104 protein-coding genes (2 of these 104 only partly in view) are annotated in these 114,454 nt (G+C 58.0%); 50 read left to right on the top strand and 54 right to left on the bottom strand.

The annotated features are described in order from the left end of the window. Window positions 1–475, top strand: partial view of a DUF8082 domain-containing protein gene (locus MWR57_RS08320; protein ID WP_423124341.1) — the 3' portion only. It extends 176 nt beyond the left edge of the window; only the last 475 of its 651 coding nucleotides appear in the window; its start codon lies beyond the left edge, outside the window; its stop codon occupies window positions 473–475. Between the two features lie 71 nt (window positions 476–546). On the opposite strand, the gene MWR57_RS08315 is transcribed toward MWR57_RS08320, so the two are convergent. The 3 genes from MWR57_RS08315 to MWR57_RS08305 form a co-directional block, all read right to left on the bottom strand. Continuing rightward, window positions 547–1,446 carry an OmpA family protein gene (locus tag MWR57_RS08315; protein WP_423124340.1) on the bottom strand — a complete coding sequence of 300 codons (900 nt, stop codon included), beginning with the start codon at window positions 1,444–1,446 and terminating at the stop codon, window positions 547–549. 13 nt (window positions 1,447–1,459) lie between these two features. Then, window positions 1,460–2,329 (bottom strand): Tll0287-like domain-containing protein, encoded by an 870-nt coding sequence (locus MWR57_RS08310; RefSeq protein WP_423124339.1) that lies wholly within the window; start codon window positions 2,327–2,329, stop codon window positions 1,460–1,462. Between the two features lie 103 nt (window positions 2,330–2,432). Beyond that, complete coding sequence (locus MWR57_RS08305; protein WP_423124338.1) at window positions 2,433–3,596, bottom strand: sensor histidine kinase; 1,164 nt, start codon at window positions 3,594–3,596, stop codon at window positions 2,433–2,435. 188 nt (window positions 3,597–3,784) lie between these two features. Between MWR57_RS08305 and MWR57_RS08300 the strand changes: the two genes are divergently transcribed. The 3 genes from MWR57_RS08300 to MWR57_RS08290 all read left to right on the top strand — a co-directional run bounded on the left by MWR57_RS08300 (window position 3,785) and on the right by MWR57_RS08290 (window position 9,180). Beyond that, window positions 3,785–5,452, top strand: a complete 1,668-nt coding sequence (locus MWR57_RS08300) for an HIT family protein (RefSeq protein WP_423124337.1) — start codon at window positions 3,785–3,787, stop codon at window positions 5,450–5,452. 262 nt (window positions 5,453–5,714) lie between these two features. Further along, entirely contained in the window at window positions 5,715–7,157 is a 1,443-nt protein-coding gene (locus tag MWR57_RS08295; protein ID WP_423124336.1) for an acetyl-CoA carboxylase biotin carboxylase subunit, read from the top strand. Window positions 7,158–7,269: 112 nt separating this feature from the next. Further along, the gene (locus MWR57_RS08290; protein WP_423124335.1) at window positions 7,270–9,180 is read left to right on the top strand and encodes a biotin/lipoyl-containing protein; all 1,911 of its coding nucleotides are present in this window, start codon (window positions 7,270–7,272) and stop codon (window positions 9,178–9,180) included. 107 nt (window positions 9,181–9,287) lie between these two features. Here MWR57_RS08290 and MWR57_RS08285 read toward each other — a convergent pair whose 3' ends face one another. Both MWR57_RS08285 and yjgA read right to left on the bottom strand, forming a co-directional pair. Further along, on the bottom strand, window positions 9,288–9,728 hold the full coding sequence (locus MWR57_RS08285) for a PPC domain-containing DNA-binding protein (protein ID WP_423124334.1): 441 nt from the start codon (window positions 9,726–9,728) through the stop codon (window positions 9,288–9,290). Window positions 9,729–9,737: 9 nt separating this feature from the next. Beyond that, window positions 9,738–10,340, bottom strand: a complete 603-nt coding sequence (gene yjgA / locus MWR57_RS08280; RefSeq protein ID WP_423124333.1) for a ribosome biogenesis factor YjgA — start codon at window positions 10,338–10,340, stop codon at window positions 9,738–9,740. Window positions 10,341–10,590: 250 nt separating this feature from the next. On the opposite strand from yjgA, the gene MWR57_RS08275 reads away from it, so the two are divergent. Next, on the top strand, window positions 10,591–11,763 hold the full coding sequence (locus MWR57_RS08275; RefSeq protein ID WP_423124332.1) for an iron-containing alcohol dehydrogenase: 1,173 nt from the start codon (window positions 10,591–10,593) through the stop codon (window positions 11,761–11,763). 95 nt (window positions 11,764–11,858) lie between these two features. Beyond that, window positions 11,859–13,070, top strand: a complete 1,212-nt coding sequence (locus tag MWR57_RS08270) for a DegT/DnrJ/EryC1/StrS family aminotransferase (RefSeq protein WP_423124331.1) — start codon at window positions 11,859–11,861, stop codon at window positions 13,068–13,070. Window positions 13,071–13,146: 76 nt separating this feature from the next. On the opposite strand, the gene MWR57_RS08265 is transcribed toward MWR57_RS08270, so the two are convergent. Next, window positions 13,147–13,590 (bottom strand): Lcl C-terminal domain-containing protein, encoded by a 444-nt coding sequence (locus tag MWR57_RS08265; protein WP_423124330.1) that lies wholly within the window; start codon window positions 13,588–13,590, stop codon window positions 13,147–13,149. A 37-nt stretch (window positions 13,591–13,627) separates the two neighbouring features. Then, entirely contained in the window at window positions 13,628–14,215 is a 588-nt protein-coding gene (locus tag MWR57_RS08260) for a TetR/AcrR family transcriptional regulator (protein WP_423124329.1), read from the bottom strand. Window positions 14,216–14,365: 150 nt separating this feature from the next. Between MWR57_RS08260 and MWR57_RS08255 the strand changes: the two genes are divergently transcribed. Continuing rightward, on the top strand, window positions 14,366–15,268 hold the full coding sequence (locus MWR57_RS08255) for a hypothetical protein (RefSeq protein ID WP_423124328.1): 903 nt from the start codon (window positions 14,366–14,368) through the stop codon (window positions 15,266–15,268). Here the strand turns inward: MWR57_RS08255 and MWR57_RS08250 are convergent. Further along, on the bottom strand, window positions 15,260–16,039 hold the full coding sequence (locus tag MWR57_RS08250; RefSeq protein ID WP_423124327.1) for a class I SAM-dependent methyltransferase: 780 nt from the start codon (window positions 16,037–16,039) through the stop codon (window positions 15,260–15,262). The two genes, MWR57_RS08255 and MWR57_RS08250, sit on opposite strands and share 9 nt — an antisense overlap. Before the next feature lie 77 nt (window positions 16,040–16,116). On the opposite strand from MWR57_RS08250, the gene kdsB reads away from it, so the two are divergent. The 3 genes from kdsB (at window position 16,117) to MWR57_RS08235 (ending at window position 20,462) form a co-directional block, all read left to right on the top strand. Then, window positions 16,117–16,890, top strand: a complete 774-nt coding sequence (gene kdsB, locus MWR57_RS08245; RefSeq protein ID WP_423124326.1) for a 3-deoxy-manno-octulosonate cytidylyltransferase — start codon at window positions 16,117–16,119, stop codon at window positions 16,888–16,890. Window positions 16,891–17,121: 231 nt separating this feature from the next. Further along, window positions 17,122–18,051 (top strand): malate dehydrogenase, encoded by a 930-nt coding sequence (mdh, locus tag MWR57_RS08240; RefSeq protein ID WP_423124325.1) that lies wholly within the window; start codon window positions 17,122–17,124, stop codon window positions 18,049–18,051. Between the two features lie 140 nt (window positions 18,052–18,191). Then, a complete protein-coding gene (locus tag MWR57_RS08235; protein ID WP_423124324.1) occupies window positions 18,192–20,462 on the top strand; it encodes a gluconeogenesis factor YvcK family protein in 2,271 nt (756 codons plus the stop codon). Here the strand turns inward: MWR57_RS08235 and MWR57_RS08230 are convergent. Continuing rightward, a complete protein-coding gene (locus MWR57_RS08230) occupies window positions 20,447–21,010 on the bottom strand; it encodes a hypothetical protein (protein ID WP_423124323.1) in 564 nt (187 codons plus the stop codon). The two genes, MWR57_RS08235 and MWR57_RS08230, sit on opposite strands and share 16 nt — an antisense overlap. 407 nt (window positions 21,011–21,417) lie before the next feature. Here MWR57_RS08230 and MWR57_RS08225 point away from each other — a divergent pair, with 407 nt between their 5' ends. The 3 genes from MWR57_RS08225 to MWR57_RS08215 all read left to right on the top strand — a co-directional run bounded on the left by MWR57_RS08225 (window position 21,418) and on the right by MWR57_RS08215 (window position 24,684). Next, a complete protein-coding gene (locus tag MWR57_RS08225; protein WP_423124322.1) occupies window positions 21,418–22,215 on the top strand; it encodes a toll/interleukin-1 receptor domain-containing protein in 798 nt (265 codons plus the stop codon). A 229-nt stretch (window positions 22,216–22,444) separates the two neighbouring features. After that, on the top strand, window positions 22,445–23,560 hold the full coding sequence (locus tag MWR57_RS08220) for an adenine-specific methyltransferase EcoRI family protein (RefSeq protein ID WP_423124321.1): 1,116 nt from the start codon (window positions 22,445–22,447) through the stop codon (window positions 23,558–23,560). Beyond that, window positions 23,557–24,684 carry an HNH endonuclease family protein gene (locus MWR57_RS08215; RefSeq protein ID WP_423124320.1) on the top strand — a complete coding sequence of 376 codons (1,128 nt, stop codon included), beginning with the start codon at window positions 23,557–23,559 and terminating at the stop codon, window positions 24,682–24,684. Before MWR57_RS08220 ends, MWR57_RS08215 begins: the two co-directional genes overlap by 4 nt. A 164-nt stretch (window positions 24,685–24,848) precedes the next feature. Here MWR57_RS08215 and mscL read toward each other — a convergent pair whose 3' ends face one another. Together mscL and MWR57_RS08205 are read right to left on the bottom strand one after the other, a co-directional pair. Beyond that, a complete protein-coding gene (gene mscL / locus MWR57_RS08210; protein ID WP_479723959.1) occupies window positions 24,849–25,271 on the bottom strand; it encodes a large-conductance mechanosensitive channel protein MscL in 423 nt (140 codons plus the stop codon). Between the two features lie 200 nt (window positions 25,272–25,471). Next, window positions 25,472–26,638 carry a PAS domain-containing sensor histidine kinase gene (locus MWR57_RS08205; protein WP_423124318.1) on the bottom strand — a complete coding sequence of 389 codons (1,167 nt, stop codon included), beginning with the start codon at window positions 26,636–26,638 and terminating at the stop codon, window positions 25,472–25,474. 320 nt (window positions 26,639–26,958) lie between these two features. On the opposite strand from MWR57_RS08205, the gene MWR57_RS08200 reads away from it, so the two are divergent. The 3 genes from MWR57_RS08200 (at window position 26,959) to MWR57_RS08190 (ending at window position 30,352) form a co-directional block, all read left to right on the top strand. Beyond that, a complete protein-coding gene (locus MWR57_RS08200) occupies window positions 26,959–28,626 on the top strand; it encodes a cation:proton antiporter (RefSeq protein ID WP_423124317.1) in 1,668 nt (555 codons plus the stop codon). Beyond that, window positions 28,623–29,588, top strand: coding sequence for a universal stress protein (locus MWR57_RS08195; RefSeq protein WP_423124316.1), 966 nt, complete (start codon window positions 28,623–28,625; stop codon window positions 29,586–29,588). The genes MWR57_RS08200 and MWR57_RS08195 overlap by 4 nt, the downstream gene beginning before the upstream one ends. A 227-nt stretch (window positions 29,589–29,815) precedes the next feature. Beyond that, on the top strand, window positions 29,816–30,352 hold the full coding sequence (locus MWR57_RS08190; protein WP_423124315.1) for a hemerythrin domain-containing protein: 537 nt from the start codon (window positions 29,816–29,818) through the stop codon (window positions 30,350–30,352). Window positions 30,353–30,366: 14 nt separating this feature from the next. Here the strand turns inward: MWR57_RS08190 and MWR57_RS08185 are convergent, their stop codons facing one another. The 4 genes from MWR57_RS08185 to queD are packed head-to-tail and all read right to left on the bottom strand — an operon-like array spanning window position 30,367 to window position 33,342. Continuing rightward, a complete protein-coding gene (locus tag MWR57_RS08185; protein WP_423124314.1) occupies window positions 30,367–31,824 on the bottom strand; it encodes an SDR family oxidoreductase in 1,458 nt (485 codons plus the stop codon). A 53-nt stretch (window positions 31,825–31,877) separates the two neighbouring features. Next, on the bottom strand, window positions 31,878–32,279 hold the full coding sequence (locus tag MWR57_RS08180; RefSeq protein ID WP_423124313.1) for a pyridoxamine 5'-phosphate oxidase family protein: 402 nt from the start codon (window positions 32,277–32,279) through the stop codon (window positions 31,878–31,880). A gap of 45 nt (window positions 32,280–32,324) precedes the next feature. Then, window positions 32,325–32,981 carry a radical SAM protein gene (locus MWR57_RS08175; protein WP_423124312.1) on the bottom strand — a complete coding sequence of 219 codons (657 nt, stop codon included), beginning with the start codon at window positions 32,979–32,981 and terminating at the stop codon, window positions 32,325–32,327. Then, on the bottom strand, window positions 32,971–33,342 hold the full coding sequence (queD, locus tag MWR57_RS08170; RefSeq protein WP_423124311.1) for a 6-carboxytetrahydropterin synthase QueD: 372 nt from the start codon (window positions 33,340–33,342) through the stop codon (window positions 32,971–32,973). Before queD ends, MWR57_RS08175 begins: the two co-directional genes overlap by 11 nt. A gap of 350 nt (window positions 33,343–33,692) precedes the next feature. Between queD and MWR57_RS08165 the strand changes: the two genes are divergently transcribed. Both MWR57_RS08165 and MWR57_RS08160 read left to right on the top strand, forming a co-directional pair. Beyond that, window positions 33,693–35,054: a DUF1015 domain-containing protein gene (locus tag MWR57_RS08165; RefSeq protein WP_423124310.1), complete on the top strand. Its 1,362-nt coding sequence runs from the start codon at window positions 33,693–33,695 to the stop codon at window positions 35,052–35,054. 230 nt (window positions 35,055–35,284) lie between these two features. Further along, entirely contained in the window at window positions 35,285–36,019 is a 735-nt protein-coding gene (locus tag MWR57_RS08160; RefSeq protein ID WP_423124309.1) for a tRNA1(Val) (adenine(37)-N6)-methyltransferase, read from the top strand. Between the two features lie 465 nt (window positions 36,020–36,484). Here the strand turns inward: MWR57_RS08160 and MWR57_RS08155 are convergent, their stop codons facing one another. Further along, window positions 36,485–38,233 (bottom strand): YcaO-like family protein, encoded by a 1,749-nt coding sequence (locus MWR57_RS08155; RefSeq protein ID WP_423124308.1) that lies wholly within the window; start codon window positions 38,231–38,233, stop codon window positions 36,485–36,487. Window positions 38,234–38,358: 125 nt separating this feature from the next. Next, window positions 38,359–38,721: a diacylglycerol kinase gene (locus tag MWR57_RS08150; protein WP_423124307.1), complete on the bottom strand. Its 363-nt coding sequence runs from the start codon at window positions 38,719–38,721 to the stop codon at window positions 38,359–38,361. 271 nt (window positions 38,722–38,992) lie between these two features. Between MWR57_RS08150 and MWR57_RS08145 the strand changes: the two genes are divergently transcribed. Both MWR57_RS08145 and MWR57_RS08140 read left to right on the top strand, forming a co-directional pair. Beyond that, on the top strand, window positions 38,993–39,526 hold the full coding sequence (locus MWR57_RS08145; RefSeq protein ID WP_423124306.1) for a hypothetical protein: 534 nt from the start codon (window positions 38,993–38,995) through the stop codon (window positions 39,524–39,526). A gap of 30 nt (window positions 39,527–39,556) precedes the next feature. Next, window positions 39,557–39,739, top strand: a complete 183-nt coding sequence (locus MWR57_RS08140) for a ferredoxin (RefSeq protein WP_423124305.1) — start codon at window positions 39,557–39,559, stop codon at window positions 39,737–39,739. A gap of 73 nt (window positions 39,740–39,812) precedes the next feature. On the opposite strand, the gene MWR57_RS08135 is transcribed toward MWR57_RS08140, so the two are convergent. The 4 genes from MWR57_RS08135 to MWR57_RS08120 all read right to left on the bottom strand — a co-directional run bounded on the left by MWR57_RS08135 (window position 39,813) and on the right by MWR57_RS08120 (window position 44,342). Beyond that, the gene (locus tag MWR57_RS08135) at window positions 39,813–40,847 is read right to left on the bottom strand and encodes a rod shape-determining protein (protein WP_423124304.1); all 1,035 of its coding nucleotides are present in this window, start codon (window positions 40,845–40,847) and stop codon (window positions 39,813–39,815) included. Between the two features lie 94 nt (window positions 40,848–40,941). Further along, a complete protein-coding gene (locus MWR57_RS08130; protein WP_423124303.1) occupies window positions 40,942–41,274 on the bottom strand; it encodes a 2Fe-2S iron-sulfur cluster-binding protein in 333 nt (110 codons plus the stop codon). Window positions 41,275–41,461: 187 nt separating this feature from the next. Further along, entirely contained in the window at window positions 41,462–42,880 is a 1,419-nt protein-coding gene (locus MWR57_RS08125; protein WP_423124302.1) for a CDP-archaeol synthase, read from the bottom strand. A gap of 169 nt (window positions 42,881–43,049) precedes the next feature. Beyond that, window positions 43,050–44,342, bottom strand: a complete 1,293-nt coding sequence (locus MWR57_RS08120; RefSeq protein ID WP_423124301.1) for a radical SAM family protein — start codon at window positions 44,340–44,342, stop codon at window positions 43,050–43,052. Between the two features lie 242 nt (window positions 44,343–44,584). On the opposite strand from MWR57_RS08120, the gene MWR57_RS08115 reads away from it, so the two are divergent. Then, on the top strand, window positions 44,585–44,863 hold the full coding sequence (locus tag MWR57_RS08115) for a type II toxin-antitoxin system Phd/YefM family antitoxin (RefSeq protein WP_423124300.1): 279 nt from the start codon (window positions 44,585–44,587) through the stop codon (window positions 44,861–44,863). Then, window positions 44,850–45,254, top strand: coding sequence for a type II toxin-antitoxin system VapC family toxin (locus MWR57_RS08110; RefSeq protein ID WP_423124299.1), 405 nt, complete (start codon window positions 44,850–44,852; stop codon window positions 45,252–45,254). The genes MWR57_RS08115 and MWR57_RS08110 overlap by 14 nt, the downstream gene beginning before the upstream one ends. Window positions 45,255–45,491: 237 nt before the next feature. Here MWR57_RS08110 and MWR57_RS08105 read toward each other — a convergent pair whose 3' ends face one another. The 6 genes from MWR57_RS08105 to MWR57_RS08080 form a co-directional block, all read right to left on the bottom strand. Beyond that, window positions 45,492–46,097 carry a hypothetical protein gene (locus MWR57_RS08105; RefSeq protein WP_423124298.1) on the bottom strand — a complete coding sequence of 202 codons (606 nt, stop codon included), beginning with the start codon at window positions 46,095–46,097 and terminating at the stop codon, window positions 45,492–45,494. Window positions 46,098–46,186: 89 nt separating this feature from the next. Then, window positions 46,187–47,542, bottom strand: a complete 1,356-nt coding sequence (locus MWR57_RS08100; protein ID WP_423124297.1) for a hypothetical protein — start codon at window positions 47,540–47,542, stop codon at window positions 46,187–46,189. 111 nt (window positions 47,543–47,653) lie between these two features. Next, a complete protein-coding gene (locus tag MWR57_RS08095; protein WP_423124296.1) occupies window positions 47,654–48,388 on the bottom strand; it encodes an SLATT domain-containing protein in 735 nt (244 codons plus the stop codon). 212 nt (window positions 48,389–48,600) lie between these two features. Beyond that, complete coding sequence (locus MWR57_RS08090; RefSeq protein ID WP_423124295.1) at window positions 48,601–49,134, bottom strand: hypothetical protein; 534 nt, start codon at window positions 49,132–49,134, stop codon at window positions 48,601–48,603. A gap of 88 nt (window positions 49,135–49,222) precedes the next feature. Further along, complete coding sequence (locus tag MWR57_RS08085) at window positions 49,223–50,140, bottom strand: hypothetical protein (protein WP_423124294.1); 918 nt, start codon at window positions 50,138–50,140, stop codon at window positions 49,223–49,225. A gap of 305 nt (window positions 50,141–50,445) precedes the next feature. Continuing rightward, window positions 50,446–50,616 (bottom strand): hypothetical protein, encoded by a 171-nt coding sequence (locus MWR57_RS08080; RefSeq protein WP_423124367.1) that lies wholly within the window; start codon window positions 50,614–50,616, stop codon window positions 50,446–50,448. On the opposite strand from MWR57_RS08080, the gene MWR57_RS08075 reads away from it, so the two are divergent. Together MWR57_RS08075 and speA are read left to right on the top strand one after the other, a co-directional pair. Then, on the top strand, window positions 50,586–51,722 hold the full coding sequence (locus tag MWR57_RS08075) for an integron integrase (RefSeq protein ID WP_423124366.1): 1,137 nt from the start codon (window positions 50,586–50,588) through the stop codon (window positions 51,720–51,722). The genes MWR57_RS08080 and MWR57_RS08075 overlap by 31 nt on opposite strands. A gap of 261 nt (window positions 51,723–51,983) precedes the next feature. After that, window positions 51,984–53,927, top strand: a complete 1,944-nt coding sequence (speA, locus tag MWR57_RS08070) for a biosynthetic arginine decarboxylase (protein WP_423124293.1) — start codon at window positions 51,984–51,986, stop codon at window positions 53,925–53,927. Window positions 53,928–54,058: 131 nt separating this feature from the next. Here speA and MWR57_RS08065 read toward each other — a convergent pair whose 3' ends face one another. Continuing rightward, window positions 54,059–54,478: a hypothetical protein gene (locus MWR57_RS08065; RefSeq protein ID WP_423124292.1), complete on the bottom strand. Its 420-nt coding sequence runs from the start codon at window positions 54,476–54,478 to the stop codon at window positions 54,059–54,061. A 195-nt stretch (window positions 54,479–54,673) separates the two neighbouring features. Here MWR57_RS08065 and MWR57_RS08060 point away from each other — a divergent pair, with 195 nt between their 5' ends. The 8 genes from MWR57_RS08060 (at window position 54,674) to epmA (ending at window position 65,367) form a co-directional block, all read left to right on the top strand. Further along, complete coding sequence (locus tag MWR57_RS08060) at window positions 54,674–55,294, top strand: NAD(P)/FAD-dependent oxidoreductase (RefSeq protein WP_423124291.1); 621 nt, start codon at window positions 54,674–54,676, stop codon at window positions 55,292–55,294. A 379-nt stretch (window positions 55,295–55,673) separates the two neighbouring features. Next, on the top strand, window positions 55,674–56,420 hold the full coding sequence (locus tag MWR57_RS08055; protein ID WP_423124290.1) for a sulfite exporter TauE/SafE family protein: 747 nt from the start codon (window positions 55,674–55,676) through the stop codon (window positions 56,418–56,420). A 37-nt stretch (window positions 56,421–56,457) separates the two neighbouring features. After that, the gene (locus tag MWR57_RS08050; RefSeq protein ID WP_423124289.1) at window positions 56,458–57,939 is read left to right on the top strand and encodes a carboxypeptidase M32; all 1,482 of its coding nucleotides are present in this window, start codon (window positions 56,458–56,460) and stop codon (window positions 57,937–57,939) included. A 593-nt stretch (window positions 57,940–58,532) separates the two neighbouring features. After that, window positions 58,533–60,548, top strand: a complete 2,016-nt coding sequence (locus MWR57_RS08045; protein WP_423124288.1) for a LysM peptidoglycan-binding domain-containing protein — start codon at window positions 58,533–58,535, stop codon at window positions 60,546–60,548. Between the two features lie 20 nt (window positions 60,549–60,568). Next, complete coding sequence (pepN, locus tag MWR57_RS08040; RefSeq protein WP_423124287.1) at window positions 60,569–63,214, top strand: aminopeptidase N; 2,646 nt, start codon at window positions 60,569–60,571, stop codon at window positions 63,212–63,214. A 32-nt stretch (window positions 63,215–63,246) separates the two neighbouring features. Beyond that, window positions 63,247–63,612, top strand: a complete 366-nt coding sequence (locus tag MWR57_RS08035; RefSeq protein WP_423124286.1) for a molybdenum cofactor biosynthesis protein MoaE — start codon at window positions 63,247–63,249, stop codon at window positions 63,610–63,612. Window positions 63,613–63,702: 90 nt separating this feature from the next. Beyond that, on the top strand, window positions 63,703–64,266 hold the full coding sequence (gene efp, locus MWR57_RS08030) for an elongation factor P (protein ID WP_423124285.1): 564 nt from the start codon (window positions 63,703–63,705) through the stop codon (window positions 64,264–64,266). A 192-nt stretch (window positions 64,267–64,458) separates the two neighbouring features. Then, window positions 64,459–65,367, top strand: coding sequence for an EF-P lysine aminoacylase EpmA (gene epmA, locus MWR57_RS08025; protein WP_423124284.1), 909 nt, complete (start codon window positions 64,459–64,461; stop codon window positions 65,365–65,367). Window positions 65,368–65,862: 495 nt separating this feature from the next. Here the strand turns inward: epmA and MWR57_RS08020 are convergent, their stop codons facing one another. The 4 genes from MWR57_RS08020 to MWR57_RS08005 form a co-directional block, all read right to left on the bottom strand. Then, a complete protein-coding gene (locus tag MWR57_RS08020) occupies window positions 65,863–66,675 on the bottom strand; it encodes a uracil-DNA glycosylase (protein WP_423124283.1) in 813 nt (270 codons plus the stop codon). A gap of 309 nt (window positions 66,676–66,984) precedes the next feature. Next, window positions 66,985–70,005: a ChaN family lipoprotein gene (locus MWR57_RS08015; protein ID WP_423124282.1), complete on the bottom strand. Its 3,021-nt coding sequence runs from the start codon at window positions 70,003–70,005 to the stop codon at window positions 66,985–66,987. A 4-nt stretch (window positions 70,006–70,009) separates the two neighbouring features. Beyond that, entirely contained in the window at window positions 70,010–71,344 is a 1,335-nt protein-coding gene (gene trmFO, locus MWR57_RS08010; RefSeq protein WP_423124281.1) for a methylenetetrahydrofolate--tRNA-(uracil(54)-C(5))-methyltransferase (FADH(2)-oxidizing) TrmFO, read from the bottom strand. Next, window positions 71,334–71,981: an adenylate kinase gene (locus tag MWR57_RS08005; RefSeq protein ID WP_423124280.1), complete on the bottom strand. Its 648-nt coding sequence runs from the start codon at window positions 71,979–71,981 to the stop codon at window positions 71,334–71,336. Before MWR57_RS08005 ends, trmFO begins: the two co-directional genes overlap by 11 nt. A 348-nt stretch (window positions 71,982–72,329) precedes the next feature. Here MWR57_RS08005 and MWR57_RS08000 point away from each other — a divergent pair, with 348 nt between their 5' ends. Together MWR57_RS08000 and MWR57_RS07995 are read left to right on the top strand one after the other, a co-directional pair. Next, window positions 72,330–72,782, top strand: a complete 453-nt coding sequence (locus MWR57_RS08000; protein ID WP_423124279.1) for an Hsp20/alpha crystallin family protein — start codon at window positions 72,330–72,332, stop codon at window positions 72,780–72,782. A gap of 47 nt (window positions 72,783–72,829) precedes the next feature. After that, window positions 72,830–73,231, top strand: coding sequence for an Hsp20/alpha crystallin family protein (locus tag MWR57_RS07995; protein ID WP_423124278.1), 402 nt, complete (start codon window positions 72,830–72,832; stop codon window positions 73,229–73,231). 113 nt (window positions 73,232–73,344) lie between these two features. Here MWR57_RS07995 and MWR57_RS07990 read toward each other — a convergent pair whose 3' ends face one another. The 11 genes from MWR57_RS07990 to MWR57_RS07940 all read right to left on the bottom strand — a co-directional run bounded on the left by MWR57_RS07990 (window position 73,345) and on the right by MWR57_RS07940 (window position 84,945). After that, window positions 73,345–73,542 carry a ferredoxin gene (locus tag MWR57_RS07990; RefSeq protein WP_423124277.1) on the bottom strand — a complete coding sequence of 66 codons (198 nt, stop codon included), beginning with the start codon at window positions 73,540–73,542 and terminating at the stop codon, window positions 73,345–73,347. 90 nt (window positions 73,543–73,632) lie between these two features. Continuing rightward, window positions 73,633–74,040 carry a bacteriohemerythrin gene (locus tag MWR57_RS07985; protein ID WP_423124276.1) on the bottom strand — a complete coding sequence of 136 codons (408 nt, stop codon included), beginning with the start codon at window positions 74,038–74,040 and terminating at the stop codon, window positions 73,633–73,635. Window positions 74,041–74,063: 23 nt separating this feature from the next. Continuing rightward, window positions 74,064–75,794 carry a methyl-accepting chemotaxis protein gene (locus tag MWR57_RS07980; RefSeq protein WP_423124275.1) on the bottom strand — a complete coding sequence of 577 codons (1,731 nt, stop codon included), beginning with the start codon at window positions 75,792–75,794 and terminating at the stop codon, window positions 74,064–74,066. A gap of 320 nt (window positions 75,795–76,114) precedes the next feature. Further along, complete coding sequence (locus MWR57_RS07975) at window positions 76,115–77,716, bottom strand: methyl-accepting chemotaxis protein (protein ID WP_423124274.1); 1,602 nt, start codon at window positions 77,714–77,716, stop codon at window positions 76,115–76,117. Between the two features lie 133 nt (window positions 77,717–77,849). After that, window positions 77,850–79,532 (bottom strand): prephenate dehydratase domain-containing protein, encoded by a 1,683-nt coding sequence (locus MWR57_RS07970; protein WP_423124273.1) that lies wholly within the window; start codon window positions 79,530–79,532, stop codon window positions 77,850–77,852. A 193-nt stretch (window positions 79,533–79,725) separates the two neighbouring features. Then, a complete protein-coding gene (locus MWR57_RS07965; protein ID WP_423124272.1) occupies window positions 79,726–80,118 on the bottom strand; it encodes a response regulator in 393 nt (130 codons plus the stop codon). Window positions 80,119–80,143: 25 nt separating this feature from the next. After that, a complete protein-coding gene (locus MWR57_RS07960; protein WP_423124271.1) occupies window positions 80,144–80,695 on the bottom strand; it encodes a chemotaxis protein CheD in 552 nt (183 codons plus the stop codon). Between the two features lie 377 nt (window positions 80,696–81,072). Further along, window positions 81,073–81,408 carry a chemotaxis protein CheW gene (locus MWR57_RS07955; protein WP_423124270.1) on the bottom strand — a complete coding sequence of 112 codons (336 nt, stop codon included), beginning with the start codon at window positions 81,406–81,408 and terminating at the stop codon, window positions 81,073–81,075. Window positions 81,409–81,682: 274 nt separating this feature from the next. Continuing rightward, window positions 81,683–83,002, bottom strand: a complete 1,320-nt coding sequence (locus tag MWR57_RS07950; RefSeq protein WP_423124269.1) for a hybrid sensor histidine kinase/response regulator — start codon at window positions 83,000–83,002, stop codon at window positions 81,683–81,685. Window positions 83,003–83,031: 29 nt separating this feature from the next. Next, entirely contained in the window at window positions 83,032–84,459 is a 1,428-nt protein-coding gene (locus MWR57_RS07945) for a sigma-54-dependent transcriptional regulator (protein WP_423124268.1), read from the bottom strand. 18 nt (window positions 84,460–84,477) lie between these two features. Continuing rightward, window positions 84,478–84,945: an SH3 domain-containing protein gene (locus MWR57_RS07940; protein ID WP_423124267.1), complete on the bottom strand. Its 468-nt coding sequence runs from the start codon at window positions 84,943–84,945 to the stop codon at window positions 84,478–84,480. Between the two features lie 321 nt (window positions 84,946–85,266). Here MWR57_RS07940 and MWR57_RS07935 point away from each other — a divergent pair, with 321 nt between their 5' ends. Beyond that, entirely contained in the window at window positions 85,267–87,039 is a 1,773-nt protein-coding gene (locus MWR57_RS07935; protein ID WP_423124266.1) for an HD domain-containing phosphohydrolase, read from the top strand. Here the strand turns inward: MWR57_RS07935 and MWR57_RS07930 are convergent. The 4 genes from MWR57_RS07930 to cdaA all read right to left on the bottom strand — a co-directional run bounded on the left by MWR57_RS07930 (window position 87,015) and on the right by cdaA (window position 90,924). Further along, window positions 87,015–87,755 (bottom strand): TlyA family RNA methyltransferase, encoded by a 741-nt coding sequence (locus tag MWR57_RS07930; protein WP_423124265.1) that lies wholly within the window; start codon window positions 87,753–87,755, stop codon window positions 87,015–87,017. The genes MWR57_RS07935 and MWR57_RS07930 overlap by 25 nt on opposite strands. 10 nt (window positions 87,756–87,765) lie before the next feature. Beyond that, window positions 87,766–89,124: a phosphoglucosamine mutase gene (glmM, locus tag MWR57_RS07925; protein ID WP_423124264.1), complete on the bottom strand. Its 1,359-nt coding sequence runs from the start codon at window positions 89,122–89,124 to the stop codon at window positions 87,766–87,768. A 64-nt stretch (window positions 89,125–89,188) separates the two neighbouring features. Further along, window positions 89,189–90,157, bottom strand: a complete 969-nt coding sequence (locus MWR57_RS07920; protein ID WP_423124263.1) for a CdaR family protein — start codon at window positions 90,155–90,157, stop codon at window positions 89,189–89,191. Further along, complete coding sequence (gene cdaA, locus MWR57_RS07915; protein WP_423124262.1) at window positions 90,133–90,924, bottom strand: diadenylate cyclase CdaA; 792 nt, start codon at window positions 90,922–90,924, stop codon at window positions 90,133–90,135. The genes MWR57_RS07920 and cdaA overlap by 25 nt, the downstream gene beginning before the upstream one ends. 386 nt (window positions 90,925–91,310) lie before the next feature. Here cdaA and rpsT point away from each other — a divergent pair, with 386 nt between their 5' ends. From rpsT to MWR57_RS07885, 6 genes are all read left to right on the top strand, one after another. Then, window positions 91,311–91,586 carry a 30S ribosomal protein S20 gene (gene rpsT, locus MWR57_RS07910; protein WP_423124261.1) on the top strand — a complete coding sequence of 92 codons (276 nt, stop codon included), beginning with the start codon at window positions 91,311–91,313 and terminating at the stop codon, window positions 91,584–91,586. A gap of 213 nt (window positions 91,587–91,799) precedes the next feature. Next, entirely contained in the window at window positions 91,800–93,314 is a 1,515-nt protein-coding gene (gene trpE, locus MWR57_RS07905) for an anthranilate synthase component I (RefSeq protein WP_423124260.1), read from the top strand. Window positions 93,315–93,436: 122 nt separating this feature from the next. Beyond that, window positions 93,437–94,045, top strand: coding sequence for an anthranilate synthase component II (locus MWR57_RS07900; protein ID WP_423124259.1), 609 nt, complete (start codon window positions 93,437–93,439; stop codon window positions 94,043–94,045). Continuing rightward, the gene (trpD, locus tag MWR57_RS07895; protein ID WP_423124258.1) at window positions 94,042–95,070 is read left to right on the top strand and encodes an anthranilate phosphoribosyltransferase; all 1,029 of its coding nucleotides are present in this window, start codon (window positions 94,042–94,044) and stop codon (window positions 95,068–95,070) included. The genes MWR57_RS07900 and trpD overlap by 4 nt, the downstream gene beginning before the upstream one ends. Beyond that, entirely contained in the window at window positions 95,067–95,840 is a 774-nt protein-coding gene (gene trpC / locus MWR57_RS07890) for an indole-3-glycerol phosphate synthase TrpC (RefSeq protein WP_423124257.1), read from the top strand. Before trpD ends, trpC begins: the two co-directional genes overlap by 4 nt. Before the next feature lie 5 nt (window positions 95,841–95,845). Continuing rightward, complete coding sequence (locus tag MWR57_RS07885; RefSeq protein ID WP_423124256.1) at window positions 95,846–96,496, top strand: phosphoribosylanthranilate isomerase; 651 nt, start codon at window positions 95,846–95,848, stop codon at window positions 96,494–96,496. On the opposite strand, the gene MWR57_RS07880 is transcribed toward MWR57_RS07885, so the two are convergent. The 4 genes from MWR57_RS07880 to MWR57_RS07865 form a co-directional block, all read right to left on the bottom strand. Continuing rightward, the gene (locus MWR57_RS07880) at window positions 96,489–97,247 is read right to left on the bottom strand and encodes a hypothetical protein (RefSeq protein WP_423124255.1); all 759 of its coding nucleotides are present in this window, start codon (window positions 97,245–97,247) and stop codon (window positions 96,489–96,491) included. The two genes, MWR57_RS07885 and MWR57_RS07880, sit on opposite strands and share 8 nt — an antisense overlap. A 27-nt stretch (window positions 97,248–97,274) precedes the next feature. Beyond that, complete coding sequence (locus MWR57_RS07875; protein WP_423124254.1) at window positions 97,275–98,726, bottom strand: DegQ family serine endoprotease; 1,452 nt, start codon at window positions 98,724–98,726, stop codon at window positions 97,275–97,277. A gap of 290 nt (window positions 98,727–99,016) precedes the next feature. Beyond that, window positions 99,017–99,826: an anti-sigma factor family protein gene (locus MWR57_RS07870; protein ID WP_423124253.1), complete on the bottom strand. Its 810-nt coding sequence runs from the start codon at window positions 99,824–99,826 to the stop codon at window positions 99,017–99,019. A gap of 16 nt (window positions 99,827–99,842) precedes the next feature. Next, entirely contained in the window at window positions 99,843–100,403 is a 561-nt protein-coding gene (locus MWR57_RS07865; protein WP_423124252.1) for a sigma-70 family RNA polymerase sigma factor, read from the bottom strand. 303 nt (window positions 100,404–100,706) lie between these two features. On the opposite strand from MWR57_RS07865, the gene MWR57_RS07860 reads away from it, so the two are divergent. The 3 genes from MWR57_RS07860 (at window position 100,707) to MWR57_RS07850 (ending at window position 103,211) form a co-directional block, all read left to right on the top strand. Next, window positions 100,707–101,075, top strand: coding sequence for a hypothetical protein (locus tag MWR57_RS07860; RefSeq protein WP_423124251.1), 369 nt, complete (start codon window positions 100,707–100,709; stop codon window positions 101,073–101,075). Between the two features lie 278 nt (window positions 101,076–101,353). Beyond that, the gene (gene thiL, locus MWR57_RS07855; protein ID WP_423124250.1) at window positions 101,354–102,346 is read left to right on the top strand and encodes a thiamine-phosphate kinase; all 993 of its coding nucleotides are present in this window, start codon (window positions 101,354–101,356) and stop codon (window positions 102,344–102,346) included. Then, window positions 102,330–103,211: an RluA family pseudouridine synthase gene (locus MWR57_RS07850; protein WP_423124365.1), complete on the top strand. Its 882-nt coding sequence runs from the start codon at window positions 102,330–102,332 to the stop codon at window positions 103,209–103,211. Before thiL ends, MWR57_RS07850 begins: the two co-directional genes overlap by 17 nt. Here MWR57_RS07850 and mtgA read toward each other — a convergent pair. Next, window positions 103,201–103,992 carry a monofunctional biosynthetic peptidoglycan transglycosylase gene (mtgA, locus tag MWR57_RS07845; protein WP_423124249.1) on the bottom strand — a complete coding sequence of 264 codons (792 nt, stop codon included), beginning with the start codon at window positions 103,990–103,992 and terminating at the stop codon, window positions 103,201–103,203. The genes MWR57_RS07850 and mtgA overlap by 11 nt on opposite strands. 266 nt (window positions 103,993–104,258) lie before the next feature. After that, window positions 104,259–106,880: a glycosyltransferase gene (locus MWR57_RS07840; protein ID WP_423124248.1), complete on the bottom strand. Its 2,622-nt coding sequence runs from the start codon at window positions 106,878–106,880 to the stop codon at window positions 104,259–104,261. A gap of 385 nt (window positions 106,881–107,265) precedes the next feature. Between MWR57_RS07840 and uvrB the strand changes: the two genes are divergently transcribed. From uvrB to MWR57_RS07825, 3 genes are read left to right on the top strand one after another with little or no spacing between them, the layout of a single operon-like run. Next, entirely contained in the window at window positions 107,266–109,260 is a 1,995-nt protein-coding gene (gene uvrB, locus MWR57_RS07835) for an excinuclease ABC subunit UvrB (protein ID WP_423124247.1), read from the top strand. Continuing rightward, window positions 109,251–109,943: a lysophospholipid acyltransferase family protein gene (locus MWR57_RS07830; protein ID WP_423124246.1), complete on the top strand. Its 693-nt coding sequence runs from the start codon at window positions 109,251–109,253 to the stop codon at window positions 109,941–109,943. The genes uvrB and MWR57_RS07830 overlap by 10 nt, the downstream gene beginning before the upstream one ends. A 24-nt stretch (window positions 109,944–109,967) precedes the next feature. After that, complete coding sequence (locus MWR57_RS07825) at window positions 109,968–111,008, top strand: potassium channel family protein (RefSeq protein WP_423124245.1); 1,041 nt, start codon at window positions 109,968–109,970, stop codon at window positions 111,006–111,008. A gap of 439 nt (window positions 111,009–111,447) precedes the next feature. Here MWR57_RS07825 and MWR57_RS07820 read toward each other — a convergent pair whose 3' ends face one another. After that, entirely contained in the window at window positions 111,448–112,128 is a 681-nt protein-coding gene (locus MWR57_RS07820; protein WP_423124244.1) for an adenylate kinase, read from the bottom strand. Between the two features lie 60 nt (window positions 112,129–112,188). Between MWR57_RS07820 and MWR57_RS07815 the strand changes: the two genes are divergently transcribed. From MWR57_RS07815 to MWR57_RS07805, 3 genes are all read left to right on the top strand, one after another. Continuing rightward, a complete protein-coding gene (locus MWR57_RS07815; RefSeq protein WP_423124243.1) occupies window positions 112,189–112,416 on the top strand; it encodes a hypothetical protein in 228 nt (75 codons plus the stop codon). Window positions 112,417–112,807: 391 nt separating this feature from the next. Next, the gene (locus MWR57_RS07810; RefSeq protein ID WP_423124242.1) at window positions 112,808–113,794 is read left to right on the top strand and encodes a potassium channel family protein; all 987 of its coding nucleotides are present in this window, start codon (window positions 112,808–112,810) and stop codon (window positions 113,792–113,794) included. Between the two features lie 135 nt (window positions 113,795–113,929). Then, on the top strand, window positions 113,930–114,454 hold the beginning of the coding sequence (locus tag MWR57_RS07805) for a FapA family protein (protein WP_423124241.1). 918 nt of this gene lie beyond the right edge of the window; only the first 525 of its 1,443 coding nucleotides appear in the window; it begins with the start codon at window positions 113,930–113,932; its stop codon lies off the right edge, out of view.

The following is a 114,454-nucleotide window of genomic DNA, read 5'->3' as shown; positions in this document are numbered from 1 at the left end:
CAGCGTCAATTCCGTGGAGATGCGGTTCCCAGACGCAATGGTCCTGGTGAAAGATATCTGCGAGGGCGCCTTGCTGGTCATGCTTTGCGAGACTGAGGCGAATTTTTCCCTGATCAACATGACCAGCAATATGCTTCTGGGCGAACTTGCCCTGGGGGTGGAAAAGGTGCGGGCCGACCCGGATGCCGCTCTGCGGGCAATTTCGGCCAAAAAAGCCGGCAGCATGGATTTTGCCCAGGCGCAGAACGAAGAGCCGCTGAAAAGCGCCATCCCTGTTTTTCAGGATGCGCTGGCCAGGGCCATCGGTCCCATCGCGGCGATGCTTGTCAAGGAGATTGTCGGGAAATGGCTGCAGGGAGGAGCGTGCGACCAGGAGCGTTTCCCGGAGCTGGTTGATCTCTTCTGTCAGGAAATCGGAGACGCGCCGCTTGAAAAGGAATTTCGGGCAGGCACGGCCAGGTTGCTTCTCCGCTGAATTGCAAAAAAAAGGCCTTGCTTCCCCGCTCTGCAGGAGGAGGCAAGGCCTTGGTTTTTTATCCCCTCTTTCTATTTCAACCGCCTGAACTCAACCCGATTGTTTATCTTTTTGTTTTGTTCCGTGGAGTTGGGAACAATGGGCTGGGTATGGCCTTTTGCCGCCACCTTCAGCTTTTTCGCCTCGATGTTGCAGTTCTTGATCAGATACGTACGCACAGCCTCGGCCCTTTTCCGGGAAACGGTCAGATTGGTTTTGGCGTTGCCGGAGTCGTCCGTGTTGCCGACTACTTCGAAAACGGCGCCTTGCAGCTCGCGGCTCGTAAAGGCGCGCGCCCCGACGATGCTGAGCTGGTCAGCGCCCTCTTCGGGAAGCTCCGTTGACTTGTCCGGAAAAAGGATCAACAGTCTGAGGATCGTGGCTTCGATGGGGCTGATCTCCCGGTCCTTGGATTTTTCCTCGAAAAGAACGGTGACAGCCTCCTCGGAGCTCACCGATTCTCCGCGCTGGGCCTTCAGTTTGATCCGCGCCGATTCCAGGGATTTTGCCGCCCGCTTATTGCCGGGATCAAGGGCCAGCCCTTTTTCGTAAGCAGCCACGGCATCCTGCGCCTTGTTTGTCACCAGGCAGATGTCGCCCAGGCCGAAAAATGCCTTGGCGTGTTTCGGATCAAGGGTCGAAGCGGTGATATAATACCGCTGAGCTTCCTTGTAGTCGCGCAACCGCTCAAAGCTGTAGCCTTGCATGAAATTGATTTCCGGGTCTTTCGGGCATTGCTTGATGGCTTTTGCCAGCAGGTCGCGCCGGGCAATGAGATCGCGCTCCCGGCGGGCCTCCTCGGCAATCTTTTTGCAATCGGCCGCCGAAGCGGAAAGAGGCAGCAGGGCGGGGAGCGCCAGGGCGCAGAACAGCGCCAGGCCGAGTGTCGCCGTCTGCCAGGCTGCGGGGGGTGACTGTGTGTTTGCGCTCACTATTGACATATGCTCACCGTTTGAGGATGCGGACCATGCTCATGCGCAGCCGTTCGATGGCGCTGGCCAGGGCGCCGATCTCGTCATTTTGTTTGATCTTGACGCTCTCTTCCATATTCTTGCCAAGGCTGATTTCCTCTGCTTTGATGCTCAGCCGGACAATGGGATTTACCACGAACCGGTCCATGAACAGCCATATGCCGATCAGCGCTACCAGCAGGCAGCCAGCCCCGATGAGGTAGAGGGTGATGGCCCCCTTTCGGGCGTTGGCCAGGGCCGTTTCCACCGAGACATACACCACATAGGCGGCAACCGTGTCGCCGTCCTTCCAGTTGTACCCGTTGGTTGAGCCGTAGATCTCAACCTGATCCTTGGGCGCGTCGTTCACGTCGCCGTGGCAACGCAGGCAATCCTTGCCGGTGATCTTGATGGGTTTTGCCAGATAAAAAAAGGTTTCGCCATCGCGCTCCATGGTGCCTTCGTGCGTCTTGAGTTCGGGTTGGCCGGCGAACATGGCGATCAGTTTGGTCTCCCATTCGTCCGCCTTGTTCGGTGGATAGAGGGGGTCAATGGTTGCCTGCTTGAAATTATATCCGGTCAGGTTTTTCTTGAAGATGTCAAAGGTGCCGCGGGTGAGAACAAAACCGGACATCAGCTCGGGGTAAAAACGGTCTTTTTCGAAAACCTCCATGATGAGGGGGCGCTGTTTTTCCGAGTAAAAATCCCGGGTGGCCAGAATATAATTGAAAATCAGCTCCCCTTTGCTTTTCGCCTCCAGCAAGGCGTTGCGCTTGCTGAACATGTAGCTGGCCGTCCCGATGCCAACGGTTGCGACGCCGAAAATGATTGCCATGATGATCATGAAGCGCGAGCGAATCCCCATCTATGTCTCCTTGAAAGTGTAATCGTTCAGCAAGGGCAGGCTGAGAAAAGGGAAACACTGCCCCGGTAACCCATTGATTTATAGCGTAATCGCCGCCGAGCCTTCAACAGGCGAAAGCGGAAGGCCGTTGGTTTTCTCGTGATTTTCCGGAAGGGGCATCTGCCCGCTGCGCCTTGCTTGCGCTCTTGGGCAAGGTCAGGTGGAAGGTGGTGCCGACCCCCTTTTCGCTGACCAGATCAATCCCGCAGTGCATCTGGCTCAGCATCTTTTTGGAAATAACCAGCCCCAGACCGGTGCCATGGGGTTTGGTGGTGAAAAACGGCTTGAAGACATCGCGCGCCAGTTCGTTCGACATGCCGCAGCCGTTGTCGGTGATGGAGAGGAGGATGACATTGCCGCGGCTCTGGCTGCGCACCTGCAACAGCGGGTTTGGGGTCTCCGCCATGGCGTCGACGGCATTGGCTAGGAGGTTCATGGTGACATGCTGCAGGGCTCTGGGATCCACCATGATCTGCCTTGCATCCGGGGCGATGTCGATCCGGAACTCTATTTTTTTGGACTGGATATCCGCTCCCAGCAATTGCATGAGGTTGTCGAAAAACATGGCCAGATCGATATTGCTGGTTCGGGGCGTCTCGAACATGCTGAAATTCTTGAGCGATTTGAGGAGGGTCTCCATCTTGCCGATTTCCCCGGAGATTCTGTTGAAATAGACATCTATTTCCTCGGGGGAGTATTTATTGATGTTGTTTTGCAGAACTGTCAGGGCCATCTTGATGGAGTTCAGCGGGTTGCCGATTTCATGGCGGATGCCGGAAAAAAGGCAGCCGATGTTGTTCATCATCTCCGTGGCCTCGTCAATGGCGGCCAGGCGGTGCCGGTCGGTGATGTCCTGAATGAAAATCGAGATGTGGCGCTGATCTCCGGGAATCTTATACACGGTATAGCCAAGCACCCGGTGTTCGTAATGGATGATGGTTTGCCGGCTTCTGGTCCGGCCGGGTTGCTGCAGGGAATCCAGGTCGTTGCAGAGCAGGGCGGAGAGGCCCTCGTAATCGTGGGCCGCCTTGAGCGGTTCAAGGATTTTCACTGCGTGGCCATTCTTGAAGAAAACTTTTTTTTCCGTGGTGTCGAGAATGATGAGGCCGGTATCGATATCCCGCAAAACATCGGTGAAAATGCAGGGGGAGTTGCAGGAGGACCCATCCGGCAGGGAGGGGGCGTTGTTTTTGTTCGGCAGTAACCGGTGATACAGGGCTTTTATCAAGGGGCATGCACCATAAAGGCAGAAGGAAAAAGAGCGTTGATTTTCACCATGGTAGCAGATTTCGAGGCAAAGGCAAGCGGGGTTAGGATTTTTTCGTTTTTTCTTATGGAGCGGGGGGATGGTTCCCGGTTATATTGCCCCATGCAACCGTGGTGTTCCTCTCCAAGCGATCCATCGGAGGTTTTTCTATGACCGTGCGTTCCTGCGTCCATCCCGCCGGAAAATTCGTATATGGCGTGCATGCGCCGACCTATCGGGTTGCCAATCAGCGGGAAAACGATTTTGTCGAGCCGCTCGGTGCATTTTCCGACGACAATCCCCATCTGAACCAAGGGAATTTTCCCGGCGGCGATATCGAGGTCAAGCAGGCGGAAGAGATCTATGAGATAGCCAACCCCTTTCCCTTTCGGGGAGTGACATACATCAGTAGCGGCTGGGCCGCGCCCCGTGCTCTCAGCCCGGCCGCCATCAAATTGCCGGAGCCGCGGGCCGTCTCCATGGCAGAGGCGCTGAAGAATCTCCTTCCTGCCGGAGCCGCACGGGATCTGCGAAAAATTTTTGCCGCCCTGCCCGAACCCGTGTTGCTGGCCCTGGCCGCCACGTCCACCGACCCGGAAGATCTGGTGGCGTTGGCCGGGATGAGCTGTGAGTTGTGTTATGACGGATCAGGCGCGCCGACCGGTCTTCGCTATGAAGAGGAAGAGACTGGTCAGGCGCGGGCGCGGATTCTCCGGCATGATCTGTTCGAGGTGGTGGTCAACAACCCGCATCTCCCCGAACCCTACAGAAGGGGCATGGTTCTGCGGCCCGGAGTGCAGGGAGGCAGCGAAATCGTGGGCGAATATGGCGGGGCGTCGTCAGGGGGGCACGTTTTTGAGTATCTGCGCAGCAACAGCTACATCCCCTGGGGACATTACGCCGCAAACATGGCGGACGATGCGGTTCGTTACAGCACAAAGGATCTCTCCGGGGCCGACATGCAGGGATTGCGGCATCTCTACTATCAGCGCACCTATCTCCGTCTTGGCGCCGAACTGGAGCTGCCCCTGCCTCCGGGCCGGAAAACCATGACCCCGGGCGCGCTCGAAGAACTGCGGCTCGCAATCCACCAGGCCCTGCGGCGCAAAAAGGCTCCGGCCTTGTCCTTTACCGCCACTCTGTGGGGCTGGAATTACGGGTTTGATTTCTCGCCCAGCGGCTATCGGCTCCATGCCTCGCATCAGCAGATCCACCAGCAGTATGCCATGCTGCCGGAGACGGTTTCCGCCTGGCATCATGGCGGTCAGCCTGCGGACGAGCCGGTTGCAAGCTATGCCTGCGGGGATCTCGTGGCCGAGTTCTGTGACCGGTATAAGGAAGAAACAGGCTGCGATTTTTTCAGCGCCTACCTCGCGGCGATCCGTCACAACCGGCGGATGGACGGATTGGAAAACGAAAACACCAGCCTGATTGTCCATGAGGACGACCGGGTCATGCTCTTCGTGCCCAAGGCACAGACCTCCCAGTGGGAGCTGCAGATCATGGCCTTGGGCGAGGTGGGCAATATCCTGGAGGCGGACGCGGCCACCCGCGCCTCGTTGGACCGCGCCCTGCTCATCGCCCAGAAGATTCTTGCCCGGATGGGCGCCCGGCTGGTGAGCAGCATCGAATACTCCAGCCGGATAACGGCCGCGCCCGCCGGGCAGCGGCTGCTGTACGCGCTTTTGCCCAAGCTCCCATACTCCATGGGCGCTTTCAGCGAAGCTCAGTTGCGTTGGGTCACTGGTCATTTTCCCGAGGATTTTGCCGCGGCCTGCCGGGCTCATCTGCCGGAGGTGTTGGCAGACCTTGAAAAAAATGGGGCTGGTGCCGCCTGATTTTCGGCCCTCGATTGTAAAGGGATTCCCTGTCTGTCGAGAACCGTAACCCCCTTCTTTTTTTGTGGACATAAAATGTTGCCCTTGAAAATCCGGTATGGTAATTTGCAAAGTTGAGTGTCTTGGCCGGGATGGTGTTCTGGGGGTGTTTTTCGCGTTTTCTTGCGGTGTTGCGTTGCTCGTGCCGAAAAAAATATTACATACTATGCGGGCCGATGTGTCGGGTGCGGCCTGAAAATTGTCTGAATAATGAGGTGATCCGTTGAAAAAGAAGATCTTGATAGCCAACCGAGGTGAAATTGCCCTGCGGATCATCCGGGCGGTGCAAGAGCTTGGGCACATTGCCGTGGCTATTTATGAAACGCCGGACAAGGACGCCCTGCACATCCGCACGGCGGACGAGGCGGTTTGGATTGGGGACGGCCCCCGTTGCGATTACCTGGACATCGACAAGGTGATCGGAGTCGCCAAAAAAGCAGGGGTTGACGCCATCCATCCCGGATACGGATTTCTGGCGGAAAACCCTGATTTTGCCAAGGCGTGCGAGCACAATGGCATCATTTTTATCGGCCCGCCTTCCGAGGTTATCCAGTCGCTGGGCGACAAGGTAACGGCCCGGCGGATCATGAAGGAGGCCGGCATCCCCATGGTGCCCGGCACCGACAACCTGTCCGCCGGTGACCACGGCCTCAGGGAAGCCATTGATTTTGCCGATAAATACGGCTATCCGGTCATGCTGAAAGCCACCGCCGGCGGCGGCGGGCGCGGTATCCGGCGGGTGGAAAACGAAAAGCAGTTGCGGGCGGAGCTGCCCATGGCCAGGGCGGAGGCAAAGTCCGCCTTTAACAACGACTCGGTCTACCTTGAAAAGGTGGTGATCAACCCCAAGCATGTCGAGGTCCAGATCATTGCCGACAAGGAAGGCAATACCGTGCATCTCGGCTCCAGGGATTGTTCGATTCAGCGGCGCAACCAGAAGCTGGTGGAGATCGCCCCCTCGCTGATCCAGGACAAAGCCCTGGTTGACAAGATCTGCGAAACCGCGGTGACCGCGGCCAAGGCCTCCCATTATGTGAACGCGGGCACCGTGGAGTTCCTGGTTGACCGGGACTGGAACTATTATTTCATGGAGATCAATACCCGGGTGCAGGTGGAGCACACGGTCACCGAAATGGTCACCGGCATCGATATCGTCCGGACCCAGATCAAGCTGGCCCTGGGCAAGAAGCTTTCTTTTACCCAGGATGATGTGCATATCCGCGGCTACGCCGTGGAGATGCGGATCAACGCCGAGGACCCGCAGAACAACTTCATGCCCGAGGGCGGCAAGACCGTGTCGGTCTACCGTTCGCCGGGCGGCTATGGCGTGCGGCTGGACGGCTTCGTCTATCAGGGGTTCACCATTCCCAAGGTATACGACTCGCTGCTGGTCAAGATGACGGTGTTCGGCTTTTCCTGGAACGAAACCGTGGACCGGCTGCTCCGCTGCCTGAACAATTTTGTGATCACCGGCCCCAAAACCACGATTCCCTACTATGTGAATCTGGTGCAGGACCCGGATTTCAAGAGGGGAGATTTTGACACCTCCTTCATTGAAACCCATTCGCACCTGATCAACTACGAGGAGCAGGCCAGCGAAGGCAACAAGCTCGCCCACCTCATCGCCGAGATTCATTACAAAGGGGAAAACCCCTACGCCGTTTAGAAAAAAAATAGGCACAAGGATACAGGCGCAAGGTGAAAGGGTAAAACCCTCTGTTGTTTTCACCTTTCACCTTGTGCCTTGGGCCTTTATCCTTCTTTAAAAAGGAGTTGAAATGGAACGCATTGTTCAAGGCATGGGTATCACCGAGGTACTCAAGATTATGCGGCAAGCGGATGGGTATTATATCACCAATACCGCCCGTGATATGTCGCAGTCGGATTACAAGAACCGGATCCTGCTGCACACGGACCTGCTGGCCGCCCCCTCCCGCGAGGAGGCAGGGTATTTCTCCCTGGAGATCACCGGCGGCGCTTCGGTGCATGTCGATATCCTCAGGAAGCAGGTGGATCCTTTCCTCAAGCTGGAACTGCTCCGGGAAAAGATGCCCAAGACCATGTTCCAGACCCTGTGCCGCGGCATCAACCTCTTCGGTTACCGGCCGTACCCGCAGAACGTCATCCGTTTTGTGGTCAAGGAGTTTGCCAAGTATGTGGATGTCTGGCGGGTGTTCGACTTCATGAACCATGTGCCCAACATGCAGGCGGTTTTTGAAGAAGTGCAGGCCGCGGGCAAGATCCTGGAGCCCTGCATCTGTTTTTCCACCGGGCCTGAGCACACCAATGAATTTTATGTGAAGAAGGTCCAGGAGATCCTCGATGTCACCGGCAACGAGATCGTCCTCTGCATCAAGAACCATGGCGGCCTGGGTTCGCCCAAGCGTGCCGGGGATCTGGTGGACGCAATCCTCCAGAAATATCCCGAGATGATCATCCATTATCATGGGCATAACACCGACGGCAACGACATCGGCCGCATTGTCGCCGCGGCCATGGCCGGGGCCAAGATCGTCGATGCCTCCGACCACGCCTTCACCGGCTTTTACGGGCCGCCGCCGATCCTGAGCGTGATCCACACCCTGAAGGAGTATGGCCGCAACGCCGTGGGCATCAACGAGGCGGCCATCATGGAAACCTCCGAGGTGCTGCAGCCCGAGCGCAAATACTACGAGTATTTCGAGTCCCAGATCAAGGGTTTTGACCCCACGGTGCAGATCCACAAGCTCCCCGGCGGCGCCATGGGCAGCAGCCTGGAGCAGGCGGCCAAGGGCGGCTTTCTCGACAAGATGCCGGAGATTCTCCACAAGGAGCTGCCCAAGGTGCAGATCGAGCTGGGCAATTACTGGAGCGTCACCCCTGGTTCCCAGATCCTCTGGACCACGGCGGTGAGCAATGTGCAGGGCGGGGATCGCTACGGCAACTGCTCCGGCGACCTCAAAAACCTGCTGCTCGGCAAGTACGGGCCGTTTCCCTTCTATCAGCCGCCGGACTGGATCTACGAGAAGGCCTTTGGCCCGGAGTGGAAAAAGGTGCTTGAGGAGCAGGGGGGCATGGAGGCCATCGAGGATATCGATATCGACAAGGAGCGCAAGGTTTTGGCCGACAAGCTCGGCTACGCGCCCACCGAGCAGCAGTTGGTCACCTATCTCCAGCATCCCAATGACGCGGTGAATTTCTTCCGCTTCGAGGAGAAGTTCGGCCGCGTCTATGTGCTGCCGCCGTCCATTCTTTTCCGGCGGGGCGGTTTCAAGCTGGGAGAGTCCATTACCTTTAAGGATCATAGCGGCAAGGAGCACATCATCGAGATGGGCCCCATGCAGGAGAGCGAGGACGGGTCCGAAACCAACGTCTACCTCAACATCGATCACCACCAGCGGAATTTTGTCTTTGAAAACGCGGTGGCCCAGGCCGGCGAGGCAAAAGCGGCCAAGCTGAGCAAGAAGGAGATCGAGGATCTGGCCAAGGCCGGCGATGTCCGGACGCCTTTTACCGCCAATGTCTGTGAGATCTCCGTCAAGGAAGGCCAGGAAGTAAAGGCCGGGGAGAAGCTGGTGGTGCTTGAGGCCATGAAGATGCAGACCCCGGTGAACAGCGAGGTGGACGGAGTGGTTGCCAAGATTGTCGCCAAGGTCGGTGATGCCGTCCAGCCCGGTGATGAGTTGGTAAAGGTGACGCCCTCGGCCTGAATCGAACCGATTGTATCAGAACGGCAAAAAAGGCCGGTGAGCACATAGTGTTCACCGGCCTTTTTTTGATCGGTTACGATTTGGCTGCGATGGCAACCGGGCAAGGCTCAGGCGTCAAAGGTGAGGCGATTGAAGCCTCCCTGGGCGAACCAGGGGCGGGTGGCGTCAATGCCGTCGAGTTCGAGGATCAGAACCTCAAGGACGAGATACACCTTGGTTCCCTTGCGCACGCAGGCGGTCAGGGTTTCGCCGTGGTGGCCCAGGGCGGCATGGAGGTGGATGCGCGGTTCGGTTTCATCCCAGAAGATGGAGCCGCTGCCCAGGGTTTCCCGGGCGCCGTCGATCTGCGCCCAGACCGGCTCAGGGGGCATGACCGGCTCCTTGGGACCGGTGACCACCCCGGCCTCCCGCAGGCCGCCCAGGACGTGGAACCAGGCGCAGCGGATATTTTCGGCGATGATGAGTTGCCGCAACCCGTCGAGGAAATCGTCTCCCTCGTCAAAGCGTGCGGTGAAGATCCGTTTGATCGAGCCGGTGCGGTATTCCATGGGCGGTTCCTACTCTTCCGTGGTTGGCGGGGTGGTTTCGGTAAACTGCTGCCGCTCCATGGCGGCGTGGAGTTGCCGGAATATTTCCCGGCGATGCACCGGCTTGCGGGTGGCGGCATAGCGCAGGGCCGATTTTTTCAGGGCATTGAGGCTCAAGGCCGGAAACCTGCGGCAGGCCGCGGCAATGGTGTCGGACTGCCAGCTCTCCGTGAGATGTTCGTGGTTGTGCCACGCCTCCTCCCGCGCCGCCAGCACCTCGGTGATGATGTCTTCCCGCAGCCGTTCCAGTTCGTGAAACTCCCCGGTCTGCTTCAGGTGGGAGCCCTTGCGCTCGGCGAGGAAGGCGAGAATTTCGTCGGTCCCGCTCTCCCGCAGCAGACCGGCGATGAACTTGGTTTGCCGCTTGAGGGCGCCGCCTTTGAGGTCGCGGGAGTTGTGCAATTCCGCTTTCAACAGCTCGTCGGCGGGCAGTTTCTTGATGTGGGCCGGAGACAGCTCCACCAGCTCCTTGGCGATCTCTTCGATATTCTTGGCCAACCGTTTCTTTTCCGAACGGCTTACATAGATTTCTTGCGGGTCGGTATCTCTGCTGCTTGATTTTTTAGTTGCCATGCAAGTTCCCGCTACAGTAGTATTTCGCGTAACTGTCCAGCAGCACCGCATCTGCGTTGTCATCGGTCTGCTCGGGTGCGCTAGCACACTTCGCAGGCCTCTTCCTAGCATCTGCGGCGCTGCTGAACAGTTACAGGTCGGCGGTTAGCCTTAGTTTCGGTTAATACGCCGGACAGTTTTACGGATGTATTTATCTTCCTGGGACAGTAGCATTGCCCGCAAGTTTTATAAACAAAAAAGGGGACCCATCATGCATTCCCAATCTTTCACCGTCACCCAACCCACCCGGATCCGTTTCGGGGTGGATGCGATCAACGACCTTCCCGCCCTGGTAAAAGAGCTTGGCGGCAGCAAGGTTTTCCTGGTGGTTGACCCGGGCCTTGTCAAAGCTGGCCTGGTGGAGCGGATCACCGCGCCGCTGACCAAGGCAAAGATCGGCTTTGAACTCTACGACCAGATTGACCCGGAGCCGGGTCTGAAGCTGGCTGACAACGGCCTCAAGCTGGCGAAAAAAGCCAAGTGCGACTGCGTGGTCGGCGCGGGCGGCGGCTCGGCCATGGATGTGGCCAAGGCGGTCAGCATCCTGCTCACCAACGGCGGCAAGGCCGAGGATTACCTGGGGTTGGGCAAGATCAAGAAGCCCGGGGTCCCGAAGATCATGATCCCCACCAGCGCCGGGACCGGAGCCGAGGTCACCTTCACCGCCGTGTTCATCAATGAAAAAACCAAGTCCAAGGGCGGCATGAACGGCGACCCGCTCTACCCGGAGGCCGCCATCCTCGATCCGGCCCTGACCGTTTCCCTACCGCCGCATATTACGGCGACCACCGGGGTGGATGCCCTGACCCACGCTCTGGAGGCCTTTGTTTCCACCCAGGCGCATGCCATCTCCGACATGTATGCCCTGGAGGCCATCGAGCTGATCAGCTCCAACCTGACCAAGGCGTATGCCCATGGCGGCAACATGGAGGCCCGCTCCAACATGCTCCTCGGCAGTCTGCTCGCCGGTAAGGCCCTGGCCACCGCCGGCGTCGGCCTGGTGCATGCCATGGCCTACCCGCTGGGCGGCATGTTCGGCATCCCGCACGGCTTGGCCAACGCGGTGCTGCTACCCTATGTGATGGCCTACAACCTCATCGGCAATCCCGGCAGGTTCGCCATGCTGGCCGAGGTCATGGGCGCCAAGGTCGATGGCCTGCCCGAGCGCGAGGCAGCCGAAGCCGGGGTGGAATTCGTCTACCGGATGAATCAGGATCTCGGTATCCCCGCAAGCCTGGCCGAGTTGAAGATCCCGGCCAAGAAGATCCCGGAGATGGCCAAGATCGCCCTCACCGTGACCCGACCGGTGGAGAACAATCCGCGCAAGCCCAGTCTGGAAGATGTGATCCGGGTCTATGAGACCGCCATGGAAGGGTGGGGTTGAGTGAAGAGTGCAGAGTGAAAAATGTAAAGTTACGAGTAGGAGCGGCTTGAGCCGCGAAAGAATTGCGAAAAAAGCCGTAGACAGAGGAGCGCATTATGCCCGGTTTTGAGATATTTGGCGAGGAAGAGAAAAAAGAGATCCTGGAGGTGCTGGACACCGGGGTGCTGTTCCGCTACGAGTTTCCCGACCAGCGCAAAGGGGTGTACAAGGTCCGCACCTTTGAGGAGAAGTTTGCCGCCTATTGCGGGGTGAAACACGGCCAGGCCGTCACCTCCGGCACCGCGGCGCTCAAAGTTGCCATGGCCGGTCTGGGCATCGGCCCCGGAGACGAGGTCATCACCCAGGGCTTCACCTTTGTCGCCACCTGGGAGGCGATTTTTGAGGTCGGGGCCATCCCGGTTTTCGCCGAGGTGGATGAAACCCTGAACATGGACCCGCTTGATCTGGAAAAGAAGATCACCGGCAAGACCAGGCTGATCATCCCGGTGCACATGATGGGCGCCGCAGCCCGGATCGAGGAGATCAAGGTCATTGCCGACAAGCACGGGATACCGGTGTTGGAAGACACGGCCCAGGCTGCCGGGGCCAGCCTCAATGGCAAGCGCCTCGGCTCCTTCGGGGCCTGCGGCACCTTTTCCTTTGACCCGGTCAAGACCATGACCACCGGGGAGGGCGGGATGATCGTCACCAACGACGAGACGCTCTGGCGGAACATGAGCGAGTACCACGACCACGGCCATGACCATGCGGTCAATCCCGGCGGCCGGGGCGGCGAAGGCCGCAGCTTCATCGGTTCCAACTACCGGATGATGGAGCTGCAGGGCGCCATCGGCCTGGCCCAACTGGCCAAGCTCGACGGAATCGTCGCCTCCCAGCAGCAGAACAAAAAGGCGATGAAGGCGCTGGTTGCCAAGCTGCCAGGGGTGACCTTTCGGACCATTCTGGACGAGAAGGGCGACAACGCTTCCTTCCTCGCCTTTTTCCTGCCGGACAAGGACAAGGCCCAGACGGTGAAAAAGGTGCTGGCTGAAAACGGGGCCGGGGCGATCTGCTTTGCCGAGAACACCTGGCATTACTACCCCAAGTGGGAGCATCTGCTGGGTGGGGCAACCCTTGCCAAGTCGGGCTGGCCTTTTGCCGAGCCGGGCGGGAAAAAACGGGTGGTGTACGATGCCACGATACTGCCGCAGTCCGCGGCGATCATGGACCGTCTGCTCGTCTATCCGGTGCCGGTCAAAGAGCTTTCCGCGGAGCGGCTTGGGCAGATTGGCGCTGCCATCGAAAAGGCGGGTGCCGCTCTTTCCTGAACCCCTGCCGTGTCACGAAATACCAAGCCCCTGCCTCCGGCATTCCGGAGACAGGGGCTTTTTTGCGGGCGAGTGATCAGGGGCGCACGGCCCTGATATATCCCTGGGTTCCCGGCGCGTACTGCCGTTCCGGGTCGCACTGGTCGGAGATCTCCCAGGCCCCGGCCTTGCCCTCGCCGTTTTTCTCGCCGGACCAGTAGTTCCCCTTGCGGTCCAGGGCGCAATCGCCATTCTGGAACAGGTCAAAGAGGTAGTTGAGGTCGTAGAGCTCATCCACGGTGGGCAGACGCCAGTCGCTGTATCCTCCCAGGCGCAGGGCTCGCGCATACTGCTCCGCATCCTGCAGGCTGGTGGTCATTGCGCTTTTTTCAACCTGCCACATCCGGCCGGAGACCGTGTCCTGGCAGATGCCGTTGCCCAGGTTTTGCATGCGCGCCTGGCGCGAGGACTTGCCGGCGCAGCCCTGGAGGGAGAGGAGAAGTACTGCCAGGAGAAGCAAAACGCGCTGTGTGTGTTTCATGTCAGACCTCCTTGGGTCGTGTTTTTGGAAGAAAAAATTATCGCCCCAGCAGGCCTGCGATGGCGGCGAGGAAATCGTTCAGCTCCTCTGTGTCTTTATTGACCCTGGACATCATGATTCCGCCTTCCAATGTGGCCACCACGGTTTTGGCCAGGAGACGGGGCTGGGTGGCTGGCGGCAGCAGCCCTTTTTCCAGGGCCTCGTCAAGATGCATGGCCAGCAAATCGGTCCAGCGGCCGAATACCTCCTGGATGACTTGGGAGAATGTATGGTTGCTGTCGGCCATTTCCAGGGCGGTGTTGCCGAACAGGCAGCCTCCGACAAAGTTGTTTTTTTCCTGTTGCGTGAAAATAGCCTTGCAGGAGTTGATGATTTTTTCCACCGGGTCGCGACCGGCAAGAGTCTTTGCCAGAAAAGAAAAAAATTCCCCCTTGGCATCCTCCAGCACCGCGAGACCGAGATCCTCCTTGCTGGCGAAGTGATAATACAGATTGCCTTTCTTGACCCCGGTGGCCTCGATGACCGCGCTGATGCTGGTGTTGTGAAAGCCTTGGACCACAAGGATTTTCCTGGTCGTCTTTAGGATATGGTCGCGGGTTTTCTCGCCTTTGCTGGTTGTGGACATCGGGCTCTCTTGAGAATAAATTAAACTGACCGTTTGGTACAATTTATCCCAGGTCACCTCCGCCGTCAAGGGCTATTTTTCCGTTTTCTTCCCCAGCGGGGATTTTCAATGTTGTATACTTGGGAAAGACGTACATTGGGGGGATTTGCCATGGGCGGACCGCTGCGTTTTTTATTGTTTTTCGGGTGGTGCTGTTGCCTGCTGGGCACCTCACCTTTGGGGTTGGCGCAGGCCGGACAACTGCCCCTTGCCCCAAAGCCGGTTTCGGTCGGCGAGGTCGCGCAGCCGAACGGGCCTGAGGTGTGGCGGCCGGAGACGGCATCGCTGCCGGTTTTCGGGGCAATCCGGCTTGCCGATTTCTCTCTGCCCGCGCTGGCCGTGCTCCTCGGCCTGGCGGACGGCTTCAACCCCTGCGCCATGTGGGCCCTGGTCTATCTTCTTTCCCTGCTGGTCTCCCTCCGGGACCGGCGCAAGATCTGGCTGCTGGTGGGCTCTTTTGTCCTGGCCTCCGGGGTGCTCTATTTCCTGTTCATGACCGCCTGGCTCAATGCCTTTCTTCTGCTGGGCTATCTGCGGCCTCTCACAATCGCCATCGGTTTGGGCGCCCTGCTCATCGGCGTGCTGGATCTGCGCGCCTTTATCCAAACCCGTGGGGCTCCGGTCTGCACGGTGGGCAACCCCGGGTTCAAGAAGCGGACCATGGGCAGGATGGAACGGCTGGTGGCGGCGCCGCTTACCCTCGCCACCTTTTTGGGCGTTGTCGCCCTGTCCTTTACGGTGAATGCCATAGAATTCGCCTGCTCCGCCGGGTTGCCCGCCGTGTTTACCCATATCCTTTCCCTGCGGCAGCTCTCCGGGCCGCAGTATTACGGCTATATCCTGCTCTATGATGTGTTCTTCATGCTGGATGATCTGCTGATCTTCAGCCTTGCCGCCTTCACCCTGCAAACAACCATGGCCGACGGTTATGCCCGGTACGGCAAATTGGTGGGAGGGGTGGTGCTGGTGGCGCTGGGGCTGGTGATGCTTGTGTCCCCGGAGCTGTTACGCTAAGGGGGCGATCAGGTACACATCAAAGCGGCTGTTCTTGCCGCCTATGGTAAAGTTTGGGGCTGGGCCGGCCAGGGCTGGGGCCAGGCGCGGCCGCTTCACCACCACCCGGCGGGTGGCAACGGTAAGGGCCGCGGCCAGCAGACCATCGCTGTCCTCATCATCGCCGACCAGCAGACGGATAAGCCGCATTTCTTTCTTGACCATGGCGCTTTTGCCGCGGTGCGGGTACATGGGGTCGAGGCAGATCACCTCGGGGTGTTCGCCCTGCCAGGTGCGGAGGATCTCCATGCTCTCCCCCGGAATTAGACTGAGCCGGGCCATGATTCCGGCCAGCGCCGGTTCCTGCCTTGCCCGCTCGATGCCGTCCGCCAGCAGGGCCGCCACCATCGGCGAGCGTTCCACCATCCGGACCGTGCAGCCCAGGCTGGCCAGGATGAAGCTGTCCCTCCCCAGGCCGGCGGTGAGATCGAGCACCACAAGGCTTGTCCCGCCCTTGAGTCCCACCGCCCGGGCAATGGATTCCTTGCGGCTGGTGGTTTGCCTGCGGCGGTACTCGATGGGGCCGCCGAGGAAATCAACGAACAATGGACCCTCCGCGCCCTTGGTGGTTTGGCGCAGCTCCAACCGCTCCGGGGTCAGGGTCAGCAGCAGGGCAGGGGGGGGATCTTCCGGGTTGTAGAGCGGCAACCCCAATTGGGCGGCCAGGACGCGGGCTTTGTCGGCCAGCTCTGGTGCAGTATGGCTGACGGCTACTTTTTCCCGGTGCATCATTTCCCGTCCATGGTATATTCAGGAGGTTTTTTCGCAGGCCCCTTGGCCAAACAGCCCCACTTACAGCAGAGAAGATAATGGATACCCAGCATAAAGCACAAGCCAAAGTTGTGGCCATCATCCCGGCCCGCTACCATTCCAACCGCTTCGAGGGCAAGCCCCTGGCCAAGATCGCGGGCAAGCCCATGATCCAGCACGTCTATGAACGGGCCAAGGCAGTGGCCCTGCTTTCCCGGGTGGCGGTGGCCACCGACGACGAGCGGATCGCCGAGTGCGTGCGCTCCTTTGGCGGCGAGGTGGTAATGACCCGCTCCGACCATGTCTCCGGAACTGACCGGCTGGCCGAGGCGGCCAGTATCATGGGGATCGGTGAGCAGGACGTGGTGGTGAACATCCAGGGCGACCAGCCGCTCTTCGAGGCAGAGGTGGTTTCCCAGGTGGCTACCCCGCTTTTGGAAGACCCGGCCCTGCCCATGTCCACCCTGATCTACAAGATCGTGCGCGAGGAGGAGATCACCGACCCCAACCACGTCAAGACCGTGTTCGACCGGCACAACAACGCCCTCTATTTTTCCCGTGCTTCCATCCCCTTCCAGCGCAACCCCGAGGAGCCGGAAGCGCCCACCTACTACAAGCATCTTGGCTTTTACGCCTACCGCAAGGGGTTCCTGCTCACCTTTGTCGGGCTGCCCGAGGGCGAATGGGAGCGGTTTGAGAAGCTGGAGCAGTTGCGCGCCCTGGAGTTCGGCTACCGCATCCGCGTAGTGCTCACGGCGCACGACTCCATCGAGGTGGATACGCCCAAGGACCTGGAGCGGGTGGAGGAGCTGATCCGCAAAGACGGCAACTAACGGGATTGACCAAGCCTTGTCCGGCGAGAAAATTCGCAGACTGCCGGAAAATCCCCTCTCCCCCTGCGGGAGAGGGCTAGGGAGAGGGGGAACGTGCAGATTGTGAGGTGGTTGGCAACCTCACCCACCCCCCACCCCCCTCCCGTCGAGGGAGGGGGAGTTTAATGCGAAAAGCTAACCGGACATCATTGAGATTACCTACTGCTAACCATATAATTTGAGGAACAAATCATGAGAAGAAACAAAATCACCATCATCGGCGCGGGCAATGTCGGCGCCACTGCTGCCCACTGGGCCGCCAGCCGAAACTTAGGCGATATCCTCCTGTTGGACGTGGTGGAAGGGGTGCCCCAGGGCAAGGCCCTTGACCTGTTGCAATCAGGCCCGGTGGACGGCTTCAACAATCGGATCACCGGCTCCAACGACTTCGCCGATCTGGCCGGTTCCGACGTGGTGATCATCACCGCAGGCCTTGCCCGCAAGCCCGGCATGAGCCGCGACGATCTTTTGGCCAAGAACGTGGCCATCGTCAAGTCCTGCGCCGAGCAGGTGGCCAAGTATGCCCCGGACTGCGTCCTCATCGTGGTCACCAACCCCATCGACGCCATGGTCTACACGGCCTTCAAGGTCACCGGCTTCCCCAGGGAGCGGGTGATCGGCATGGCAGGGGTGCTTGATTCCGCCCGTTACCGCACCTTCCTGGCCGAGGCCTTGGGCGTGGCGCCGCGTGACGTCAATGCCCTGGTCATGGGCATCCACGGCGACAACATGCTGCCGCTGGTCCGGCTGGCCAATGTGGCAGGCGTCCCGGTCACCGACCTGCTGTCCGCAGAGGAACTGGCTGCTATCGTTCACCGCACCCAGCACGGCGGGGCCGAGATCGTCAACCATCTCAAAACCGGCAGCGCCTTTTACACCCCCGGCCTGGCCGCGGTGGAGATGGCCGAAGCGGTGCTCACCGACAGCAAGCGGGTTCTGCCCTGCGCCGCCTATGTTGAGGGCGAGTTCGGCTTTTCCGGCTGCTTCCTCGGGGTGCCGGTGGTACTGGGCGATAAGGGCGTGGAGCGGATTATTCAGTTCAAGCTCACCGACGAGGAACAGAAGGCCATGGCCGAATCCGAGGTGGCGGTGCGCAAGCAGATGGCGGCTACCGGGTTATAAAAATAGGCGAAAGGTTAAAGGTGAAAGGTGAAAGGTCAAAACAAAATATTCGTCAGGATTTGTCCTTATCCTTTAGCCTTTAGCCTTTAGCCTTTAGCCTTGCCTTTAACCTTTAGCCTTTCAACCTTGAGCCTTTTACCTTGAACCTTGAGCCTTTCCCCTTATCCGCCAACGAGCTGATTTCCCGCCTGGGCGATGCGCGCTTCACCCTGCTCGATCTGCTGCCCGAGGGCGATCTGGCCGAGAAGCTCATCGGCTTGGCGCTTTCCGGGGTGCCGCCAGCGCCTGCGTCCATGGCCACGGAGTTGGCGTGTCTGACCATGGCCTTAAATGGTACGGAAACCAAGGATGCGCGGGTGGTTGTGTTCGGGGGCGGCACCGGGCTTTCCAATCTCATCGGCGGCGATAGCCGCAATCCCCTGTGGCCCAACGATCCCTTTCAGGGCCTCAAGGAGGTTTTTCCGCAAACCCAGGCCGTGGTTTGCGTCACCGACGACGGCGGCTCCAGCGGCGAGTTGCTCAAGGAGCTGCCCCTCATCGCTCTGGGCGATATCCGCCATGTCCTGCTCTCCTCCATCCGGCAGGAGAAGCTGCACGAGCAGTATGGCCTCATGGGCCGGGAGGCGCTGCGGGTAAGCGCGGCGCTGCACCAACTCTTTAACCACCGCTTCGAAACCCCGCCTTCCTCGCCCCATGCCCTGCTGGGCGATGCCGAGGTCAATCTGGCTGCGCTGCCCGAGGGTATGGGGCACGGTTTGGCCAGCCTGATCGAGGCGATCTTCCGCGAGCCGCAACTGCGAAGGCAGCTCTCCCACCCCCATTGCCTCGGCAATCTCCTGCTCGCCGCCGCTATTTTAAGCGAACAGGAGGAGATGGCCGGAATCTCGCGGCTGGCCGGACTCATCGGCGCCAATCCCGAGGCGGTCTTGCCCTGCACCACCACCCCGGCCCGGCTCAAAGTGCTGTACGGCAACGGGGTCTTGGTGAGCGGGGAACACAAGTCAGGCACGGCCCGGCGCGGCTATCCCGTGGACCGGGTTTTCGTGGAGTTTGCCGCGCCGCCCCAGGCCCCGCCCCAGGTGCTGGGTGCCATTGCTGAGGCCGATATCATCCTCTTTGCTCCGGGCAGCCTGTTCACCAGCATCGTGCCGATCTTGCAAGTGCCGGGCATCGCCCAGGCGATCCGCGACAACCAAGGGGCGCTCAAGATGCTCGTGGCCAACCTCTGGGCCCAGGCCGGGGAAACCGATATGGCCCACGGCAACGGCAATGGCGACCACCCGCAGCGGTTCCATGTCTCCGACCTGCTTGCCGCCTATCACCGCAACATCCCCGGCGGGGTGCGGGATCTTTTTGCCCAGATTCTGGTCCTTGGCTTGCGCGATATCCCCGGCTCCATCCTCCAGAGTTATGCCCTGGAAAACAAGGTGCCCATCTATCTCGACCGCGACAAGGTCCGGGCCATGGGCTTTGCCCCCATCGAGGCCCGGCTCTATGCCCAGGCCGATATCGAACAGCGCGGGGTGATCCAGCACGATCCCGCCTCCCTGGCCGCGGCGGTACGGGTGATGTGGGCGATTCGTGATTCCCTCGGCGAGGCGCAAGGATGCCGGCTTTCCGGCAAGGGCGGTGGAACGGAGGTTCTGCTCGATCCCCTGGCCCAGACGGCCAGCCAGCGTTTTGCTGCGATCCGCGAACGGTTGCGCACCCTGGCTATTGGAGAAGAGCTGCATCCTGCGCTGGCTGAAATCTTCTGGCGCCACGGGGATATCCCCCTTACCCATCTGGACGGGGTCGCCGGGGTTGTGCTGCTGGATCGGGAGGAGTGGGCGCGAACCCTGGAATGGGATACCATCCTTTCCTTCTATGACCCTGTGGACCGGCTGATCAAGATTCGCAAGGATGTCTTTCCTGAGCCGGACAAGTTCGAGGTGGGATTGCTGATCGCCCTGGGCCAGTCCCTGCTGGGCAATTACGCCGAGGAAAAACGCAGGCTGCCCGTGGAGCGTGACGGCTTGCCCCTGGGCTATGAGTTCCGGTTGGTTCTGCGGCCGGAGGAGGAGCTGCGTTCTTTCTTCAGCCCAACGGAGCTGGCCCGGTTTCTGGAGCTGGTGCGGATGCGGCAGGCTGCCAATGCCCCATGCCTCTATACCCGGTTGGTAAACGGCGATGAAGGCTTTACTCCGCCGGGGTTGCTCTTCGGCCTCACCTATGCCTGGTATCTGGACAACCGCCATGTTTGCCATGTGGAATACAAGATGTCCATCAACCGCATGATGTCCTGCGGTCTGATCCCGGAACAGCAACGGGTGGCTGGGCGCAGGCAGGCGATGATCGATTTTTTCCGGACCGTGGTTTTTCGCTACACTGCCGCGCAGTTGCAGCCTTCAGCCGATCAGGGCTTGGGCTGAATCCAAGGCAGCGGATCGATAAGCCGGATGCCGGGGTTGCTCCACAGACCGGGCCAGTTTATCTCCGCCGCCCGCCAGCCCGGCGCGAGCCAGCCAAGGGAAAGGTGGAGATGATCCGGCGGGGCCGATGCACCCCGCGTCGTGCCGCAAGCCACCTCGGCCAGGGGTTCTTTCGCAGAGACCTGCGCTCCGCACTCCACCAGGGGGTGAACATGGCCATAGAGGGAGATAAGTCTCCACCCCTGCCCATCCATCACCGGATGTCGCACCGCCACGGTGCTGCCCAAAAAATCCTCGAACACCGCAATCACCTCCCCATTCCAGAGCGGCGGGAGCAACCCCTGCTTCGGCAGCTCTTGCCGCTGGCCGGAACTGTCCGCAAGATAGACCAGGTCAACCCCTTCGTGCGGGCTTTGGCGAGGGCCGTTCTTCCACCATGCCTGAGTCTCCTTAAAGCGCATGCCGGGGAGAAAGAGCCAGCCGGTGCGTGTTTCGGCAAGGTTGTTCAGGTTGAGGAAGGTGCTGAAAAATTGGGAGTCCGGGATCATGGTTATCGGGTCATGCGAGGGAGAAGGTGAGGTGGTTCGGCCAGGGTTTTATCCGGGTCAGGTCAAAGGGCATCATAGCACAATAAAATAGTATGCGTTACGTTCTGTTCAGGCCCATTCAGAGATAATATCCTTGAATTGCTCCATGGTGTCAGGTAGACATATAACACCCCCGGCTAATTTTAGCCGGAATTATGTAGCTAGCTAGATAACACCCCTTTAGGAGGTGGATATGTGGCTATTTAAGAGAAATAATGCTCGGAAATTGCCCAAAGAAATCAATTCAAGGGCTAAAAATCGAGCCGAAAAAAACAACTCGAGCTAGCTCGATAATATTATTGTTAGGGCTCGCAACCATGGCTACGCTTCGGGACTACTTTCTCACGAACAAAAATCATGGGATAAAAGTGACCCAGACAACCGAGATCACCACCCGAGGCGGTTTGAAAATCCCGGTGCAGATGTATCTCGACTTTGTATCTGGATCCATCTATTTGGCTTGCTACCTCGAGCCCGTTCCAGACCCGTTGCAGCGCTGCCTAGATTTGGTAACAGATAACACAGTTTCGTTAGTTCTCGGAGTAGCTGGGGGCTTCCATATTGCTAGCGGGTTTCCAGAAATAACCCCCATTAAAGCTGCAGACCTAAGATTCTGTGGACGTATCTACATCTACTCGGACAACGTGCTGTCAAGCAGCGAACTTGAACAACTGCTTCAAGTAGCCAAGCAGAAAGGCCACCTACTCGAATACTGCGGTCGCAATTGGGCTGCCCAGCATGTACAGATTGAAAAGCCACTGGCTTTTATCTCGTACGATAGCCGCGACAAAGACACTGTGGCGAAACCACTTGTCGAGGAACTGGGTAGATTTCCGGGTTGTACGGTTTGGTATGACGAATATTCACTGAAGATCGGAGACAATCTTCGCGAGAGCATCGAAAAGGGGTTACAGGAATGCAAGAAGTGCGTCCTCGTGCTATCCAGGAACTTCCTGGCAAATAGTGGCTGGACAAAGACCGAGTTTAACTCGATCTTTACCCGAGAAATCGTGGAGCAATCCAATGTAGTGCTACCGATTTGGTGTGATGTGTCGCGAGATGAGATTTACTCCTACAGTCCAAGCCTAGCTAATCGAGTCGCAGCACATTGGAGTAAAGGAGCGGCAGAAGTTGCACGGCAAATTTATTTGGCGGCAAACGCCTAACCTTGCAGTCAAGAGGGCCTGCGCAAAAGCGCGCAGCCCCTTACTTTTACGTTAGGCCTTTGTGACTTCCGTGCGCATATGGTCCGATGAATCCCGATACACGCACGGACGAAACGAGAAGGGGGACTGCGTTGCAGTAAAGTTTTGCTAATAATTCAATTCTGGCCACGAATTGTCGGCCCCATCGATAGCCTTGATTTAACTGCGGACGAGGAAGGACGCATCACGAATGGCACTTAACGAGGCGCTTAGCGCGCGAAATCGGAACTCGGCAGATGAGTTCTACACTCAGCTTACTGATATCGAAGATGAACTGCGGCACTACCGGGCTCAATTCAAAAACAAGGTCGTGCTATGCAATTGCGACGACCCGTTCGAGAGCAACTTCTTCAAGTACTTCGCCATGAACTTCGGTCACCTCGGCCTGAAGAAGCTCATTTCCACCAGCTATGCAGGTTCGCCGATCACAGGCAAGCAACTGCCTCTCTTCGATGTCGAGGGGCTGCGAGCCGTTCGACCCGTGCGTGATGTTTACAAGGTCGAGATCACAGAAGTCCCAGACCTCAATGCTGATGGCGCAATTGACCTGCTCGACGTCGAGCACCTCCTGCGCCACGACTCAAACGCGGTCACTCCACTGGGAGGTGATGGCGACTTCCGCAGCCCGGAGTGTGTCGCTCTACTGGACGAGGCTGACATAGTCGTAACAAACCCACCATGGAGTCTAATTCGGTCCTTCATCCCAATGCTCCTTGAGCACGATAAACAGTTCCTCGTGCTTGGCGATCAAAATTTCGTAACTTATCGGGAGATCTTTCGAGAAATCCAGGCCAACAAACTTTGGTTTGGCTATAACAACGGCGGCACTAAGTGGTTCCGAGTGCCCGATGACTACGAGATAAAGACAGAATCGCGCAAGAAGATTGTCAACGGCGTGAAATACTTCAGCATGGGGCGAGCCTACTGGTTCACAAATATCGATCACAGCAGGCGCCACGAGCCCTTGACCTTGTATAAGCGTTACTCCCCCGAAGAGTACCCGACTTATACGAATTACCCAGCAATTGAGGTTTCTAAGGTTTCGGAGATCCCGATGGACTACGATGGTGAAATGGGTGTCCCCATCACATTTCTGGATAAGTACAGTCCTGAGCAATTTGAAATCATCGGTCAAAGCATCGAGCTGGCTGAGCCCATGTCGCGGTATGCGGCAAAAGAGAACTACGCCAGCGCCGCTGGCCGGGTTGTTGGCGGGACCGGAAAGTTTTTTGTCCCTCTCGGCAGTGGGAAGCATCGAGGCGTTTACCAGCGTGTTGTTATTAAGCATATCGGAGACAAATCGTGAAGATCGCGCTAAAGAAGGTAACCGTCCGCGACGTTGCCGAAGACTTCGTTGACAACGACGAGCAGGGTGTATTGGGTTACAAAGGCAAGCTCAACATCAGGCCCAAGTACCAGCGAGAGTTTGTCTATGATGAGAACAAACGGGGAGCAGTTCTGGATACGATCCGTAGGGGATTCCCGCTCAACGTCATTTACTGGGCACTTAACGAGGACGGCACCTACGAGGTCTTAGATGGCCAGCAACGGACGATCTCTTTCTGTCAGTATGTTGTTGGCGATTTCTCGATCATGATCGATGGTCACCCGATGGCCTTCCACAATCTCACACAGCAGCAGAAGGAGGTTATCCTCGACTACGACCTGATGGTTTACGTCTGTGAGGGCAACGACACTGAGAAGCTCGACTGGTTCCGAACAATCAACATAGCTGGAGAGAAGCTTTACGATCAGGAGCTGCGCAATGCCGTCTATACCGGCCCCTGGCTGACTCACGCCAAGTCGATTTTCAGCAAGTCCAACGGCGCGGCCTACGGTCTGGCCAGCAAGTACGTCCCCGGCTCCCCAATCCGTCAGGAGCTTCTGGAGACGGCTCTCAAGTGGAAGTCCGGCGGCAAGATCGAGCACTACATGTCTGACCATCAACACGACCCCACTGCCAACGAGCTTTGGACCTACTTCCGGAACGTCATTGAGTGGGCACAGCTAACATTCACGACCTACCGCAAAGAGATGAAAGGTGTCGCGTGGGGGCCGCTCTACGACGAGTTCAAGGATGAGCCGTACGACCCGGCCGCGCTAGAGAAACGAATCGCCGCATTAATGCGCGATCCAGATGTGAGCAAGAAAAAGGGCATCTACACTTATGTACTCACCGGCGAGGAACGGCACCTGAGCATCCGGCAGTTCGACGACAACATGAAACGTGCCGCCTACGAGGCCCAAAACGGCATGTGTGCCAACGGGACCAAATGCAAAACACCGGGAAACGACGACGGTCATAGTGTCTTTGAGCTCGGGGAAATGAATGGTGACCACATCACCCCGTGGTCCAAGGGGGGCAAAACCGTAGCGGAAAACTGCCAGATGCTTTGCATCCCTTGTAATCGCGACAAGAGCGATTTGTGACGCGTGTCCTTGGTTCATACCCCAAGGAGGGGCCTAACAAGTGGGGGAATTCAGGGGGCAGGATACGTAATTCCGACCAAAACATTCTACTGACAAGCCGCGGATGTTTGCGCTAAGTCGGCAGGAAAACTCTCCTCTCCATTTCCCAAATTTTCATTCCCCCTTTATGCCGCCTGAAGCTCCGAGGTGCAGTGCGGGCAACGCAGTGCCTTGATCGGAATGATGGAGCAGCATTGGGGGCATTCCTTGGTTGCGGGTTCAGGGGCAGGTGCTTCCTCTTTTTTCTTCAGGCGATTGATCTGCTTGATGAGCATGAAGATGGCGAAGGCCACGATGGCGAAATCCAGGATGGTGTTGATGAACACGCCGTATTTGAGGGTGATCGCCTCGGCGGTCTCGGTTTTCTCCTTGAGGGTGACGACCAGATTGGAAAAATCGACATTGCCCATGATCAACCCGATGGGCGGCATGATAACGTCCTGAACCAGAGAGCTGACGATCTTGCCAAAGGCGCTGCCGATGATGATGCCGACCGCCATGTCCACCACGTTGCCGCGCATGGCAAACTCTTTGAATTCCTTCAGTATTTGCATTTTTTTCTCCTCGGTTATTGGTGCGCTGTAGGCTGCGGGTAAGCACGCAATGGCTTTCCCCTTTGCCCTTCCAGTATTGGTGCAAACAGCTTCAAGAAGCATCGCATTTTTGTGGGCAGGGTGTCAATCCCTCTCCCTGCCGAATTGTCCGGCACGGCTTGGTGGAGGCAGGGAGTAACCAGGGACGGCCAGTCTCAGGGAGAGGCTGCCTCGATGTTGCGGGGGCAGCGGAAGCGGAAGGTGGTGCCGTTTTCCGGCGAGGAGGTGAAGCTGACCTTTCCTTTCAGGTAGCGCTCGCCCAGCAGTTTGATGCTGTAGGTGCCCAAACCCCGGCCTGCCCCCTTGGTGGAGAAGGAGCGCTGGAAGATCTGCAATTGTATTTCCTCGGGCATGCAGCCGTGGTTGTGGACCCAGAAGTCCAGGTTGTTGTCGGCCTGCTCGCAGCCGATGCGGACCACACCCTCCGGGGGGGAGGCCTCGATGGCATTCTTGGTCATGTTGATCAGGATGCGGTGCAGCAGCCGCGGGTCGGTGAAAAACTCCGTTGCCACGGCATCGGCGCTGATTTCCACCCTGCTGGTCCGGCCGTTGTCGATATTGTTGTAAAAGGCAACCACCTCCTCAAGCAGGGCAAGGCTTGCGCAGGGTTTGCCCTGCAGGTGCAGATCGTTGTTCTCCGCCGCGGCCAGGGCGGACTGCGCCTCGACCTCATCGGCCAGCCGATGCGCATAGCGGTGCAGAACATCCTGAAACTGCCTCTTCTTTTCTTCATCCAGTTCTTTCTGGCAGAGGGTCCGGCTCATGCCCACCATGCCGGTGGCAATATTGGCCACATCGTGGAAGAAGATGCGCTCCAGGGCCCGCCTTCTTTTTTCATGGGAGATATCGGAGAGAAAGAAGAGGTAGAGATTGTCGTTTCCGCCGGGAAAAGGCGCGGTCTGCACCCGGAAGTCGAAGGACTTGCCGCTGCCCTCCTGCCTGATCCGGCATTCCTGGGCATCACCGTTTTCCGGCTGGTGCAGGAGAAGCGGGGGAGTGGCTTTGGCTGCGCCGCAGGTGGAACAGAAGACGGTGGTGCCGCAGCCCAGAATACTCTGCATTGCATGCTCGCAGGCCAAGGCGTCCCCCGGTTTTTTCCCCAGCACCTCGGCAAGGGATGCGGCGCCAAGAAAATGCAGAAAAGCCTGGTTGGCAAAAATGATTTGCCGGGTATGATTGAGAACCAGGACAAAGCCGGGGAAGGCATTGAGAACGTCCAACAGTTGACGGTTGTTGCCTATGGTTTTGCTCAGGGTTTCGATTTCAACCCGAGAGCAGCGCGGCTGCTGGGATGTTTCGGAAGCACAGAGGTTTTCGTTCATGTTTGGCGGCAAGGTCTTGTGTCGGTCTGGTTTTGGCTGCGGAGGTACTGTGCCGGTCTCATGCGCTGTCGGCTGCCGGTAATCTTATCCCTGCAATCTCTTTTTGCAAAGAAAAAACATCCTGTTACTCCACGGAACAGAGGAAAAACAGCAGGAGAATACGCATCCCATGCAGTTGCTGGTTGTTAGGGGCGCGTGGCTGTTTTTTTTGACTTTCCATCTCCCATTGCATAGAATCCTACCAGGTGGGAAGCACCACCCATGGATAAGGCGATACGCGCATGGGAAATGGGGGAGTTTCAGAAACCGTGAGATAACGAATGGTTGAAAATGTTTTTGTACAGATGGGCCTGATCCTGGGCCTGGCGGTCGTCAGCGGGGGCATTGCTCAATTCCTGCGCCAACCGCTGATCGTTGCCTTCATCGTGGTGGGCATACTGCTCGGCCCCTCGGTTTTCGGATGGGTGACGCACAGCAGCGAAATCGAGCTGTTTGCCCGTTTGGGCATTGCCCTGCTGCTGTTCGTGGTCGGGTTGAAGCTCGACTTGCACATCATCCGTACCGTGGGGCCGGTTGCGCTGGCTTCCGGTCTGGGGCAGGTTGTCTTCACCTCGCTCATCGGGTATCTGATCGCCCTGGCGCTGGGCATGCCGCATGTCATGGCCATCTATGTGGCTGTCGCGCTCACTTTTTCCAGCACCATCATCATCGTGAAGCTCCTCTCGGACAAACGGGAGGTGGATTCGCTGCATGGGCGGATTGCGGTGGGCTTTCTCATTGTCCAGGATATTGTGGTGGTGCTGGTCATGATTGGGCTCACCGCTTTTGGCCAGCCCGCCGGTGAGATGCATCTCGGCTTGGAAGCATTGCTGGTTTTGGCCAAAGGGATCGCGATGCTGCTTGTTGTGGCCTTGTTGATCCGCTACGTTTTGACCGGGTTGCTCCATCGTCTCGCCCACTCGCCCGAGCTGTTGATGTTGTTCGCCATTGCCTGGGCGGTGCTGGGCGCCACAGCCGGCGACACCCTGGGCTTCAGCAAGGAGGTGGGGGCCTTCCTGGCAGGTGTTTCCGTCGCGTCCACACCCTATCGTGAGCAGGTGGCCGCGCGCCTGGTCAGTCTGCGCGACTTCCTGTTGCTTTTTTTCTTTATCGAGTTGGGTTCCAGTTTGGATATAAGTACCCTTGGCGCACAGGCGGGCCCGGCCATACTGTTTTCGTTTTTCGTGCTGGTGGGCAACCCGCTTATTGTCATGGCTATCATGGGCTACATGGGGTATCGCAAGCGCACCGGCTTTCTGGCCGGGCTCACGGTGGCCCAGATCAGTGAATTCTCGCTGATCCTTGCCGCGCTGGGTCTCAGCCTGGGTCATCTCGACCGGGAGACAGTGGGGCTCATTACCTTGGTGGGATTGATTACCATCAGCGCTTCCACCTATATGATCATCTCCTCGCATTCCCTGTATGAGCGGCTCGCCCCCTATCTTGGCGTGTTCGAGCGCAAGGTGGCGCACCGGGAGCTGGATGGGTCGGCCGGGGATGACCGGAACATGGATGTTCTCCTCTTCGGCCTGGGGCGCTACGGCGCTGCGGTGGCGGACAATCTGCGCCAACGGGGCTGCCGTTTGCTCGCCGTGGATTTTGATCCGGAGGTGGTGCGGCGCCATCTCCGCGATGGCTACGCAGTCCATTATGGTGACGCCGAGGATCCGGAATTTATTGCTTCGCTGCCGCTGGAGCAGGTGCGTTGGGTCGTGAGCACCATGCGGGATCGCGTCATCAACCGGATGCTGCTCCACGGGCTTCACCAGCAGGGCTACCCCGGCAAGGTGGCGCTCTCCGCCGCCAGCCGCCAGGAGGCCCAACAGTTTGAGCGGGAGGGAGTCGACCTGGTCTTTGTCCCTTATGCCGACGCGGCACGGGAAGCGGCGGACCGCCTGTTCCCCCATGCCGAATCGAGTTTGAAAACCAATACGGGGGCCGCCTTATGAAACGATTCAAAAACATTCTCTATGTATCAGAAGAGGGCGTGGACCAGGCCTCCGCCTTGGCGCGGGCGGTGACGCTGGCGGAAAACAATCAGGCCGAACTGACGGTCATTGCCGTTGTACCCCGTATCCCGGGGAGTAAAGGGACCGCAGATGGCGTGCCGGATTCCACCGGGCTGCAGGCGACACTGGAGAGTGAACAGAGGCAAAGGTTGGAGTCGCTGATCGATCCCCATGGGCAACGAATCAACATTGCGCGCAAGGTGTTCACTGGCAAGGCTTTTCTCGAAATTATCCGCGCCGTGCTGCGCCACGGGTATGACCTGGTAATCAAGCCCGCGGAAAATCCCGATTTCCTGGCGAGGCTGTTCGGCAGCGATGATATGCATCTGTTGCGCAAATGTCCCGCTCCGGTGTGGCTGATGAAGTCCCAGGAGAAATCTAATTACAGCAGTATTCTCGCGGCGGTCGATTTTGACCCGCTGATGGCCGGAGGCGAGGAACTGGCCCTCAATGAGCAGATTATTGGTTTGTCCGCTTCGCTTGCGCTGTCCGATTTTGCCGTCTTGCATCTGGCGCATGCCTGGGAGGCTTTTGCCGAAGGCAAAATGAGCGTATGGGGCGGGGACCCCGCCGCTGCCGCCACCTATGTCGAAAATGAACGTTTGCAGCATGAGAGCGGGTTGTACCAGCTAGGGGAGTGGCTGCGAAATCGGATCGGCTCGGAAGCGTATGACTATCTTGCCCCTCGCTTCCACCTCCGCAAAGGGCAAGCGCGCAAGGTCATAACCGCCCTGGCCGGGGAAGTACAGGCGGACCTGGTTGTCATGGGGACGGTTGCGCGGACAGGCATTCCCGGGTTGCTTATCGGCAATACCGCCGAAGCCATTCTGGAACAGGTGCAGTGTTCCGTGCTTGCGCTCAAGCCTGCCGGGTTTGTCTCCCCCGTCAAACTCGTTGAATAACGGTTTTAAGTGTGCCGATCCAGCCAGTGATTTTGCTCCCAGCAATGGCAGGAGCGATGGCCAATTATATGTGCGCCAAGATTGCGGAGAGGAAACAGGAGCAGGAGAAGAGGGCGGGGCACGGTTTTCGCGGAGTGATTTGATGGAGCAGGTTGGAGTATCGCAACATATCGAAATCAATTATTTTTCTTGCGTTGTTCGGCAGGGAATAAAAAGGAGAACAGCACATGCAAGCACGCGGACCGCTCATGATAGAGCACCGGCTCATTGAACGGATGCTCGCCATAATTCAGGATGCCCTGGCAGAGGCAAGAAAAACCAAGAAAATCGACCCCGTGTTTGTTGACACTGCGGTTGATTTTGTCCAAACCTATGCCGACCGCACCCACCACGGGAAGGAAGAGGATATCCTGTTTCTGGCCTTGAAGACAAAGGGGCTGTCAGAACCGGACCAACGGGTCATGGACGAACTGATTGAAGATCATGTGTTCGGCAGGATTACAACCAAGGCGTTGGTCGAGGCAAACACCCGCTATCGAAACGGGGACTCCGCTGCCCTGGAAGAGATTGTCAGGTGTTTGCACACCCTGGTGGATTTTTATCCCAGGCATATCGCAAAAGAGGATACGGTGTTTTTCCCCGCCTCCCGGGCGTATTTCTCCGAAGCCGAGGACCAGGCGATGCTTGACGAATTCTGGGCGTTCGACCGGAAAATGATCCACGAGAAGTACAAGGCCGTGGTCGAGAAGCTGGCCGGAAAATAGTCCGGGCCGCGTGTTCAGCCTCGGGGGGCGGCGCTCGCCTGTGCGGCTTGCGCCACGATTTTTTCGGCAAGATTCCTGAACACCAGTTCGTGAAAGGGCAGGACCGCGTACCAGTACACTCTGCCCAGCAACCCGCGCGGATGAAAATGGGCGGTCTGCACCATCTGGTCGTTCTGGATGTCGAACTCAAGCCAGGCCTTGCCCGGCACCTTCATCTGGGCCACAAGCAGAACCCGTTTGTTTTTCTTGAGGTCGGCCACCTTCCAGAAATCAAGGGCATCCCCCATCCGCAAATCCTTCTGCTGCCTCCTGCCGCGGTTCAGGCCATAGCCGCCGCTCAGCTTGTCCAAAAAACCCCGGATCTGCCAGAGCAGGTTGTAGGCGCCCCAGCCTTCGGCGCCGCCGATCCCCTTGACTGCCGCGTAGACCAGGGCCGGGTCCAGCCCGTGTAATGGAATCTCCCGCCGGTCCCGCAGGATGGGGGCGCCGGGGTTGTCCTGGTGCAGGATGTCGCAGAACGGCTCCGTGGAGCTGTCGCACCAGCGGCTGATGACCAGATCCTGCTCCAGCTCACCAATGGCGGCCTGCACCGCGCTTTCATAGCTGCGGGGCGTTATCCCGGGGAAATGGCGTTGGGCATGGTCGTTTTGGATGAGGGTTTCTGATTTGAGCCCCTCCACCAGGGCGGCGGCCATGCGGTAGGGGATGGGGGTAAAGAGGATCAGCCAGAAGGAGGAGAGGCGCGGGCTCAGCACCGGCACCGGCAGGAGCAAGCGGCGCAGCCCCATGACCTTAGCGGCCCGGAGCATCATCTCCCGAAAGCTCATGGCTTCGCCGCCGATGTCCACCACCAGATCGCCCTGGACCTCTACGGCGATGGCCGCCTCCAGATAGGCGAGCACGTCGTCCACCGCCACCGGCTGGGTGCGGGTGGTGACCCATTTCGGGGTTACCATGAGGGGCAGCTTCTGGAGCAGGTTGTAGATGATCTCGAAACTGGCGCTGCCCGCGCCGATGATGATTCCGGCCCGAAACCAGAGGGTTTGCAGCCTTTCCGGGCGGGCGCTGAGGAGTTCCCCGGTCTCGATCCGGCTCAGGAGGTGGCGGCTGGCGCTTTCCTTGACTCCCAACCCTCCCAGGTAGACGAGCCGCTTCACCCCGGCTGCGATGCAGGCGTCGCGGAAGTTGACGGCGCTTTGCCGGTCGCGCTCCGCGAAATCCTGGCCCGAGCCCATGGAGTGGATGAGGTAGAAGGCGACCTCGATGCCGGAGAGGGCCTCGCGCAATGCCTCGGGGCTGAAGGTGTCGCCCTCCACCACCTCAACCCTGGCGAGTACCTCGGGCCGCACCTTGTGGCGGTTGCGCACCAGCAGCCGGAGCGCCAGATCCGGGCGTTTGAGCAGCCTGTCCTTCAGGCGCCGGCCGATGTAGCCGGTGGCGCCGGTGATCAAGACCTTGCAGGTGTCGGCCATGCGGTACTCCTCGGGTTGAAGGGGTCACGGCAAGGGGCAATGGGTTTTTCGGTTCAGCAAAAAGGAATTTTGGCCGGATCGTCACCGATCAGGGGCAGAATTTTCTCCACCGCAAAGGAGACCAGGAAGGTCATCCCCCGGGCCTGATCCTCCTCCGGGGTGAGGTGTCTTCGCATCAGGCTCTTGATCGCGGCGGGGTCGGTTTCTTCTTTGATTTTTTTGAGAAAAAGGCGCACTCCGCGGGAGCCTGGCCCGTCTGCCATGAAGAGAAAAGTGGCGTGCGGGTTTTCCTGGATATTGCGGTGGGAGAGCCGGTCGCGCATGAGAAAGGCGACGACGCCATCCTCCAGAACATGCGGAACGCTGTAGAGTGCGGCGTCAACCCGGCCATCGCCACCGGCTGTGGCCAGAACCCCTCGGCCGGCGGTGCTCTCAAGATACTCTTTCATGTCCATGCGGTCATTCTCCTGTTGGTTGCTGGTTGTCTGCGATGGGGGGAGTCAGACCCCCCGCTGCATCCCCGGCCAGAGCAGGGTGTGGAGCTGAAGCTGAATCCGGGCCGGGAGGGCATCATCCATGAGCCACTGGGCCAGCAGGGCAGGGGTAATCCGGCCGATCACCGGAGAGAGGATCAGCTTGGCCTTTTCGGCCAACCGGTGGTCCGCTATCATTGCCTTGGCCCAGTCGTAGTCGGCGCGGGAGCTGACCACAAACTTGATCTCGTCGTGGGGCGTGAGCAGATCGAGGTTGGCAAGGTCCATCTTTTCGGCCATCCCGCTGTCCGGGCATTTGAGGTCGAGGATCTTCACCACCTCGCGCGGCACCTGTTTAATGCTCAGGCTGCCGTTGGTTTCGAGCAGCACGGTGCGGCCCGCTGCGAGCAGCCCGTCCATGAGCGGGTAGACCCCAGCTTGCAAGAGGGGCTCGCCGCCGGTGATCTCGATCAGGGCCTTGGGGTATCGCGCCGCCTCGCTCAGCAGGGTGTTGAGCGGGGTGGGGCGGCCCGGCTCCTCGTAGGTGTACTTGGCGTCGCAGTAGGAGCAGCGCAGGTTGCAGCCGGAGAGGCGGAAAAAAAGGCAGGGGTAGCCCGCAAAGGAAGACTCCCCCTGGATGCTGTAAAAGATCTCGGAAATTTGCAGGGTGGAATCATCCCTCACGGTAGGTCACGCAGCAGTTCTCCGTTTCGCAGACCGTGACGCTGTAGGGCCGGTAGCGCTCGGAGGTGAGGGTTTCCCTGAGGCGGTCGAAGATATAGGCGGCGATGTTTTCGGAAGAGGGGTTTTTCTTCTGAAAGGCCGGAAGCTCGTTGAGATTCTGGTGATCCAGCTCCTCCATGATCACGTTCACCGCCTTTTTTAGGTTCTTGAAGTCGATGCCCATGCCCAGTTCGTCCAGCTCGGTGGCGCGCACCGTCACCTCCACCTTCCAGTTGTGGCCGTGGGGGCGCTCGCAATTGCCCGGATAGTTGCGCAGATGGTGGCCCGAGGAAAAATGGGTGCGGGTGAAGATATCGTACATGGTAACACCTCTTGGGTATGGGAAAAGTTCGTTTGTAAAAGTTTGCGGTCCGGGTACAATGTCCACTTGAAATGTGGGCGTTTTTTTACTATGTAAAGAGGCTCCTGCAAAACGTCGAAAACACCCTTCGACAAGCTCAGGGCGAACGGTAGCTATATCGAAATCATTGATTTTTCCGTTCGTGGTGAGCCTGTCGAACCACAAACAAGATTTTTGCAAGAAGCTCTATTGGCATAATTTACAAAACATATCTATTCCCCCAGGGGAAGTCAACCGGTTCATGCGCGCCGGGAGCATTTGCCGGCAGGCTTGGGTGCAAGCCCAGTCTGGCCAGGCAAGGAGACAGAACAATGGCTTTGATCGCGCCCTTTCGCGCCCTTCGATACAACCCGGCCAAGATCCAGCACCTGGAAGAGGTGGTCACCCCGCCCTATGACGTGATCGACCTTCAGGCCCAGGCCGCCTTTGCCGGCAAGAATCCCTACAACATGATCCATCTGGACCTGAGCAAGAATTTCAGCGCCGATCAGTTGACCGAAGCCAGGTACCGCCAGGCCAAGGAGACTTTTGCCAAGTGGCAGCAGGAAGGGGTGCTGGTCCGGGACAACGAACCCGCCATCTATCTCTACCATACCGAGTATTCCCTGCCCTCCGGCAAGCGCCTTACCAGAAAAGGCTTGCTCTGCCTGGTGCAACTGGCCGAGTTTGCCGAGGGGGTCGTCAAGCCCCACGAGAAGACCTTTTCCGGCGTCACCTCCGACCGGCTCAGCCTGCTGGACACCTGCCATGCCCAGTTCAGCCCGATCTTTTCCCTGTACCCCGATGCTCAGGGGCAGGTCATGGCCCTGCTGGAATCCGGCCGCTCCGCCGAGCCCCTGGCCAGCGCCACGGACCACGACGGCTGCATCCATACCATCTGGGGGGTGACCGATCCGGCGATTCTTGCCCAGGTTCGCGCGCTGTTTCGCGAAAAATCCCTCTACATCGCCGACGGCCACCACCGCTACACCACGGCCCTTCAGTTCCGCGCCCTGATGCGGGAGCGGCTGGGCGCGGTGGCGAGCGACAGCCCTTACAACCACACGATGATGTATCTCTGCGGCATGGAAGATCCGGGGTTGTCCGTGCTCCCCACCCACCGGCTGGTGCGGATGCCCGAGTCCGTAGCCCTGGACGGGTTGATGGCCAAGCTGGCGCAGAGCTTTATCATCGACGAGATCATTGACGGCTCCCGCGAGACCCTGATGACCGAGGTTCTCTCCCGCATGGCGGAAAATTCCGGCGCAGCCACGATGTTTGGCCTGTACCATCCCCAGGAGGATCGCTGTCTGCTCCTGACCCTGCGCGACGGCGTGATCGACGAGGCCTTGGGCACCAAGCAGCCCGCCTCCCTGCGCGAGCTGGACGTGGTGATCCTCTCCGACCTCATCATCGAGCGGCTGCTCCAGCTTAGTCATGACCGGTGCGTACAGGAAAATCTGGTGGACTATTACAGCGATCCGGATACCGCCCTGGATGTGGCGATCAAGGAGGGCGAGAGCAACGCCGACCGCAGCCCCCTGCTTTTTTTGATGAACCCGACCCTGGTGTCCCAGGTAAAGAGGGTGGCGGACGAGGGGCTGGTCATGCCGCACAAGTCCACCTATTTTTACCCCAAGCTGCTCACCGGGCTGCTGCTTAATAAGATCGTGCCCGAAGAAAAAATTCCATAAGCGGCCACATGGCACCGCATCTGCTTTGTCATCGGCCTGCCCGCATACCTGATGTTTAGAGCCCCTGTCCGGGAACCGGGCATAGGGGATCTTATCCTGGCTCCGCAGGGATAGCGGGCAAACCTCTTTCGCGCATCTGCGGCACCCTGTGACCGCTTATTTTTGGATGACATTTTTTCGAGGGCTTGTTCCGTGATCAGTTACAAGATTCCCTCCTGATCCAAAATCGAATGGCCATTGCCGAGGAACTCAGCGAAGAGAGTCTGTTTGGGGGCACGCTGCGCTGTCTGCAGCCCCGGCAGGGCTACCGGTTTTCCGTGGATGCCGTTCTCCTGGCCCATTTTTTCACTCCGCAACCCGAGGCCCGCATCCTCGATTTGGGCGCCGGATGCGGGGTTGTCTCCCTGATCCTCTCCCACCGCCACCCCACGATCAGCCTTGTCGCCCTTGAGCTGCAGCCGCGCCTGGCCGAGGTCGTGCGCCGGAACGTGGCCATCAACTCCCTTGCAAGCCGGGTTACGGTTCTCCAAGGCGACTGCCGCCGCATTGCTGACCTGTTGCCCCCAAACAGCTTTGATTGGGTGGCGGCAAATCCTCCCTATTACCCGACCACCAGCGGCCGCCATCATCCGGAAACCGAACGGGCAAAAGCCCGGCATGAGATCCTTGGCGGGATTGGGGAGATGGCCCAGGCGGCAGCCTTCGCCTTGAAGTCCGGAGGGAGGGCGGCCTTTGTTTATCCCGCCGCTCGGACCGAGATTCTGCTTTCTGCCTTGCGGGACAACGGGCTTGCGCCGAAACGGTTGCGGATGGTGCATGCCTATCCCGAAACGGAGGCGGGGCTGGTGCTGGTGGAGGCGGTGAAGGATGGGGGAGAGGGGCTGGAAGTGCTATCGCCGTTTTGTCTCTGTCAGGAGAAGGGTGGGGGGTATACGGTGGAGATGGCGGCGATGTATGCGGGGTGAGCCAGGTTTTTCTTCTTTTGCGTGCCCAAAAGAAGAAACAAGAAAAAGGCACCCCAGCCAGTCCTGGCCCTGCGGGCTCCCCTTGCTTCTCGCCGAGGGCGGGACGCTAAAAAACTCGGGCTTCGCCCTCAAACAGTTTTAGCGTTTTTTCCGCCCCCGTCTGCGAGGCGCGGCAGGACAAATGGGGGAGGGGAAGGGAAAAGATCCCATTGGCACGCCGCCGAGCACCGGAGAGCTGGACCCCGGCCTTCGCCGGGGTGACGACTTGTGAGAATCCATCTTTTGTCGGTGATTCGTAACAACTGCCCTTCGACAGGTTCAGGGCGAACGGACATCGTCTTAATCTATTGATATTCCGTTCGTGCTGAGCCTTTCGACAAGCTCAAGAGAGCCCTGTCGAAGCACCTGCTTGAAGAGAATCCCGAGTTGTTGAGAGGCCCGCTTTTATCGGAGTGATCTTTCTAATCAGTCGCCTGCACTCAACTCCGCCAGATGGGTGCGGGCAAATTCAATGCCAGGATCCAGATCAAGGGCCAGCTCGAAGTAGCGGGCCGCTTCCGCGCTGTTGCCCAGCCTGCGGTGATTGACCCCGAGGTTGGCGTAGTCGATGGCCGAGGCCGGGTTCAGCTCCACGGCCCGGTGGAAATGGGCGATGGCCACCTCGTACTCATCCCGCTTGAAATGGCAGAACCCCAGCAGGTTGTGGATGTCCGGCCGCTCCTCGTCGTGTTCCATCCCTTTTCGCAGGGCGCCAATGGCTTGGTCGTACTCCCCCATATCCTTCAGGCAATCGCCCAGATGGGAATAGATGTAGGGGATATCCTCCTCCTCCGGCTGCAGGGTCAGGGCCCGCTCCAGATGGGCCACGGCCGCGGCAAGTTCGCCTTGGGACTGCATGTTCTTGCCCAGATAATACTCCAGATAATAGGCGTCCGGCAGGTAGTGCTGCATCTTGAGGAGCTGGACGAGCTGCTCGTTTGCATCGCAAATCCGCTCGGTCACCAGCTTTGCGGCAAACAGCCCCACGTTGTTGATCCGGGAGCGCTCCCGGAAATGGCAGCCGGGGATGATGGTGTAGATCGCCGGGACCTGGAGCTTTTCGTGCATGGTGTTGACCACCAGCACTTCAAGGCCTAAACGGGACAGGGCGGCCAGGCAGCGCTCGATCTCGATCCGCATGTTGTTGTCGGCCAGTTGCACCATGTCGTGGATGGAGATGGTGGTTGCCGTCTCGGTGAGGTAGCGCACCTCGTCCATGGACAGGGGCTTGGGCAACCCGCTGGCCACGTAGTTGGCCTGGGAATTGAAGTCCCCGGCCAGTTGGGCCACCTCGGTGATCGCCCGGATCAGGGCCTTTTCCGGGTCCGGGGTAGTGCCTGCGGTATAGACGATCTCGCTCGTTGCCGGGAAGGTGGAGCGGTCGATGGCCAGGGCCGCCACCGTGGGGATGCCGGTGTCCAGGGTGAAGTCGTTGAGGTAGAGTTCGATATTGTTTTTGCGGAACTTGTCCAGCAGCTCGCGGGCCACCGGGTCGGTGACAGAGTCCGGGTCAATGGCCGGGGTGGTCAGATGGTGGTGGTTGACCAGGGAGCAGACATGCCGCTCCACCAGTTCGCTGATCCCCTGGAGGATTGCCTCCTCAAAGGTGTTGCCCGCCGACGGCCCGTTGAACTCGTTGATCGCGTAAAACCAGCTAAAAGGCACCAGCAGCACCTCGCCGCTGTTGAGGTTGGTACCCCAGGTCCACTGGATGGGGATGTCCTCGATGAGCCGCTCCAGGGTGGCGATGTCGGTGTTTTCGTCATGGACCGAGAGCAGGAGGCGGACCAGGGGCAAAAGCGGCTGGCCGGACTGTTTGAGGTTGGCGTAGGTGTCGGTGATGAAGTTTTCTTCGTCCTGCTTGAAGGAAAAGAAGCTGAACCGCTCGGCCAGTTCCATGCAGGCGCTGGCCTGGGACTGTTCCGGCGAGCTGCCCTTGCCCATCTGCTTCTTGTTGCCGATCACCGCCTGGGCATCCTTGCCGCAGACGCTGAAATAGACCGGGATGTCCAACCGGCCGTTGTCGATGCGGCGCACCTCTTGGAGGATGTCCAGGTTCACTTCGACCAGCCGCGCCTTGAAGCGGTTCACCGTCTCCATGGGGCTGCAGACCTTGTCTTGGTCCAGGGTATACTGTTTGAAGCAGTCGGCGGGGCGGATGGGGGTGTTGTTCATGGGGCTACCTGTATCTAAGGGCGTAAAAACAAGACAATATGCTGAATCGACAGATGGAGATTATTCCCGACCAGGGGACGGTTGTCAAGGGCAGGGTGTGCCACAATGTGGGATATTTTTCGCGACTAGAAAAAGAGAACCAGGAGCCAGATCAGCGCCACATTGGCCAGGGCGAGGAACACGGCGGCCGAGCCCATGTCCTTGGCGCGGCCGGACAGGGGATGGTGCTCGGTGCCGAACCGGTCCACCACCGCTTCGATGGCGCTGTTGAGGATCTCAACGATCAGCACCAGAAAAAGCGAGCCCACGAGCAACGCTTTTGCAACGCCGGTTTCGCCCAGCCAGAGTCCGAGGGGCGCCAGGACAAGGCAGAGGCCAAGCTCCTGCTGGAAGGCTTTTTCGTGCTTCATGGTAGCCTTCAAACCCGCCATGGACCAGCCAAAGGCGTTGATGATCCGGGTGAACCCCGCGCCGCTATGTTTGTCCATGGTGCTCTCCCTAGGTGTTGCTGTCAATGCCAATGGCCGGCGGACCGGCGAGGTTCTCTTGCAGGAAGCCGCGAAAACTGTCACAATATAGCAGGGATATTGAAAAAGTCCATCCCCGGGTTTTTCGTTTTGACGTGGCCCTTCGACAGGCTCAGGGCGAACGAACAGACGATTGATAGTTCGTTTTTTATCCGTTCGTGCTGAGCTTGTCGAAGCACACAGTCCTTTTGTAAGAAAGTAGGTGGGTACAAAGATTATCAAGGAGCACAGCATGCCTGATTGCGAAATATTTAAGGAAGTGCAGGATTTTTACCGGATCATTCCCCTGAAGATGCTGCGCCGCACCCCGGGGGTGGTTTTCGACAACGTGCCCATGGGTTGCCTGCCCCGCATCGACGCCATCGACCGGGTGCTGCACGAAAAGAGCGCGGTTTCCCCCGGGCCGGTGGGCGAGGTGGCCCGCCCCTGGTACATGCATCCCCATCAGGACGACAATCTCATCGTTCTGTACGGCACGCGGCAGGTGGATATCTACATCCAGGCGCACGGCATGGAGAGCTTCACCGTCACCCCCAGCCAGATCCTGCAAGGCGGCAAGGTGCTGCTCGATCAGCCCGCTATGCTGGTCTGGCCGAGGCATGTGTTCCACCGCATCGTCAGCGGTCCGGAAGGCTCGGCCTCTCTCAATTTCGCCGTGCATTACGAGGGGCTCGACATGCGGACCAACTTCAATATTTATGATCTGGATACACCAAGCGGCACATATCGGATGATCCGGGAAGGGTTCCGGGATCAGGGGAAATAGTTCGGCTCGTACCATACCGAGGAGAGAACCATGGCAACGCCAACAGTGGATCAGGATCTGTGCATCGGGTGCGGGGTGTGCGTGGAATTATGCCCGGCGGTTTTTGAATTGCGGGACGACAAATCGTGGGTGATCGGGCCGGACCAATGCCATACCTGCGACTGCGAAGAGGCTGCGTCCTCCTGCCCGGTCAGCGCCATTGAGATCCGCTAACGTCTGGTAGTTCTGCCTTCCGGCTTATTGGTGCAGCGCGTCCTGCGCCATTTTCGCGCTCATTTTTCCGGCCCTATGCAGGGATGCAGGGCCAGGCGATATTCTCCCACCAGTTTTCTTTTTCCTTCCAGTACTCCAGGGTCTGGATTGCCCCGTTGATCACCGAGTGCATGGGGTCCGGCGCGATTCGCACCTCAAGGCCGGTGTGTGCCCCGATCAGGCTGTCCATTCCCAGGATGCAACTGCCGCCCCCGGTGAGACAGATGCCGGATTCCACGACCTCGCAGGAGACGTTTTCCGGAAGTTTTCTGAGCCCTGTTTCGATCATCTTAAGGATCTTTGCCAGCACCGGAGCCATGGCGTCGAGGATCTCCCGGTTGTGCACCGCGATGCTCACCTCACGGCGGCGGATGATATCCATGCCCAGCACCGGGATATCCCGGTCGTTCGCATCATTGCCTTGCTGCAAGGCGGCAATTTCGTGGGTCAGGCGTTCCGTCTCCGCGTGGGCGGGGCAGACCTTGTGCCGGGAGATGATCGCGGAGCGTATCGCTTTCTGCAGGTCGCTGCAGGCCGTGCGAGTCGCGGTGGCAAAGGCCAGTTGCCCGTCGCGGATCACGGCCATGTCGGTGACGCCTTCGCCGATATCGATGAGTATTTGGGCGGAGGGGAGGGTCACGTCGATCCCCGCGCCGATGGCCGCGGCCCAGACCTCCGGAATAATGGCCACCTGGGCGGCGCCTGCGTCCCGGACCGCCTTGGTCAGCAGCTTCCGTTCAAGCTCCGTGGTGTCGGTGGGGGCGCAGGTCAGGGAAACCGGGTGCCGCAGGCCGGTGCGCGTTCGTTTCAGCAGGGGTTTCAGCAGGGAAACGGCATTGTGGATATCAACAATCACCCCGCCGCGCAACGGGGAGGAGGTGAACTGGGTGTTGAGGTAGGAGAAGTAGTCGTCCGGAGCTTGAACTTCCTGATCCTGGCGGATGTGCTGAATCAGGGACGGCTCTTCGCGGAAGTCTTCTCCCTGGCTGGCGTACACTCTGGTGTTGGCCGTGCCGAGATCAATGGCGATGCTGGGTTGGGTAAGTATTTGCCGAAAGCATGAGAGCATGGCGTCATGTCCTGAAATGGTTGGGGTACACGAACTTTTCCGTCAGCATACCGATTCTTTTTTGAAATGGCAAGTTGTTGTTTTTGCAGTGGAATCAAACGGCAGATTGGGGGAGGTCGTCAAGCTTCTCTTCCAGGCCCGGCAGCTCGATGGTTATATCCCGCAAGGCATGGCTTTGGCAGGAAAGCCGCCAGCCCGCAGCGATCAACGCTTCCCCGAGGCGGGCCTTTTCGGCGGGACGCACCGGGCTGAGGTGGGATGCGTTCTCAAGCACCCGGAACCGGCAGCGGCCGCAAGCAGCCTTGCCGCCGCAGAGGGTCTGGATGGGGATGTTCTGCATCAGGTAGTTGTTGAGCAGGCTGAAGGCGGGGTTGACCGTTATGGTGAGCGAGCGGTTGGCGATGCACACCTTGGGCTGGTTCGGCATGGCGGGTCTCCGCGAAAAGGTCTTAGCAGGATGTTGAAAAAAGGTGTCCTGGCTTTTTTCAGCCATGATCGGCCAGAAGTGAATTCTGGCCGATCTCACAATTTCAACGAGTTAGAACTCGCCGAAATTGGCGAGCCATCCCTGGCTCGTACGCAGGGCGTCGAAAAACGAGTTTTTCAACGCCCGGTTACAAGGTGTCTGTTGCCGGTTGTGATGCAGCGGTGCGCAGGGTGAGGACGGCGATTTCGCCGGGGCAGTTGAAACGCAGCGGCGCGCCGGAAGCGCCGACTCCCCGGCTGGTGAAACCCTGCATCCCCTGGTATTGCCAGCGTCCTCTGGCAGTGAAGCGCGGAGCGCTGCTGTTGGTGTAGATGGGCGTGCCCGAGCACAAGCAGATTTGGCCGCCGTGGGTATGGCCGCAGAGATAGAGGGCTGCCTGATGCCGGGCCGCTTCCCGATAGGCTTCGGGCGAGTGAGCGAGCAGGATGCTGAAACCGTTGGGCGGCACCGTGCTGAACGCTTTGGCCGGATCATGGGTCTTGTAGTAGTTGGGGTCGTCGATGCCGACCAGCCAAAGATGTGCGCCGTTTTTTTCGATCAGGGTTGCGTCGTTGACCAGCATCAGCATCCCTGCCTCCTCGAAATCCGGAACCATCTCGATGCAGTCGTGGTTGCCCAGCACCCCGAAAGTCCCGTGCTTCGTTGCGATATGGGGCAGCAGGCGGCGCAGCTCCCTGAGGCTTGGGGCGATGGGGCCGTAGGTTTCCATCCGGATGTCGCCGCCGATCAGGCAGAGGTCGAAGCTCCGCTCTCCGATTGTGGCGAGGGCCTGATCGACCAATCCCGGCAAACCGTCGAGATGCAGGTCGGTGAGCAGCAGGATGGTAAAGCCGTCAAAAGGGTGTGGCAGGCTGGGGCAGGGAATGTCGTGTTCGCTCAGCTCCAGTTGCAGGGCATTGGCAACCCCCTGCCTGTAAAACCCCAGAAGGCGGAAAACAGTGGACACGACTACCCGGTTGTAGATCAGGGAAGAAAGATTGAACAAGACATGCCAGCGCGCCAGGGGCTGGTGGCACGAGCGCCATTCGCGCAGCCGCACCGTGGAGCGGATAAAACGCGGATAGTTTTCCATGGGGGGCTTGAAGAGGACATACTTCCAGAACCGGGCTCCGGCATGGGCCACCGGCACGAAGATGACCAGGGCCAGGAGTGGTGACCAGAGAGGGGTCTGCATCCGGCTGGCCAGATAGAGGGCGGGCAGTAGCGCTTCGAAAATCTGGTCCAACCCGAAGACCGATTCGCCGCTGGCCAGATGCAGCCGCCGCTTGATAAAGCTGGAGAGCAGATCGCCTGCCATGAGCAGGGCTCCGGCGCCCATGGCCGTCTGCCAGGAAACCCCCAGCAGCGGGAAGGAAAGGGTGGTGCCGACCAGGCTGGTCAGGATGCCCCGGATGGTTTTATGGGGGCCGAAGAGCGGCTGGCCGTCGAACCAGGTGGCCCCGTGGTCCACGGGCCTGGCCAATCGGTCGCCCAGGGCCAGGCTGGCCAGGGGCGGTAGCAGGTTGCCCCAGAAGAGGAAGCAGAGGATCTTGATGGCGGCGGTCATTGGTGATGCGCTCGTGGAATTTCAGAATTTGTTTCAAGCAGGTGCTTCGACAGGCTCAGCACGAACGGAATATAGTTAAGATAACATCCGTCGCCGCTAGCGCTGCTCACCCTGAGCTTGTCGAAGGGCAGTTTTTGCGTGCCCATATCTGTGTCCTGTGAGATCAGGTTCAGCGCAGGGGCGGATTAAAATAACCGTAACGCAGCCTGGGAAAGCGTTGTTTTAGTTGTTTGAGCCAGGCGCGGATGCCCATGGGCGGGCCGCCTTCCTTGAATTGCAAGGACTCAAAATACCAGTCCGGGTCCATGTTGAGGTTGCGGAGCTGGAGGAAATCCGGCTGGTATTCGGCAATCAGCTCGCACAGGGCGGCAAACTCCCCCGGGTCGTCGGTGAAGCCGGGCAGGATGAAGTAATTGAGCGAAACAAAACGGTCATGCTGCTTCATGACCCGGATTGACTGCTTGACCGAATCCAGGTTGAATCCCTTAGGCCGGTAGTAGCGCTGGTGGTAAACGGACTGCGCGCTGTTCATGCTGACCCGCAGGCTGTCGAGGCCCGCATGAGCCAGACGGTCCACGGCCTGGGGCAGTCCGGCGTTGCTGTTGAGGTTGATGGTGCCCTGGCCGGTTTCCTTGCGGATCAGGAGGATGGCGGCCTCAATGGTGTCGGCCTGGAGCAGGGGTTCGCCCTCGCAGCCCTGGCCGAAGCTCGCCACCCCGCCTTGGACGGCCTTGAGATGCGGCACCGCGATCTCGGCGATTTCCTTGGGGGTGGGGACAAAATTGATCCGGTCCTGGGTGGAGGGGCAACAGCCCGAGGGCTGGAGCGAGATGCAGCCCAGGCATTGGGCGTTGCACACCGGCGAGCAGGGCAGGGGCGCTTCAAACTGCCGGAGAAAATAGTTGATCGCCGCCGGGCAGCGGTAGGTAAGGCAGCACTTGCCCAGGTGCTGGATGAGCCGGTTCTGCTCGTGCTGCCTCAGCCACTGCTCGGTGCGGCGGGCAAGTTTTTCCGGCTGGAAGCGGTTCATCTCCTGGCGCTTGTCCGGATCGCTGCGAAAAGCGCTGACCCAGAACCGGCCGTCGAGCCAGCCCACGGCGGTGTAGGCAAACAGCGGCAGATGCGGCAGATCTCCCTTTGGTTTTTCAAATCCGGCCCAGTGGATGGCTGTATGGGCCGGGGACATGAAGGCCGCCACCGCCTGGAGGCCGGCGCCGGGATTCAGCGGGTTTTCTTCAACCAGAAGCGGCTCGCCGGTTTCCGGGTCGATACCCACGGGCAAGCGGCCCGGCAGCACGAAGATGTCGCTGCCCTCGGGCAGGGGGATAAGATCTTCGAGCCCGGGCCGGGAAAAATGGCTGCCGCTGCGGCCCGCCATCTCAAGCTCGGGATAATCCGTGATCTCGCCCGCGGCATTGGCAAAGACCAGGCTGGGGATTTTGTCGGGGTGTCGGGTTGGCATCGTGGTGTGTCTGGCTGGGATTGTTCGGATTCCGGCTGGCTATTTCCCCTATCCTAGAACAGTTTTGAACGATCAACAACCAGAGTTCTTGGCCCTGCGTTCTTTTTCGGCAGACAGCCATGCCCTTGCCCCCCCTTCTCTTAAATATAATCGTCCTTGACAAGTTGCCAGCGAGATGACTATCATATGGTCATAATAGTCATCTCGCTTAATTGTAACCTTTTGCCAGCAGGAGTTTTATCATGCCGCAAGTATCCGTTGCCAATGCCAAAAGTCATCTTTCCGAACTCATTGCCAAAAGCGCTCATGGTCATGAACGATTCGTCATTACCCGGCGGGACAAGCCGGTGGCAGCCCTGGTCAGTCTGGACGATCTGAAGATCATCGAGCAGCATCAGGAGCGTCAGGGACTTGCCGCCGTGGCTTCGTTGTGGCCGGATTTCGAGGAGGTGGCAGAGGCGCTGACCGATCTCGGCGAGCTTCGGCATCAGGGAGGGGAAGGCCGCGATGTATCTCTTTGATACGGACATCATCATCAATATCTTCAAAAAACAGCCGAACCCCGGTTTGTTGGCCATGCTGGCCGACATCCCCCGCAACCAGCAGTACATCTCCACCGTCACCATCTCGGAAATCGTGTATGGCGCCTGCAAAAGCAACAGGCCCGCCCATCATCTGCGGAACCTGCAAGAGATTCTGTTGCCTGCGGTGAATCTTCTTGGTTTCGACAGCAAGGCTGCCTTTGTCTGCGGCCGAGTCCGCGCCGAGCTGGAAAAGGCGGGAACCCCGCTACCCCTTGCCGATCTCGAAATCGCCGCCATCGCCCTGGCTAACAAACTCGTTCTGGTTACCGGCAACATCCGCCATTTTGTGCGTATCCCGGAATTGACCGTGGAAAACTGGCTGGTCTAAGCAATGCGTCGGTCGCCTCGTTGCAACAGCTCCTTGCAGGGCGGGGAGACGAAATAACCTCACTTCTTACTAACTCCAAAATCCTTGAGCAATTTTTTGTTGGCGACGAGGGTTGCAACGGCTGATTCCATTGCGGCGCATTAACGCTTTAATTCAGCCGACCGCGCCACTGAACTGCTAGATTCAAAACCAGCAGTTCCACGCGGTCGGCTGGAATTTTTTGTTGGCTGACTTGCATTAATTTACGATGGAGAAGGGTAAATGATTACGCACAAATCCACCGATTGTGGCTATACCTCTGCCGTATCCAAATTTACGAATGAGATTGCGTTCCAGTTCTACCATAAGGTTGTATTGGTCAATAAAGTCTTCTTTGATCTCAATCTCTCCGTGGTAATCGGCCAAGTCTCCATGGTTAATGTACCTGTAGTATTCTTGGGCTAGCCTGATGAATTTTGTCACGTTCACATCGGAGGAGATAGACTTTCTGATGTTATCGACTTGTCTTCCTGTGTAACTTTTTGTGGAATCAGGGAGGAAAATAATGTTTTCAGCTTCAAACATCTTCGGCGTGATGTCGATGAGTTCCCCTTCTGGAGACTCCCAGACGCAATGAAACTCGGCCTCAATCAAAACAGACTTCCAGACATGAATGCTCCATCCAATATGCTGTTTTCCGCCGTATGTGGAAACATGCTCTGGAACGAGAGTGAAACATTCATTAGCTGGCTTTCCCATGAGTGGCCGAAGTGGGACAAGGATTGGAGTCTCAGGTGAAATATTTTTGCAAAAATTCACCACAAAAGGAGCAATCTGGTTATTTCGTTTTTTTTGTTTCTTCATGCCGTGTTAACGCCGATTATAACCAGACCGCGCCACTGAGCTTGACGCGTAGCGCCGGCAACGTCCCCGCGGTCTGGTTAATAATTTTGTTATGCTATCTTTTGGTTATAGTTCCGACCTCTGCCAGTAGCTGATTGAGATTGTTCCCTATCAATTATTGCAAACATTGCAGCACGGCCACCTTTCTGATTTGCCTCTAGGACTTTCTGCAGTAATGGCAAAGCCTGCATTCCAGTTCCGATCCAACCCACGCGCGCTAATTGAATGAACTCAGTATTATTTAGATAGCGAGGACAGTTGTGATAACCGACTGACAAACCACCTTTAGGTCCACGGGATTCAGGCAGTGCCAGATATTCTGTCAAATGACTTTCACACATTGTGATCCCGGGTACAAGGCTATCATCGCGAGCCTCAGGACGGAATTGCTCGCAAAACTTGAAGTAAAAAGGGTTGTCGTTTAGACGATAACTCCAAAGCGTAGGAGATGGAGGCGTGGATGATGCAACTGCAGATTTAAAACTGGCCATGGCTTTGAGTTGTTGGTTGAGATTAGAAGTTGGGTTAATTTGATAAACCCAACCTTTACTACCTTTCTGCATCCTCTTGTACTGCAAGAGCAAAAAGTTATCGAAGCAGGTATTATAAATAATTAAATCTATACCAAGGACAGTCTCGATATCGGTTTGATCAACAACGTGAATACGAACAGATCTGTCAGCGCCGTTTGAAAAAACGGCAGAATGATAAGGTTGTTCTCCAAGCAATGATTTAAAAAGCCTAGCGTCATGCTCAAGTAAGCTACGCTCTTGAATTGGCAAGGTGTCTAACAGATCAAGTATTGAATTTGCTTCATCTGCTTTTTCAATGTTCATTCCCTTGAGAACTGATGAACGATCAAGCTGTGCAATATCAAGGGTTAAACCAAGGCCATCACGTTGTTCATTCAATCTCGCTACGCGGTCAGACTGGCCGAGTAAACGAAGCTCTGTCTCACGATAAAGAATAAGCTGGTCAATTAATTCTTTATATTCAGGACGGAGTTTGCGTATTTTGGTGAGCAAAAACTCCCAAGCTTTAAAGTCCGTGCGTTTTAGTCTTTCGGGAGTTGATACAACCGAATTTAATTCCTTCCAATTCAACTCGTGTTCAGAAATTTGAGTATCAAAGACAATCGTCTTTGACATTCGCATTTTCAGTTTGCCAGAACCGCCACTTCCATGCATTCGCTCCATTAACGCCATTGCAGAAATTGATAGAGGCTCAGTTTCTAGTACGAGGAAAACTAATTCTCTACGTTCAAACTCCCAATCTATGGCAGAAAATGACTCAGTTATTTCGTTATCAGGATATAAACGTTCTGCAAGCCATTGTGTGCGTTCTGGCTCAAATGTCAGGACAAATCCAGAATATTGATTTTTTATTTTGCTATTCTTTTTGGGCATGGATTTGACCGTGGTTTTTGTTCAATAATGTTTCGAAATTAAAGCATAACGCCTAAAGGTAGTGCTTTTGTTATGCAATTATTAGTTTGATACATGTTGCTACACCATGAATTACTTGCAACCATTTAGAAACCCCACCAACAAGCTAGATACACCTAGCATGTCAGTAATAAAAACTAGCTCAACGAATAACAATATTATTGATGTTAAATAATTGAAAATATTCACTAATGTATATTCAATCCAAAGATTTAACCTTTTAAAACCAGTAATAGAATATTCATCTTTCATATTTAACAATGAAAGCCTGTAGTCATTTCTAATGTGATTTTCAACTTCTGTTGTTATGTCTGAATATCTTTGCTGAAGTGTTTTAAGATATTCTCCAGAGATCGCTCCACCACATGTTTCCTTTTCTCTGCGAATTTCTCTAATTATTTCTTTTAGTTTATTTCCACATTCATTTAGTTTCTCACTACGCAAATCGTAGCGAGCCGTGCCAATTATTACTGAGTACACAAGAACTGAAACTGCTAGAAATATTTGCATTGCATTCAAGACCCCAATAGGAAATGCTATCTTAACTCCAGCATTTTGCATAAGAGGTATAAATATAAGCCCTAAAGAAAGTATTGTTGTGGTGAAAAAGGCAAATTTTGCTCGATGTTTAAGCCTAACAGAAGCGTTGTATCTGCTTGTTGCAGTTGTTTTCATACTTAATATCAAATTGTCTGTTTCGGTTTCAGCTGGCGTTTCCATAGGTTTCAGGGAAAACAGCCAAACGAAAAAAACATTAATGACATTGTCCTTTTTTAAGCATTTAATTGGATGATCTGACGATGTCATTATTCAACCTCATTCTTGTGTGCTTTAGAAAATATCGATGCATAACGCAAAGCTAAGACGCGCGCTTCGCTTTGGGCTGTTGATTTCGAGTTGTATTAAGTTGGCCGAAGCCGATAAAACTGGCGTGCCCGCGCGTCGTGCTTGAGCGAATTGTTATGTGTATTTTTGGTTTAATATTTTACTTTGTAACAAGTTCTAGTTTTAACTATTAATTATTTTTTTAGTCCAATTTCTGCCGTAAATAATTTTTGTGATACTTCAAGCTGAGCTACAAACCATTTAAATAATATAGATTTTTGTTGGGAAATTGATGTTCGTTCTTCTCCAACTTCTATTCCTTTACTTCCATCAGAAGGATATAATTCTTCTTGAAGACTGCTTAAATCGATACCTTTTTGGTAAAGATCTTCAATATGTGTGATAATTTTAGAATTAAATAAAAATGCTGCTTCAGATGCCTCTGAGTAGAATATGTGGCATTCAGTATAGGTAGGATGACCATTTGCTGTAATCTGAGAGATAAATTTGTTTACAGACTTATAAATTTTTATCCTATTTTCATATGTTTCATGCTTTAACCTTTGTTCATTAACTTTATACTGTTGGTAAGCAATATAAACCATAATTAAAGCAATGGTAGGTGTTAATAAAGCAGAAAATAAGTCAATCAATGATGTAGTACTTTCTGGTAAAGATTTTATCGCTATATTAAAGAGTTGTTCAGGTTGGTTTTTCATTTTATTCACACATAACGCCAAGGGTAACCAGCGGCGGCCACTGAACCAGGACGCGAATAGTGCAACGCTGCTCTTCGCCGTCTGGTTGACCCGCTTGTTATGTGCCTTCTTTATTTGAAATATTTAGAGTGTCAGCGGAATCATTGACAACCCCGGCTTCTATTGCTAACTGGCGTAAAGCTTCATGTGCGCAAGGCAGCGAATTTATATATGCCTGTCTATCTTCGTCTGTTTTGCAATGTGCTACTGTTTCGCTTTCGTCGTCACTCAGCGTGATAGTTTTCTTAAACTCTTTGCCGCTAGCGTCATGAGTTAATGACAAGTTAATTTCGTAGGCTGGCTTGTATATGTTGAACTTTACTTGAGACCCTGTGAGATCGATTGGTTCAATAGTTTCGGTTTGATAGTTGAACCTCTGTAGGCGCATTGATTGATGAAAACGATGGCCTTTTACGATTTCAAAATCCAGACGGTTTTCTTCCCATTCTTTCCTGGTTCTCGGATGTTTATTACTGTCATTGGGGAAAATGCGAAGAGAAGGGAGAATGCCTAACGAATAAAGAAAATTTTCCCAGTAATTCATTACGACCGTAAGGATTTCAAACAGATCACGTTCCGAGCCGTCTGAAAGTTTTGCAATCACAGTTTTTTCAGCAAAACGATATGGACCTTTCTCGTCCAAGTATTCTGTTAATACGATTCGCTCATCAATTTGAGTAGCGTCGGCTAACAGTGGAGTGCCGTGAGGTGTGTTACGAGAGATAGACTTATGTTTTGCAGCGTTAACAATGTCACCCAAGAGCCCATATTCAGGGCATAGCTTTTCCGTGGCCGCTCGAGTTGGTTGATTGGGCCTGGGGAGGTGCTCGCGTAGATGGAATAGTGCTGACGCGGCTATTATTGCATTACGAATATCTCTGCTACGTCCTGCGGTGCCAGAACGTTTGATGTCGCGGTAGTCCATATACGTCGAGACAACATTTTCATGGTAGTAGGTGGTTAAGTCATCAAACATTTTTGTTCTCACCGAAGGCTAATATACATAACAAGTTATTCAGCAGATCTTTATATCATCCTGCCCAGCGAGGGCGGCTACCTACTATCCTGAAACAGCGGTTTAGCCACAGATTTTGAATCAGTCAGCCTATCCGATTAATTTAGTAAGATAATTTATGGAAAATGTCTTGACAAGCCATTTTCCGATACTGTATCGCTTTTCTGTATATCATTCCAATTGCGATGGATAAACAGTTTCTGGAGATCACCCCATGCTCCCAGTTCCTGCCGATTTGCAAGCGCGTTTTGAGAAGCTGCTGCCAGTCAATGGTGTCCCGGAAAAAGCACGGGAATTTTACCTGAGGTGGCTGCAATTTTACCTGGATTATTGCCGGAAATATGACATTCCTTCCGACCAACCCGAGAGCCAGCCCCTATTTCTTCAGAAACTACAGGAAAAGAAATTGCCTCCATGGCAACAAGAACAGGCTTCACATGCCGTTTCCTTGTATTTTGACCTGAGTCCCGCGTTACCGGGGTCTGTTCCTGCTTCCGTTTCGACTAGTGCGGTTCGGGGGCCGGCACCCGCCACAAATTCCACCCCGCCCCAGGTTTCCGAACCGGCGGCATCGACCGGGGCTTCCTGGAGGGAGGAATTTACCAGCCTTACCCAGGAAATTAAAATCCGGCACTATTCCCCCAAAACACTCGACACTTACAAGCTCTGGCTGCGTAAATTCCAGGCCTTTGTGCGCAGCAAACCGCCGGAATTGCTCACCGCCACCGACGTCAAGGAATTCCTGACCTGGCTGGCGGTCAAGCGGCAGGTGGCGGCTTCCACCCAGAACCAAGCCTTCAACGCCTTGCTCTTCTTCTTCCGCCACGTATTGCACCGGGAATTCGGCAAGGTGGAGGGGGTGGTCAGGGCGAAACGGCGGCCCTATATCCCGGTGGTGCTGAACAGGGAAGAAATCGAAGCCGTTCTGGCCCGTCTTGAGCCGCCGTATAATCTGGTGGTGAAGCTGCTTTACGGCTGCGGCCTGCGCTTGTTCGAATGCCTCAACCTGCGGGTGCAATCCCTGAATTTTGATGCCGGGATTATTACCGTGCATGACGGCAAGGGGCAAAAAGATCGGACGGTGCCGCTTCCCAAGGCAATTCTTCCGGCGATGCGCGTCCAGATTGATGCCCTGAAAATCCTGCACCAACGCGACCTGACGCGTAAATATGCCGGGGTTTTTTTGATGAATGCTCTTGATGAAAAATACCCCAATGCGGCCAGAGAGTTTGTCTGGCAATGGATTTTCCCGGCCAAGGATCTGACCAGGGTGCCGGAAACCGGGGAATACCGCCGGTATCATCTGCATGAAACCCAAGTCCAGAAGGCGATAAGAAAAGCGGTGGCCGAGGCGCAGCTTTGCAAGCGGGCTACGGCCCATACCTTCCGCCATAGCTTTGCCAGCCACCTGCTCGGAGCCAATTATGATATTCGGACGATTCAGGAACTGCTGGGGCATAGTGATCTCAAAACTACGATGATTTACACGCACACCGTAAAAAGCAGCACCATCAAGGAGGCCCGCAGTCCGCTAGATTTTTGAGCCTCTTGCAAAAGTATCCTTTTGTCATTCATGAGGGGTTGCCGGGAATCAAGATCCTTGTGGTGTACCCCGGAGCTGCACGGTGATCAGGCAAAAACCTGTTGAGTTTCTGCGATAATTGTGTATTTTGTCCCTCTTGATTTCGGCAACAAGCCGTTGTCTGGAAAGTGAAACATGTGGGATGCAATGATCGGCAGCAGCGAAGTGGCGTAAGGAGCCGTTAACACTGTTACGGCTCCAATTCCCCGAGGAGGATATCAGATGCAGCAGACAGCGGAAGTAAAGGCCTGGAGTATCGACAGGGCCCGGGAGCTGTATGGTATTGCCCGTTGGGGATTGCGTTATTTTGATATCAATGGCCGCGGCCAGGTGACCGTTGCGCCGCTCAAGGAGCAGGGCGGCTCCGTGGCCATCGTCGACGTGATCAAGGAGGCGGTGGAGCAGGGCTTGCATTTTCCCATGCTCATCCGCTTTCACGACCTGCTGCGCAACCGGGTGGAGCGGATCAACAAGGCTTTCATCGACGCCATTGTCGAGCTGGAATACAAATCCATCTACCGCGGCGTTTATCCCATCAAGGTCAACCAGTTGCGCGAGGTGGTCGAGGAGATCATCGACGCGGGCAAGCCTTTCCATCACGGCCTTGAGGTCGGTTCCAAGCCGGAACTCTACGCGGCCCTGGCCTTCCATGAAGACCGGGAAAGCCTGATCATCTGCAACGGCTATAAGGATGCCGTTTATATCAAGACCGCGCTCCTGGGCCGCAAGCTGGGCAAGAAGATCATCCTGGTGGTGGAAAAGGTCGAGGAAGTCACCAATATCATCCGCTATGCCAAGGAGTTGAAGGTGACGCCGATGATCGGCCTCAGGGTCCGGTTGATGAGCGGCGGCAAGGGCAAGTGGGAAAAATCCACCGGCGAGGATGCCAAGTTCGGCCTGAGTACCCAGGAGATTCTCCAGGTTTCCGACCTGCTCAAGGAAGCCGACCTGGCCGACTGCCTCAAGCTCGTGCATTTTCACAGCGGCTCCCAGATCCCGGACATCCTCACCATCAAGAAGGCGGTGCGGGAAGGGGCCATGTTCTATGCCAAGCTCCGGCAGATCGGCCATGCCCTGGAGTATATCGACGTGGGCGGCGGTTTAGGGGTGGACTACGACGGCAGCCGCACCACCTTCCATTCCTCCATCAACTATTCCCTGAACGAATACGCCCGGGACATCGTCTACAACATCATGGATGTCTGCGATTCCCAGGGGGTCGAACACCCGGTGATTATCAGCGAGTCGGGGCGGGCCGTGGTGGCGCATCATTCCGTGCTGGTGGTGGAAACCTTCGGCGACATCAAGAAGATGGAACACGCCAAGGAACCCGCCAAGCCGGAGGTCAGCCACAAACTGGCAGAAGAGGCCTGGTACAACTACACCCACGTCAACCCCAGCAATCCGCTGGAGGCGTACCACGACGCCCTGCACAACAAGGAGGAGACCCAGGTCCATTTCGAGCTGGGCCTCATCGGCCTTGAGGTCAAGGCCGAGGTGGAGAAGCTTTTCTGGCTCACCGGCGCCAGGGTGCTGGAGCATTTCAAGGATGCTGAATACAAGCCCGACGATATTGTCGAGCTGGAAAGCAAGTTTTCCGACCAGTATCTCTGCAACTTCAGCGTGTTTCAATCCCTGCTCGACCATTGGGGCTACGGGCAGCTCTTCCCGATCATGCCCCTGCACCGGCTGAACGAGGAGCCCCAGCGGCGCGGGACCCTGGCCGACATCACCTGCGATTCCGACGGTAAGGTCTCCAAATTCATCAATCTCTACGAGGAAGGGGTGGACACCCTGCCGCTCCATGATCTCAACGGCAAGCCCTATTATCTCGGGGTATTCTTGACCGGCGCCTACCAGGACATCATGGGCGACCTGCACAACCTCTTCGGCCGGGTGAACGAGGCTCATGTCTTTTTGGATGAGGATGAGGACTCCGGGTATTACATCGAGGAGACCATCGAGGGCACCACCATGGAAAAGGTGCTGGCCCTGGTTCAGTACACCGGCACCGATCTGAAGCGGAAGATGAAGAGTCAGGTGGACAGCGCCATCAAGGAAGACAGGCTGCGGCCCAATGAGGCCATGCGGCTTTTGGGCGAGTATGAGAAAGGCTTGAAGGGATATACCTACCTGGATCTCAAGAAGGTCAGGAAGAAGGGGTAAGGATGAAGGTGAAAGGTTAAAGGTTAAAGGCGAAAGGATACGGGACAGAACGTGGGGATCAGGAGTAAGGGCGGTTTTTGGCTTTTATGTCTTTAACCTTTAACCTTTCCCCTTGAGCCTTTAACCTGTTCTTAGTCCTTGGGGCGAAGAACCTTCAGCACGGATTCAACGACCTGGTAGATCTCAAGGTCGTCGCCATAGACGTCCTGCACCTTGTCGTTTTCCACCAGATCCTCGCAGATGTATTGGGTCACATAGAGGCTGAGGAAGTTGGGGTCCACCACCAACTGCCGCAGCGGGGCGATCTTGTACAGCATGTCGAACTCTTCCATGTTGGAGAGCTTTTCAAACAACTCGTTGAAGATCTTCCGGATCGCAGTCTCGTCGGTGATCTCAAGGATCTTTTTGTCCAGCAGCCGCTGCACCATCTTGGTGGCCAGTTCATCGGCGTTCTTGTAGAGCATCTGCATCATATAGCGCCGCTCGCGTTCGCGCTTGCGGTCGATCGCTCCACCTGCCGTGTCGTTGTGAGGTCTGCTGTGGCTGCCCATTTCTCTATTCTCCCGCGCCTGTCCCGATATAGTATTGAATGAATTGTAGTTAAATAACGGAAATTTCCATAAAGGGAAAGGGGAAAGATAAGAGAATTCTTGCATTCGGGCAAAAATGTTTTATGAAACAGCGGGGATATGATTGTTCTTTTTCAGCGCCGGCCGCTGATTTCTACAGTAACATTGAGGTGAGAGATGACACAGACCACTGCGGCAACACGTTTGACCATTTTGCTGCCCGCGGGCCGTTTGCCCCTGCCGCTCATGGCCAAGGCCCATGCGCTGGCCGAAAAATACCAGTTGGAAATCTATCTGAGCACCCTGCAAAATCTGCGGCTCATGGGCATCCGGGAAGAGGATCTCCCGGTGATCCGCGGGGAGCTGGCCGCATTGGGCGCTCAGTTCAAGGGGCCGGGCAGGTTTCCGATTCCCCGGGTCTGCATCGGGGTTCGCGATTGCTCCATGGGCATCGGCGACCCGGAGCGCATCTCCGCCCTGATCCTTGCAAGATTCAAGGATCGGGAGAAAACCAAGCAGAAGTTCAAGATCGCCATCTCCGGGTGCACCTTGGGGTGTCCGGGGGTACTGACCACGGATATCGGCATCATGGCAACGCGCAAGGGGTTTGATCTCTATGTGGGCGGCAAGGGCGGCCCCAACCCCAAGGTCGGGCGCAGGGTTCTCCGGGATCTGGACGAACAGGGGGTGGTGGCTGCGGTGGCGGAGCTGGTGGATTTTCACGATGCCCATACCGAGACCAAGCAGCGGATGGTAAAGCTTATCGATCATCCGGAGTTTCCCTATAAGCTGAGTTGAGCAGCTTGCCTGCTCAAACGAAACTTATGCCCGAAGGGTGAAAAGAGGCGGTGTAGATTCGGCTCCGGACGTTTATGGAAAAGTGAAGGGGCCTTTTTCTGTTCCCCTTTTTCTTCTTTTGCTTGCCCAAAAGAAGAAACAAGAAAAAGGCACCCAGCCACTTGTCCCGCCGCAGGCGGGATGCCCTGCGCTCCTCGATGCTGCCGGGGCTTTGCAAACTCGGCTAACGCCTCAAACAGTGCAAAGCCCTTTTCGGCAGCCTCTCCGGTGCTCGGCTGCGTGACAATGGGATCTTGAGTGCATAAGGGCAAAGGCCAGGACTGAGATGGCGGATTGCTTAGAAATCTTTACGCGGCCACAAAAGGGGTGCTGACCCGGCATGATTGATATTTCGATGGTGCAGCCCGAAATCCTTTTTGCCGCAGGCGTGCTGTTTTTCGCCTATTTCATCCGTGGCATCGCCGGCTTCGGTTCGGCGTTGATCTCCGTGCCGTTGCTGGCTCTTTTTTTCCCTGTGTCCCAGGTGGTGCCCCTGATCGGGTTGCTGGACTGGCTGGCCTCGGTCAGCCAGGGGCTGCCCAACCGGCGGCTCATCCGCTGGTCCGATCTGCTGCCGCTTTTGCCCTTCACCGTGCTGGGCGTTGCCACCGGCCTCTACCTGCATACCGTTTTGGCGCCAACCAGTCTGCTGCTCGCCCTCTCCATCTTTATCCTGCTCTATGCGGTCTATGCCCTGCTGCCGTTTCCGCCCCTGCACGGAGAACGCTGGCTGGCTGGGCCAGCCGGTTTGCTGGGGGGCATGGTGGGGGCGCTTTTCGGCACCGGGGGGCCGTTTTATGTGATCTATCTGACCCTGCGGCAGCTCGATAAAACAGAATTTCGCACCACCATCGCCACGGTATTCGTGATCGACGGGCTGTGCCGCATCGTGGGGTTCTCCCTGAGCGGTTTTTATACCCTGCGGACCCTGGCGCTCTGCGCGGGAATTGTGCCCCTCGGCGCTCTGGCCCTCTGGCTTGGCGGCAAGGTGCATCTGCGGATCAGCCATGCCGCCTTTGTCCGGTTGGTGAGCATGATTTTGCTGGGCAGCGGGATTGCCCTGCTGCTGAAGGCGTTGAAAGGTTAGCCGGGATTCCGGCGGCCAACACAGAGAGAGTTGCTTAATGAACACCCTCGTACAGTTGAAAAAATATTCCGCCGAACTGGTTGACCTGCACCACCTCCTGGCCCTCCTGCAGTGGGACCAGGAGGTGCGCATGCCCCGCCGGGCAGCGGAAGGGCGGGCCGGACAGTTTGCCACCCTGAGCGCTTTGGTGCATCGACGGGAGGTTTCCCCGGAGCTTGGCGTTCTGCTGGCTGAGGCCGAGGCGCGCAAAGAAGCGCTTTCCGTGGAGGACCGCGCCCTGCTGCGGGTCATGCGGCGGAGCTACAACCAGAACACCAAACTGCCCGAGGAATTTGTCGCCGAGTTTTCCCGCCTTACCTCCCAGGCCCAGATGGCCTGGCTTGAAGCGCGGGAGCAATCCGATTTCGCCATTTTTCAACCCCTGCTGGAACGGCTGGTGGCCATGGTCCGGCAACAGGCCGAATACCTGGGCTATGCGGCCCATCCCTATGACGCGCTGCTCGATCTGTACGAGGAAGGGCTCACCACCGCCCGGGTGGAAGGGATGTTCGGTGAGCTGCAAGCGCCCTTGGTCGCCATGGTCAAAAAATTCGCCGGCCGTCTCACCCCCTTGGTTTTCACCGAGCCTTTTTCCCTCTCCGGTCAGGAGCATTTTGCCGAGCACCTTCTGGTGGCCATGGGCTTTGATTTTTCCCGGGGCTGCCTGGCCCGTTCACCCCATCCCTTCACCACCACCCTGGGACACCATGACCGGCGCATCACCAACCGGTATGCCCCCAAGAGCCTGGACTTCATCTTCGGCGCCTTGCACGAGGGCGGGCACGCCCTGTACGAGCAGGGCATTGACGAGGGTCTGGCCCACAGCCAGCTTGATGACGGGGTTTCCCTAGGCATCCACGAGTCGCAGTCCCGTTTCTGGGAGAATGTCGTGGGCCGCGGGCTGCCGTTTTGGCAGCGATTTTTTCCGGAGCTGCAACAGGCGTTTCCGGCCCAGTTTGCCCATCTTGGGCTCGATGATTTTGTCCGGGGCATAAACGCGGTGATTCCGGGGTTGATCCGGGTGGATGCCGACGAGTTGACCTACAACCTCCATGTCCTGATCCGGTTCGAGATTGAAAAAGAGCTGATCGAGGGGAGCCTGGAGGTTGCCTCGTTGCCCCGGGTCTGGCGGGACAAATACCGGCAATACCTCGGGGTGGAGGTCGAATCCGACGCCGACGGGGTCTTGCAGGACATCCATTGGGCCCACGGCAGCTTCGGCTATTTCCCCACCTACACCATCGGCAATCTGGCCGCAGCCCAGATCTGGGAGGCCTATAAACGGCATGACCCCGGTTTCAGCCGGACCCTGGCTGAGGGAGACCTGGCAAAGGTCAGGGAGTGGCTGGTCCGGGAGATCCACAGCCACGGCAGCGTGTACCTGCCCGAGGAGCTGCTGATGCGGGTAACGGGCGCGCCGCTCTCCGCGCGGCCTTTTCTTGCCTATCTGGAGGAGAAGTTCAGCGCGCTTGCCGGTTGATTCGTGGAGTTGAGTTAAACGGCTGTCTGTTTCGGATGAAATTAATTTGTTCATTTCTTTGCTTGCCCAAAGAAACGAACCAAAGAAAGGGCACCCGTGTCACTGGTCCCGCCGTAGGCGGGATTCCCGGAGTTTATGCCCCGTATGGGGTACTCCTCGATGCTGCCGGGGCTTTGCAAACTCGGCTGCGCCTCAAACAGTGCAAAGCCCTTTTTCGGCAGCCTCTCCGGTGCTCGGCTACGTGCCAATGGGATTTTCCCTCTCTCCCCCCCATTTGTCCTGCCGCGCCTCGCAGACGGGGGCGGAAAAAGACGCTAAAACTGTCTGAGGGCGAAGCCCGAGTTTTTTAGCGTCCCGCTCCCGTCGAGAAGTAAGGGAAGCCCGCAGGGCCAGGACTGGCTGGGGTGCCTTTTTCTTGTTTCTTCTTTTGGGCACGCAAAAGAAGAAAAAGAGACCCGTGGAAAGGTTCTTTCCCATTGCCTGGAATTCCCGGCTGAACCTGATTTTAGCGGCAAATCCCGGCAGGAGCGAGTATACTGGGCTCCTTATCCGTTGTGAATACCGAGTCAATAAAGAAAATCATGAGAGCTGTTATGGCATATCTTCGTTTGTTGGTGGCGACGGCGCTGTTTTTCTGCGTGACCGCCACGGGTGTTTTTCCAGTCCGGGCTGCCCAGGACCCTTTTCCCCTGTATGACTGCATCACGCCCAATGTCGCGTTCTGGCGCGATATCTACGGCAAATATCCCTCTTCGCAAGGGGTGCTCCACGACAAGCGGGACTTGCGCATTATCTACGAGGTGTTGGATATTGAGGGAATCTGGGAAAACGGGGCCCGGGAACGGGACCGGCAGAGGATAGAACGGGCAAAAGCGAGGTATCTGGAAATATTCAAATCCCTCGCCGCTGGCGCGCCCCCACAGACCAGGGAGGAAAAACGGGTGGCCGCGCTGTTCGGGGCAAGGGCCACACCCGAGGATTTCCGGCTGGCCCAGGAGAATATCCGTTTCCAGTCCGGCCAAAAGGATAATTTCCGGAAAGGTCTGATCCGCTCCGGCGCCTATCTGGAGGAGATCAAGGAGATCATGGCGAGCTACGGGGTGCCCGAGGATTTGGCCTATCTGCCCCATGTGGAATCATCCTTCAACTACAAGGCGTACAGCAAGTTCGGCGCGGCCGGGATCTGGCAGTTCACCGAATCCTCCGGCAAGCAGTTCAAGCTGGATGTGGACTATGCCATTGACGAGCGGCGCGATCCGCTCAAGGCCACGCATGCCGCGGCACGAATGCTGCGGCATAATTACGAGAAGCTCGGCACCTGGCCTTTGGCGGTGACCGCCTATAATCACGGAATCAACGGCATGATGCGGGCCAAGGCGGCCAAGGGGGATTATGAACGGATCTTCCAGGAGCATGAAAGCGAGTTGTTCAAATTTGCCTCGCGGAATTTCTACTCGGAATTTCTCGCCGCCAGGGAGGTAGCCAAGAACTATCCGGCCTTTTTCGGCCCGCTTCCCATCGAGCCGCCGGTCAACAGCAAGGGTGTGGTTCTGCCCAACTATGCCCTGGTGGACGATCTGGTCAAGCATCTCAAGGTTGATCTGGAAACCTTCAAGGCTTTGAATCCTGCCCTGCGTGAGCCGGTATACAAGGGCCAGAAACTGATTCCCAAGGGCTACGAGGTGCGGGTGCCGCAACAGGGCAAGATCGTGCGGCTGGCGGACAATATCCCCCCGCAGATTCTCAAGGAGGATCAGGCGCAAACCACCATGTATCAGGTGCGCCAGGGAGACACCGCCTTTTCCATCGCCCGGCAGCATGGCGTTACGGTGACCGATCTCCTGCGGGGGAATGGGCTTGATGACCAGGCGGTGCTCTGTCCCGGCCAGAACCTGCGGATTCCAGGGCCGGATGAACGGGGCCGCGTGCGGCTGGTTGCCACGGAAAGGAAAAAAGGGGAGATCCAGCACCTGATCGGCCTGACCCCGAAGACGGCTGTGCAGCCCGGCGCCGAGTTTGGGCCCGTGGCCAAGGCGGAGGGCGTGCCGGTTGCGGCGTTGGGGGCTCCGCCGCTCAAGGCGGCATCGGAGCCGGAGGGGGTTGCGGCCCAAACCCCGGCCAAAGGGGCGCAGTGTCCGCCCCTCAATCCGGCCAAGGTTCTGGGCAATCTCGGGGTGGAGGTGGTCAAGAAGCAGGGCAAGACCCATGGCATTATCCGGGTGGAGGCCGAGGAAACCTTGGGGCATTATGCGCGCTGGCTCGGGGTTCGGGCCTGGGATCTGCGGCGGTTGAACAACTTGCGCTACGAACAGTCCCTCACCGCGAATCAGAAGATCAAGATCCCCCTTGCCAAGGGAAGCAAGGCGCGGTTTGAGGCGCAGCGCTATGAGTTTCACAAGGAAATTGTCGAGGATTTCTTTGCCGCCTACCGGCTGCTGGAAGGTACCCGCACCTATCGGGTGACACAGGGGGATACCATCTGGTCGCTGTGTGAGAACGAATTTGAGCTGCCCTTCTGGTTGATAAAAAAATACAATGAATCCGTTAACTTCGCCCAGTTGAAGCCGGGGATGCGCTTGGTGGTGCCCCGCGTTGAACCGATTCGCTGACCTCCCCTTTGGACTGATTCATGGCTGCCCAACCCAAAACCATTCTGCTCAAGGATTACCGCCCGTCCGCCTACTTGATCGAAGAGGTGGCGCTTACCGTGGACCTGTTCGAGGACCGGGCCCGGGTCTGTTCCCGTCTGGTCTGTTGCCGGAATATCCAGGCCGCAGCGGACTCTCCCCTTGTGCTTCAGGGGAGGAAGCTGGTGCTCAAGGGGATCGTTTTGGATGGTCTCGCCCTCGGTCCGGAGCAGTACCTGCTCGACGATGAAACCCTCACCATCCCTGCGGTGCCGGAGCGGTTCGTGCTTGAGATCGAAACCGAGCTCTATCCCCAAAACAACACCTCCCTTGACGGGTTGTACCGCTCCAGCTCCAATTTTTGCACCCAGTGCGAGGCAGAGGGGTTCCGCAAGATCACCTATTTTCTCGACCGGCCCGATGTGCTGGCCCGTTACGAGGTCACCATCAGCGCGGAGCAAGAGCGCTACCCGGTGCTGCTGGCCAACGGCAATCGGGTCGAGGCAGGGGAGCTGCCCCAAGGCCGCCATTACGCACGCTGGCAGGATCCGTACCCCAAGCCGTCGTACCTGTTCGCCATGGTTGCCGGTAACCTGGTCAAGATCGCTGACACCTTTGTCACCCGCTCCGGCCGCCCGGTGGCCCTGGAAATCTATGTGCAATCGCACAACCGCGATAAATGCGCGCATGCCATGGATTCGCTCAAAAAGGCCATGGCCTGGGACGAGGAAACCTTTGGCCTGGAGTACGATCTCGACCAGTACATGATCGTGGCGGTGGACGATTTCAACATGGGCGCCATGGAAAACAAGGGGCTCAATGTTTTTAACTCCAAGTACGTGCTGGCCCGGCCAGATACCGCCACGGACGGTGACTACGAGGGGATCGAGGCGGTCATCGCCCACGAGTATTTCCACAATTGGACCGGCAACCGGGTCACCTGTAGGGATTGGTTTCAATTGAGCCTCAAGGAAGGGCTCACCGTGTTCCGCGACCAGCAGTTCACCGGAGACCAGATTTCCCCTGCGGTCAAGCGCATTCACGATGTCCGGCTTTTGCGCAACGTGCAGTTTCCCGAGGATAACGGACCCATGGCCCATCCGGTGCGGCCCGATTCCTTCATGGAGATCAACAATTTCTACACCGTCACCATCTATGAGAAAGGGGCGGAGATCATCCGCATGCTCCACACCTTGCTGGGGCAAGAGCTGTTCCGGCAGGGGCTGGCCCTCTATCTCACGCGGCATGACGGCCACGCTGCCACCACCGATGATTTTGTCCAGGCCATGGGTGAGGTCTCGGGCCGCGATCTTGCCCAGTTCAAGCGGTGGTACACCCAGGCCGGCACCCCGCAGCTCAAAGTGCAGGGCGAGTATGATTTCCAGGCCCGCACCTATACCCTGCGTTTGGAACAAAGCACTCCACCCACTGCTGGCCAGCCGGAAAAAGAGCCGCTCCATATCCCGGTGGCTCTTGGTTTGCTTGATGGCCAAGGCAGGGAGATGGAACTGACCTGCCCGGAGCGGCAGGGAGAAGCGGCGCGCGGGCTGTTCGAGCTGCGCAACCCCCAGGAGACCATCCGGTTCAATGGGGTGGGGGAGAAGCCGCGCCTTTCGATCTTACGCAATTTTTCCGCGCCGCTCAAGGTTGCCTACGATTGTGACGAGGAAGAGCTGCTCTTTCTCTTCCGTTATGACCGGGACCCCTTCAACCGCTGGGAGGCTGGGCAGTGTCTGGCCAGCCGTTTGCTTCTGGGGCTGGTGGAGGATTTTCGGCACAATCGCCCCCTGGTTTTGGACCAACGGTTTGTCGAGGCCTGCGGCCGGTTGCTTGGGGAAGAAGCCATGGGGGATAAGGCGTTCCTCGCCCTTTTGCTCACCCTGCCCTCGGAGGAGTACCTGGCCGAGCAGATGGAGGTGGTGGCTGTCGAGGCAATCCACGCCTCCCGCCTCTTTGCCCGGCAGACTCTGTCCCGTTCTCTGCGTCCGCTGTGGGAGCAAGTCTATCAGGCCAACCGGGCCACCGGCCCATACCGTTACGAACCAGCGCTGGCAGGGCAAAGGGCGTTGCGCAATCTCTGCCTTACCTATCTCGTGACCCTGGAGGACGAGGCGGCAGTCCAGCTCGCCCTTGCCCAGTTCGCCAAGTCGGACAACATGACCGACCAGATGGCCGCCTTTGCCGCCCTGGCCCATTCCGCCCGCCCGGAACGCCACCAAGTCATCGCTGATTTTTACCAGCAATGGCAGGGTGATCCCCTGGTGCTGGACAAGTGGCTTGCGGTGCAGGCCACGGCCCCGCTGCCGGAAACCCTGGCGGAGGTCCAGGCGCTCATGGACCATCCGGCCTTTCAGTTGAAGAACCCCAACAAGGTGCGCGCCCTGATTGGCTCTTTTGCCGCGGGCAATCCGCTCTGTTTTCACGAGATGTCGGGCAAGGGGTATAGCTTTTTGGCCGAGCAGATCCTCGTCCTCGATCCGCTCAACCCGCAGATCGCCGCCCGTCTGGCTGCCCGCCTCGGGCGGGGAGCACGCTATGATGCAACCCGGCGCACCCTGATGCGGGGTCAGCTTGAACGGATTGTTGCCAACAAGTCGTTGTCCCGGGATGTGTATGAGGTGGTGAGCAAGAGTTTGGGGAAAGTTTGATTTTTTAGACCAACAAACACAGAGGTGACCATATGGATATTTCAAAAACGATTGCCGAGATGAAGAAAAACCCTGCCTTTGCCGAGAACGTGGGCATGGTCCTGGTGCACAACGGCGTGGTCCGGGCCTGGTCGCGCAAGACCCGCGAAGAGGTCACCGCCCTTGAGGTCACCCCGGATCAGAAGAAGGTCGAGGCGATCCGCCAGGAATTCTTGAAAAAGCCGGGGATCTTCGACATCGTGATCGAGGCCAAGAGTGGCAGATTCCAGCCCGGCGACGATCTGCTGTTCATCATCGTGGCCGGCGATATCCGGGAGAATGTGAAACCGGTGTTGGGCGAGCTCTTGGACCGCATTAAGGCAGAGGCCATCGGTAAAAGGGAAGTGATGTCGGCCTGAACTTCACCCTTGCAAAAATGCGGGAATCCGGTTAGTAAGGTGCCGCACACTGTTTTTTTTTGACTTGACTGCCACAGGGAGAAAACGAGTATGTATTCCGCTTCTGATTTTCGCAAAGGCTTAAAGGTTCAGATCGACGGCGAACCGTATATCATGACGGATTTTTCATTTTCCAAACCCGGCAAGGGCCAGGCCCTGTACCGCGCCCGGTTGCGGAATATGATCACCGGCAACGCCTTTGAAAAAACCTTTCGCTCCAACGACAAGCTGGAAAAGGCCGCCCTTGAGGAGCGGACCATGCAGTACCTCTACTGCCAGGGAGAGGAATATACCTTCATGGATAACGTCTCCTTCGAGCAACTGGAGATATCCAAGGCGCAACTGGGCGATGCCATCAATTTTCTCACCGACAACATGGATGTGGAGGTGCTGCAGTACAACGGCCGCCCCATCGGCGTTACCCTGCCCAACTTCGTCAACCTCAAGGTCACCCAGTCCGACCCGTGGGTCAAGGGCGATACCAGCGGCAGCGACTCCAAGCCCGTAACCCTGGAAACCGGGTATGTGGTCCAGGTGCCGCCCTTTATCGAGGAAGGCGACAAGCTGCAGATCGACACCCGCACCGGGGTGTATGTGACCAGAGTAAAAGAATAGCTGTAAACGTCCAGCAGCACCGCATCTGCTTTGTCATCGGCCTGCTCATGTGCAATAGCACACTTCGCAGACCTCTTCCGCGCATCTGCGGCACTGCTGAACGTTTACAGGTCATAGATGAATTCATATTTTTCGTTCCTGGTGAATTATTATGAATAATCAAGGGGTGGATACCTTGATCCCGCATCGACAATGACTATGATTCCTCTCCACGGCCTGCATTCGCGGGCCGTTCTCATTCAAGCCCTGCGCGCCTTTTTCATCGACCGAGGCTACCTCGAGGTCGAAACCCCCATCCGTATCCCTGCCCCAGCCCCGGAAGCCCATATTGTGCCCCTGACCAGCGAGGAATGGTTTCTGCAAACCTCGCCGGAGCTCTGCATGAAGCGGCTGCTGGCCGCAGGCATTCCCAAAATCTTTCAGCTCTGCAAATGCTTTCGCAAAGGCGAGCGCGGCGATCGCCACCTGCCCGAGTTCACCATGCTGGAGTGGTATGCAGCCGAAAGCGACTATCGTGACCTGATGACGGATTGCGAGGCGTTGCTGCGGTATCTGGCTGCGGCCATGGGCAAGGATGGGGGGTTGGAATGGCAGGGGCGCAGGATCGAACTTGGACCGGAGTGGGAGCGAATCACCGTGGCCGAGGCCTTCCAGCGCTACGCGCCCTGCACGGTGGAGGAGGCGTTGCGTAAGGACACATTCGACGAGATGCTGGTGGAGTATGTGGAGCCGCATCTGGGCATGGCCACCCCCACCTTTCTCTGCGACTACCCGGCCACGCTGGGGGCGTTGGCCCGGCTCTCTCCAAACGATTCAGCAGTGGCCGAGCGCTTCGAGCTCTACGTGGCCGGGTTGGAGTTGGCCAACGGCTTTTCCGAGCTGGTTGATCCGGTGGAACAGCGGGCCAGATTCCTGGCAGAGCAAAAAAGTATTCGGATGCAGGGCCGCGACTGCGGCCCGCTGCCGGAGGTGTTTCTTGATGCTCTTGAAACCATGCCCCCTGCTGCGGGCATTGCCTTGGGGGTGGACCGGCTGGTCATGCTCTTTGCCGGAGCAAACAATATCGATCAGGTGGTGGCTTTTACGCCGGAGGGGTTGTAGGGGGATGTTCTTGGCGTTGTGAGTATGGTAACGTTCTCTGGCCGGCAGGGGCGTCTGATTCGGTTTTATTGAGTCCGTGCTTCCAATAGTTTGGAGCCCGACGGAGGTGCATGACCGCCACGCGGCAGCGCCGGAGGTTGACGCGTTGTCATGCTGCTCGTCTATCTGAAAAGAAAATAGTAGATGACATAAAACCAACTTAAAAATCCGTGGAAGATTGCCCACAGGATGGAATGGTTTGCATCCCAAGAAAGGGCTACCGCAATGACTACGCCCAAACCAAATCCGGCCCCGCCGCTGCCATATCTGCTCATAGGTAGACCTCTGGTTGATTGCTCTTTTTCCCGAAGAATCGGTCAGTTCTGACCTGAGCCGAACATTGATCTTGTCCTGCTTCTGTCTTTGTTCCGGTCTACTGCGGCGTGTATCTCCTGTCAAGGGCGGAGAAGGAGAATCCTGACGCGTTTTCCCTGCGAAACTCTATGGCGGCAACGGCTAGGCGGTTTGGAGTTTTTTCTGTATCATCTGTAAATCCAGCCAGGTAGCCTTTTTCATCTCCGGATTTTTCAGCAGAAATTCCGGCGAGAAGGTGGGGATCAGCGGAATGCCCTGAAAATCGTGGAACCTGCCGCGCAATTGGCTCAGGGGTTTGCTGGTGTGGAGCAGCTTTTGGGCGGCAAGGGGTCCCATGGCGCAGATGATCGTGGGGGCGACGAGCATGATTTCCTTGAGCAGGAAGGGCAGGCAGGCGTCCACCGCCTCCTTGCCCGGCGGCTCCTCCGCATGGCATCGGGTGAGCAGGCTCAAGTGGACCGCATTTCGGCTCAGGCCGATGGCCCCCAGCATCTTGTCGAGGAGCTGGCCCGGTTCTCCGCTCATGGGCAGGCCGGAACAATCGTCCTCTACAGAGGGCGCATCGGTGATGATCAGGAGCTTGACTCGAGTCGTGCCCTCACCGGTGATTGCCTTGCTTCGGCCCTGGTGTCGCGGACAGCGTTGGCAGCCTTGCATCTCGGCATAGAGCTCGGTCAGGGTGGTGTTTGGCATGGTTGCGGCCGTGCTCTGGCGCTGGGCGGATAGGGTGCGGATCGTCTCCGGCCTGGAAGCGGCTTTGGCCTGCGGCCGGGCCGGTGGTGTCGGCGGCTGCGGCCCGGCAAGAAATTGCGCAAGTTCTGGGGTGCGGGGGTAGCCCTCGATGCCGATTGCCTGCTGGAAGGCGACAAGCTGCCGGACATCCTGGAGAAACTCCAGGGCGGCCTGGGCTGGGATCGTTGGGGTTGTGGTGTAGTTTTCGTCGGGCGTTGTCATGGGTGGTCCTTGATTTTTGCCCATTATAGCCCGGAGCAGGGGGAAGGCCAAAAGAAAAGATGGATCTGCTTGTCACGCATCTCCGCAGTTGGGAATACGCTTTGTTTATCTGTTCTTTTTCTTTGCTTGCCCAAAGAAAAAGAACGAAAAAGAAAAGGCACCCAGCCACTTGTCCCGCCGTTGGCGGGATACCCTGTGCTCCTCGATGCTGCCGGGAGTTTGCAAACTCGGCTTCGCCTCAAACAGTGCAAACTCCTTTTTCGGCAGCCTCTCCGGTGCTCGGCTGCGTGACAATGGGGGTTGGGCCGACTACAACACCACCGGAATGGAAAGAATCGATTCCCCTTTGAACAGGAAACCGGTTTCCCGTTTGATCCGCACCGTCACCTGATTGCCGATTTCCTTGTCGAGCAGGAAGATCTTCAGATCGTCGATGGTGGTCACCGGTTCGTCATCCAGCGCCAGAATGACATCTTTTTTCCTGATCCCCGCCGCTCCTGCCTTGCTCTTTTCTGACAACCCTTCCACCCGTGGGCCATCGGCGGTGTTGCCAAGCATCACCCCGAGAAGCGCGGCCGGAGGCAGCTCGTCGGGCTCGGAAAAAATCAGGTAGTCCGTTTCGGTCTGATCAAGCTCCCGGCCCATGCTGTTCAGGATGACGGCCTGGCGGATGGCCGACAACCGGCGGGCAACCCGGGGTGGGATGGCGGTGGCCTTGTCGGTGTGGCCCTGGCCCGCCAGGACCACCATCCTCCTTTCCGGGTGGGCGGCGAGGAAGCTGGTCACGGATTCGGCCATGGTTTCGTCCCACAGGGCCTGGGCCTGGAAAAACCCGTTGACCTGTTCCGGCTTGCCGCCGTGCGAGCCGTGCATGGTAAAGACCTCGGTGATCCGCTCTCGATAGCCGGGAATGGTCAGGTCACGGTCCGCTGGGATCTTGGCCAGTTCTTCGGCGGTCAGGGCGGCGGTCCCTTCTTTGAAGACCTTGTTGACAATCGCTTTTTCCTGGTTGAGAGCCACGATGGGCAGCCGGTGACGCCGGGCAAAGTTGATGATCTCCCGGTAGAAGCGATAATCGTAGCCCCATTTGGAAAAATATTCCGATTGCTTTAAAAATTCCCGTTCGTTCAGTTCGCCTGCCACATACCGGTCAAGAACGGGCTGCGCCTCCCGGCTGAACATCTCCATGCCGATGGCAAGTTTGGGATTTTGGGCGAAGAGCGCCCGGATCACCCGCAGTTGCAGGAGATGGTCTTCGTTGCGGGTGTGGTTCTCCCCCACATACACCACCTGTTTGTCGCCAAGCTGTTCCGTGATGGCGGCAAAGGAAAGGGCCTTGGGCAGGGCGAGAGCCATGGGCGGGGCATCAATGACCAGGCGCAGCCCCTGTTCCGTCTCCAGGACGGATTTTTGCGCCACCCGGCCCAAGTTGAGATGGAGTGTGCCGTATTTGCCGTAATGGGCGAGTTTCGGCGCGGCTGCCGCTGTTTCCGCAGTGCTGGCCGAAGCGATCAGCACGGCCACCTGGCCGGGGGCCAGGGGATTTTCCCGCGCCTCCAGGGTAAAGCCGGTGGCGGGCTGGTGGGGCTGGCCGGCAAAGATGGAGCGGGCCAAAGGGCTGTCCGTGCCGAGGAACAGCACGGCTTTGCCGGCCAGATCCTTGTCCGTGGCCTCGTTGGCGGGTTTGACCGGGCACTCCATGGCGGCAAGGAGTTCGATGAGCGGGGCATAGACCCTAAGCTCATCTCCCGCCGGGGCGATGGCCAGCCTCTCGCGGGCGCCGAGAAAGCGCGACCAGGTAGGCGGCAGTTCCTCGGGTGCCAAGGTTCGCATCAGGTCGTAGTCCGGATCACCGATTACCAGCGAGGGATAATCGGTCAGGCGGATGCGCACTTTGGTTTCGCTTTCGGTAAGGGTCACTTCCCGCCGCTCCTTGCCCTTGGCGGTGACGATATCCAGGGGCAATCGCAGCCGGTAGGGTTTTTCCTGGAGCTGCTTGATGGTGAGCCCGAGTTCCAGGTGGTCCCCTCTCTCCGTAAGGGCTCCGGAGCTGATTTCCAGGCGGGGGAGATCGGCGCGGCCGAGCCATTGGCTGAAAAAGGGCTCAAGGTTTTGGCTGGAGCTTTTGGAAAAACGTGCGGCCAGATCCTGCCAGCTCGCCTGTTGATGACGGAAACGCGCATACACATCGCGAAGCCCTGCGTAGAATGGAACATCGCCTATCTCCCGGAACAGCATGTGGAAGAGCATGCTCCCTTTCTCGTAGCCCACCGCCCTCGCCGCTTTGTTGCCGGAAGCAAGATGGCTGCCGGCGCCGCTGAAATCCGCGAGGGTCATGGTGTTGTCCGGCCCCACATAGCTCTGGTAGGTGATGAGCTGCTGCTTTCTGAATGCGGCATCGGCCCCTTTATCCGCGGCAAAGGCCTGATCCGCGAGATAGGTGGTCAGCCCCTCGCACCAGTTGCCCTGGCTGGTATCCACGTCAACACTGTTGCCGAACCAACTGTGCAGCACTTCATGGCCCAGCGAGGTTTCGGTGATGAAGGGCAGCCGGACCACGGCTTGGCCGAGCAGGGTAAAGGTGGGCATGGCGTAGCCGGTGGGCAGCCGGTTTTCCACGATGCTGAATCGTTTGTAGGGATAGGGGCCGATCAGCTCCTGGTAGCGTTTGAGGTACTCGATTGTTTTCTTTCTGTATCCCGCCGCCAGTTCGCGGTCTTCGGCAAAGAAATAAGAGTACAGGGTCTGGCCCGGACCGATGGGCTCCTCTTCCACCACATAGGGGCCTGCCACGAAGTTGAGGCCGGGCAGGGGATGCTCGAACAGGAAGCGGACAGTGCGGATATTGCCGCTAAGCGTGTCGCTGATCTCCTCGGCTTCGGAAATGGCTGCAAAGTGTTTGGGGATGGCGGCGGTCAGGGCATATTGGCAGTCGGTGTCCAGGCGCGGATGCCAAAAGCCGGTGAGGGCGATGCCGCTGGGGTCGATGAGTCCGTTAAGGGTGTCGGCCCGGTTGCCGGCGTATGAGGTGTGAAAGCGGATGGCAACGTGCTGGTCTTGCGGCGCCGACGGGAGGACTACGTGCTCCGAGGTCTGGAGGGTGACGCCGTCCAGGTCGAACTGCATGATTTCCAGATTTGCCAGGGAGATGGTGACCGCGGTTTGAGCAGGGATGGTGATGCGCGATGTGCCGATGAGCCGGTGGCTTTGCAGGTCAAAGGCGATGTCGAGCTGGTGCCGGGGAGGGGCCGGGTGTGGGGCTGCGGCGGACGCGGGCACGGAGAGAATCAGCAGGCCGAAAAACAGGAGAAGGCACAGGGGAAACCGCACATGCTTACGCCGGTTCCAGCTTTTCTGCGTCGCAGAGTTGTTTGAGGGAAGCCAGGGCTGTTTGCGCACGGTGTTGTCCTCGCAGTTTTTTCGGAAGCTTGGTCTCCCAGACCGGGAACAGGCCGAAGTTGATGTTGGAGGGCTGAAAATGCTTGGGGTCGGTCTGGGTAAGGTGGCCGACCAGTGCGCCCATGGCGGTGTCGTTGGGCAGCTCAAGGCCCGCTTGACCCTTGGCCAAACGCACCGCGTTGATCCCGGCCAGCAATCCCATGGCCGTGGACTCCACATAGCCTTCCACCCCGGTGATCTGCCCGGCCAGTAAAAGATCGGGCCGGTTTTTCACCTGCAGGCTCGGGAGCAGTACCTTGGGCCCGCAAACAAAGGTATTGCGGTGGATGCTGCCGAGCCGGGCGAATTCAGCCTGGGCCATGCCCGGAATCAGGCGGAACACTTCCTGTTGGGCTTTATAGGTCAGCTTGGTTTGGAAGCCCACCATATTGTAGAGCAGACCGTCTTTTTTTTCCATGCGGAGCTGGACCACACCGTACGGGTCGCGGCCGGTCCGCGGGTCGGGCAAGCCCACTGGTTTCATGGGCCCGAAACGCAGGGTGTTCTCGCCCCGTTCCATCATGACCTCGATGGGAAGACACCCCTCGAAGTATTTTTGTTCCTCGAATTCCTTGAGCGGCACCTTGTCGGCGTTGCGCAGCGCCTCGATAAAGGCGGCGTATTCGTCGCGGTTCATGGGGCAGTTCAGATAGTCGCCCGGTCCGTCGTCGTAGCGGGAGGCCCGGTAGACTATTGACATGTCCAGGGAATCGGAGGTAACGATGGGGGCGATGGCGTCGTAGAAGGCCAGGTGCTCTTCCCCGGTGAGCTGGCTTAGCGACGCGGCGAGCGGGCTTGAGGTAAGCGGGCCGGAGGCCAGGATCACCGGCCATTTCCCGACCGGGGGAAGTTCGGTGACCTCCTCCCGGACCACGGTGATGGCCGGGTGCGATTCGATTTTTTCGGTGATGCATTGGGCAAAGAGGGAGCGATCCACGGCCAGGGCCCGGCCAGCCGGAACCTGGGTCTGGTCGGCCGCCGCCATGATCAGGGAGCCCAACTGCCGCATCTCTTCCTTGAGAAGGCCCACGGCGGAAGAGACATCGGCGGCGCGCAGGGAGTTGCTGCAGACCAGTTCGGCCAGGAGCGGAGATTCGTGCGCCGGGCTGAACCGCACCGGCTTCATCTCGCGAATGGTCACTTGGCAGCCGCGTTGGGCAGCTTGCCAGGCGGCCTCGCATCCCGCGAGGCCGCCGCCGATGATGGTAATTTCCGGGGTATTAGAGGCCAAGCTGTTTCTTGATGGCGTCAACCACCACGTCGCTGGAGGTGCCGACGATGGATTTCAGCAATCCGGCCTTTTCATAGAAACCGGCCAGGGGAGCGGTTTTCTCGTTGTAGGTATCCAGACGGTGGGCGATGGCTTCCTGGGTTTCGTCCTCGCGCTGGATCGCCGGGCTGCCGCATTTGTCGCAGATGCCTTCCACCTTGGTCGGGTTGCTCTTGGTGTTGTAGATCGCCTGGCAGGAGGGATTGGTGCAGGTTCTTCTCGTGCAGAGCCGGTCGAAGATCACGTCCCGGGGCACGTCGATGGAAGCGACCATGTCCAGGGTGATATTGAGTTTTTTCAGCAGGGCGGTCAGGGCTTCGGCTTGGGGGATGGTGCGCGGAAAGCCGTCCAGCAAAAAGCCCTTGGCGCAATCGGGTTCTTGCAGGCGCTTTTCCATGATGCCCATGATCAATGAGTCGGGAACCAGATCGCCCCTTTTCATGTAGCCTTCCGCTTCCTTGCCGAGATCGGTGCCGGCCTGGACCGCGCCGCGCAGAATGTCGCCGGTGGAAATCTGGACCGAACCGTCGATGGCGGTGAGCAGCTTTGCCACCGTGCCTTTTCCGGCGCCGGGTGCGCCCAAAAGAATGAGTTTCATGTGTGTTTCTCCTGTGTTTCGATGAATGTATGCCCGCAACAGACGGCAGGGGGCCGCAATGGGGTGGGGTTTGCCGGAACGCCAGCAGTATTAACGGCGCCGGTTCCGGCATGTAGAATCCGGGTCGCAACTATACCCGATTTTTGTCGCGGATGGTAGCGTTATCATCGCCCCTTCGCAAGGATGATTTCCTCTGTGGTATGATGATTGAGCGGGCGTGGCGTTGTAAGGCTTTCTTGAAAAATATTGTCCGGTCTTGACAAGCAAACAACAATTCTTATTGTGTGTGTAAAGCTGATAAACTCTGTAAAATCGAGTTGTTACACATAATTATCAAAGGAGGTGCGTATGGCGATAGTACGATTTGCCGATCAGAAATTGTTCAGAAATCCCTGGGCCGATTTTGAAAGGATGCGCCGCGAGCTGGACGCGCTTTTTCAGGGGGCCGGGCAGGAAGCTGGCGGACGGGGCACGGTTTTTCCGGCCCTGAACATTTCCGAAGACAGCGGCAACCTCTATGTGCGGGCCGAGATTCCCGGGGTGCCTGCCGGCGAGGTGGAGATCTCCATCGAGGGCGACACCCTGACCATCCGGGGCGAACGGAAAACCTGCACGGCCGAGGAAAAATATTCCTATCACCGCCGGGAGCTTGAGTGCGGCAGGTTCAGCCGGGCCATCACCCTGCCGGCCAAGGTTCAGGTTGAGAGGATCGGGGCACAGGCCGCGAACGGGATCGTCACCATCACCCTGCCCAAGGCGGAAGCGGTAAAGCCGCGACAGATCAAGGTGAATGTCGGCTGAGTCAGTTTTGCCGCAGTGTGTTCATGCTTTTTTGAAGGAGTGCACCCATGACGGAAAAAGAAATGCAGGTCCAGCAGAAACAGGAAGTGCAGCAGGCAGGGGAGCCCACCAAGCCGGAAAAGCAGTATGTGCCCGCGGTGGATATCTTTGAAACCGCCGAGGCGGTCAATGTGCTCGCGGAGATGCCGGGGGTTGCCAAGGATGGGGTTGAAATCGAGTTGGAGAATGAAACCCTGACCATTCGCGGCACCGTGGCCCCGCAAGAGCACGGAGGGGAAACTGTTCTGTTGCGCGAATTTGAGCCCGGGAGTTACCTGCGCAAGTTCACGGTGGCCGAAACCATTGATCAGGAAAAGATCCAAGCCACCATGGCCGATGGGGTGCTGACCCTGGTGTTGCCCAAAATCGCGCCCGCCAAGCCCCGCAGGATTGAGGTGCAGGGCATCTGATCCGAGCCAGGCATTACTTGCTTAGGGAGAAAAGGCCATCCGGAACCGGGTGGCCTTTTGTGTCTGGAGACTGTGGGAATGCCTGAGGGGTGCGAGGCAAGGTGGAGGCGGGATCATACCCGTTCAAGCTCAATGCATTTTTCCGGACACATGGCAACGGCCCGTTCCAGCGCTTCGCTGCACGGCGCGGTGTCGGAGACAGGTTCTGCTTTTTCCAGCGCCGGGTTCATGCGGAAGACCTCGGGGCAGATGACCACGCAGGTTTCGCAACTGTTGCAGCGATAAGTGTCGATGTTTACCCGGCAGATCATGGAGAACCCTGGGATGGCTGGAAAGATGGCGGGGAGAGGCCGGGGGAGCGGAACTGGCTGCACTCCCCCGGCCCGGGGAGGGGAATGCTTTTAGCTGACACCTTTGCTGTTCAGGTAGGGGCCGTATTTCTTGTCCGTTTCCATGATGTGCTTGTCCAGCCAGTTTTTGAGAAAGTTCATCACCTCGATGCTGACCGTGCTTTTGCCGCTTTGCACCTCGCCGATGAGCGCCTTGACCTTGGCGGTCATCTTGTTGTGCTTATCCTTGTGGTCGGCGGTTTCCGGGTATCCATGGGTGTCGAACATTTTTTCCTCGACCGCGAAATGGCTCACGCAGTAATTGGCCAGCTTGGTCAGCACCGGCATCAGGGCGTCCTTGCCCTTGCCCGCCAGCATGGCGTCGTTGAGATCGTTGATCATGGTGATCAACTGTTTGTGCTGGTCGTCGATTTGCTTGATGCCGACGGAATACTTGTCCTGCCACGTCAATAAGGCCATGCTTTTTCTCCTGTGTGTGATTGCTAGAAATTTTCAAACTCATCGTCGTCAAAGGGGATGACATCCTGCGCCTTGGCCGTCTTGGGCTGTGCGGCCGCAGGAGCGGCAAGTTTTTTTACCGGCTTTGCCGGGCTCGCCAGGGATGTACGTTGCTGAAGGTGTGCCGGTGTTTTTCTGCCGATGTTTTTTGGCGGCGGAGTGCTGCTCTCTCGGGCGCCCACGATCTCGGCCAGGGAGTGGACCAGTTCGCTCAATTCCCTGGCCTGGCCGGAAAGCTCCTCGCTTGCCGAGGCAGCCTCTTCGGAAATGGCGGCGTTGCCCTGGGTTACTTTGTCCACATCGGCAACGGCGCTGTTGATCTGATTGACGCCCAAGGCCTGCTCGTCGCTGGCCACGGTGATCTCCCTGGCCAGTTGGCTGACCTTCTTGACCCCGTCAACGATCTTGGTCAGGATTTCTTTTACTTCGGAGGCGGATTTGACGCCGTTGTCCGCGTTTTTCTGTGATTCTTCAATGAGTTGCGCCGTATTCTTGGCCGCTTCCGCGCTGCGCAGGGCCAGCGAGCGAACCTCTTCCGCCACCACGGCGAAGCCCGCGCCCGCCTCGCCGGCCCGCGCTGCCTCAACGGCCGCATTCAGGGCCAGCAGGTTGGTCTGGAAGGCGATTTCGTCAATGGTTTTCATGATCACCGCGGTTTGGTCGGCGGATTTTTTGATGCTACCGATGGCCTCGGTCATCTTCTCCATGCTCTGCTGGGCGACTTCGGCCGAGCTCCTGGCGTTTTCCGCCATCAGGCTGGTTTGGCTGACGTTCTCGGCGTTTTGTTTGGTCATGGAGGACATCTCTTCCAGCGAGGCCGAGGTCTCCTCAAGGCTCGCGGCTTGACGGGTGGCGCCGTCGGCCAGTTCGTGGCTGGCTGAAGATACCTGGTTGGCTGCGTCAAGCAGGTTGTCCGCGCCCCGGGTCAGATCGGCGATGATCCGGGTGACCGGCTTGATCACCGAATTGGAAACGATGCGGATCACCAGGGTGGCGAAGAGCACCGCCATGATGGCGAGGCCGACCACCACCAGGTATGTGGCTTTGGTGATCGAGGCGCTCAACTGTTTGTCCGCCTGCTCCAGGGACTGGATCACCTCGAAGGCTCCGTGCATCTCGCCTGTTTTCCAATTTTCCATGGGGCCGCCGGTGGGGTCGGTTCCGTTGTCGTTGCCCCAGAGCGCTTGGGAGGTTTTTGGGTCGCCGTGGCAGAGCAGGCAGGTTTCCGAAAGGCGGACCGCCCGGAAATACCGGACAGCGTTGAGTGCGGGGTCTATCTCGTAATATTCGTCAAGATTCTGCTCGTCCATCAGCTTGAGCGCCTTTGCCTCAAGCTGGTCCGGCTCGTTTTTGGGGTTTCTGGGGGAATGCTTCGGCACCTTGAAGGTGTAGCCGCCTTCCTGCGCCTTGCGCATGGCCGCATTCCAGGCGGAAAACACCGGAACCATGGCCAGAACCTTTTCTTTTTCTCCGGCATCGGCCAACTCCCGGAGGCGTTCGGCGGTGAACAGTCCCATCTGCCAATTTTTTTCCATCTCGTCCCGGGTGGACTCGGCGGTCAAGCAGATGGCTCTGGCCTTGTCCGCATAGGCAGTGAGGGTTTTTTCCCTTGATTCGCCGGAGTAAAGACGGAACAGACCCACGATGAGCAGGGTGGGCAGCACGACGCCCACCAGGACTATTTTTCCCCGCAACGACCACTGCTTGAGATCCATCGTGTTCTCCTTGAAAACCCGGGGGAAACTTCCCCCTGCTTGTTGTGGGGCGGACAGGCCAGGTGACAGGCGTTTCAGTTCTTAGGATAGGATGAAGTGAGAAGGATTATCAAGAGAAAAAAGATGTGCGTAAAAAAAACAGAGGCCATTTCCGCAAGGATGGAAATGGCCTCTGAGTGCCGCTTGTGGCGGCGAGGGGAGAGGGGAGGAGAAACAAGGTGAAAAAAGAAATCAAAGGAGGAGATTTCTGCTCTTTCACAGTGTTTATAATTGTATGACTATTCCCTTACGGTGAAAGTTCCAATTTTTTTTAAAAAGAATCAAAAATCCTCAAAGTCGTCGCCCATGGGGATGATATCCTCGGGTTTTGTCCCCTTGGCCGGACTGCTTTTTGGTGCCGGGGGCAGAGCCTTTCTTGCCGGAGGTGCGATCTTTTTGGCGCCGGACTGTGACAAAGTGGGGGGGCGCTTCAATTTTTTCTGTGCCGGCGGCTCGATTGCCGGACTCTCACCGCCGCCCACCATATTCAGCAATTGCCCAACCGAGCCCTTCATCATTTCCGCCTGGGCGCTCAACTCTTCGGAGGCTGAGGCCGATTCTTCCGCTGCCGCGGCGTTTGCCTGGGTAACGGTGTCGATTTCGTGGATGGCCTTGGTGACCTGGACTATGGCGTTGGCCTGTTGGCTGGCCGCTCCGGCAATCTCGGAGATGATCGTGCCGATGCGGGTGGTGGATTGGGCGGCAACATAGAACGATTCGCTGGTCTCGCTGACCAGGGCATTGCCGGCGGTAATCTTCTGCACTGTTCCCTCGATGAGATTGGAGGTGTTTTTGGCAGCCTCCGCCGCACGCATGGCCAGGTTGCGCACCTCATCGGCCACCACCGCGAATCCGGCCCCAGCCTCGCCGGCCCGGGCCGCCTCAACCGCCGCATTCAGAGCGAGCAGATTGGTCTGGAAGGCAATTTCGTCGATGGTTTTGACGATCTTTTGGGTTTGGGCGCTGGCAGCGGAGATTTCCTCCATGGAGACGGTGAGCTTTTTCATGGATTCATCCGCGCTCAAGATTACCGTATTGGCCTCTTTCATCAGTTCGTCGGCTTGGCGGGCATTGTCCGCATCTTGCTTGATCATGGCTCCGACCTCTTCCAGGGAGGCGGAGGTTTCTTCCACCGCCGCCGCCTGTTGGGAAGCGCCTTCCGCCAAGGTCTGGCTGGAGGAGGAGACCTCGCCCGCCGCGGCAGCAACCTGGTCCGCGCCTTCGTTCAAAGTCTGGCTGACCTGCTTGAGGGTGGAGGAGATTCCCCGGCCAAGGAAAAAGGCGAGGATGGCGCCGCCGGCCAAGACGATGATGCCCAAAACCAGGGCCAGCAGACCCAGGTATTTGGCTTGCTCCTCGGCTTCAACCGTGTGTTGATTCGTCTCGTTTTGAACGGTTTCATAGAAATCGTTCAAAACAGGTTCCGCCGACTTGGCTGCCGCCCGGAGCTTTGGTTCGATGCTCATCCGTTCATATTCCGGAGCGGTTACTATGAGCTCGAAGTTTTTCTGGTACGTCTCTACGAGCGGGCGAACTTTTGCGATCTCCGCAATCCTTTTCGTATTGCCCGCTTTCTTGGCCATGGCCTCGATGGTGTCCAGCTCGTCCTCAAGATCGGCGAAACTGTCCCGTTGTTCCTTGGCCTTGTCTTCGTTGCCTGTGAGCAGGAAATCCTTTTCAAAGCGACGGCATTTGTTGAGGTGATTCAGGGCGGCATTGGTCCGCACGGCGATGGCCATGTCGACCTTGATGAGTTCTGTGAAGGAGGAGGTGGAGGAGATGAGGGCGAATTGGTAAACGCCAATAATTACGGCGGTCAGGAGAAGTATCACCCCGAATCCGCCGCCGATTTTCTTGCCTATTGTTGCCTGTTTTTTGGCCATTTCTCTCCTCCGCAGAGCGGGTTAATCAGGAGGAATATCCTGAAAATTGATTGAATACCCTTCACCATATAGAAAAAATGGCTAGAGCGTCAAGGGTTGTTTGTGAAAAAATGTCGCACCTCCTGGGCCGGAATCAGTCGCGGCTGAGCACCCGGCCCAGGGTGGCGTCCACGGCGAGGGCTTGTTGCATGCGATCCTTGAGAAACCCTTCGCCCAGATACCTCCGGTTTTCCTCAATCACCGCGCAAAGCGCTTCGATATCCCCGGCTTCGGCCATTGTGGTGATCTTTTCGAGGTTTTTGGCGAAGCTGAGAACGATGCGGGACCCTTGGCCGCTGGTGGACATGATCTCTCCATAGGTGCGGGGGTTCTGGCTGTGCACTCTGGCCATGGAAAGGATGGAATAGAGCGAGGTGAGGGTGGCGTGGCTGCCGATATCCTCCGGAGGGATGGCGTTGTCCTTGAGGGCCATGGCCAGGGCCACCGAGATGGAGGTGGGCAATTTTTGGCTTACCCCCATCATCAGATCGTGCTGGCCCGGAGCATCGTGGGAGATCTTGGCCCCGTGCTTGTAAAGAAAGGCCTCGAATTCGCTGCTTAAAACCCCGCTGCGTGCGGTGCGGACCACCGAGGCGTTTTTGTCCTTCATCGTTGCCGCCTGCGGTCCCCACAGGTTATGGACCAGCAGCACCTCCACCCCTTCCTTGGTGTGGGTCAGGGCGGTGTGCAGCACGTTTTCCGCTTCGCCGGCCAGCAGGATCAGGGCCTGGTTTTCCGCCAGCAGCGGGCCGTATTCCGTTATCGCCGCGGGAGTGGCGCTGATGGGGACGCAGATCACCACCACGTCCACTTGCGGGATCATTTCCGCGGGCCGCAGTGTGCTGCTGCGGCCGGTGATCATGGTTTCGTAGCCCTCGCTCTTCAAGCGCTCGGCAAACCAGAGGCTCATGTCGCCGCTGCCGATGAAACCGAAGGTTTTGATGCGTTTGACCCGCATGTCCACCCTGGGAAAGCTGCCCAGCACCCGCACGGAGCCGGGTTCTTGGATGACTTGGTGCTCGATGCGGTCGATGGCCACGTGGACCCGTTCATCGGAAAGATGCCCTTCAAACTCGATGAAGAACTGGAGCTTTTGGGTCTGGGGATCTGTTTCCGTCTGCATGTCGATCAGGTTGATACTGCGTTTGGTGAACTCGTTCAAAAGGTCCACCAGGATACCGACCCGGTCCTTGATCGGAGTGGTGACCAGAACCGTGGCATCGTACCCGGTGCGGGGAGCCGGGTTCGGACCCAGCACTGCGTAGCGGGTACGATTGTGGGGCACGATCTCCCTGGCGCGGATGGCCAGGCCGTAAGCGCGAAGCGCCTCCTCGGATTCGATGATCCCGTGGGTGGCAAGCCCCTGTTCCTTGATGTCCCGCACCGCCGCATCCAGGTCATGCACCGTGGTAAGGGTTGCCTCGGGGTAGGTATTGGTGATGTAGTCTTCGCACTGACGCAGCACTCCGCTTTTACCCAGAAGCATGGTGATCGGCTCCGTGGCGGAAAGGCTGCCCAGGGAAAGATGGATGGGCAGAACGATGTTGTCCTGCCAAAATCCAGTGTCCATCCCTTTGATCAACCGGCTGTATTCCTTGACCTGCCCTTCGCGGGTATTGAAGACCGGCACCAGGGCCAGGTCGGTTTTCCGCTCGATAAAGGCCTTGAATACCGTGGGCAGATTCGGGAAAAGCCTGATTGTCGCGCCCTGGTTATACTGGCGCGCCGCCTGCCAGGCGTTGGAGCCTTCCGGACCGATGGTAGCTATGGAAACCATATGAAAAACCTGCTGGATGCGTGGTTGATCTGTGTTCGTCCTGCCGCGGCGGCAGAGCTTTTCTTCTTTTAGTGTGTTCGCAAGGGCTGGTCAATAGCTTTTCTCGGAGAGGCGCGGGCGAGAAGCGGAGCTGGCGGAGGGGCAGGAAGGACAAGGCGGAGAACATGACGGGAGGTCCAGGCGCGGAAAGTATTCAGGCCACGGCTAAGGCGTGTGGCAGAACACCGGCGATCCGGTTCAGGACTTCCGCGGGGATGAAAGGTTTGTCGATATAAGAGGCGCAGCCGCGTTTGCGCAGTTGCCGGAGGAGTTCCTTGTCGCCGTAACCGGTAATGACCATGATCGGGATACGGATGTTTGCCTCCTGGAGTTTGTCAATCAGGCCAAGGCCGTCCAGTTCGGGCATCTTGAGGTCGGTGATGATCAGGCCGATGGGGTGGCTGGCTGGCTGCTGCCGGATTTTTTCGTAGGCATCCCGGCCATTGGTCGTCAGGATCACGCCGAATCCTGCCTGGCGCAAGACGAGATGCAGGGCCAGCCGGGTATGTTTTTCATCTTCTGCGATCAGAATCTGTGGGTTGGTCATGGACGGGGCCGGAAACGGTTAGGGGTCAATGGGCGAAGTGTGCTTTCATGATTCGGGCAAAGCCTTTCGCAAGGTTGGGGGCGATGCGCCGTACGAAAACTTCGCCGGTGGAGGTATTGAAAAATATCTTGTAGCCCTGGGTTCCCCCGGTTTTTTGCACTCCCGGGACAAGACCGAACCTGGCTAGGGCCTCAAGAGCCGCGGCAATGTTCTCTTGGCCGATGGCAAAGCCGTTGGCGCCGGGTAAGCTGGTCTGGAGAACGCTTGCCCCGCCGAACAGTTTTACCTGCAGCTCCGATGGGGCGATGCCGTATCGGCTGCGCATGGTTTCAAGCATATGGGGCACCACCGTGTCCAGATACGGGAAATATTGGGGCATGGGTATTTTGGTCTGGCGGGGCAACATGCCGTGGCAGATGGCGCCGACCCGGAATCTTTCGTGATGGAGGCACAGGGAAACGCAGGAGCCGAGGATGGTGGAAACAATGGAAGGCTGGTCGGTGATCAACAGCTTGCCGGGGGTAAGATTGATGATCGGCAGGTCGGGGTAGGACACGAAAAGAGAAGTTTGCAGCATGGTTGGGACTAACCTTATGGCGGGTGTTCCGGGAATGGTTGCAACCGTCGGTGTTGCGCCGTGCTCCATGGTCTGCTCCCGTTGCATTGTGTGCCCTGCTAAAAGCCAACTTCCTGCCAAGCCCCCGAAGAGACTTGGCAGGAAGTCTTGGACCGGCGAGGGGGGGGGACCGATCCAAATGGCTACTTGTGTAAGGCCAGCTCTGGCCTGTGATCTTTACTGGGAGCCTTGAAAAATCAACTTCCTGTTGATTTTTCAAGCCGCAAAACCAAAACAAGTTTTGCCTTTGCTCACATTTTCAGCAACTTAAGTGGCTGAAAATGACGGGGCGTCCTTGCCCCGCACAGGAGCCTTGAATTTTTCAAGGCTCCCTACTGTTAGTGGGTCTTCCCTGCAATCATCTCCCAGGCGTCGGCTTCCGAATCCACCAAGGCGCCGAAGATAAGAGGCGTCTGGTGGGCGCGTTCCGCCGACAGGATGCAGATCTGTTCGGCAAAGCCGTTGAGGCCGCCGATGGGGTTCACCCGCAGATCGATGACCGGCACTGTTCTACCCCGGAAATTGATAACGCCCATGACCGTGTCGTTGGCAATGGGGAGGGCGGTTGCCGACATCATCCCGAGAATCTCGGTGATCCGCAGCGAACCGTGGACGTATGCGCCCGGGTCGGACATGAGCGTTGCCAGCGTGGTTTTCCCTGCTGATGTTCCCATGATCTGCCCTCCTGGTCAGGTGGAATGTGGTCCCGTTTTTTTCACGGGGGTTGTCAGGTGCTAATGGAAGAAATGTGCCAGGCTGGGAATAATGTACGTAACAGACCGATATTGCAGATAATATTTTTTTTGTGCTGGAGGGACGCAGGAAGGATGAATCAAGGTATGTTGACGGGAGGATTGGAGATGGGCGGTGTAGCGTGTGGTGTGGCCGTGGTGTGGCGGAAATGAATAAAAATTGATGGCGTCAATAAAAGTTGATGGGGTGGAGGGGTTATTTCCCTTTTGGCGCTGGCATGGGAAAGACCGCCCGGGCGATGGTGCCCTTGCCGGGTTGGGAGTTGAATTCAAGCCGCCCTCCATGCTCTTCCATGATCCCCGCGGAAATGGAAAGGCCGAGGCCGCTGCCGCCGCCATCGCGCTTGGTGGTGAAAAACGGGTCCAGGATGCGTTTGAGATTTTTTGGGGAAATGCCGCAGCCCTGGTCGGCTATTTCCACAAAAACCGTGGAGGTTTTTGGGTCCTGCCCGGTGGAAACCGTCAGGGGCTGATCCGGGGAAGCGAGGGATTGATAGGCGTTTTGCAGCAGGTTGATGATGACCTGCTCGGTCCGCTGGAAATTGCCCCGCACCGGCGGCAGCCCCTCGCCGTAATGGATGGCGAGGTGGTCGGTCGCCTTTTTCAACGGATTGGCGAGCAAAACCAGGGCGGCGCGCAGCGCGGTATTGAGGTCAACGTCCTGGTCCATGTCGGAGATGCCCTGCCGCGCGTAATCCCGCAGGTTGAAAACAATCTTGCGGATGCGTTCCGAGCCGTCGAGGATGCCGGAAAAAAGCTCGGGAATATGCTCGCGCATCTCGGAAAAGGGAATGCCCGCCACGGGGAAGTCGCCTTGCGTCCGGTAATGTTCTTCCAGGATGGGCAGGAAATCCTCCCAGGCGCGGTGAAGGATGGGGGCGTTCATGGTGATGAAGTTGTTGGGGTTGTTGATCTCATGGGCCACTCCGGCCACCAGGATGCCGAGGGAGACCATTTTGTCGGCCTCGATGAGCTGCCGCCGTCGTTGTTCCGCTTCTTTTTCCGCTTTTTTCCTGGCCTTGATATCCGCCTCAAGCTGTTTGTTGATGCGGGCGAGTTCTGCGGTTCGCTTGGCGACCAGTTGCTCCAGATGGTCGCGGTGCCGGCGCAGTTCCTGCTGGTTTTTTTTGAGGGTTTTCAGCAGGGTCAGCCGCTCCATGCCCTTGGCCAGGGAGACTTCCAGTTCCATTATGGAAATCGGTTTCTGGATATAGTTGATCGCCCCCATCTTCATGGCCTCCACGGCGATGGCCAGATCCGCCTGCCCGGAAACCACGATGCATTCGAGATCGGGCCGGATGGCCACGGCCTGCTGCATGAGGGCAAGGCCATCCATCTGGGGCATTATGATGTCGGTGACCATGAGATGGAAGGGGCTTTTTTCAAGAAGGGCCAGGGCATCAGGTCCGTTGACCGCGCTGGTTGTCGTATAGCCGAGGCGCTCTACCTGCATGGAGAGCAGCTTGAGGACCATGGGCTCATCGTCAACAATAAGTATTTTTCCTTTGCTCGCCATGGTCTGAGGAGGATCCCTTGTGGAGGCCGTTAGGCCTGGCGCTTGAGCCGCTGATTCAAGGCCTGGGGCGTTATGCCCAGGATGAGGGCGGCGGCGCGCTGGTTGTGGTTGCTTCGCCGGAGGGCTTCGGCGATGAGTTCCTGGTCCGCGTCTTTCAGGGTCGGCAACTGCGCAAAGCTCGCGGCCCAGGATTTTTGTGGAAGAATCCGGGCGGGGGATGTGGAGGGATTTTCCCGCAGGCTGGCCGAGTCGAGTTCTTTGTGGAAAAAAGCCATGGCGAGGGTGGCGCCCCGGTGATGGCTCATGGCGTCAAAGGCCAGAGCCCGCAGTTCCCGGACATTGCCGGGAAAATCATAGCCGGCCAGCAGGGTGATGAGTTCATCCGGGCAGCGGGGCTTTTCTTTCTTGAACTCCGTTGCGGCCTGGGCAAGAAAGAAATCCAGCAGGGCAGGGATGTCATCCTTGCGCTCCCGCAGCGGGGGAACCTGGATGCGATGGGTGCGCAGCCGGTAAAACAGGTCGGTGCGGAACAATCCTTTCCGGTGCTGCTGTTCCAAGTCGCGATGGGTGGCGACGATGACCCGGGCGTCCGAATGATGGACCTGGTCGGAACCCAGGGGGTAGTATTCGCGCTCCTCAAGAAAACGGAGGAGCTTGACCTGCGAAGGTTCGCTGAGATCGCCGATTTCGTCGAGAAACAGGGAACCTCCTGCTGCTTTTTCCACCAGGCCGGCACGGTTGCGATCCGCGCCGGTGAAGGCGCCCCTGGCGTGACCAAAGAGGGTGTCGGCAAAAATCTGATCGTCAAGGCCGGCCACATTGACCGTGACATATTCGCCGGTCCTGCCGCTCAAATCATGGATGGCCTTGGCGATGCTCTCCTTGCCCACCCCGGTTTCCCCGGTGATCAGCACCGGCTGCCGCCCTTCGGCAACGGCTTCGCAATAGCGAAACAGGGCCTTCATCGTGTCGTTGCCGGTGATGATGCCGGAGAACACCTCCGGATGGGCTGGGTCCTTGTCAAAGAAGCTGCTGGCAAGCCTGGAATTCTCCCGCCGGAGCTGTCTGACCTCAAGGGCCCGCCTGATGCTCGGCAGGAGGCGCTCGATTTCCACCGGCTTGAGTACGTAGTCAAAGGCTCCCTCTTGGATGCAGCGCACCGCGGTCTCCACCTCATTGACTCCGGTGACAATGATGACCGGCAGTTCCGGAAAGCGTTGACGGACATGCTTGAGGATGTCATGCCCGGAAACATGGGGCATCATCAGGTCGAGGAGGATGATCTCCACGGGCTGATTGTCGAGAATGGCCGCGACGTCGCGGCTGTCCTGGCACCGGATGGTGTTGCTGATGCCGTGGGAGCGGAGGGCGATATCAAAGCTGGCTAGGGTATGGAGTTCGTCGTCAACCAGAAGAACGGGGTTGGGCGGATATGGGGGGGGAGTTTTTTTTCCCATGGTGTCCGGCGTTGGGGCTCAGTTGGGCCAGAGCAATTTGCCAAATATCCAGCCGGTTGTGCCGTCCGCGTGCTTGACCTTGATCCAGTCGCCTTCGGTGGTCAGGGGCTTGAAGACCACGCCGCGTTTGGCCGCGGCCACGATTTCGTAGTCTTTTCCCGCCCCGACCCGCAGATTGGCGGTCTCTGATTTGACAATGACGGTTTTTTCCTTTGCGACCAAGGAGGTGGCGATCCAGCCCGTGTCCCCTTCAAAGTCCACGACCTTGGCCCAGGTTCCCTGGGTGGTGGTGACCTGCAGCGGAAAGCCCTTGAAAACCGTCCAGAGGATTTCTTTTGTCGCCTCGGGGCCGGAACGGATATTGACCCCGTCTTTGATAACGCTGACGTATTCCGCGGCAGTGGCCGTGGCGGCAAGCAACAGCAGGGCTGCGCCGGCGAGAGCGGAAAACAGGGATGCTCGGAAAAGGGGACGATTTTTGGTCATGACGGATACGCTCCTGAAAAAAACTTAGGGTATGCCTGGGTTGTACAGTGCACGGGAATGCCGAACAGCTATGGGGATTGCACCGCACCCAAGTTAGCATTTTCGTTTGGCCAAGTCAACCGTCTCCGGGGTTTTTTGCCTGCGGCGCGCAATGCGGCAGGTCTCGCATTGTGCGCCGCTTTAATGTGGAATTGCTTGTCATCCTGTTCTGCCGTATACTGTCACTGTTGGGCACAGTATTGCGTCTCCCGGCCCGCCACCTCGGATCGGGCGGGAAGCTGTTAACGATGAGGATTGCCGTTTCGGGCAAGGGGAATGGTCATGGATGTTTTTCCGGATAAGGCTCAGGCTCGCAGGCACCCGGCAGTGGACCTCCTCATGCAGAAGGTTGTGCAGGGGATCGAGAGCTACGTCGGGCAGGCAATGGCCGGAGTGCCGCCGGAGGTTGTGGCCGGGCTGGCAGACCGGGTTGTCCGCGAGGTTCGGGAGTTCAGCGAAGGTCAGGGAAATCATCTCTATGAGCTGGTGAAGATCGGCTTGGGACTCTCTTCGGAAAAAAATATTGATCGGCTTCTGGAGAGGATTGTGCGCGAGGCCAAGCATTTCACCAACGCCGACGGCGGAACCCTGTACATCAAGGACGACGCGCGGCAGGCCCTTGATTTTGCCATTGTCCAGAATGATTCGCTCGGAGTTTGCATGGGAGGGAGCGGGGAAGCCATTTCCTGGCTTCCCGTGCCGCTGCGCCATGAAAACAATGGGGAGAATCACTGGAATGTTTCCGCTCACTGCGCCCTTACCGGCGAGCCAATCAATATCTCCGACGTCTATGACGCCGAAGGCTACGATTTTCAGGGAACCCGCGATTTTGACGCCTCCACTGGCTACCGCTCCCGCTCGATGCTGGTGATCCCGCTGCGGGACCACGAGGATGAAGTCATCGGGGTTTTGCAGCTTCTGAATGCCAAGGATCGGGAAACCGGCGCGGTTGTCCCTTTTCCCGAGCATGAGGTGGGAATGGTCATGAGCTTGGCCTCGCAGGCGGCCATCGCCCTCACCAAGATGCGTTTGGTCCGGGGGCTTGAAAATCTGCTGGACGCTTTCGTGCGGACAATCGGCGATGCCATCGACGAGAAATCCCCCTATACGGCAGGGCATGTCTACCGGGTCGCCAATCTCACCGAAGAGATTGCCCTGGAGGTCAATAGGGCCACCACCGGCAGATTCGCCTCGATCAACTTCAACGCCGACGAACTGGCCGAGATCAGGATGGCGGCCTGGCTCCATGACGTGGGGAAGATCACCACGCCTGAGCATCTGATGGACAAGGCAACCAAGCTGGAGACCATTTTCGATCGGATAGAACTGATTCGGCACCGGGTGGAAATCTCGCGGCTGCATGATGCGTTCGTCCGGCTGGAAAACGAACCCTGCCCAAGGACAGAAGGGCGGACCGCTCCGTTGCCCCCTCCAAAAGAGGAAGAATGGCAGGAGATCATCACCTTTCTCGATATGATCAATCTGGGCGGCGAAGGGTTGTCGGACGAAAATATCGAAAAGGTGCGGCGTCTGGCCGGGATAACCTATGCCATGAGCGGCGTCCAGTTCCCCTTGCTTGCGCCGGATGAGGTGGAAAATCTCTGCGTGCAGAAAGGCACCTTGACCGCGGCGGAACGCAAGGTGATGAACCATCATGTGGAGATGAGCATCCGGATGCTTGAAGGGCTGCCTTTTCCCAAAAAGCTTCGGAATGTCCCGGTCTATGCCGGCATGCACCATGAAAAGCTGAACGGCACCGGCTATCCCCGGGGGCTTGGGAATGGCGCCATTCCTCTGCCGGCACGGATGCTGGCCCTGGCCGATGTGCTGGAAGCGTTGACCGCGGCGGACCGGCCTTACAAGCCAGGGAAGATGCTTTCCGAGGCCATGCGCATTCTGGAAGGAATGGTTGCCCGGGCAGATCTGGATGGGGAGCTCTGTGATCTGGTTGTTGAGTCGGGCTTGATCGTCCGCTTTGCCCAGGATCTTCCGGCGCGCCAGCGGGATGATTTTTTCTGGCGGGGTAAGCGTTATAGCGTCTCGGACACAAGGTAGATCAAAAATTCCCGGTTGCCCTTGGGGCCAAGGATCGGGGAGGGGCTGACCCCAACAGGAACAAGGCCCAGCCCGCCTGCAAATTCCCGGATTTCCTCAACCACCTTTTCGTGGAGGTCGCTGTCGCGGACGACTCCACCCGTGCCAAGCTGGCCACGGCCGACCTCGAACTGCGGTTTGATCAGGGCCAGCACCCGGATGGCGCCCGGAGGAAAAAAGACGAGCAGCGGCGGCAGCAGGGTTTTGAGGGAAATAAACGAGGCATCGATCACCGCCAGGTCCAGGGCCTCTTCCAGGTCGCCGGTTTGCAGGTTTCGGGCGTTGGTTCTCTCCATGACCACCACCCGCGGATCCTGCCGCAGTTTCCAGGCCAGTTGACCGTAGCCGACATCAATGGCATACACCTTGGCGGCCCCGCGTTGCAGCAGGCAGTCGGTGAAGCCGCCGGTGGAGGCGCCGATATCGGCGCAGATGAAGCCGGCGGGGTTGAGCTGAAAATGGTCCAGTCCGGCAGCGAGCTTGATTCCGCCCCGGCTCACATAGGGGCAGGTTTTTTCCCTCAGCCGTATCCGGCTGTCCTTGGCAAAAAGCGAGCCGATCTTGTCCGCCGGCTGGTCGTTCACCAGCACCTGGCCCGCGGCAATGAGGGCCTGGGCCTTTTGCAGGGAGGGGGCCAGCCCGTGCAGCAGCACAAGCTGGTCGAGTCGAGTCTTCATGGTTGCTTGGTCAGGCTTCGGCGGTGTCAGCCTTGCGGATCATTTCGCAGAGTTCGTCGGCCATGGCGTTGATCTGTGCGGCGTCCTGCCCCTCCACCATGACCCGGATAACCGGCTCGGTTCCGGAGGGACGGACGAGGATGCGGCCCTTTTTGTCCAGTTTCTTTTCCATTTCCTTCAGTTTTTTATTGAAGCCGGGGATGGTGCTGGTGTTGATTTTTTCAGCGGTGCGGACATTCTTGAGCACCTGGGGAAAGCTTTCCATGATGGCGGCCAGTTCCGACAGGGGTTTGCGTTTTTTGATCATCACCGCCAGCAACTGGAGCGCGGCGAGGATGCCGTCGCCGGTGGTGTTGTGTTCCATGAACACCAGATGCCCCGATTGTTCGCCGCCGAAATTGTAGCCGGACCTGCGCATCTCCTCAACCACATAGCGGTCTCCGACCTGGGTGCGGACCATGGCCCCGCCCATGCGCTGCATGGCGACCTCCAGGCCGAGGTTGCTCATCACCGTGGCGACCAGGGTCTTCTTTTTCAGCTTTTTGCGGCTCATCAAGTCGGCGGCGCAGATGGCCATGATATGGTCGCCGTCAACGATGTTGCCGTGTTCGTCCGCCACGATGATCCGGTCGCCGTCGCCGTCCAGGGCGATGCCGATGTCCGCCCCCAGTTCCCGCACCTTGGCGGCCATGTGCTCCGGGTGCAGAGCGCCGCAATCGCGGTTGATGTTGGTGCCGTCCGGCTCCGCCGCCAGGGTGGTGACGGTGGCGCCCAGTTCCTCGAAAACATGGGGGGCAACCCCGTAGGTGGCGCCGTTGGCGCAGTCGAGCACGATGTGAAAGGCGTCCAGGGTGTATTCCCGGGGAAAGGAGTTTTTCAAGAAAACGATGTAGCGGCCCTTGGCGTCGTCGATGCGGGTGGCGCGGCCCACCTCCTCGGCCACCGGCCTGAGCACCTCCATCTTCTGCGAGAAGATCAGATCCTCGATCTCCAGTTCCAGATCGTCATGGAGCTTGAAGCCGTTTCTGGCGAAGATCTTGATGCCGTTGTCCTGGAAGGGGTTATGGGAGGCGGAGATGACCACCCCGGCATCGGCCCGCATGCTGGTGGTGATAAAGGCGATGCCCGGCGTGGGCAGGGGCCCGACCAGAAGGACATCCACCCCCATGGAGCAGATGCCTGCAGCCAGGGCGTTTTCGATCATGTAGCAGGAAAGGCGGGTGTCCTTGCCGATGACGATCCGGTGGCCGCGCCGCATGTCCTTGACCAGAAAGGCGAGGGCCCTCCCTATCTGCATGGCGATTTCGGTGGTCATGGGATAGGTGTTCGCCACCCCCCTCACCCCATCGGTGCCGAATAACTTTCTCATGCTGTACTCCTGGGAGCCTGGGTCAACCCGGAGCCGGCAGGGGAGAGCGCACCGGTGATTCGGCTCATTTGCCAAGGCTCCGGCCAATCTTTACGGTGACGGCGGACGGAATTGCTTCGATAATGTGGATCTCTTCCGGCGCCGTGATTTTCACCTGCACCCGGTGTGTCCCGACGGAAAGCCCTTCTGTCGAGACACTGGCCTCAACAAGCTCGGCCTGGTTTCCCCTGCTGCTCAAGGGAAGCAGGGCACGGATGCTGATGGTGCTGGGTTCGAGGGTCACCTTTCTGTCGGACTCTGGTCCCGTGAGGTGGACAGGGATGTCAACGATGGTTTTTTCCGTGGTTTTTTCGCGGATCACCACATTGGCGGTGACCACTGTCTCGCCCATGAGCTCAAGCAGTGCCGAACGCAACTCCAGGGGAACCTGGAAGGTTTTCGAACTCTTCAGGCCGCTGATGTCAATGGGCTTGGCAGTGAAGAGTCTTTCCTTGCCGACAACGGCCTTGGGGCCGGAAATCTTGATGACCTGGGGCTCGAAAATAACACCGCCCAGTTCGTAGCCGCTGGCCGGAGAGCCCGTTGTCCTGGCCTGCACCGGCAATTCCTTCTCCACCAGCTCGTCGACGAGCAGGGTAATGTGGGTGGGCTGGATGCGTGATACGGTGACGCCTCGCGGAAATTGGATCGTCTCGGGTTCGTTGCGGATGACAATGGTGCCGGGGGTGGTTTTGGCAAGATTGATGGTTCGCGTGATCCGCTGGCGGTTGATGCCGCTGATCAGGCCGCGGGGACCGCTGACCGTGACCTCCAGTTGTTTCTTGAACTGGTTGGCGATAACCAGCTCCCGGGGCAGATTGACAATCTCCACCGGAATATAGACCGTGGTGTCAACCTTGTCCTCGCCCACCACGAAATACCAGAGGAGGACGGCGAAGATCAGGGAAATGAGCTTCAACCCCCAGTTGTTCGGCCAATTGAGGAAGTTGGGGGTGGGAACTCGCCGGATTATTTGTTTAACCAGTTTTTCCATAAGAGAGGAGTCGTGTTTTCCTTGGGAACAAAGATTGCGTCAAGTCGGCTTCTGAGTGCGTTTTCGTCGAGATCGGAGGTCATAGCCCCGTGCTGGACCAGGGATATCTTCTGCGTTTCTTCCGAGATCACGATGATCACCGCGTCGGTCTCCTCGGAAAGACCGATGGCCGCCCGATGGCGAGTGCCAAGCTGCTTGCTGATGTAAGGATTTCTGGTGAGGGGGAGCAATGCCCCGGCCGAACGGATGCGGCCGTTATGGATGATCACCGCTCCGTCATGGAGGGGAGCGGTGGTTTGGAAAATGGTGACCAGGAGCTGTCTGCTGACGATGGCGTCAAGGCTGTGGGCGGATTCGATGTATTCATTGAGCCCTGTTTCCCGCTCGATGACGATGAGCCCGCCGATTTTGCGCTGGGCCATTTGCTGCGCCGCCCTGACAATCTCGAGCAGAATGTGCACCGTGTCTTCCTGGGGTTTGGAAAAGGTGGTTTGCCCGACCTGGGCGAGGGCCCGCCGGATATCCCGCTGGAAGATGATAATGATGATCAGGAAGATCGAGCTGAGGAATGTTCCCAGCAGCCAGTACAGGGTGAGAAATTCGAGCTCCCGCGCGGCGAAATAGAGCACGACGAGGACCACGATGCCGGAAAGTATCTGGACGGCCCGGGTTCCGCGGATCAGCAGCATGACACGATAGATGATGAACGAAACGATCATGATATCGAAGATGTCTTGCCAGCGGAGTGATTGTGCGAATTCCAGCATCGGGGTCCGGGTTCCGTCAAAAAGAGAAATATGGGGTGGAAAAGAGAAAAAAATGGTGTTGTTTTTAAGGTAAACGAAAAGCAGTCCACCAAGCAAGGGGCATGAGTAAATTTTTTTAAAAAAATTGGGGAGATCTGTTGTGGTGTTGTAAAAAGAAAACAGGTTTTCCGGCAGACTTCCGCGGACGTCGGAAAGATATTCGAAAGAGGCTCCCCAGTTGTTGCTTGACAAGGGTGGTGAATTGATTTATCTTCGTAAAATTTTCCAGCATCTTTCTGTCGGTGTTGCCGGGAAACGGCGATCGTGCAGAAACCCTGCCGGCGGTGAAACAGCGCGGCAGAGCATCTTGAATCAATCAATAATATTTAGGAAACAGGAGTTGAGAATTGGCTAATCATAAGTCCGCCGAGAAAAGGAATCGTCAGAACCAGTTGCAACGGCTTCGCAATCGCTCCAACAAGAGCAAGATGAAGGGCGTTGTGAAGAAGGTCCTTGAGGCCATTGAGCTGAAATCCGGAGATCAGGCCCAGGAAGCACTGAAAGCGGCGATCCCTGTTATTGAGAAAACAGCGGTAAAAGGCTCCATCCATAAAAAGAATGCCTCCCGCAAGGTGTCCCGTTTGACCAAGCGGGTGAATGCTTTGTTGGGCGCCGCGCAGTAACGAGAGAGCCGGTTGCGGCTGCAGTCCCGTTCGGCTTCCCCCCTGCGGGAGAAAGCCGTGCGCAAGACTTTCCGCTCTGGCTTGTTGTGCCTCTTCCACGTGCGCAGGGACCTGCCTGTTTCTTATGAAGAGTGATGTGCCGTGAAAAGAAAAATCAAAAAGCCATGGGACGCCAATGTTCCATGGCTTTTTTTTATGAGTTGAGGAGCCATCATGTTCCGACCTTCCTTGCAGGAGTTTGCACACCTGGCCGCCGATGCCGGACTGGTGCCGATCTATCGGGAAATCGTTGCCGACCTCGACACGCCGCTGACCATCTTTGCCAAGGTGGCGGTCGGTGAGTCGCACGCCTTTCTCTTTGAAAGCCTTGAAGGTGGGGAAAAATGGGGGCGGTATTCCTTTATCGGGATTGATCCCATCGTCACCTTTGCCAGCCGCGGGAACCAGGTCACCATCATCCGGGAGGGCGCGGTTGAGGAGCAGGAGGGCGATCCGCTCGAGGCCCTGCAAACGTTGCTCAAATCCTTCAACGCCTGCAATTCCGAGATGGCCTGCGACCCCGAGCTGTTGCCGCGGTTTTTCGGCGGGGCCGTCGGCTTTTTGGGCTACGACATGGTGCGGTTCATGGAGCGGCTGCCCGAGTGCAACCCGCCCCTTGCCCAGTTTCCGGACAGCTCTTTCATGGTGCCGCGCACCGTTTTGATCTACGACAACCTCAGGCAACTGCTCACCGTGGTCAATCTGGTGCAGACCTCAGGCGTTGGGATCGAAGCGGGCGATATCCCGGCCTTGTACGCAAAAGCGCAGGGTGAGATCGAGGAGATCATCGTCCGCCTGCAGGCGCCCATGCCCACGGAGTATCTCGGCGGCAGCGGCAAGAAGGATACTGCGCCCCACGCCTTTACCTCCAACATGAGCGAAGAGGCTTTCGAGAAGATGGTGGAGGCGGCCAAAGAGTATGTGCAGGCCGGCGATGTCATTCAGGTTGTTGTGTCGCAACGCTTCCATGCCAAAACAGAACTCGCCCCCTTCAAGCTCTACCGCGCCCTGCGCCATATCAATCCCAGCCCCTATCTCTTTTATCTCAAGCTCGGGGATCTGGTCCAGATCGGTTCGTCTCCGGAGATTCTGGTCCGTCTCGAGCAGGACGATATCGAGCTCAGGCCCATTGCCGGGACGAGAAAGCGCGGCAAAACGCCGGAAGAGGATGCAGCCCTTGAGCAGGAGCTGCTGGCCGACCCCAAGGAGCGGGCCGAACATCTGATGCTCGTCGATCTGGGCCGCAACGATGTGGGGCGGGTCGCCAGCTATGGCTCGGTGGAGGTCCGCGATCTGCTGGTGGTCGAGCGCTACAGCCATGTCATGCATCTGGTTTCCGGGGTGCATGGGACTTTGGCGCCGGGCAAGGATCAGTTCGATGTCTTGCGCGCCTGCTTTCCCGCGGGCACGGTGAGCGGCGCCCCGAAGATCCGGGCCATGGAGATCATCGAAGAGCTTGAACCCGAGCGGCGCGGGCCCTATGCCGGCTCGGTCGGGTATTTCGGTTTTTCCGGGAATATGGATTTTTGCATCACCATCCGGACCTTTGTCATGCAGGGCGATGATCTTTGGGTGCAGGCCGGGGCAGGGATTGTCGCCGATTCGGTGCCCGCCCTTGAGTATCAGGAAACCATCAATAAATCCATGGGGCTGCGGCGGGCGGTGGAGTTGGCGGAAAAAGAATTTTAGGAGCCGTTAGGAAACAGGAGCCCTCTTGTTCGTTTCGTTACGGCTCCTTATGTCGATCACTGCATTTCAATGGTACAGTTTTTCTGAACAACGGCTTAGCCCGGCGGCATGCGAGAAAGAATATGATAGTCATCATCGATAATTACGACTCCTTTACCTACAACATCGTCCAGACCCTCGGGGGGATGGGCGCCGAGATGAAGATCTTCCGCAACGACGAAGTGGATATCTCCTTCATCGCCTCGCTTGCCCCCGACCGTTTGCTGATCTCGCCCGGCCCCTGTTCTCCGGCCCAGGCAGGCATCTCCATCGAAGCGATCCGCTTTTTCAGCACCAGGATTCCGGTGCTGGGGGTTTGCCTGGGGCATCAGTCTTTGGGCGAGGCCTTTGGCGGACAAACCGTGCGGGCCGGTCGGCTCATGCACGGCAAGACAAGCCCCATCACCCACGACGGGCTGGGGGTGTTTACCGGCTTGCCCAATCCCTTTGATGCCATGCGCTACCATTCCCTGGTGGTTAGGGAATCGGATCTGCCGGCCTGTCTGATGGTCACGGCCCGTTCCGACCAGGGCGAACTCATGGGTCTCAGGCATCGGAGTCTGCCGGTGGAAGGGGTGCAATTCCATCCCGAATCCATCATGACCCCGGCCGGGGTGCGGTTGCTGAAAAATTTCCTTGATCCGTCCTATGCGGAAATCCTCGAAAAACAACGCAAGGAGATGGTCGCATGATGAAAGATGCCATTGCCAAAGTGGTGGCGGGCACCGACCTGAGCGAAGCGGAGATGGTCGGGGTGATGGAGACAATCATGGGCGGCGAGGCCACCCCAGCCCAGATCGGCGCCTTTATCACCGCCCTGCGGATCAAGGGCGAAACCGTGGATGAGATCACCGGCGCGGCCAGGGTGATGCGGGCCAAGGCCACCAAGGTGGCCGCGGTTGGTGAGGGCGAGATTCTCGTGGATACCTGCGGCACTGGGGGGGACGCCTCCGGCACCTTCAATGTTTCCACCACCGCCGCCTTTGTCGTGGCCGCAGCCGGGGTTCCTGTGGCCAAGCACGGCAATCGTTCCGTTTCCAGCCATTGCGGCAGCGCCGATGTTTTGGAGGCCCTGGGCGTGGATCTGACCTTGAGCCCGGAAGAGATCGGCCAATGCATCCGGGAGATCGGTATCGGCTTCATGTTTGCTCCGGCCCTGCATGGGGCCATGAAGCATGCCATCGGCCCGCGCCGCGAAATTGGGATCAGGACGATCTTCAATATTCTCGGCCCCCTGACCAACCCTGCCGGGGCCAATGTGCAGGTCATGGGGGTGTATGCCCCCTCCCTCACCGAAACCTTGGCCCAGGTGCTGGGCAGGCTTGGCACCCGCCGCGCCCTGGTGGTGTGCGGCGAGGGCAATCTTGATGAGATCACGATCACCGGCGCAACCCGAGTCTCCGACTGGGCCAACGGCGAAATGAGAACCTACAGCATCCATCCCTCGGAGCTGGGCATGGCCACGGCCAGTCTGGCGGAAATCAAGGGCGGCAAAACCGCGCCAGAGGCGGCGGCGCAGTTGCGTTTGGTGCTGAGCGGCAAGGGTGGCCCTTGTCTGGACATGGTCCTGCTCAATGCCGGCGCCGCCCTGATGGCTGCCGGGCGCAGCGAAGATCTTGCCGCCGGCGTGGCCTTGGCCCGGGAGGTTGTGGCCAGCGGCGCCGCGCTCGGCAAGGTTGAGGCGCTGGTTGCCTTTTCCAAATCGGTGCAGAAATGATCCTCGATACCATCGTCGCCAGGAAAAAAGAAGAGGTCGCGGCCCTTAAGATCAAAGGCCTTGCCGCGCCTGATCTGGAGATCCCGCCTCCGCGCGGCTTTATCCGGGCGCTCTCCGATTTCCCCGGCGTGGCCGTCATCGCCGAAGCCAAGAAGGCCTCTCCTTCCAAGGGGGTGATCCGGCCCGACTTCGATCCGGTGGCCATCGCCCGCAGCTATCTGTCCGGCGGCGCCCAGGCCCTCTCGGTGCTCACCGACGTGGATTTCTTTCAGGGCTCCCTCGCCTATATCCCCGCGGTGCGGGCGGCGGTGAATCTTCCGGTGTTGCGCAAGGACTTCATCATCGACCCCTTGCAGATCAAGGAGGCCCGGGCGTATGGCGCCGATGCGATCCTTCTGATCGCCGCCATTCTTGAGACCTCCCAGATTCAAGAGTATCAAAGTCTGGCCTTGGAGCTTGGCATGGATGCTTTGGTGGAGGTCCATGACGAGGCGGAGGTTGAAAAGGCCGTGGCCGCGGGCAGCCGTCTGATCGGGGTCAACAACCGCGATCTTCGCGATTTTTCCATGGACCTGAACACCACCTTCCGCTTGCAGAAGATGATTCCGGCACAGATCCCCCTGGTGAGCGAATCCGGGATCCGTGACCATGACGACATGGTCCGGCTCGCGGCGCATGGGGTCAAGGCGGCGCTGGTGGGGGAAACCCTGATGCGGGCCGCGGACCCGGCCGAGGCGCTGCGCACCCTGGTTGGCGGGCAGCAAGGATGACGGGCATGAACGCCAGAACGCGGATCAAGGTCTGCGGGATGCGGGAGATGGCGGAGGTTGCCGGAGTGGTGGCCGCCGGGGTGGATGCAATCGGCCTGATCTTTGTCGAGAAAAGTCCCCGCTGTGTTGACCGGGAGCGGGCGCGGGAAATTGTTGCAAGCTTGCCGCCCTTTGTGGATGCGGTGGGGGTTTTCGTCGATCAGGATGCGGCACAGGTGAACGAGATTGTCCGGTATTGCGGCTTGACCAAGGTTCAGTTGCACGGGGCTGAGTCCCCTGCCTATTGCACGGAGATCAATTGCCGGGTGATAAAGGCCTTTCAGGTGAAGGAGTCTCTCTCCACTGCAGACCTGGCGTCCTATGCCGGAGTGGTTTCCGGCTTTTTATTCGACACCTTTCATGAAAAAATCGCCGGCGGCACCGGGAAGACCTTTGATTGGCGGCTGCTGCAAAAAATGTCTCCCCTCCGGCCGGTTGTCCTGGCCGGCGGCCTCACCCCCGATAATGTGGGCGAGGCGATCCGGCAGGCGCGCCCTTTTGCCGTGGATCTCAACTCCGGGGTGGAATTCGCCCCCGGCCGCAAGAACCTCGAAAAAGTGCGCGCTGCCGTTGCCCAAGTCGCGGCGGCTGACGGTGCCGCGCTTCGTTTTACTTGACCGCGGGAAAAAGGACGACCACCTGCGGGGTGTTGCCGATGGTCAGGGAGAGGCGCAGCTCCTTCACCCCGTCCGCTTCCTCGCCCGGCATCCCCGGAAAGAAAAGAACGCCGTAGGCGATCTGATGCGGCAGGATGGCCTCGTTGCGCAGCCTTTTTGCGGCAAGGTCTTCCCTGATTTTTTCCCCGCTGTCGCTGTAGCTTTTAGCCCCTCCGACAATAGCTCCACCCGCCGCGCCGATCACGGCGCCGGTTCCCATTGCCTCGCCGATATTCTGGCCGGTGACTACCCCAACGGCCAGCCCGGCCAGCGCTCCGGCCGCGCCCATGAGCAGTGCCGGTTTGCCGGCGCCCTTGGCTGTTTCCCCCAGATCGACATGCCCTGACGTCCGCTGATAGGTCTTCTCCAGCGAGAGGATCGGCCAGGCCCTATTGTTGTTATCGATGAGAAAGGTTTGTTCGGCATTGAGCCGCACTTTATCCGGGCTGTCGTTTTGCAGGGTCAGTTGAATGGGCAGCAGTCCCGCCTTGCGCGCGCCAAAACCGAAGGCCTGCTTGGCTGCCTCATCGCTGCTGAAAGCCAGAGCGGAAATCTTGAGGCCATCCCCGACCACGATGCCGCCATTTTTGGCATCCGGCAGGTTGAGGGGGGCGACCCGATCCTGGTAGGTGCAACCGCCGATCAGGCTGATCAGGCTCAGCAGGGTGGCCAGCCAGCCCAGACGTTTTCCGAAGCCATGCAGGTTTTTCATCTTCCTTCCTTGTCTCTTAAATGGATTTTATTTGAGTTTCAGGCCAAAAAATCTGGTGCGGCCGTCACGCTTGATGAAAAAGGAAACCGTTGATTTTGCCTTTAACCCATTGATCACGCTGAGGAATCCCTTTACGTTCCGGACAGGTTTCTGGTTTACCTCAAGGATCAGGTCCCCCCTGCGCAGGCCGGCAAGGGCCGCCGGCGAGGAAGGCTCAACCCCGGTAACCAGCACCCCGTGCGCATCGGTGATGCCCAGGGCCGCGGCAATCTCCGGGGTGAGATCCTGCACTCCCAGGCCAAGGCTTTTGCTGAGCGTCTCCGCCGGTTCGCTTACGGCAGCCTGTTCTTCGCTGAGCTTGGCAATGGTCACCGGGAGCTTTTTCACCGCACCTTTCCGGTACAGGGTGATTTCCGCCCTGCTTCCCACCGTGGTTTCCGCCACCAGATTGGGCAGCATGCTCATCTGGGAGATTTCCTTGCCGTTGAATTCAACAATGACATCACCGGGTTTGATGCCGGCCTTCTCCGCCGGACTGCCGGGGGAGACCTCGCCCACCAGGGCGCCGATGGGCCGGTCGAGTTTGAACTGGGCGGCAAGCTCCGGGGTTACCGGCTGGATCATCACCCCGAGCCAGCCGCGCACCACCTTGCCATGTTCCTTGAGCTGGTTGATGACGTTTTTAGCCATATTGGCCGGAATGGCGAAGCCGATACCGATGTTGCCGCCGGTGCGGCTGTAGATGGCGGTGTTGATCCCGACCATCTCGCCCTTGAGATTGTACAGGGGGCCCCCGGAGTTGCCCGGGTTGATGGAGGCGTCGGTCTGGATGAAGTTTTCATAGGGGCCGCTGCCCAGGGAACGGCCCTTGCCGCTGACTATCCCGGCGGTAACGGTTTGCTCGAAACCGAAGGGATTGCCGATGGCCATGACCCAGTCGCCAACCCGCAATTTATCCGAATCTCCGAAGGCTATTGCCGGCAGCCCGTTTCTGGGGGTGATCTTGAGCAGGGCAAGGTCTGTTTTCGGGTCGCGGCCGATGATCTTTGCGTCGTATTCCTCGAAGTTGGTCAACCGCACATTGATGGTATCGGCGTTTTCCACGACATGGTTGTTGGTGACGATATAGCCATCCTTGGAGATGATAACCCCGGAGCCGAGGCTGGTTCGTTTCTGTTCGCGCTGGGGCTGTTCCTGGTCAAAAGGCGAAGGCAGGCCGAAAAAGCGGCGGAATGGTTCGGGAATATCCTGATGGTTGAACAGGTCATGGGGAGAGCGGGACGGCTTGAACGTTTGGGTGGTGTAAATATTGACCACGGTGGGGCTGAGTTTGTCCGCCAGATCGGCAAAGGTTTCCGGAGGACTGCTTGCCGCCCGGCTTATTCCCGGCAGGGTAGTGAAAAAAAGTCCCATGAGCAGCAGGACCAGGAAAACAGAAGCGGGGCGGCGGCGGGAGAAGGTTGGCAAGGGCTGAATCATTGTAGACTCCTTGGTGTGTTGAACAAGACAAAAGTGTCGTGCGGGTATGTTGTGTATGTTCTGTATTGTGTATATCTCTTTTGCCGGAAGTCAAGTCCGGCGTGCATCCTTCATTCCTCCTCCCCCCCCAAAAAAAAGCGGGACCGCGGGAGCGAGGCTGCTCCGCGGTCCCAGGAAAGAGCCCTTCTGGGGAAGAAGGGAGAAAGAAGGGATGCTTGGAGGATGCGCATCCTGATAAAAAAGACATGGCGTGACGGGTAAAAGTTCCTGAAAAAATTCAAGGCATGGTGTTATTCAAAGCGGATGGCAGCGGTTAACACCGTCTTGCCGTAACCGAAGCGTGCCTCCGCGGCTGCGGCAGGCGCCAGGGCGTAGTGGTGACGGCCGAGCAGTTCATGGAAATTCCCCAGCTCCGCCTGGGGGAGATGAACAAGGAACAGGTTGGCGGTGATGCGGTGGAGCTGCCAGTTGTGGCGCACGATTTCCCGGCAGAGCACGACCTGACTTTCGTGGTCGATTTTTTCAATGAGGACATGGATATCCGGGGACAACAGACGAGGGGTGTGGTCAGCCGCGGGCCGCCGGGTTGTCGGGGCTGTCTGGGCAAGGGAGGCCAAGAGTTCGTTCCGGCTGCCTCCGTCATGGGAGACGGCAAACATGGTGTTTGGGGCAATGGGAAGCCGCCGGGGCGTGAGAACTTCCCCGTGCGACTTGGCGCTTATCCGGGCAGGGCGGGAGGAAAGAGCGGCGGGCGGCTCCAGGGGCGAGGTTTTCAGCAGAAAACCGGCCAGCATGGCAAGGGTGAATATGGTGGCGGCGGCCGGGATTGACAGGGAAAAATTCAGGGATTTGACAAGCGCCCAGGCACGGTCGAAAATCCCCCGTTGTGCCAGTTTGGCGTGGATGCCGGGGAGCAGATCCGCCGGAGGAGTCTGTGTCTCGAGATTGCGCACCAGGCTGAGGATCTGCTGGAATTCCCGCCATTCCTTGGCGCAGGTCTGGCAGCCGAGAAGATGGTCGGTCAGGACGTGCAGTTCTTCGCGGCCAAGGGTGTTGTCCGCGAAATCGGTGAACAGCGTTTGAGCTTCAGTGCATTGCATAAAAGGGCCGTTTCGTTTACAAAAAATGTTTTAGGCGATTTTTTAGGGCCAGGCGGGCCCGGTTCAATTTTGACTTGACCGTGCCCATGGGCAGGCCGAGGATTTCACTGATCTCTTCGTAGGACAGCTCTTGCAGATCGCGGAGAAGAATAACTTCCTTTTCCGCCGGCGCCAGGGAGGCAATGGCTTCTCTCACCAGGCGCGAAGTGTTTTGCCGTTCATACTCTTTTTCCGGAGTAGCGCCGGAGCTGAGGTTCAGCCCTGTTTCCGTGTCATCCAGGGACTGGTTGCTGAAAAATCCCCTGCGGCGCAGTTTCTGGTAACGGTTCCGGCAGTGGTTCATGGCAAGCTGATAGAGCCAGGCCCCGAACTTGCTTTCGTCCTTGAGCTTGTCTATTTGCCGGAACACGGTGACAAAGATGTCCTGGGCGAGATCCTTGGCCTCGTCCTCCTGCTTCACATAACCAAGCGCCAGATTGTAGATCTTCCGCTGGTAGAGCGCCACCAGCCGGTTAAAGGCCTGCTGGTCCCCCTGGCGAAAGGCGCGGACAAGTTGGGCTGCTTCTTGGTATGGCATTGTTATCCGCTTGCCCTACAAGGCCAGGGCCATTTTTTGCTGTTAATTTTATAGACAACCACCCGGATAAAAAGTTCCGGGTAAAATGGGAATGCGTTTTCGGCGATTTCACCAAAGAGGGGCGCTGGGAAAAAGAGCCTCTTGCTCGATTAAACAAAAAAGGACTCAAAAGAACAACAGGAAAGCGTGGGGATTCGTGATTCGCGCGTTTTGCGCGGATGCTTGAAAGATTCCCCGTGATTGGGTATCTTGTTTTTTCGTGGTGTTCCTGTGCTGTTGCTCCCCTTTATATGAGATTATTCCATGATAGAAAAGATCGTCACTGACTTGAAAAATATATTTGTTTTCAAGGAGAGCACTCAGGTCGGGGATATCGTCCTGATCGTGGCTGAAAAAATTATGTACGCCCTGGTTACCGGAATCGAGCGGGATTATGCCAAAAAAGAAGAGTGGTGGCTGGTGAGTCTGCAGTTGTTGACCATTCCTCCGCAGAAGACGGTTTGGACCTTGCGGACCCCGCAGTTCACCGGTCAGGAAATATTCACCATGGGGGGCGAGGAGCGCTTCATCAAGGCCATTGATTTTGGCAGGGGCGAGGTCGCGGAGAAGAAAGCCATCGAACCCGCCGGTCCCGGGAAAAAGAAAGGGTTTTTTCTCAAGGTGATCAAGTAGGAAGGGCTTCGTGGAAAAGGGAGTGTATCAGGCGCTCTTGCGGCAGCCGTTTAAGACAAAGAAAGTTTCAACCATCGCCATCATCTGCCTGAAACACTGGGGACAATAGCCGTGTGAGAGCTGCACCCCGGACCTGGCAGCCTGTTTTGCCCAGCCCTTGTGATTTTTTGTTTTGTGACAAACGCAGCAGATTACTTGCATGGTCTGGCTCCTCGTTGTTCTTTGCTCTACGGATCGGGATAGTTCCGGGAAAACTTGATGAAAAAATAGGGGGAAGCATGGCGCGGTCCGGAGGAGAAAGAGGGATTATCGCCCGTATCCGTCAGGCGGCGGGGAGTTCGGACGACCTTGTGATCGGGATCGGCGATGATTGCGCGGTCTACCGGACGACCCAGGGGAGGGTCAGCTTGGTTACCACCGATACCATGGTGGCGGGGGTGCATTTTGATTCCGCCTGGCATCCTCCCCATGCGCTGGGCAGGAAAGCAGCCTCGGTCAATATCAGCGACATCGCCGCCATGGGCGGGCTGCCCCGTTTTGCCCTGCTTTCCCTGGCCTTGACCCCGGCCTTTGCGAGCCAGTGGCTGGATGCATTCATGTCCGGTTTTTTGGCCGTGCTTGCCGAACATGGGATTGTGCTGATCGGCGGGGACACGGTGCAAAGCGAGCAGGAGAGCGTGCTTTCCGTTACGGTGCTCGGGGAGATGGCCGAGGCAGAGCTGCTTGCCAGAAAGGGCGCCCGGCCCGGCGATGTGGTTTTGGTCAGCGGTTTCCTGGGCGAGGCGGCGGCAGGTCTCGCCCTGTGCCGGATGGGATTGGCTCATGATCCCGGCTGGCAGCCCCTGGTTGGAGCGCATCTGGACCCGGTGCCCCAAGTGACCGTGGGCAGGGTCTTGGCCGCGAGCGGGCTTGTCCATGCCATGCAGGATCTCTCCGACGGCCTGGCCACCGATCTGGCCCATATCTGCGCGGAAAGCGGGGTTGGGGCGGTGGTGGCGGCTGACAAGATTCCCCTTTCCCCATTGCTGCGCAAGGCAGCGGTAACCTGCGGTCAGTCTCCCCTTGACTGGGCGCTTGCCGGCGGGGAGGATTATCAATTGCTCTTCACCGCCGGCGAGCAGCAGGAGGCGTCGCTCCGCGCTCTGGTCAGGGAAAAAACCGGCAAGGAGCTTTTTGCCGTGGGACGTATTGTCGAGGGCCAGGGTGTTTTTCTTGAAGAAGCAGGACAGTGCCGGGAGATCAGCTACCGTGGCTATGAGCATTTCAGATAACCGGCCGGAGGGGCTGCCTCCGGCTGTAACTGCGTTTACCCTGCGGATCACCGTTGCCCCTGAGGATGCCGGCTCGGCCTGCGATCTCCTCGCCTCCCGGGCCGGGCTTGCCAAGAGCCGGGTGAAGGACGCCATGTGCAAGGGGGCGGTTTGGCTGACCGGCAAAAGGGGCGGGCGGAAACGGTTGCGAAAGGCAACCGCGCAGCCCGGGCCGGGCGAGGTGCTGGATCTGTTTTACGACGCGCGGCTTCTCGCGGTGAAACCGCCGGCACCCCGATGTCTCCTCGATGCCAGGCAGTACAGCGTTTGGCTGAAACCCGCCGGCCTGCTCGCCCAGGGAACGGACTACGGTGATCATTGCTCGCTGGTGCGCCAGGTCGAGGTCCATTTTCGCCTGAAGCGGCCGGTCCTGCCCGTGCATCGCTTGGACCGGGAAGCGGCCGGCCTGATGATCCTCGCCCACACCAAGGCGGCGGCAGCCAAACTTTCCCGATTGTTGCAGGATAAGGCCATTGACAAGCAGTACCGGGTGACGGTGCTCGGCCGTCTCTCCTCGGAGTCCGGGACGATTGAACTGCCTCTGGACAATAAGCCCGCCCTCACCCGATACACCCTCGCCGTCTATGATCCGGCCAGTGACAGCTCCGTGGTCGAGGTCACCCTCGGCACCGGACGTTTGCATCAGATCCGCCGACACTTTGCCATGCTCGGCCATCCCGTGCTCGGCGATCCGAAGTATGGGGTCGGGAACAAGAATAGCACCGGCATGGAGCTTGTCGCCCATCGGCTTGCCTTTCGCTGCCCCTTCACCAGGAAGGAGGTATGTGTCAGCCTGGAAACCCAGGCTGAGACGATTATTTCTTAGACGGGGCGCCGAGGTGTTTGCGCAGGGAAGCAGGGCCGCCCATGAGCCGCATCTGCCGCTGGATATGCCAGGCCCGTTCGCTGATGTAGCCGGAGGGCCGGGCGGCATTCGACCGCAGGGGGCTGGGCAGGATTGCCGCAAGGATGGCGGCTTCCGCGCTATTGAGCTTGGCTGCCGGTTTGTGGAAATAGGCCCGGCTGGCCGCTTCCACCCCGAAGATGCCGGGACCGAACTCCGCCACGTTGAGGTAGACCTCGAGAATGCGGCGTTTGGGCCAGAGCCCCTCGATCAGCAGGGTGAAATACACCTCCAAACCCTTACGGATAAAGCTTCGCCCCGGCCAGAGGAAGAGATTCTTGGCAACCTGCTGGGAAATGGTGCTGGCCCCATGCACCCGTTTTCGGCGCTGGTTGTGTTCCCAGGCCTTTTCGATGGCGTCAAAGTCAAACCCCATGTGGCTGAAAAATTTTTGGTCTTCGGAGGCGATTGCCGCCAGCGGAGCATAGGGAGAAATGCGGTCCATGCTGACCCACTGGTAGCGGAAACGGTACTCCTTGTTTTTTTGCCACAGGGAGGCGATCTGGCGTTGGGCCATCAGGGAACTGCCCGGCAGCGGCACCCAGCGAAAGAGAAGGGTGATCGCCATGGTGGCCGCGAGGAAGCAGGCAAACCACCTGAAGGCCAGGCGGAAAAACGACCGGAGCCGATGGCTGAATCCCTTCCTTCTGGGCGGCAGGTTTGGGGGGACGTTTTTGGCGCTGTGGCGAGGGAAGATATGCATAGTGGGAGAAGGCCGGAGCAGACGGCTGCTCGGCGCAAGGCAGGGGCAATGGTGGTTGCTGGTTATTTCCCCGCGCCCCGTGGCGCGTAAATTTTTGGGTCCGTCACGCTGCGAAAAAAAGAGAATGATCGGCTGTATAGTCGATTTTTTCGCCGGAGGCAAGAGGAATGGATTTTCAGGCGGTTTCCCCCGGTTCGGCAGGGGGGCGGTTTTTTCCCCCGCGCCCCTGGGGAACTCTCCTGCAAGAGCATGGATAGTCGCCGGGGTCAGGCGGCGCTTTCCGGCTCAGGTGTCGCAGAAGGCGGCGCGGTGATACTGCTGATGAATGTTTCCTCGGTTTTGGAGAAACCGCTTATCATCGACATGATAACCGCCGCCAGATAGGGGATCGACTGGACCAGCAGGACCATGATCCAGACCATGAGGTCCGCGGTCTCCGATCCTTGCGAGATCACGACGCAGACCGCTGCGAGCCAGAGGGCGATCATGATCAGCCCTTCTTCCCTTGCGGCCTGCAGGGCCTGCAGCAGGGCATGGCGCTTGGCTCGTTTCGGGGTCCGGAAAAACGGGATGTCCTTGGTGACAAAACCAAGGAGGATCGCGCGGGAAATGGTGTGGGACAGGGAAAGGCCCGCCAGGGCCGAGGCCAGGGTCTGTCCGGCCGTGGCGCCGACCCGGGTCCGGTAGAGGTAGATCATCTTGCCCACCTTGAAAACAAAGAGGGTCAGCGGCATGATCGAGAGAATGACCAGGGGCGGGTCAACCTGGAGGGGAAAATAAACCATGCCGGTGGACCAGCCCAGGGCGGCCACGGTGAAGAACATGTTCAGGCTGTCCGCCATCCAGGGTATCCAGCCGGCGACAAAATGATAGCGCTGCCCCCTGGTGAGGGAGGTCTTTCTGCCGAAGAGCAGGGCCTTGGCATGCCGCCGCAGGATCTGCACCGCCCCGTAGGCCCAGCGGAAGCGCTGTTTCTTGAAATCGATGAAGGTGTCCGGCATCAATCCCCGGCCGTAGGTCTTGGGAATATAGGTGGCTTCGTAGCCGCGTTCAAAGATCTTCAACCCCAGTTCCGCATCCTCGGTGATGCACCATTCCGCCCAGCCACCGACCTCCTGCAGCACGGATTTGCGCACCATGGTCATGGTGCCGTGCTGGATGATGGCGTTGCGTTCATTGCGGGTCAGCATGCCGATATAGAAAAAGCCCTTGTATTCCGCGTAACACATGGCCTTGAAGAGGTTTTCCCCATCGTCCCGGTAATCCTGGGGCGCCTGGGCAATGGCCAGGGAAGGTTTGGCAAACTGGGGCGCCATGTCCCGCAGCCAGTCCGGGGTGACAATGTAATCGCTGTCGATGACCGCCAGAATCTCGGCCTCGGGGGCGGTTTTTTCCAGGGCGAAGTTCAGCGCCCCGGCCTTGAATCCTGCCAGCGGGGCCACATGGAAGAAAAGGAACCTGGGCCCGAGTTTTTGGCAGTGGGCTTCCACCGGTTGCCAGACCGCCGGGTCCTTGGTGTTGTTGTCGATGACCAGGACCTCGTAGCGGGGGTAGTCCAACTGGGCCAGGGCGTTGAGGGTCTCGATCAGCATCTCCGGCGGTTCGTTGTAGGCGGGCACCTGCACGGAGACCATGGGCAACTGGTCATCCTCCAGATGCTGCGGGGTAAACGGTCGCCGCCACTGGGAGAGCCAGGTTGCCTCCGCCCATTCATGGGCCTCGGCAAGGAGGACCACCACGACCCCGATCATGCCGATGACCATGAGGATGCCGATGAGGATGGTGGTCGGGTTCAGGTATTGCCTGGTGTAGGTGTACACGATCCATACCGCTCCGGTGGAGGCGGTGAAGGCGATGGTGGCGAGAAAGCTGCGCCCGCGGGTGCGCAGGGTTGTGCTGTCGATCAGGAGAAAGGCGAAGGTGATGATGGCGATTATCGCCGAGATTCCGGCCAGAACGCGCCATTCCGGAATCCTGACGATGGGTTCGGTAAAGGGGAACTTGGGCTGACGGTTGACGTCGTACACGCCCCAGTATGCGCCCACTGCGCCTTCGCTGCCCTGTTTCCAGGGCTGGTCAAAGGCCTCCATGACATAGTAGGTGTATTTTTCCTGCTCGGCCTTGGCCAGAAAACGGCGGAGAAAGATGGCTTCGTTGGCCGGGGAGGCCACGGCCAACTGACGGGTTCTCCCGTTGCTGGGCCAGCCTACCTCGCCGATGATCACCTCTTTGCCCGGGAATTTTTGCTTCAGCATGTTCATGTGCTTGACGATGTAGTCAATGGACTGGGCCATCTCCACCCCTTCCCAGTAGGGCAGCATGTGGGTGGCGACGTAGTCCACGTGTTCGCCGAGGTCCGGATGCTTCATCCAGATGTGCCACGGTTCGGCCGTGCTCACCGGAACCTCGACGGATTCCTGCATCCGGTCGAGATAGGCGATGAGCTGTTCCGGGGTCAGGTCGCCGCGGAGCAGCGCCTCGTTGCCGATTATGATCCGGATCACGTTTTTTGGGTTTTCATTGGCGACCCTGATGGCGGTTTCGATCTCCACGTCGTTTCTTTCGAGATCGTTGGTCAGCCAGGCGCCGAGGGTCACGTTGAGCCCGTGTTTGCGCGCCAGCCTGGGAATCTCCGCCAGGGTGCCTTCCTGGGTATAGGTTCTCACCGCGTGGGTTTTGTTGGCCAGCAGGGCCAAGTCCGCGTCGATCTCCTCCTCGGTGGGCAGGACATGGTCGATGGCGCTCTGCCATTCGCGGAACGGGGAAAAGGAAAAACCCTGGATGCGGGTGGGCCAGCGGGGCTCCTGTTCCGGCTTATTGACAAAGGCCCAGATGCTGCTGGAAATAACCGCGATCGCGATGGCAATGAGGATGTTTGCCCTGGTCATATGGCTCTCTTGTTGTGGAAACGTTTCTGTCGGCGCATGGGGTGCAAGCCGGGAAAAAATAGCGGCGAAGCCGGGTTGCTCTGGTCCCCGGTGTTTTGTCTGCTCTGTGGGATGATGTGCGGGGTCAAACCCATTTTCCGTATGCGCGCATGGGGGGAAAGTGCTGGAATTTACACCATGAACAGTACCAGTATATACGTCTCCAGGGTGCTGCTTGTCAATCCTGTTCATGGGCGGGATTATTTTTTTGTGTCCTGCTCCGGATCTCTTCGGATTATCAGCGAAAAAGGTGAAAAGCCATTGGGCCGGATTGTTTGGTAACACCTCGCCAATATGGTATGATGCCATCTCGCCCCTGATTGTGTCCGCCCTGGAGATGCGCCCCATGTCCTTTCAGCTCGAAACCACCTTTACTCCCGCCGGAGACCAGCCGGCAGCCATCGACCTCCTGTGCCGGGGGCTGACGGAAGGGCTGCCGCATCAGGTTCTCCTCGGCGTTACCGGCTCTGGCAAGACCTTCACCGTGGCGCAGGTCATCGCCAAAACCGGTCGCCCGGCCCTGGTCATGGCCCCCAACAAGACCCTGGCCGCCCAGCTCTACTCGGAGTTCAAGGAGCTGTTTCCCTCAAACGCGGTGGAGTATTTCGTCAGCTACTACGACTACTACCAGCCCGAGGCGTACATCCCCTCGTCGGATACCTACATCGAGAAGGATTCCGCCATCAACGAGGCCATCGACAAGATGCGCCACTCCGCCACCCGGGCGCTCCTTACCCGGCGGGACGTGATCATCGTCGCTTCGGTTTCCTGCATCTACGGCCTGGGCTCCCCGGAGGAGTACCAGAACATGCATCTTTTCCTCAAACAAGGGGAGGAGTATCCCCTGGAGGAGATGCGGCGCAGGCTGGTCCACATGCTCTATGAGCGCAACGATCTCTCCTTTCATCGCGGCACCTTCCGGGTGCGGGGCGATGTGCTGGAGATCTTCCCGGCCTACGAGGAGGACCGCGCCGTGCGGGTGGAGTTTTTCGGCGACACCATTGAGGCGGTGAGCATCATCGATCCCCTGCGGGGCAAGGTGCTGGAGCGCTTCGCCGAGCTCACCGTTTTTCCGGGCAGTCATTTTGTCACCTCCAAGGATCGGCTGCAGCGGGCCACGGCCACCATCAAGGAGGAGCTTCAGGAGCGGCTTGCTTTTTTTTATGCTCACAACCGGCTGGTCGAGGCCCAACGCTTGGAACAGCGCACCATGTTTGACCTGGAGATGTTGCAGGAGCTGGGCTACTGCCACGGCATCGAGAACTACAGCCGCCATTTCACCGGTCTGGCCCCCGGGGAGCCGCCGCCCACCCTGCTGGATTATTTCCCCCCGGATTTTATCCTCTTTGCCGACGAATCCCACGTGACCATCCCCCAGGTGCGGGGCATGTACCGGGGGGACCGCTCCCGCAAGGAAACCCTGACCGAGTTCGGCTTCCGGCTGCCGTCCGCCCTGGATAACCGGCCCCTGATGTTTGATGAATTCGCGGCCCGCATCCCCCAGGCGGTCTATGTTTCGGCCACCCCCGGTGATTTCGAGCTGGAAAAGGCGGCAGGCAGGGTGGTGGAGCAGTTGATCCGGCCCACCGGGCTTTTGGACCCCCGGATTGTGGTCCGGCCGGCAACCAATCAGGTGGATGATCTGCTGGAAGAGGTCCGGCTGCGGGAGGAGCTTGGCGAGCGGGTGCTGATCACCACCCTGACCAAGCGGATGGCCGAGGATCTTACCGAGTATTACGAAAAACTCGGGGTGCGGGTGCGCTATCTGCACTCGGACATCAAAACCATGGAGCGCATGGAGCTGATCCGCGATCTGCGCCTCGGGGAGTATCAAGTGCTGGTGGGCATCAACCTTCTCCGCGAAGGGCTGGATATCCCAGAGGTCTCATTGGTGGCGGTTTTGGACGCGGACAAGGAGGGATTCCTGCGCAGCGCTCGTTCGCTGATCCAGACCTGCGGCCGGGCGGCCCGGAATGTGAAAGGCATGGTGATCCTTTACGGGGACCGGATCACCGATTCCATGCGCCAAACCATGGATGAGACCGAGCGGCGGCGAGCCATCCAGGCGGAATACAATGCAGCCCACGGTATTACCCCGGAGAGCGTGCAGTCGCGGATCAAGGATCTCATGGAAACGGTGTATGAAAAGGATTATGTGACCGTTCCGGTGGCAACCGGCGAGGCAGGGCCGCAGTACGCAACCCTGGCGGAACTGCGCCGGGAGATGAAGGCGCTGGAAAAGGAGATGCTTGCCGCGGCCAAGGAGCTTGCCTTTGAGGATGCGGCCGCTTTGCGCGATCAGCTCAAGAAATTGAAGGAAATGGAACTTGCATGGCTGTGAAAAAAGGTTTTTTGTATAACGTGTTGCTGGTCGTTGCGCCATGGCTGTATGCCGGTCTGAGCCGATTGCTTTTCGCCACCTGCAGGGGCCGAGTGCATGGGGCTGAAAACCGGGCGCGTTGCGAGGCGGGTGGTAAACCCTTTGTCGGGGTGTTCTGGCATTACAGCGTGTTTGCCGCGGTCGAGCTCATCCGCGGCCGGGGCAGAGGGTGGGGCGCCATGGTCAGCGCCAGCGAGGATGGTGAATTTGTCGCCCGGATTCTTGCCCGGCAGGGGGTCTTTGCGGTGCGCGGTTCCCGCAACCGGGGCGCGCTTTCCGCGCTCAAGGGACTGATCGGTTTGCTGCGCCAGGGCTATAATGCGGCCATCGTTGGTGATGGTTCCCAAGGGCCACCCCGGGTGATGCAGGCCGGCGCCATCCTGCTTGCCAGCAAAAGCGGTGCGCCCATCCTGCCCATGGCGGTGGCGGCTGACCGTTACTGGGCCTTTCGCAGTTGGGATCGCACCCTGCTGCCCAAGCCTTTTGCCCGGCTCGACCTCTGGTATGGCGAGCCGTTGATGGTTCCGAAAAAATCAGGGGCGGAGGAAATCGAGCAATACCGCCAGGAGATGGAACATCGGCTCAATGCTTTGTATGCGCAAGCGTGGGGTAAATTCGGCAAGGATGGTCATGACGGCGCATAGTCACCGTTTGGGCTGGGGAGGTTCATGGCGATGCCACATACCTTGAAGAATAGAAGCGTCCTTGCCGGTGTTTTTCTGCTGGTGGTGACGGCCATCGGCACCGCGGGCTATTACCTGCTGGGGTATTTGGAGCATGGGGCGCCGTTTTGGACGCTGGGCGATTGTCTCTACATGACGATCATCACCCTCACCACCGTGGGCTTCGGGGAGATTCTCGACCTGGCAAACGTGGCCGGAGCCAGGCTTTTTACCATCGTTATCCTCTTGAGCGGCCTGGGGCTTGCCGCCTATTTTGTTTCCACCCTCACCGCTTTTTTGGTCGAGGGCGAACTCACCAATGTGTTCTGGAGAAAGAAGATGGCGCAGCAGATTCGTAAGCTTTCCGGTCATATTATTGTCTGCGGGGTGGGGCGCATCGGTTGTTCCATCATGGAGGAGCTGCACCGGACCCATACTCCCTTTGTGGTTATCGATCCGGATGAGCAGCGGATTCGGAAACTGCAGAAGCAATCCGGCAATTTTCCCGCGGTGGTGGGGGATGCGACCCATGCCGGGGATTTGGAGGAAGCCATGGTGGCCACTGCCAAGGGCGTGATCTCCACCCTGAGCGATGACAAGGACAATCTCTGCGTGGCAGTGACCTGCCGTCAGCTCAACCCCAAGCTTCGCGTTATTTCGAGCTGCAAGGATGCGGAATTCGCCGGCAAGCTTGAGCTGATCGGGGCCGAGGTGGTGATGCCCAACGCCATCGGCGGGCTCCGGATCGCTTCCCAGATGCTGCGGCCCCAAGTGGTCGGATATCTTGATCTGATGCTGCGGGACAAGAACTGCCCGGTCCGCATCGAGGATGTCACCCTTTCCGCCCGGTCGAACCTGATCGGCCAGCCGTTGAGTGCGATCAACTTTGATGATTTCGGGCCGTTGCTGGTCATGGCGATCATCCGTAAGGACAATCCCTATCCCCTGTACAACCCGCAAAGGACAGTCGGGTTGCAGGAAGGCGATACCCTGGTGGTGCAGACGGATATCGATTCCCTGGAGCGGTTCCGGCGGCTGCATGCCTGAGCGTCAGGTCTGCAGAGTAAAAAAGGTTCTTCCGGGAATTACAGGGAAAGAGGCGATGAAGTTAGTTTGTTCATTTTTTTGCTTGCCCAAAGAAACGAACCAGCAGTGAAGCGGCGAAGAAAGGGCACCCTGTGTCTCTTGTCCCGCCGCGCCTCGCAGACGGGGGCGGGACAAGACGCTAAAACTGTTTGAGGGAGAAGCCCGATTTTTTTAGCGTCCCGCCCTCGTCGAGAAGCAAGGGAAGCCCGCAGGGCCAGGACTGGCTGGGGTGCCTTTTTCTTGTTTCTTCTTTTGGGCACGCAAAAGAAGAAAGAGGGGACAGTAGAAAGGCCTCGCTTCTTTCCCCGCAATTCCCGAATGAACCCAAAAAAAAGGGTGAGGACCTGCGTCCCCACCCTTTTTTTTACGGATAAAGCCCGGCAATGGGCGTATCTGTCGTTTAGGCCAACTGGTTCATGATCGACTCGGTAACGGCCTTGATGGAGGTTGAACCGTCCACGGAGATCACCTTGGCGCCGCCAGCCTTCTTGAAGTAATTGACCGCGGCCATGGTGCCGGTCTTTTCGTCGTAGTAGATGTCGTGACGCTTGTTGATGGCATCTTCGTCCTGGTCGTCGGCCCGGGCGCTCAAGTCGCCGCCGCATACCCGGCAGACCAGCTTGCCGTCTTTTTCCACCGGTTTGATGGCCTCGAAGGCGATGTGGTTGGGGTGGTTGTTGTCGTTGGCGCAAAGACGGCGGCCCATGATCCGCTCCTTGGCGATCTGGCGGTCAAGCTTGATTTCCACCACATAGCTCAGCGGCATGTTCGCCTCTTTCAGCGCCTTGTCGAGCGCCTCGGCCTGGGCCAGGGAGCGGGGGAAACCGTCCAGGAGCCAGCCTTTGTCCTTGGATTTCTTCAGGGTTTCAAGGACCATGGGGATGGTGATCTCGTCGGGAACCAGGTCGCCGCGTTCGATGAACGCCTTGGCCTTCATGCCCAGCTCGGTGCCGCCCTTGATGTGTTCGCGGAAGATGGCGCCGGATTCAATATGGTTGATGTTGTACTTGTCCTTGACAATGGCGCCCTGGGTGCCTTTGCCGCTTCCATTTGGCCCGAAAGCCAGGATGTTTACCGCCATGACGATTCTCCTTTATCAATACAGTATATGTTGGCGGGAACGCCTGATGCCCCCCGCTCCATGGACATGAATGAGTATTCACTCAAGGAAGAAATAGGTGATGACTATATACCAAAAAAAAGATTGAAGCCAGAAAAAATATTTTTTGGCGGGAAAGGCGAAGGGAGCGGGAGCAGCGGGATTATCGCCGCTCTCCTGAGGCTGGCGCGGGCCAATATTCGGCGCGATTGGGCAAACGCGTTGCGGGAAAAAATATCGATGGCAAGCGGATCAACTGGCGTTATGTAATGCGCAGAATTCTTTAATCAGGAGTTTTCGGGCGGAGAGCTCCAGCTTGAAGTAGAAAGGGCTTTGCATGAGGATTCGTATGGCTTTTTGAGGGGTCATGGCATTCACCTTCCGTGGGAATGTTTTTCGAGGCATCCGTTTTCTCTTGTGATTAACTCATCGGAGAATGTGCGGTCAAACTTGATTGAGAATAAAAATGGCGGGACGTATGCGGAGAGGAAAAACGCAACTTTTCCCGGGTATTGTTTCTTACTCGTTGATACCATTGAAAAAATACAGCATACTGTGGGTGCAATAATTACGGTGTCCGGGCAGAGCAGGCCGTCGGCGGCATCGCTGCCGCGGCCTGTAAGTCGAAAACCGTCAGGGCCGGACAACCTTCGAGGGGTGCATGCAAAAAATATTTTTTGCCGTTTTCATGTTGGTCGTGATCCTGTGCATCGGCACCTCCGGATACATGCTGATCGAACACGGTTCTTTTCTCGATAGTCTGTATATGTCGGTGATTACCATCACCACGGTGGGCTATGGGGAGATTATCCCTTTAAGTCCGGCGGGAAGGATCTTTACCATCTGTCTTATCCTGGCCGGGGTAGGCTTTGTCCTCTATCTGGTGGGCGAGGTAACGGAATCCATGGTTGAAGGCGGATTGCGGAAAATCATGGGGAGGAACAATATGGAAAAACGGGTGGCGGTCTTGAAAGACCACTACATTGTCTGCGGTTTTGGCCGGATCGGCAAGGTGATCTGCAAGAACTTCAAAGAAAGCAAACTCCCCTTTGTCATCGTGGAAAGCGACCCCCTGGAGGTGCAGAAGATCGACGAACTCGGCTACCTGGCCCTGCCCGGCAATGCCTCCAGCGACGAAATGCTGCTCAAGGCCGGGATCAAACAGGCCAAGGGACTGATCGCCGTGGTCTCTTCCGACGCGGAAAACGTTTACATCATTCTTTCGGCCCGGGGGCTCAATGCCAATCTGTTCATCATGGCCCGTTCCAGCGGAGCGGAAGGTTCGGAAACCAAGCTGCTGCGGGCTGGGGCCGACAAGGTGATTTCCCCCTATTTCATCGGGGCCTGCCGCATGGCCCAACTGGTCGTGCGGCCAACGGTGGTGGATTTTCTCGATCTCACCGTGCATGGCGGGGAGCTGGGCTTGCGCCTCGAAGAGCTGCGGGTTTCCGAGCATTCCCCCCTTGCCGGCAAGAGGCTGATGGATTCCGGGCTTCGCAAGGAGTATGATCTCATTGTCGTCGCCATCAAGAGGGAGCAGGGGGAGATGCAGTTCAATCCCCAGCCGCAAACCCTTATCCTGCCGGGAGACATTCTGGTGGTGCTTGGCGAGCATGAGCATATCACGGCGCTTGAAAAGCAACTGTGATCCGCCGCGGGTGTGATATATTGTACCCATTGGGGAGATGGCGGCCGGGGTTGAAGATTTTTTTCTACTGGCCGATAGGACAAGGGAAAGGGAATTTCAGCCCGTTTTTTCATTCTTCCGTAGGTGGCAGGCGCAATGGCAAGTGAGAAACTATTCAAAGGCGGGGTAGAGATCCAGAATGGCGCGTTTATTCTGAGGGTCACCAAGGATCGTCTTCAGGCCGTTGTCACTATGAAAGACGCCAAGGCCGGGGTGCAGCTCGATAACAATCTGCTCCAGAAGGAGCTTGCCGAGAACGGGATTGTCGGCGGTTTGCTTGCGGCCCCCGAGTCGACGGGAGGAGGATCGTTTATCGTGGCCAAGGGGATCCCGCCGGCCATGGGCGATAACGCCAGGGTGAAAATGCATGTCAAGCCGGCCATCCCCGGTCCGCAGCGAACGGATCCGGATAAGGATCAGGTGGATTTCCGCGAACTCGGAACCATCGTCAATGTCGCCAAGGACAGGCTGCTGCTGGAGAAAATCGCCCCCACCCAGGGCAAGGCGGGCCAGGATGTTTTTGGGGTAGGCATCCCGGCCAAGCCGGGAAAAGACAGCAAGCTCAAATATGGCAAAGGGGTTACCCTCTCGCCCGACGAGATGAAGATTTTTGCCGCGCTT

It is taken from the genome of Hydrosulfovibrio ferrireducens (assembly GCF_046883345.1).
Lineage (GTDB): Bacteria > Desulfobacterota > Desulfobulbia > Desulfobulbales > Desulfurivibrionaceae > Thiovibrio > Thiovibrio ferrireducens.
Note: the sequence above shows the minus strand (reverse complement) of the source record. Positions and strands in the feature narration are given on the sequence as shown.

Coding starts and splice junctions, on each gene's coding strand:
- MWR57_RS08310 (WP_423124339.1), bottom strand. CDS start 2,329: ATGGGGATTCGCTCGCGCTTCATGATCATCATGGCAATCATTTTCGGC.
- MWR57_RS08300 (WP_423124337.1), top strand. CDS start 3,785: ATGACCGTGCGTTCCTGCGTCCATCCCGCCGGAAAATTCGTATATGGC.
- MWR57_RS08290 (WP_423124335.1), top strand. CDS start 7,270: ATGGAACGCATTGTTCAAGGCATGGGTATCACCGAGGTACTCAAGATT.
- MWR57_RS08285 (WP_423124334.1), bottom strand. CDS start 9,728: ATGGAATACCGCACCGGCTCGATCAAACGGATCTTCACCGCACGCTTT.
- yjgA (WP_423124333.1), bottom strand. CDS start 10,340: ATGGCAACTAAAAAATCAAGCAGCAGAGATACCGACCCGCAAGAAATC.
- MWR57_RS08275 (WP_423124332.1), top strand. CDS start 10,591: ATGCATTCCCAATCTTTCACCGTCACCCAACCCACCCGGATCCGTTTC.
- MWR57_RS08270 (WP_423124331.1), top strand. CDS start 11,859: ATGCCCGGTTTTGAGATATTTGGCGAGGAAGAGAAAAAAGAGATCCTG.
- MWR57_RS08265 (WP_423124330.1), bottom strand. CDS start 13,590: ATGAAACACACACAGCGCGTTTTGCTTCTCCTGGCAGTACTTCTCCTC.
- MWR57_RS08260 (WP_423124329.1), bottom strand. CDS start 14,215: ATGTCCACAACCAGCAAAGGCGAGAAAACCCGCGACCATATCCTAAAG.
- MWR57_RS08255 (WP_423124328.1), top strand. CDS start 14,366: ATGGGCGGACCGCTGCGTTTTTTATTGTTTTTCGGGTGGTGCTGTTGC.
- MWR57_RS08250 (WP_423124327.1), bottom strand. CDS start 16,039: ATGATGCACCGGGAAAAAGTAGCCGTCAGCCATACTGCACCAGAGCTG.
- kdsB (WP_423124326.1), top strand. CDS start 16,117: ATGGATACCCAGCATAAAGCACAAGCCAAAGTTGTGGCCATCATCCCG.
- mdh (WP_423124325.1), top strand. CDS start 17,122: ATGAGAAGAAACAAAATCACCATCATCGGCGCGGGCAATGTCGGCGCC.
- MWR57_RS08230 (WP_423124323.1), bottom strand. CDS start 21,010: ATGATCCCGGACTCCCAATTTTTCAGCACCTTCCTCAACCTGAACAAC.
- MWR57_RS08220 (WP_423124321.1), top strand. CDS start 22,445: ATGGCACTTAACGAGGCGCTTAGCGCGCGAAATCGGAACTCGGCAGAT.
- MWR57_RS08205 (WP_423124318.1), bottom strand. CDS start 26,638: ATGAACGAAAACCTCTGTGCTTCCGAAACATCCCAGCAGCCGCGCTGC.
- MWR57_RS08200 (WP_423124317.1), top strand. CDS start 26,959: ATGGTTGAAAATGTTTTTGTACAGATGGGCCTGATCCTGGGCCTGGCG.
- MWR57_RS08195 (WP_423124316.1), top strand. CDS start 28,623: ATGAAACGATTCAAAAACATTCTCTATGTATCAGAAGAGGGCGTGGAC.
- MWR57_RS08190 (WP_423124315.1), top strand. CDS start 29,816: ATGCAAGCACGCGGACCGCTCATGATAGAGCACCGGCTCATTGAACGG.
- MWR57_RS08185 (WP_423124314.1), bottom strand. CDS start 31,824: ATGGCCGACACCTGCAAGGTCTTGATCACCGGCGCCACCGGCTACATC.
- MWR57_RS08180 (WP_423124313.1), bottom strand. CDS start 32,279: ATGGACATGAAAGAGTATCTTGAGAGCACCGCCGGCCGAGGGGTTCTG.
- queD (WP_423124311.1), bottom strand. CDS start 33,342: ATGTACGATATCTTCACCCGCACCCATTTTTCCTCGGGCCACCATCTG.
- MWR57_RS08165 (WP_423124310.1), top strand. CDS start 33,693: ATGGCTTTGATCGCGCCCTTTCGCGCCCTTCGATACAACCCGGCCAAG.
- MWR57_RS08160 (WP_423124309.1), top strand. CDS start 35,285: ATGGCCATTGCCGAGGAACTCAGCGAAGAGAGTCTGTTTGGGGGCACG.
- MWR57_RS08155 (WP_423124308.1), bottom strand. CDS start 38,233: ATGAACAACACCCCCATCCGCCCCGCCGACTGCTTCAAACAGTATACC.
- MWR57_RS08150 (WP_423124307.1), bottom strand. CDS start 38,721: ATGGACAAACATAGCGGCGCGGGGTTCACCCGGATCATCAACGCCTTT.
- MWR57_RS08145 (WP_423124306.1), top strand. CDS start 38,993: ATGCCTGATTGCGAAATATTTAAGGAAGTGCAGGATTTTTACCGGATC.
- MWR57_RS08140 (WP_423124305.1), top strand. CDS start 39,557: ATGGCAACGCCAACAGTGGATCAGGATCTGTGCATCGGGTGCGGGGTG.
- MWR57_RS08135 (WP_423124304.1), bottom strand. CDS start 40,847: ATGCTCTCATGCTTTCGGCAAATACTTACCCAACCCAGCATCGCCATT.
- MWR57_RS08130 (WP_423124303.1), bottom strand. CDS start 41,274: ATGCCGAACCAGCCCAAGGTGTGCATCGCCAACCGCTCGCTCACCATA.
- MWR57_RS08125 (WP_423124302.1), bottom strand. CDS start 42,880: ATGACCGCCGCCATCAAGATCCTCTGCTTCCTCTTCTGGGGCAACCTG.
- MWR57_RS08120 (WP_423124301.1), bottom strand. CDS start 44,342: ATGCCAACCCGACACCCCGACAAAATCCCCAGCCTGGTCTTTGCCAAT.
- MWR57_RS08115 (WP_423124300.1), top strand. CDS start 44,585: ATGCCGCAAGTATCCGTTGCCAATGCCAAAAGTCATCTTTCCGAACTC.
- MWR57_RS08110 (WP_423124299.1), top strand. CDS start 44,850: ATGTATCTCTTTGATACGGACATCATCATCAATATCTTCAAAAAACAG.
- MWR57_RS08105 (WP_423124298.1), bottom strand. CDS start 46,097: ATGAAGAAACAAAAAAAACGAAATAACCAGATTGCTCCTTTTGTGGTG.
- MWR57_RS08100 (WP_423124297.1), bottom strand. CDS start 47,542: ATGCCCAAAAAGAATAGCAAAATAAAAAATCAATATTCTGGATTTGTC.
- MWR57_RS08095 (WP_423124296.1), bottom strand. CDS start 48,388: ATGACATCGTCAGATCATCCAATTAAATGCTTAAAAAAGGACAATGTC.
- MWR57_RS08085 (WP_423124294.1), bottom strand. CDS start 50,140: ATGTTTGATGACTTAACCACCTACTACCATGAAAATGTTGTCTCGACG.
- speA (WP_423124293.1), top strand. CDS start 51,984: ATGCAGCAGACAGCGGAAGTAAAGGCCTGGAGTATCGACAGGGCCCGG.
- MWR57_RS08065 (WP_423124292.1), bottom strand. CDS start 54,478: ATGGGCAGCCACAGCAGACCTCACAACGACACGGCAGGTGGAGCGATC.
- MWR57_RS08060 (WP_423124291.1), top strand. CDS start 54,674: ATGACACAGACCACTGCGGCAACACGTTTGACCATTTTGCTGCCCGCG.
- MWR57_RS08055 (WP_423124290.1), top strand. CDS start 55,674: ATGATTGATATTTCGATGGTGCAGCCCGAAATCCTTTTTGCCGCAGGC.
- MWR57_RS08050 (WP_423124289.1), top strand. CDS start 56,458: ATGAACACCCTCGTACAGTTGAAAAAATATTCCGCCGAACTGGTTGAC.
- MWR57_RS08045 (WP_423124288.1), top strand. CDS start 58,533: ATGGCATATCTTCGTTTGTTGGTGGCGACGGCGCTGTTTTTCTGCGTG.
- pepN (WP_423124287.1), top strand. CDS start 60,569: ATGGCTGCCCAACCCAAAACCATTCTGCTCAAGGATTACCGCCCGTCC.
- MWR57_RS08035 (WP_423124286.1), top strand. CDS start 63,247: ATGGATATTTCAAAAACGATTGCCGAGATGAAGAAAAACCCTGCCTTT.
- efp (WP_423124285.1), top strand. CDS start 63,703: ATGTATTCCGCTTCTGATTTTCGCAAAGGCTTAAAGGTTCAGATCGAC.
- epmA (WP_423124284.1), top strand. CDS start 64,459: ATGACTATGATTCCTCTCCACGGCCTGCATTCGCGGGCCGTTCTCATT.
- MWR57_RS08020 (WP_423124283.1), bottom strand. CDS start 66,675: ATGACAACGCCCGACGAAAACTACACCACAACCCCAACGATCCCAGCC.
- MWR57_RS08005 (WP_423124280.1), bottom strand. CDS start 71,981: ATGAAACTCATTCTTTTGGGCGCACCCGGCGCCGGAAAAGGCACGGTG.
- MWR57_RS08000 (WP_423124279.1), top strand. CDS start 72,330: ATGGCGATAGTACGATTTGCCGATCAGAAATTGTTCAGAAATCCCTGG.
- MWR57_RS07995 (WP_423124278.1), top strand. CDS start 72,830: ATGACGGAAAAAGAAATGCAGGTCCAGCAGAAACAGGAAGTGCAGCAG.
- MWR57_RS07990 (WP_423124277.1), bottom strand. CDS start 73,542: ATGATCTGCCGGGTAAACATCGACACTTATCGCTGCAACAGTTGCGAA.
- MWR57_RS07985 (WP_423124276.1), bottom strand. CDS start 74,040: ATGGCCTTATTGACGTGGCAGGACAAGTATTCCGTCGGCATCAAGCAA.
- MWR57_RS07980 (WP_423124275.1), bottom strand. CDS start 75,794: ATGGATCTCAAGCAGTGGTCGTTGCGGGGAAAAATAGTCCTGGTGGGC.
- MWR57_RS07975 (WP_423124274.1), bottom strand. CDS start 77,716: ATGGCCAAAAAACAGGCAACAATAGGCAAGAAAATCGGCGGCGGATTC.
- MWR57_RS07970 (WP_423124273.1), bottom strand. CDS start 79,532: ATGGTTTCCATAGCTACCATCGGTCCGGAAGGCTCCAACGCCTGGCAG.
- MWR57_RS07965 (WP_423124272.1), bottom strand. CDS start 80,118: ATGACCAACCCACAGATTCTGATCGCAGAAGATGAAAAACATACCCGG.
- MWR57_RS07960 (WP_423124271.1), bottom strand. CDS start 80,695: ATGCTGCAAACTTCTCTTTTCGTGTCCTACCCCGACCTGCCGATCATC.
- MWR57_RS07955 (WP_423124270.1), bottom strand. CDS start 81,408: ATGGGAACATCAGCAGGGAAAACCACGCTGGCAACGCTCATGTCCGAC.
- MWR57_RS07950 (WP_423124269.1), bottom strand. CDS start 83,002: ATGGCGAGCAAAGGAAAAATACTTATTGTTGACGATGAGCCCATGGTC.
- MWR57_RS07945 (WP_423124268.1), bottom strand. CDS start 84,459: ATGGGAAAAAAAACTCCCCCCCCATATCCGCCCAACCCCGTTCTTCTG.
- MWR57_RS07940 (WP_423124267.1), bottom strand. CDS start 84,945: ATGACCAAAAATCGTCCCCTTTTCCGAGCATCCCTGTTTTCCGCTCTC.
- MWR57_RS07935 (WP_423124266.1), top strand. CDS start 85,267: ATGGATGTTTTTCCGGATAAGGCTCAGGCTCGCAGGCACCCGGCAGTG.
- MWR57_RS07930 (WP_423124265.1), bottom strand. CDS start 87,755: ATGAAGACTCGACTCGACCAGCTTGTGCTGCTGCACGGGCTGGCCCCC.
- glmM (WP_423124264.1), bottom strand. CDS start 89,124: ATGAGAAAGTTATTCGGCACCGATGGGGTGAGGGGGGTGGCGAACACC.
- MWR57_RS07920 (WP_423124263.1), bottom strand. CDS start 90,157: ATGGAAAAACTGGTTAAACAAATAATCCGGCGAGTTCCCACCCCCAAC.
- cdaA (WP_423124262.1), bottom strand. CDS start 90,924: ATGCTGGAATTCGCACAATCACTCCGCTGGCAAGACATCTTCGATATC.
- trpE (WP_423124260.1), top strand. CDS start 91,800: ATGTTCCGACCTTCCTTGCAGGAGTTTGCACACCTGGCCGCCGATGCC.
- MWR57_RS07900 (WP_423124259.1), top strand. CDS start 93,437: ATGATAGTCATCATCGATAATTACGACTCCTTTACCTACAACATCGTC.
- trpD (WP_423124258.1), top strand. CDS start 94,042: ATGATGAAAGATGCCATTGCCAAAGTGGTGGCGGGCACCGACCTGAGC.
- trpC (WP_423124257.1), top strand. CDS start 95,067: ATGATCCTCGATACCATCGTCGCCAGGAAAAAAGAAGAGGTCGCGGCC.
- MWR57_RS07885 (WP_423124256.1), top strand. CDS start 95,846: ATGAACGCCAGAACGCGGATCAAGGTCTGCGGGATGCGGGAGATGGCG.
- MWR57_RS07880 (WP_423124255.1), bottom strand. CDS start 97,247: ATGAAAAACCTGCATGGCTTCGGAAAACGTCTGGGCTGGCTGGCCACC.
- MWR57_RS07875 (WP_423124254.1), bottom strand. CDS start 98,726: ATGATTCAGCCCTTGCCAACCTTCTCCCGCCGCCGCCCCGCTTCTGTT.
- MWR57_RS07870 (WP_423124253.1), bottom strand. CDS start 99,826: ATGCAATGCACTGAAGCTCAAACGCTGTTCACCGATTTCGCGGACAAC.
- MWR57_RS07865 (WP_423124252.1), bottom strand. CDS start 100,403: ATGCCATACCAAGAAGCAGCCCAACTTGTCCGCGCCTTTCGCCAGGGG.
- MWR57_RS07860 (WP_423124251.1), top strand. CDS start 100,707: ATGATAGAAAAGATCGTCACTGACTTGAAAAATATATTTGTTTTCAAG.
- thiL (WP_423124250.1), top strand. CDS start 101,354: ATGGCGCGGTCCGGAGGAGAAAGAGGGATTATCGCCCGTATCCGTCAG.
- MWR57_RS07850 (WP_423124365.1), top strand. CDS start 102,330: ATGAGCATTTCAGATAACCGGCCGGAGGGGCTGCCTCCGGCTGTAACT.
- mtgA (WP_423124249.1), bottom strand. CDS start 103,992: ATGCATATCTTCCCTCGCCACAGCGCCAAAAACGTCCCCCCAAACCTG.
- MWR57_RS07840 (WP_423124248.1), bottom strand. CDS start 106,880: ATGACCAGGGCAAACATCCTCATTGCCATCGCGATCGCGGTTATTTCC.
- uvrB (WP_423124247.1), top strand. CDS start 107,266: ATGTCCTTTCAGCTCGAAACCACCTTTACTCCCGCCGGAGACCAGCCG.
- MWR57_RS07830 (WP_423124246.1), top strand. CDS start 109,251: ATGGCTGTGAAAAAAGGTTTTTTGTATAACGTGTTGCTGGTCGTTGCG.
- MWR57_RS07825 (WP_423124245.1), top strand. CDS start 109,968: ATGGCGATGCCACATACCTTGAAGAATAGAAGCGTCCTTGCCGGTGTT.
- MWR57_RS07820 (WP_423124244.1), bottom strand. CDS start 112,128: ATGGCGGTAAACATCCTGGCTTTCGGGCCAAATGGAAGCGGCAAAGGC.
- MWR57_RS07815 (WP_423124243.1), top strand. CDS start 112,189: ATGGACATGAATGAGTATTCACTCAAGGAAGAAATAGGTGATGACTAT.
- MWR57_RS07810 (WP_423124242.1), top strand. CDS start 112,808: ATGCAAAAAATATTTTTTGCCGTTTTCATGTTGGTCGTGATCCTGTGC.